The 114055-nt window shown below is 66.8% G+C and carries 107 protein-coding genes, 1 tRNA gene and 1 pseudogene (2 of these 109 running past the window's edge); 67 read left to right on the top strand and 42 right to left on the bottom strand.

What is annotated here, in order from left to right; translation table 11 throughout:
• The 5 genes from uvrD to polA form a co-directional block, all read right to left on the bottom strand.
• A protein-coding gene (gene uvrD, locus Mschef_RS01265; RefSeq protein ID WP_081126044.1) for a DNA helicase II crosses the window boundary here: on the bottom strand, positions 1-644 show its start. Its footprint begins 1546 nt before the window's first position; only the first 644 of its 2190 coding nucleotides appear in the window; the start codon lies at positions 642-644; the stop codon falls past the left edge of the window.
• 240 nt (positions 645-884) lie between these two features.
• Positions 885-1103 carry a hypothetical protein gene (locus Mschef_RS01260; RefSeq protein WP_081126043.1) on the bottom strand — a complete coding sequence of 73 codons (219 nt, stop codon included), beginning with the start codon at positions 1101-1103 and terminating at the stop codon, positions 885-887.
• Positions 1104-1149: 46 nt separating this feature from the next.
• On the bottom strand, positions 1150-1716 hold the full coding sequence (locus Mschef_RS01255; protein ID WP_081126042.1) for a TIGR00645 family protein: 567 nt from the start codon (positions 1714-1716) through the stop codon (positions 1150-1152).
• Positions 1717-1792: 76 nt separating this feature from the next.
• On the bottom strand, positions 1793-2848 hold the full coding sequence (locus Mschef_RS01250) for a saccharopine dehydrogenase family protein (RefSeq protein ID WP_081126041.1): 1056 nt from the start codon (positions 2846-2848) through the stop codon (positions 1793-1795).
• A gap of 322 nt (positions 2849-3170) precedes the next feature.
• Positions 3171-5927: a DNA polymerase I gene (gene polA / locus Mschef_RS01245; protein ID WP_081126753.1), complete on the bottom strand. Its 2757-nt coding sequence runs from the start codon at positions 5925-5927 to the stop codon at positions 3171-3173.
• Between the two features lie 120 nt (positions 5928-6047).
• Between polA and Mschef_RS01240 the strand changes: the two genes are divergently transcribed.
• The gene (locus Mschef_RS01240) at positions 6048-6494 is read left to right on the top strand and encodes a DUF2782 domain-containing protein (RefSeq protein WP_081126040.1); all 447 of its coding nucleotides are present in this window, start codon (positions 6048-6050) and stop codon (positions 6492-6494) included.
• Between the two features lie 25 nt (positions 6495-6519).
• Here the strand turns inward: Mschef_RS01240 and purH are convergent, their stop codons facing one another.
• The 3 genes from purH to Mschef_RS01225 all read right to left on the bottom strand — a co-directional run bounded on the left by purH (position 6520) and on the right by Mschef_RS01225 (position 9828).
• Complete coding sequence (gene purH / locus Mschef_RS01235; RefSeq protein ID WP_081126039.1) at positions 6520-8100, bottom strand: bifunctional phosphoribosylaminoimidazolecarboxamide formyltransferase/IMP cyclohydrolase; 1581 nt, start codon at positions 8098-8100, stop codon at positions 6520-6522.
• Positions 8101-8226: 126 nt separating this feature from the next.
• Complete coding sequence (locus Mschef_RS01230) at positions 8227-8505, bottom strand: helix-turn-helix domain-containing protein (protein ID WP_081126038.1); 279 nt, start codon at positions 8503-8505, stop codon at positions 8227-8229.
• Positions 8506-8640: 135 nt separating this feature from the next.
• On the bottom strand, positions 8641-9828 hold the full coding sequence (locus tag Mschef_RS01225; RefSeq protein ID WP_081126037.1) for a zinc-ribbon and DUF3426 domain-containing protein: 1188 nt from the start codon (positions 9826-9828) through the stop codon (positions 8641-8643).
• A gap of 11 nt (positions 9829-9839) precedes the next feature.
• Here Mschef_RS01225 and Mschef_RS01220 point away from each other — a divergent pair, with 11 nt between their 5' ends.
• The 16 genes from Mschef_RS01220 to Mschef_RS01150 all read left to right on the top strand — a co-directional run bounded on the left by Mschef_RS01220 (position 9840) and on the right by Mschef_RS01150 (position 21099).
• Positions 9840-10265, top strand: a complete 426-nt coding sequence (locus Mschef_RS01220; protein ID WP_081126036.1) for a hypothetical protein — start codon at positions 9840-9842, stop codon at positions 10263-10265.
• Positions 10266-10417: 152 nt separating this feature from the next.
• On the top strand, positions 10418-11650 hold the full coding sequence (locus tag Mschef_RS01215; protein WP_081126035.1) for a tyrosine-type recombinase/integrase: 1233 nt from the start codon (positions 10418-10420) through the stop codon (positions 11648-11650).
• A gap of 93 nt (positions 11651-11743) precedes the next feature.
• Entirely contained in the window at positions 11744-12313 is a 570-nt protein-coding gene (locus Mschef_RS01210) for a hypothetical protein (RefSeq protein WP_136256487.1), read from the top strand.
• A gap of 123 nt (positions 12314-12436) precedes the next feature.
• Positions 12437-12634 carry a helix-turn-helix transcriptional regulator gene (locus Mschef_RS01205; RefSeq protein WP_081126033.1) on the top strand — a complete coding sequence of 66 codons (198 nt, stop codon included), beginning with the start codon at positions 12437-12439 and terminating at the stop codon, positions 12632-12634.
• Entirely contained in the window at positions 12631-12972 is a 342-nt protein-coding gene (locus Mschef_RS01200; protein ID WP_081126032.1) for a hypothetical protein, read from the top strand. The genes Mschef_RS01205 and Mschef_RS01200 overlap by 4 nt, the downstream gene beginning before the upstream one ends.
• Positions 12969-14372 carry a DUF3987 domain-containing protein gene (locus tag Mschef_RS01195; protein WP_081126031.1) on the top strand — a complete coding sequence of 468 codons (1404 nt, stop codon included), beginning with the start codon at positions 12969-12971 and terminating at the stop codon, positions 14370-14372. Before Mschef_RS01200 ends, Mschef_RS01195 begins: the two co-directional genes overlap by 4 nt.
• Positions 14373-14625: 253 nt before the next feature.
• Positions 14626-14829 (top strand): hypothetical protein, encoded by a 204-nt coding sequence (locus tag Mschef_RS17025; protein ID WP_136256488.1) that lies wholly within the window; start codon positions 14626-14628, stop codon positions 14827-14829.
• Between the two features lie 69 nt (positions 14830-14898).
• Complete coding sequence (locus Mschef_RS01185) at positions 14899-15567, top strand: hypothetical protein (protein ID WP_081126029.1); 669 nt, start codon at positions 14899-14901, stop codon at positions 15565-15567.
• 90 nt (positions 15568-15657) lie between these two features.
• Positions 15658-16089 (top strand): DUF5681 domain-containing protein, encoded by a 432-nt coding sequence (locus Mschef_RS01180; protein ID WP_136256489.1) that lies wholly within the window; start codon positions 15658-15660, stop codon positions 16087-16089.
• On the top strand, positions 16073-16291 hold the full coding sequence (locus Mschef_RS01175; RefSeq protein ID WP_081126027.1) for a hypothetical protein: 219 nt from the start codon (positions 16073-16075) through the stop codon (positions 16289-16291). The genes Mschef_RS01180 and Mschef_RS01175 overlap by 17 nt, the downstream gene beginning before the upstream one ends.
• A gap of 61 nt (positions 16292-16352) precedes the next feature.
• The gene (locus Mschef_RS18235) at positions 16353-16481 is read left to right on the top strand and encodes a hypothetical protein (protein WP_277921458.1); all 129 of its coding nucleotides are present in this window, start codon (positions 16353-16355) and stop codon (positions 16479-16481) included.
• The gene (locus Mschef_RS17560; RefSeq protein ID WP_168708942.1) at positions 16468-16644 is read left to right on the top strand and encodes a hypothetical protein; all 177 of its coding nucleotides are present in this window, start codon (positions 16468-16470) and stop codon (positions 16642-16644) included. Before Mschef_RS18235 ends, Mschef_RS17560 begins: the two co-directional genes overlap by 14 nt.
• Positions 16645-16756: 112 nt before the next feature.
• The gene (locus tag Mschef_RS01165) at positions 16757-17890 is read left to right on the top strand and encodes a S8 family serine peptidase (RefSeq protein ID WP_136256490.1); all 1134 of its coding nucleotides are present in this window, start codon (positions 16757-16759) and stop codon (positions 17888-17890) included.
• A gap of 327 nt (positions 17891-18217) precedes the next feature.
• Positions 18218-18508: a co-chaperone GroES gene (groES, locus tag Mschef_RS01160; protein ID WP_081126024.1), complete on the top strand. Its 291-nt coding sequence runs from the start codon at positions 18218-18220 to the stop codon at positions 18506-18508.
• Positions 18509-18566: 58 nt separating this feature from the next.
• Entirely contained in the window at positions 18567-20216 is a 1650-nt protein-coding gene (groL, locus tag Mschef_RS01155; protein ID WP_081126023.1) for a chaperonin GroEL, read from the top strand.
• Between the two features lie 118 nt (positions 20217-20334).
• A complete protein-coding gene (locus Mschef_RS01150) occupies positions 20335-21099 on the top strand; it encodes an SCO family protein (RefSeq protein ID WP_081126022.1) in 765 nt (254 codons plus the stop codon).
• 6 nt (positions 21100-21105) lie between these two features.
• Here the strand turns inward: Mschef_RS01150 and Mschef_RS01145 are convergent, their stop codons facing one another.
• Entirely contained in the window at positions 21106-21912 is an 807-nt protein-coding gene (locus Mschef_RS01145) for a TatD family hydrolase (protein ID WP_081126021.1), read from the bottom strand.
• 85 nt (positions 21913-21997) lie between these two features.
• On the opposite strand from Mschef_RS01145, the gene hrpB reads away from it, so the two are divergent.
• Positions 21998-24526, top strand: a complete 2529-nt coding sequence (hrpB, locus tag Mschef_RS01140) for an ATP-dependent helicase HrpB (protein ID WP_081126752.1) — start codon at positions 21998-22000, stop codon at positions 24524-24526.
• A gap of 25 nt (positions 24527-24551) precedes the next feature.
• Here hrpB and glmU read toward each other — a convergent pair whose 3' ends face one another.
• Positions 24552-25928: a bifunctional UDP-N-acetylglucosamine diphosphorylase/glucosamine-1-phosphate N-acetyltransferase GlmU gene (gene glmU, locus Mschef_RS01135; protein WP_081126751.1), complete on the bottom strand. Its 1377-nt coding sequence runs from the start codon at positions 25926-25928 to the stop codon at positions 24552-24554.
• Between the two features lie 143 nt (positions 25929-26071).
• On the opposite strand from glmU, the gene Mschef_RS01130 reads away from it, so the two are divergent.
• On the top strand, positions 26072-26872 hold the full coding sequence (locus Mschef_RS01130) for an SEL1-like repeat protein (RefSeq protein WP_242426411.1): 801 nt from the start codon (positions 26072-26074) through the stop codon (positions 26870-26872).
• A 94-nt stretch (positions 26873-26966) separates the two neighbouring features.
• Complete coding sequence (locus Mschef_RS01125) at positions 26967-27173, top strand: hypothetical protein (RefSeq protein ID WP_081126019.1); 207 nt, start codon at positions 26967-26969, stop codon at positions 27171-27173.
• Here the strand turns inward: Mschef_RS01125 and Mschef_RS18005 are convergent.
• Entirely contained in the window at positions 27080-27307 is a 228-nt protein-coding gene (locus Mschef_RS18005; protein ID WP_242426467.1) for a hypothetical protein, read from the bottom strand. The genes Mschef_RS01125 and Mschef_RS18005 overlap by 94 nt on opposite strands.
• Here Mschef_RS18005 and dapF point away from each other — a divergent pair.
• The 4 genes from dapF (at position 27218) to Mschef_RS01105 (ending at position 30600) form a co-directional block, all read left to right on the top strand.
• Positions 27218-28015 (top strand): diaminopimelate epimerase, encoded by a 798-nt coding sequence (gene dapF / locus Mschef_RS01120; protein ID WP_242426456.1) that lies wholly within the window; start codon positions 27218-27220, stop codon positions 28013-28015. The genes Mschef_RS18005 and dapF overlap by 90 nt on opposite strands.
• A gap of 73 nt (positions 28016-28088) precedes the next feature.
• Positions 28089-28766, top strand: a complete 678-nt coding sequence (locus Mschef_RS01115) for a DUF484 family protein (protein WP_081126750.1) — start codon at positions 28089-28091, stop codon at positions 28764-28766.
• Positions 28763-29659 (top strand): tyrosine recombinase XerC, encoded by an 897-nt coding sequence (locus Mschef_RS01110; protein ID WP_242426410.1) that lies wholly within the window; start codon positions 28763-28765, stop codon positions 29657-29659. The genes Mschef_RS01115 and Mschef_RS01110 overlap by 4 nt, the downstream gene beginning before the upstream one ends.
• Positions 29660-29796: 137 nt before the next feature.
• Positions 29797-30600 carry an AMP nucleosidase gene (locus tag Mschef_RS01105; RefSeq protein WP_081126017.1) on the top strand — a complete coding sequence of 268 codons (804 nt, stop codon included), beginning with the start codon at positions 29797-29799 and terminating at the stop codon, positions 30598-30600.
• A 40-nt stretch (positions 30601-30640) separates the two neighbouring features.
• Here the strand turns inward: Mschef_RS01105 and grxD are convergent, their stop codons facing one another.
• Positions 30641-31255 (bottom strand): Grx4 family monothiol glutaredoxin, encoded by a 615-nt coding sequence (gene grxD, locus Mschef_RS01100; protein WP_081126016.1) that lies wholly within the window; start codon positions 31253-31255, stop codon positions 30641-30643.
• 104 nt (positions 31256-31359) lie between these two features.
• Here grxD and hslV point away from each other — a divergent pair, with 104 nt between their 5' ends.
• The 4 genes from hslV to Mschef_RS01080 all read left to right on the top strand — a co-directional run bounded on the left by hslV (position 31360) and on the right by Mschef_RS01080 (position 34419).
• Positions 31360-31896, top strand: a complete 537-nt coding sequence (gene hslV / locus Mschef_RS01095; RefSeq protein WP_081126748.1) for an ATP-dependent protease subunit HslV — start codon at positions 31360-31362, stop codon at positions 31894-31896.
• A gap of 110 nt (positions 31897-32006) precedes the next feature.
• Positions 32007-33347, top strand: coding sequence for an ATP-dependent protease ATPase subunit HslU (gene hslU, locus Mschef_RS01090; RefSeq protein ID WP_081126015.1), 1341 nt, complete (start codon positions 32007-32009; stop codon positions 33345-33347).
• Positions 33348-33454: 107 nt separating this feature from the next.
• On the top strand, positions 33455-34069 hold the full coding sequence (locus Mschef_RS01085; protein ID WP_081126014.1) for a hypothetical protein: 615 nt from the start codon (positions 33455-33457) through the stop codon (positions 34067-34069).
• On the top strand, positions 34066-34419 hold the full coding sequence (locus Mschef_RS01080; RefSeq protein WP_081126013.1) for a gamma-butyrobetaine hydroxylase family protein: 354 nt from the start codon (positions 34066-34068) through the stop codon (positions 34417-34419). Before Mschef_RS01085 ends, Mschef_RS01080 begins: the two co-directional genes overlap by 4 nt.
• Before the next feature lie 11 nt (positions 34420-34430).
• Here the strand turns inward: Mschef_RS01080 and Mschef_RS01075 are convergent, their stop codons facing one another.
• Positions 34431-35330 (bottom strand): LpxL/LpxP family acyltransferase, encoded by a 900-nt coding sequence (locus tag Mschef_RS01075; RefSeq protein WP_081126747.1) that lies wholly within the window; start codon positions 35328-35330, stop codon positions 34431-34433.
• Positions 35331-35424: 94 nt separating this feature from the next.
• Between Mschef_RS01075 and dtd the strand changes: the two genes are divergently transcribed.
• The 8 genes from dtd (at position 35425) to Mschef_RS01035 (ending at position 47654) form a co-directional block, all read left to right on the top strand.
• Complete coding sequence (dtd, locus tag Mschef_RS01070; protein WP_081126012.1) at positions 35425-35865, top strand: D-aminoacyl-tRNA deacylase; 441 nt, start codon at positions 35425-35427, stop codon at positions 35863-35865.
• 97 nt (positions 35866-35962) lie between these two features.
• Positions 35963-37813, top strand: coding sequence for an RNA polymerase sigma factor RpoD (gene rpoD / locus Mschef_RS01065; protein ID WP_081126011.1), 1851 nt, complete (start codon positions 35963-35965; stop codon positions 37811-37813).
• Between the two features lie 2257 nt (positions 37814-40070).
• Positions 40071-40146 (top strand) — tRNA-Ile (locus tag Mschef_RS01060).
• Between the two features lie 134 nt (positions 40147-40280).
• Entirely contained in the window at positions 40281-43106 is a 2826-nt protein-coding gene (locus Mschef_RS01055; protein WP_081126010.1) for a type I restriction endonuclease subunit R, read from the top strand.
• A gap of 29 nt (positions 43107-43135) precedes the next feature.
• Complete coding sequence (locus Mschef_RS01050) at positions 43136-44581, top strand: restriction endonuclease subunit S (protein ID WP_081126009.1); 1446 nt, start codon at positions 43136-43138, stop codon at positions 44579-44581.
• The gene (locus Mschef_RS01045; protein ID WP_081126008.1) at positions 44578-45315 is read left to right on the top strand and encodes a HipA family kinase; all 738 of its coding nucleotides are present in this window, start codon (positions 44578-44580) and stop codon (positions 45313-45315) included. Before Mschef_RS01050 ends, Mschef_RS01045 begins: the two co-directional genes overlap by 4 nt.
• Positions 45312-46115, top strand: a complete 804-nt coding sequence (locus tag Mschef_RS01040; protein ID WP_081126007.1) for a DUF3037 domain-containing protein — start codon at positions 45312-45314, stop codon at positions 46113-46115. Before Mschef_RS01045 ends, Mschef_RS01040 begins: the two co-directional genes overlap by 4 nt.
• A 39-nt stretch (positions 46116-46154) precedes the next feature.
• Positions 46155-47654: a type I restriction-modification system subunit M gene (locus tag Mschef_RS01035; RefSeq protein ID WP_081126006.1), complete on the top strand. Its 1500-nt coding sequence runs from the start codon at positions 46155-46157 to the stop codon at positions 47652-47654.
• A gap of 172 nt (positions 47655-47826) precedes the next feature.
• On the opposite strand, the gene Mschef_RS01030 is transcribed toward Mschef_RS01035, so the two are convergent.
• Together Mschef_RS01030 and Mschef_RS01025 are read right to left on the bottom strand one after the other, a co-directional pair.
• On the bottom strand, positions 47827-49032 hold the full coding sequence (locus tag Mschef_RS01030; protein WP_081126005.1) for an EAL domain-containing response regulator: 1206 nt from the start codon (positions 49030-49032) through the stop codon (positions 47827-47829).
• Positions 49033-49034: 2 nt separating this feature from the next.
• Positions 49035-51602 (bottom strand): PAS domain-containing hybrid sensor histidine kinase/response regulator, encoded by a 2568-nt coding sequence (locus Mschef_RS01025; RefSeq protein ID WP_136256546.1) that lies wholly within the window; start codon positions 51600-51602, stop codon positions 49035-49037.
• 386 nt (positions 51603-51988) lie between these two features.
• On the opposite strand from Mschef_RS01025, the gene asnB reads away from it, so the two are divergent.
• The gene (gene asnB, locus Mschef_RS01020) at positions 51989-53662 is read left to right on the top strand and encodes an asparagine synthase B (RefSeq protein ID WP_081126746.1); all 1674 of its coding nucleotides are present in this window, start codon (positions 51989-51991) and stop codon (positions 53660-53662) included.
• Positions 53663-53672: 10 nt separating this feature from the next.
• Here the strand turns inward: asnB and Mschef_RS01015 are convergent, their stop codons facing one another.
• The 5 genes from Mschef_RS01015 to Mschef_RS00995 form a co-directional block, all read right to left on the bottom strand.
• Entirely contained in the window at positions 53673-54386 is a 714-nt protein-coding gene (locus Mschef_RS01015; protein ID WP_081126003.1) for an SIMPL domain-containing protein, read from the bottom strand.
• 70 nt (positions 54387-54456) lie between these two features.
• Positions 54457-55995, bottom strand: coding sequence for a DHA2 family efflux MFS transporter permease subunit (locus tag Mschef_RS01010; protein WP_081126002.1), 1539 nt, complete (start codon positions 55993-55995; stop codon positions 54457-54459).
• A gap of 9 nt (positions 55996-56004) precedes the next feature.
• The gene (locus Mschef_RS01005) at positions 56005-57210 is read right to left on the bottom strand and encodes an HlyD/EmrA/EmrK family protein (RefSeq protein WP_081126001.1); all 1206 of its coding nucleotides are present in this window, start codon (positions 57208-57210) and stop codon (positions 56005-56007) included.
• Positions 57207-58670, bottom strand: coding sequence for an efflux transporter outer membrane subunit (locus Mschef_RS01000; RefSeq protein WP_081126000.1), 1464 nt, complete (start codon positions 58668-58670; stop codon positions 57207-57209). Before Mschef_RS01000 ends, Mschef_RS01005 begins: the two co-directional genes overlap by 4 nt.
• A gap of 8 nt (positions 58671-58678) precedes the next feature.
• Entirely contained in the window at positions 58679-59146 is a 468-nt protein-coding gene (locus Mschef_RS00995; protein ID WP_081125999.1) for a MarR family winged helix-turn-helix transcriptional regulator, read from the bottom strand.
• Positions 59147-59279: 133 nt separating this feature from the next.
• Between Mschef_RS00995 and Mschef_RS00990 the strand changes: the two genes are divergently transcribed.
• Positions 59280-59798 (top strand): lipid A 3-O-deacylase, encoded by a 519-nt coding sequence (locus Mschef_RS00990; RefSeq protein ID WP_242426409.1) that lies wholly within the window; start codon positions 59280-59282, stop codon positions 59796-59798.
• 68 nt (positions 59799-59866) lie between these two features.
• Here Mschef_RS00990 and Mschef_RS00985 read toward each other — a convergent pair whose 3' ends face one another.
• Genes Mschef_RS00985 through Mschef_RS00975 form a run of 3 tightly spaced genes read right to left on the bottom strand, consistent with a single transcriptional unit; the run spans position 59867 to position 62645 of the window.
• Positions 59867-60661, bottom strand: coding sequence for a glycosyltransferase family 2 protein (locus Mschef_RS00985; RefSeq protein ID WP_081125998.1), 795 nt, complete (start codon positions 60659-60661; stop codon positions 59867-59869).
• Positions 60658-61464 carry a beta-ketoacyl synthase chain length factor gene (locus Mschef_RS00980; RefSeq protein WP_081125997.1) on the bottom strand — a complete coding sequence of 269 codons (807 nt, stop codon included), beginning with the start codon at positions 61462-61464 and terminating at the stop codon, positions 60658-60660. The genes Mschef_RS00985 and Mschef_RS00980 overlap by 4 nt, the downstream gene beginning before the upstream one ends.
• Complete coding sequence (locus Mschef_RS00975) at positions 61461-62645, bottom strand: beta-ketoacyl synthase N-terminal-like domain-containing protein (RefSeq protein WP_242426408.1); 1185 nt, start codon at positions 62643-62645, stop codon at positions 61461-61463. The genes Mschef_RS00980 and Mschef_RS00975 overlap by 4 nt, the downstream gene beginning before the upstream one ends.
• 254 nt (positions 62646-62899) lie before the next feature.
• Between Mschef_RS00975 and hemF the strand changes: the two genes are divergently transcribed.
• The 18 genes from hemF to Mschef_RS00885 all read left to right on the top strand — a co-directional run bounded on the left by hemF (position 62900) and on the right by Mschef_RS00885 (position 78928).
• Positions 62900-63805 carry an oxygen-dependent coproporphyrinogen oxidase gene (gene hemF, locus Mschef_RS00970; RefSeq protein ID WP_081125995.1) on the top strand — a complete coding sequence of 302 codons (906 nt, stop codon included), beginning with the start codon at positions 62900-62902 and terminating at the stop codon, positions 63803-63805.
• Positions 63806-63904: 99 nt separating this feature from the next.
• Positions 63905-65350, top strand: a complete 1446-nt coding sequence (locus Mschef_RS00965) for an efflux transporter outer membrane subunit (RefSeq protein ID WP_081125994.1) — start codon at positions 63905-63907, stop codon at positions 65348-65350.
• Positions 65350-66477: an ABC transporter permease gene (locus Mschef_RS00960; protein ID WP_081125993.1), complete on the top strand. Its 1128-nt coding sequence runs from the start codon at positions 65350-65352 to the stop codon at positions 66475-66477. Before Mschef_RS00965 ends, Mschef_RS00960 begins: the two co-directional genes overlap by 1 nt.
• Positions 66474-67211, top strand: a complete 738-nt coding sequence (locus Mschef_RS00955; protein WP_081125992.1) for an ABC transporter ATP-binding protein — start codon at positions 66474-66476, stop codon at positions 67209-67211. Before Mschef_RS00960 ends, Mschef_RS00955 begins: the two co-directional genes overlap by 4 nt.
• Positions 67208-68128: an HlyD family secretion protein gene (locus tag Mschef_RS00950; protein ID WP_081125991.1), complete on the top strand. Its 921-nt coding sequence runs from the start codon at positions 67208-67210 to the stop codon at positions 68126-68128. Before Mschef_RS00955 ends, Mschef_RS00950 begins: the two co-directional genes overlap by 4 nt.
• 112 nt (positions 68129-68240) lie before the next feature.
• Positions 68241-68933, top strand: a complete 693-nt coding sequence (locus Mschef_RS00945; RefSeq protein ID WP_081125990.1) for an MtnX-like HAD-IB family phosphatase — start codon at positions 68241-68243, stop codon at positions 68931-68933.
• Positions 68934-68936: 3 nt separating this feature from the next.
• On the top strand, positions 68937-70361 hold the full coding sequence (locus Mschef_RS00940; protein WP_081125989.1) for an aspartate aminotransferase family protein: 1425 nt from the start codon (positions 68937-68939) through the stop codon (positions 70359-70361).
• A gap of 64 nt (positions 70362-70425) precedes the next feature.
• The gene (gene queD, locus Mschef_RS00935) at positions 70426-70782 is read left to right on the top strand and encodes a 6-carboxytetrahydropterin synthase QueD (protein ID WP_081125988.1); all 357 of its coding nucleotides are present in this window, start codon (positions 70426-70428) and stop codon (positions 70780-70782) included.
• Between the two features lie 202 nt (positions 70783-70984).
• Positions 70985-71356, top strand: a complete 372-nt coding sequence (locus tag Mschef_RS00930; RefSeq protein ID WP_081125987.1) for a phasin family protein — start codon at positions 70985-70987, stop codon at positions 71354-71356.
• A 233-nt stretch (positions 71357-71589) separates the two neighbouring features.
• Positions 71590-71961, top strand: coding sequence for an ATP synthase subunit I (locus tag Mschef_RS00925; protein ID WP_081125986.1), 372 nt, complete (start codon positions 71590-71592; stop codon positions 71959-71961).
• A 4-nt stretch (positions 71962-71965) separates the two neighbouring features.
• Positions 71966-72814, top strand: coding sequence for a F0F1 ATP synthase subunit A (gene atpB / locus Mschef_RS00920; protein WP_081125985.1), 849 nt, complete (start codon positions 71966-71968; stop codon positions 72812-72814).
• A 69-nt stretch (positions 72815-72883) separates the two neighbouring features.
• Positions 72884-73129: a F0F1 ATP synthase subunit C gene (atpE, locus tag Mschef_RS00915; protein WP_425480117.1), complete on the top strand. Its 246-nt coding sequence runs from the start codon at positions 72884-72886 to the stop codon at positions 73127-73129.
• 69 nt (positions 73130-73198) lie between these two features.
• Entirely contained in the window at positions 73199-73669 is a 471-nt protein-coding gene (locus Mschef_RS00910; RefSeq protein WP_081125983.1) for a F0F1 ATP synthase subunit B, read from the top strand.
• 2 nt (positions 73670-73671) lie between these two features.
• Positions 73672-74211, top strand: coding sequence for a F0F1 ATP synthase subunit delta (locus Mschef_RS00905; protein WP_081125982.1), 540 nt, complete (start codon positions 73672-73674; stop codon positions 74209-74211).
• A 79-nt stretch (positions 74212-74290) separates the two neighbouring features.
• Entirely contained in the window at positions 74291-75841 is a 1551-nt protein-coding gene (gene atpA, locus Mschef_RS00900; RefSeq protein WP_081125981.1) for a F0F1 ATP synthase subunit alpha, read from the top strand.
• Between the two features lie 146 nt (positions 75842-75987).
• Positions 75988-76854, top strand: coding sequence for a F0F1 ATP synthase subunit gamma (gene atpG / locus Mschef_RS00895; RefSeq protein ID WP_081125980.1), 867 nt, complete (start codon positions 75988-75990; stop codon positions 76852-76854).
• Positions 76855-76983: 129 nt separating this feature from the next.
• A complete protein-coding gene (gene atpD, locus Mschef_RS00890; RefSeq protein WP_081125979.1) occupies positions 76984-78399 on the top strand; it encodes a F0F1 ATP synthase subunit beta in 1416 nt (471 codons plus the stop codon).
• 106 nt (positions 78400-78505) lie between these two features.
• Positions 78506-78928: a F0F1 ATP synthase subunit epsilon gene (locus Mschef_RS00885; RefSeq protein ID WP_081126744.1), complete on the top strand. Its 423-nt coding sequence runs from the start codon at positions 78506-78508 to the stop codon at positions 78926-78928.
• Positions 78929-78978: 50 nt separating this feature from the next.
• Here the strand turns inward: Mschef_RS00885 and Mschef_RS00880 are convergent, their stop codons facing one another.
• The 7 genes from Mschef_RS00880 to Mschef_RS00850 all read right to left on the bottom strand — a co-directional run bounded on the left by Mschef_RS00880 (position 78979) and on the right by Mschef_RS00850 (position 90725).
• Positions 78979-79665: a Fe2+-dependent dioxygenase gene (locus Mschef_RS00880; RefSeq protein ID WP_081125978.1), complete on the bottom strand. Its 687-nt coding sequence runs from the start codon at positions 79663-79665 to the stop codon at positions 78979-78981.
• 61 nt (positions 79666-79726) lie between these two features.
• Positions 79727-81955 carry a TonB-dependent receptor gene (locus Mschef_RS00875; RefSeq protein WP_081125977.1) on the bottom strand — a complete coding sequence of 743 codons (2229 nt, stop codon included), beginning with the start codon at positions 81953-81955 and terminating at the stop codon, positions 79727-79729.
• 165 nt (positions 81956-82120) lie between these two features.
• Positions 82121-84109, bottom strand: coding sequence for a DUF3857 domain-containing transglutaminase family protein (locus tag Mschef_RS00870; protein ID WP_081125976.1), 1989 nt, complete (start codon positions 84107-84109; stop codon positions 82121-82123).
• A gap of 100 nt (positions 84110-84209) precedes the next feature.
• Complete coding sequence (locus tag Mschef_RS00865; RefSeq protein ID WP_242426406.1) at positions 84210-87383, bottom strand: VPS10 domain-containing protein; 3174 nt, start codon at positions 87381-87383, stop codon at positions 84210-84212.
• A 195-nt stretch (positions 87384-87578) separates the two neighbouring features.
• On the bottom strand, positions 87579-88829 hold the full coding sequence (locus Mschef_RS00860) for a heme biosynthesis protein HemY (RefSeq protein WP_081125975.1): 1251 nt from the start codon (positions 88827-88829) through the stop codon (positions 87579-87581).
• Complete coding sequence (locus Mschef_RS00855; RefSeq protein WP_081125974.1) at positions 88826-89869, bottom strand: uroporphyrinogen-III C-methyltransferase; 1044 nt, start codon at positions 89867-89869, stop codon at positions 88826-88828. Before Mschef_RS00855 ends, Mschef_RS00860 begins: the two co-directional genes overlap by 4 nt.
• Before the next feature lie 34 nt (positions 89870-89903).
• On the bottom strand, positions 89904-90725 hold the full coding sequence (locus tag Mschef_RS00850; protein ID WP_081125973.1) for a uroporphyrinogen-III synthase: 822 nt from the start codon (positions 90723-90725) through the stop codon (positions 89904-89906).
• 241 nt (positions 90726-90966) lie between these two features.
• Between Mschef_RS00850 and Mschef_RS00845 the strand changes: the two genes are divergently transcribed.
• Together Mschef_RS00845 and Mschef_RS00840 are read left to right on the top strand one after the other, a co-directional pair.
• Positions 90967-91464 carry a YiiD C-terminal domain-containing protein gene (locus tag Mschef_RS00845; RefSeq protein ID WP_081125972.1) on the top strand — a complete coding sequence of 166 codons (498 nt, stop codon included), beginning with the start codon at positions 90967-90969 and terminating at the stop codon, positions 91462-91464.
• 8 nt (positions 91465-91472) lie between these two features.
• The gene (locus tag Mschef_RS00840; RefSeq protein WP_081125971.1) at positions 91473-91886 is read left to right on the top strand and encodes a hypothetical protein; all 414 of its coding nucleotides are present in this window, start codon (positions 91473-91475) and stop codon (positions 91884-91886) included.
• A gap of 46 nt (positions 91887-91932) precedes the next feature.
• Here the strand turns inward: Mschef_RS00840 and Mschef_RS00835 are convergent, their stop codons facing one another.
• The 7 genes from Mschef_RS00835 to Mschef_RS00805 are packed head-to-tail and all read right to left on the bottom strand — an operon-like array spanning position 91933 to position 99406.
• Positions 91933-92442: an NADH-quinone oxidoreductase subunit B family protein gene (locus Mschef_RS00835; protein WP_081125970.1), complete on the bottom strand. Its 510-nt coding sequence runs from the start codon at positions 92440-92442 to the stop codon at positions 91933-91935.
• Positions 92443-92448: 6 nt separating this feature from the next.
• Complete coding sequence (locus tag Mschef_RS00830; RefSeq protein WP_197686703.1) at positions 92449-94035, bottom strand: hydrogenase large subunit; 1587 nt, start codon at positions 94033-94035, stop codon at positions 92449-92451.
• Positions 94032-95507, bottom strand: a complete 1476-nt coding sequence (locus Mschef_RS00825) for a hydrogenase 4 subunit F (RefSeq protein ID WP_081125969.1) — start codon at positions 95505-95507, stop codon at positions 94032-94034. Before Mschef_RS00825 ends, Mschef_RS00830 begins: the two co-directional genes overlap by 4 nt.
• Complete coding sequence (locus Mschef_RS00820) at positions 95504-96208, bottom strand: formate hydrogenlyase (protein WP_081125968.1); 705 nt, start codon at positions 96206-96208, stop codon at positions 95504-95506. The genes Mschef_RS00825 and Mschef_RS00820 overlap by 4 nt, the downstream gene beginning before the upstream one ends.
• Positions 96205-97161, bottom strand: coding sequence for a respiratory chain complex I subunit 1 family protein (locus tag Mschef_RS00815; protein ID WP_081125967.1), 957 nt, complete (start codon positions 97159-97161; stop codon positions 96205-96207). Before Mschef_RS00815 ends, Mschef_RS00820 begins: the two co-directional genes overlap by 4 nt.
• Positions 97146-99137, bottom strand: a complete 1992-nt coding sequence (gene hyfB / locus Mschef_RS00810; RefSeq protein ID WP_136256545.1) for a hydrogenase 4 subunit B — start codon at positions 99135-99137, stop codon at positions 97146-97148. Before hyfB ends, Mschef_RS00815 begins: the two co-directional genes overlap by 16 nt.
• A complete protein-coding gene (locus Mschef_RS00805) occupies positions 99134-99406 on the bottom strand; it encodes a helix-turn-helix domain-containing protein (protein ID WP_081125966.1) in 273 nt (90 codons plus the stop codon). The genes hyfB and Mschef_RS00805 overlap by 4 nt, the downstream gene beginning before the upstream one ends.
• A 12-nt stretch (positions 99407-99418) precedes the next feature.
• On the opposite strand from Mschef_RS00805, the gene Mschef_RS00800 reads away from it, so the two are divergent.
• The 3 genes from Mschef_RS00800 (at position 99419) to Mschef_RS17015 (ending at position 102372) form a co-directional block, all read left to right on the top strand.
• Positions 99419-100885: an RHS repeat domain-containing protein gene (locus Mschef_RS00800; RefSeq protein WP_081125965.1), complete on the top strand. Its 1467-nt coding sequence runs from the start codon at positions 99419-99421 to the stop codon at positions 100883-100885.
• The gene (locus Mschef_RS17020) at positions 100882-101427 is read left to right on the top strand and encodes a hypothetical protein (protein WP_136256544.1); all 546 of its coding nucleotides are present in this window, start codon (positions 100882-100884) and stop codon (positions 101425-101427) included. Before Mschef_RS00800 ends, Mschef_RS17020 begins: the two co-directional genes overlap by 4 nt.
• A gap of 486 nt (positions 101428-101913) precedes the next feature.
• Positions 101914-102372, top strand: coding sequence for a hypothetical protein (locus tag Mschef_RS17015; RefSeq protein ID WP_136256543.1), 459 nt, complete (start codon positions 101914-101916; stop codon positions 102370-102372).
• Positions 102373-102504: 132 nt separating this feature from the next.
• Here Mschef_RS17015 and Mschef_RS17010 read toward each other — a convergent pair.
• Positions 102505-102621: pseudogene (locus Mschef_RS17010) on the bottom strand (IS1595 family transposase); the annotation flags it as partial.
• Between the two features lie 197 nt (positions 102622-102818).
• On the opposite strand from Mschef_RS17010, the gene Mschef_RS00790 reads away from it, so the two are divergent.
• The 3 genes from Mschef_RS00790 (at position 102819) to Mschef_RS00780 (ending at position 104541) form a co-directional block, all read left to right on the top strand.
• Complete coding sequence (locus Mschef_RS00790; RefSeq protein WP_197686702.1) at positions 102819-103043, top strand: hypothetical protein; 225 nt, start codon at positions 102819-102821, stop codon at positions 103041-103043.
• Positions 103028-103285 (top strand): type II toxin-antitoxin system RelE/ParE family toxin, encoded by a 258-nt coding sequence (locus tag Mschef_RS00785; protein ID WP_081125963.1) that lies wholly within the window; start codon positions 103028-103030, stop codon positions 103283-103285. Before Mschef_RS00790 ends, Mschef_RS00785 begins: the two co-directional genes overlap by 16 nt.
• Positions 103286-103530: 245 nt before the next feature.
• A complete protein-coding gene (locus tag Mschef_RS00780) occupies positions 103531-104541 on the top strand; it encodes an IS30 family transposase (RefSeq protein WP_081125962.1) in 1011 nt (336 codons plus the stop codon).
• A gap of 368 nt (positions 104542-104909) precedes the next feature.
• Here Mschef_RS00780 and Mschef_RS00775 read toward each other — a convergent pair whose 3' ends face one another.
• From Mschef_RS00775 to ggt, 3 genes are all read right to left on the bottom strand, one after another.
• Positions 104910-106538, bottom strand: coding sequence for an LVIVD repeat-containing protein (locus Mschef_RS00775; RefSeq protein WP_136256633.1), 1629 nt, complete (start codon positions 106536-106538; stop codon positions 104910-104912).
• 304 nt (positions 106539-106842) lie between these two features.
• Positions 106843-109275, bottom strand: coding sequence for a TonB-dependent receptor plug domain-containing protein (locus tag Mschef_RS00770; protein WP_081125960.1), 2433 nt, complete (start codon positions 109273-109275; stop codon positions 106843-106845).
• Positions 109276-109484: 209 nt separating this feature from the next.
• A complete protein-coding gene (gene ggt / locus Mschef_RS00765) occupies positions 109485-111275 on the bottom strand; it encodes a gamma-glutamyltransferase (protein ID WP_081125959.1) in 1791 nt (596 codons plus the stop codon).
• 353 nt (positions 111276-111628) lie between these two features.
• Between ggt and Mschef_RS00760 the strand changes: the two genes are divergently transcribed.
• Genes Mschef_RS00760 through Mschef_RS00750 form a run of 3 tightly spaced genes read left to right on the top strand, consistent with a single transcriptional unit; the run spans position 111629 to position 113456 of the window.
• On the top strand, positions 111629-112072 hold the full coding sequence (locus Mschef_RS00760) for a rhodanese-like domain-containing protein (protein ID WP_081125958.1): 444 nt from the start codon (positions 111629-111631) through the stop codon (positions 112070-112072).
• 2 nt (positions 112073-112074) lie between these two features.
• Entirely contained in the window at positions 112075-112515 is a 441-nt protein-coding gene (locus Mschef_RS00755) for a hotdog fold thioesterase (RefSeq protein ID WP_081125957.1), read from the top strand.
• Entirely contained in the window at positions 112512-113456 is a 945-nt protein-coding gene (locus Mschef_RS00750) for a serine/threonine protein kinase (RefSeq protein WP_081125956.1), read from the top strand. Before Mschef_RS00755 ends, Mschef_RS00750 begins: the two co-directional genes overlap by 4 nt.
• A 133-nt stretch (positions 113457-113589) precedes the next feature.
• Here Mschef_RS00750 and Mschef_RS00745 read toward each other — a convergent pair whose 3' ends face one another.
• A protein-coding gene (locus Mschef_RS00745; protein ID WP_081125955.1) for an NRAMP family divalent metal transporter crosses the window boundary here: on the bottom strand, positions 113590-114055 show its final stretch. The gene runs 785 nt beyond the window's last position; 466 of the gene's 1251 nt are visible here — the last part of the coding sequence; its start codon lies off the right edge, out of view; the stop codon is at positions 113590-113592.

Genomic DNA, 114055 nt, shown 5'->3' with positions numbered 1-114055 from the left:
CGCCAGCGCTCGCGGTAGTGCGCCAGCAGCGCGGGCTGCTCGAGCATCAGTTCGTGGGCGCGCAGCAGCAGCTCGGCGAAATCCACCAGCCCGGCGCGGCGGCAGGCCTCTTCGTAAGCGCGATAGATGTCGATCTGCGCGCGCGTCTGCGGATGACCGCGATCCTCGAGCATGTCCGGACGCCGGCCCTCGTCCTTCCATGCATTGATCTGCCAGGTGGCCTGGCGCGGCGGATGGCGCGCTTCGTCCAGACCCAGGCCGCTGATCACGCGCTTGACCAGGCGCTGCTGGTCGTCGGCGTCGAGGATCTGGAACATCTGCGGCAGGCGCGCCTCCTGCCAGTGGCGGCGCAGCAGGCGGTGCGCGATGCCGTGGAAGGTGCCCACGCTGAGCCCCTGCGTGCGCCCGGCCAGCAGCGCGTCGAGGCGCCCGCGCATCTCGCCGGCGGCCTTGTTGGTGAAAGTCACCGCGAGGATTGCCCACGGCGGCACACGCTCGACCTCGATCAGCCAGGCGATGCGGTGGGTCAGCACGCGGGTCTTGCCGGAACCGGCCCCGGCCAGCACCAGCAGGTGGCCGGCGGGCGCGCTGACCGCTTCGCGCTGGGCCGGGTTGAGCGCGTCGAGCAGGTGCGAGACATCCATGCGCGCATTGTATCGGTCGCGCCCGGGGCGCAGCGCGTGGACGGTGCCTGCCAACGCCGGCACATCCCGGCGCGTGTGGCTGCACGGGCCATCCGGATGGCCTTGCCGGATTTCCTGCGCAGTCAGGACAGCAACCCGGCATCAGGCCGGCTGCACGCGCGGGCTGCCCAGGCGCGTCTGCGGCGTGCGCACGCCGCGCGCGGTTTCGTTGGAACCGCGTGAGTTACGCGTGGGTCTTGTTCAGCGTCGCCGCATCGCACCGGCGCCGATCAGTACCACGCCGATCACGATCAAGCCGTAGCCGATGGGCGCCGGAATGCTTTGCTCGCTGGTGGTTTTCAGCGTCAGCGAGCCGATACTGGCGGCGGTTTGGGTGCGTTCGTAATGACCGTGGCCAAAGCCGATCCACAAGCCGCCGAGGGCGAATAGCAGTCCGATCACGATGAGGGTTGCGCGCATTGCACTGCTCCTGGGTTTGGCATGGGGAATCGAATGGTGGGTTACCTCAGGCATGCGCTGCGGCGCGTGCCGGCGGACTCATGATGCGGTCGATCAGGGCGATGGCCACGGCCGAGACCACGAAGGTCAGATGCAGGACCAACTGCCAGAAGATCACGCGGTCGGGCAGTTCGCTGGCCTTGATGAACGTCGCCAGCAGGTGGATCGAGCTGATGCCGATGATGGCCGTGGCCAGCTTGACCTTGAGCACCGCGGCGTTGACGTGGCTGAGCCACTCCGGCTGGTCCGGGTGGCCTTCCAGGCGCAGGCGCGAGACGAAGGTCTCGTAGCCGCCGACGATGACCATGATCAGCAGGTTGGAGATCATCACCACGTCGATCAGGCCGAGCACCGTCAGCATGATCATCACTTCCGGCGAATACGGCCCGGGGCCGCCGCCACCGCCCAGCAGGGTGGTGTCGATCAGATGCCACAGCTCGCGCAGGAACTGCACCACGTAAATGGCCTGCGCCACGATCAGGCCCAGATACAGCGGCAACTGCAGCCAGCGCGAGGCGAAGATCAGGTAGGGCAGCGGGGCGAGGCGGCGGCTGGAATGGGTTTGGGTCGTCATGCGTGGCGTGGTGTGGCGCGCAGGTGGGCGTAAGCGGAGTGTATACGCGCTCGTTGCGCCTGCCATCTGGCGCAGGTCATGCCGCTGTCGCGATGCGCTGCACGCCAGGCAGGTCCAGCACGAATTCGGCGCCCAGCCATTGCGCCGGCGTCCAGTACCCCGACGCGGGCGGTTGCAGCAGCATGCGCTGCACGATGGCCAACGCGGCATCCACGGTCAGCGCGTAGCCGTTGGGTGCGTCCAGCTCGATGCGCGCCACGCTGCCGTCGGCGCTGCGCGCTTCACCCCAGACATGGCTGCGACTGCGCGCGCGCGTCTCGGCATCGGGGCCGGACACGTCGCGCGCGATGCGCGCCAGCAAATACCGCGTCACCGGTTTGAAGCCCAGCAGCGGCCGCAGCCAGCGCATGCGCTTGAGCGTCGCGATCGCGCGCGGCGGCAACACCATGTAGGTCTCGATGTTGGCGATACCGGTGGACACCCACGCGGTGTACAGATCGCCCCACGGGATGGTCACCGCCAGCCGCGTCTGGCCGTCGCGCGTGAAGCCGCGTGTTTTCCACGCCAGCGGCACCGGCTGCAGTTGCCCGCGCATACGCGCGCGACCACCGTTGCGCGCGCCTTCGAGGCTGGTCCTGGCGGTGCCCGGACTCATGCCGCCGCCACCCTCGATGGCGAGGATCAACTCGTCGGCGCGCGGCAGCATGTGCTTGAGCATCAGCGCCACGCAATCGGTGGGCACCACGTCGAAACCCACGCCGGGCAGCACCACGATGTCCGCGGCCTGCGCGCGCTCATGTTGCGCATGACAGTGCGCGAAGCTGTCGATCTCGCCGCTGATGTCCAGATAATGCGCGCCGTTGGCCAGACACGCTTCCAGCAGCGGTGCGGCCGTGGCCGAAAAGGGCCCGGCACAGTTCAGCACCAGATCCATGCCCTCCAGGCTCGCTGCGATCGAGCGCTGGCCCAGCAGCGGAAAGATGCGTTTTCCGAGGCCCAGCCGTTGCGCCAGCGGCCCCACCGTTTCGCGGTCGCGCCCGGCCAGCAGCGGGTGCATGCCGGCGGCGGCGGCGGCGGCGGCGATCAGTGTGCCGGTGTAGCCATTGGCGCCGTAAATCATCCAGGGTTTCATGCGCGGCCTCCCGTGCCGACAGCGTCCGCGATGCTAGCAGGCGTGGCGCGAAGCGGCCCGATTCGTGGCGCGCATAAAAAACAACCCCGGGAGCCAGGGGGGAGCTCTCGGGGTTGGGGTGGAGTCAGCACCAGGGGAGGGATCTGACTCCGTGAGGCCCGCACCAGGGGAGGGGAAACGAGCCTCGGGGACGCCGTTGCGTGCGTCCGAAAAATTAGATGGCGATGCCCGGCGAAAGTTCAAAGCCGCGCGCTGAAAACGTTTACTTTCGATTCATTGGCATGCAAATCAGGAAGATGGCGATTCTGCAGCGCCGGCGGCCTCAATGCGCCTGCCCCCAGTTGGCACCATGACCGGCTTCGACCAGCAGCGGCACGGCCAGTTCGGCGGCGGCCTGCATGCGTGTGATCAGGCCGGCCTTGATTTCGTCCAGCGCGCCCAGTTTGACCTCCAGCACCAGTTCGTCGTGCACCTGCATCAGCAGGTTGGCGTCCGTGCGCGGGGCCAGCCAGGCGTCCACGGTGATCATCGCGCGCTTGATGATGTCCGCCGCCGTGCCCTGCATGGGCGCGTTGACCGCGGCGCGCTCGGCACCGGCGCGGCGCGCGGCGTCGCGTGATTTCAGCTCGTCCAGATACAGGCGCCGACCGAACAGGGTCTCGACGTAGCCGTCGCGCTGCGCCTGCGCGCGGAGCGCGTCCATGTAGACGCGCACGCCGGGATAGCGCTCGAAATAGCGGTTCATGTACGCCTGTGCCTCGCCGCGGCCGATGCCGAGCTGGCGCGCCAGACCAAAAGCACTCATGCCGTAGATCAGGCCGAAGTTGATCGCCTTGGCGGCGCGGCGCTGATCGCTGCTGACGTTGTCTGGCGTGGTGCCGAACACCTCGGCGGCGGTGGCGCGATGGATGTCTTCGCCGCGCTGGAACGCCGCGCGCAGACCCGCATCGGCGGACAGGTGCGCCATGATGCGCAGTTCGATCTGCGAGTAGTCGGCGGACACGACCACCCAGCCCGGCGGCGCAATGAACGCGGCGCGGATCTCACGCCCTTCCTCGCTGCGCACCGGAATGTTCTGCAGGTTCGGATCGGACGAACTCAGGCGCCCGGTGGCCGCCACCGCCTGGTGATAGCTGGTGTGCACGCGGCCGCTGCGCGGATTGATCATGGCCGGCAGTTTTTCGGTGTAGGTCGAGCGCAGCTTGGCCAGCATGCGGTAGTCGAGGATCAGCCCCGGCAGCGGATGTGCGTCGCGGATCGACTCCAGTGCCTCCTCGTTGGTGGAAGGCTGGCCGCCCGGTGTTTTCACGTGCACCGGCAGGCCCAGCTTGTCGAACAGGATGGCCTGCAGTTGCTTGGGCGAGTCGAGATTGAACGGCTGCCCGGCTTCGCTCTCGGCGCGCTGGGTCAATTCATGCATGCGCGCGGCCAGGGTCTGGCTCTGCCGGCGCAACTGGTCGGCGTCGATCAGTACGCCGTGGCGCTCCATGCGCGCCAGCACCGGCACCAGCGGCAGTTCGATATCCTCGTAGACGCGGCGCAACCCGGGCAGGCTTTGCAGACGCGGCCACAGTGCGTGGTGCAGACGCAAGGTGATGTCGCTGTCCTCGGCGGCGTAACGCGTGGCGGTGTCCACGTCGACCTGCGCGAATGGAATCTGCCGGGCGCCCTTGCCGGCGACCTCCTCGAACTTGATCGTGGTGTAGCCGAGGTAGCGCCGCGCCAACGAGTCCATGTCGTGGCGCGTGGCGGTGGCGTTCCACACGTAGGACTCGAGCATGCTGTCGTGCGCCACGCCGCGCAGCGCGATGCCGTGATTGACCAGCACCTCCATGTCGTACTTGGCGTTTTGCAGCAGCTTGGGCCGCGCGGGGTCTTCCAGCAGCGGCTTGAGCACGGCCAGTACCTGCGTGCGCTCGAGCTGCGCCGGCGCGCCGGGGTAGTTGTGCGCCAGCGGCACGTAGGCGGCCACGCCCGGCTGCACGGCGAAGGACACGCCGACGATCTCGGCGTCGATCGCAGCCAGCGAGGTGGTTTCGGTATCGAAGGCGATCAGCGGCGCGCCGCGCAGTTGTTCGAGCCAGGCGTCGAGCTGCACCTGCGTGGTGATTTGCGTGTAGGTGCCGGGTGCGGCCAACGCCGGATCGGGCACGTCCTCATGTGTGGCCAGGGTGGCGGCCCGCGGCGGCTTGGCGCGCTCCCGCGTCGCCGCTGGCGGCACGGTGTCGCCGTTATCGTCGCGCTCAAGCGCCGCCAGCGCGTTGTTGAAACCGTAGCGCTGGTACAGCGCGCGCAGGGCATCGACATCGCGCGCGCGCGGCGCGAGCTGCCCGGGCGCGACATCCAGTTCGAGCGCCGTGCGGATCGTGGCCAGGTCGCGCGAGCGCGGCAGCCAGGCCAATGCCGCGCGCAGGTTCTCGCCCAGCTTGCCGGGCACGGCATCGGCGTGGGCCATCACGCCGTCCAGATCGCCGTAGTCGGCCAGCCACTTGGCGGCAGTCTTGGGCCCGCACTTGTCCACGCCGCGGATGTTGTCGACCTTGTCGCCCATCAGCGCCAGGTAATCGACGATGCGTTCCGGCGCCACGCCGAATTTCTCCAGCACGCCCGCGCGATCGAGGCGGCTGCGGTCCATGCTGTTGACCAGGGTCACGCGCGGGCCGACGAGTTGCGCGAAATCCTTGTCGCTGGTGGAGATCTCCACATCCATGCCCGTCGCCGCCGCGCGCGCGGCCAGCGTGCCGATCACGTCGTCAGCCTCGACGCCCGGCACGCGCAGCGTCGGCAGGCCCAGCGCCTGCACGATGGCCAGCATCGGTTCGACCTGCGCGCGCAGATCCTCCGGCATCGGCGGGCGGTTGGCCTTGTAGGCAGGATCAATGGCCTCGCGGAAAGTCGGCCCCGCGGCATCCAGCACGAAGGCCACGTGGTCGGGCCTGGCCGCCAGCGTGGCGCGCAGCATGTTGACCACGCCAAACAGCGCGCCGGTGGGCTCGCCGGCGGCGTTGCTCAGTGGTGGCAACGCGTGGAAGGCGCGGTACAGGTACGAGGATCCGTCGATCAGCACGAGCTTGGACATGCCACATTGTCGCATCGTGATGCCGCGCACGCGGTGTTCGAGTCGGGCCTTGCCCCGGCGCACGCCGACCACACCTTGCAAGGTATAGGCTTGCGTCGTCAGCTCAATGGAGATTTCGTCATGGCCAGAAAGTCCACGCAAGCCCTGTTGCTGATCGGCGTCCTGCTGGCCGGCAGTGCCGGCGCGCAAAGCGCGCCGCCGATGCCGTCGGGCAGCATCCCGCCACCGCCGGACCTGGATCAGCCCGTGCAACCGCAGGCACTGCCGCCGCAACCGCCACCGCCCACGCCGGCGCAGGCTGCCAGCGCGCTGCGCGCGTCACTGGCGCCGACGCTGCCACCGCACGACGCCATGGGCCAGCCGCCGCCGACAGTGAGCGTGCGCAAGGTGCAGGGCGACGTGGTTGAGGAATATCGCGCCGGCGGCAATCTGCTGATGATCCGCATCATCCCCAGGCATGGCCCGGTGCAGACCTTCTACGCCAACGCGCAAGGCCGCCTGCAGCGCAACGAACATGAAGGCCCGGTGCAGCCGGTGTTCTACACGATCTACCAGTGGGGCCACTGACAGTCGGGCCGCTGAGTCCGCACGCTCAGTGGCGGAAGTGGCGCACGCCGGTGAACACCATGGCCATGCCGTGCGCGTCGGCGGCGGCGATCACCTCCGCATCGCGCAGCGAGCCGCCGGGCTGGATGACCGATTGCAGTCCGGCCGCGGCCGCGGCATCGATGCCATCGCGGAACGGGAAGAATGCATCCGAGGCCAGCACTGCGCCGCTCAGATCCAACCCGGCTTCCGCGGCCTTGAGCGCGGCGATGCGCGCGCTGATCACACGGCTGGTCTGCCCGGCTCCGATGCCCAGTGTGTGGCCGCCCCTGGCATAGACGATGGCATTGGATTTGACATACATGGCCACGTGCCAGGCGAACAGCAGATCGCGCAGTTCGTCAGCGCTGGGCACGCGCCGCGTGACCACTTTCAGGTCGGTCAGCAGCAGCGTGTCGCGATCGCTGTCCTGCACCAGATAACCCCCGGCGATGCGCTTGAGTTCACGCACGGGCGTGGCCTGCGCAGGCCACGCGCCGGTGGCGAGCACGCGTACGTTGGGCTTTTTCGCCAACGCCGCCTGCGCCTCGGCGCTGATGTCCGGCGCCAGCACCACCTCGACGAACTGCTGCGCGAGGATGGCCTGCGCGGTGGCGCCGTCGAGCGCCTGATTGAACGCGATGATGCCGCCGAACGCCGAGGTGGGATCGCAGGCATAGGCGGCCTGGTAGGCGGCGCCGATGTCCGCGCCCAGCGCCACGCCGCAGGGGTTGCCGTGCTTGACGATGACGCAGGCCGGGGTGCGCTGGAACGCCTTCACGCATTCGAGCGCGGCATCGGCGTCGGCCAGGTTGTTGTACGAAAGCTCCTTGCCGCCGAGCACGCGCGCCGTCGCGGCCAGGCCCTGGCCGGCGCCGGCTTCCAGATACAGCGCTCCGGCCTGATGCGGGTTCTCGCCATAACGCAGGCTGCGTGCGCGGCGCAGCGCCAGATGCAGCGTCGGTGCAAACGGCTCGCCGCGTGCGTTTTCGATCTGCGCGCCGAGCCAGTCGGCGATGAGTCCGTCGTAACGCGCGGTGTGCGCATAGGCCTTGGCGGCCAGGCGCCGGCGCAGCGCCAGCGAGGTGCCGCCCTCGTTGCGCAGGGCCTCGATCAGCGTGGCGTAATCGGCGGGGTCGACCGCCACTACAACGTGGGCGTGATTCTTGGCCGCCGCGCGCAGCATGGCCGGGCCGCCGATGTCGATGTTTTCGATGGCCTCGTCCAGGGTGCAGTCGGGCCGTGCGATCGTCTGCTCGAACGGGTACAGATTGACGATCAGCAGGTCGATCGGCGCGATGCCGTGCTCGGCCATCACCGCTTCGTCAATACCGCGCCGGCCGAGCAGACCGCCGTGCACTTGCGGATGCAGCGTCTTGACGCGGCCATCCATGATCTCGGGAAAGCCGGTCAGCTCGCGCACCTCGCGCACCGGCAGGCCAGCCTCGCGCAGGCTGCGCGCGCTGCCGCCGGTGGAGATCAATTCCACGCCCAGCGCATCCAGCGCACGCGCCAGATCGATCAGCCCGTGCTTGTCGGAAACGCTCAGCAAGGCGCGCCGCACCGGCGCCAGCGTGGTGTCGAACATGATGCACTCCAGATGGGGGCATCGACCGATGCCGGATCGGATCCGCGTGGTTGACTGCCTGCTGCGTGATGCCCCGAGCGCGGAATCGAGCCGTTGATTATAAGGCGCGCGAGGCGATTGCAGCGCTCAATCCAGCCCGTGCTGGCCGAGCTTCTTGCGCAGCGTGGCGCGATTGATGCCCAGCGTTGCCGCGGCGCGGCTCTGGTTGCCGCCGTGCCATGCCAGCACCTCACGCAGCAGCGGCGCTTCGGCGCTGCGCATGACCAGATCGTGCAGCTCGGCATCGGCGGCGTTGCCATCGAGATCGCGCAGATAACGGCGTACCAGCTGCGTGACACACTGCGCAAGCGCGTTGTCGCCGCAATCGCTCGTGGCGGTGCTGGGTTTTGCGGAAGCGGCTGACATGGAATCCAATCCCCTGGGGCAGTTCGCGTGCGGCGCGTTGTGGTTGCAACACCGTCACGCCCCGGCAGTGAGCGGGGGGAAAGAAGTTTACTCGCGTCCTCCAGCGCTGTCAGGCACGATTCTCGACGCGGATGCTCAACGCGCATGGATCGCGAAGGCCACCGCCTGACGGCCGGGATCATGCACCTCCAGACTGATCGCCGCGCTGGCGCCGGCAGGCAGGCCGCGCGCCGCCAGCACGGCGCTGCCAAGATACGCGTCGGGCGCGAACACGCGTTGTGCTACCGGCTTGCCGGACAGGTCAGAGAGGCTCACCTCGAGCTGGGGATACGGTTGCGTCCACGGTGCACGGTTGTGGAGCGTGGCGCTGATCAGCAGCGCGCCGGGTACCTCGGGATGCGGGCGGATGTCGCGCGCGCCTAGTTGCAGCAGCGCCAGATCGCGCACCTGCGGCGGCGGCACATGCAGTATTTGGCAGGCACGTCGCAGCCATGGGCGCGTGAGCGCGTTTTGCGTCAGCGCAGCGCGTTCGATCCACACCAGTTGCGCGCCCAGGCCGAGGGTCAGCAGCAGTGCCAGCAATCGCCACAGCCAGCGCGTGCCGCGGCGGCGGTGGCGCGCGAACTCCGGCGCGGCAACCGGCACGGCCCCATCTGCAAGTTGCGCCGGCATGGCACGCGCGATCGCATCAACGATGGCGGCATCGTGAGCAGCGCTGCCGGCCGCAGCCGGGGCAGTGGGTTCCGACGTCGGTGCGAATGCGCGCGCGGTGTCCGCATCGGCGTGGCTATCCGGCGCTGCGGCGAGTTCTGCACCTGCATCGCCGCCGTCGCTGCGCGGCATCAGTCCGACCACCTGCGGCGTATCCTGCACCAACACTGCGGCCGGCGCGGGTGGTACCGGCATCTGCGCTGCCGACTCGGCGGCCGCGTGTGCGGCCGCGGCCAGCGCGGCGGGGAGCTCGGGCGGCGTCATCAGCGCATCGAGCTGGGGTGCCGGCGCCGTGCCGTCCTGACGCGGCAGGGTCACATAAGGCTCGGGTGGCAATTCGTCGCATAGCGTCGGCAGCGCATCGAACAGGGCGGTGCACTGTCCGCAGCGCACGTGCCCGCGCGCGCTGCCAACACGCTCGGCCTCAATCACGAACACGCTCAGGCAATGCGGACACTGGGTGTACATGGCGTGAGTGTAGCCCGCCTGAAACAGTGCACTGCGCGAGTTGTAGCGCGCGCGCAACAGACACGCCGGCAGCGCCGATTTGCGCTGCCGCGCTGCGCGCGCGCTGTTAGCGTCATCGGTGCAGGGGCTGCGTTTTTCATGCAAGGGGAATATCGATGAGCAACAAGCAATGGTGCGCCGGTGTGGCCTTGGCGCTGGTCGGCGCAATGAGCGCCGATGCGACTTCGTACCTGGTGCTGGGCCGCAGCGGCAGCAATGCGCAAACCCTGCAGACACGGATCGAATCCACGCCCGGTGGCACGCTGCAGCGCGCCCTGCCCGGTCTGCTCACCTTCGCGGTGCAGTCGGATGACGCGGCCTACCCGGCGCGCTTGCGCGCCCTGCCCGGCGTGCAGTACGTGGCGCCGGATCGCATGTTCACCCTGGGCGAGCCACGCCAGGTGCCGCTGGCGGCGGATGCCGCCGAGGCCGCGGCGCAAATGCAGCGTGCACTGGCTGCTGGCGCGCCGCGCGCGTTGAGCGGCGCCGTGGATCAAAGCCTGCTGGCCGGCAATGCGCTGTATCAGATACAGTGGGATTAGTTACGTCAAGAAACATGCCAAAACTTCATGAACGGCTGACTTCCCTGCTAGATAGAGGCTTCTAGCGTTCTACACTGTCCCGTTGCGTTGCAGGCGATGCCGGCGCATACTGCCCCCATAGTGGCCCAGATCGGGCCTGCGGCGAGGCAGACATGGCACGCATCCCCCTCAACATCCTGGCCGTGCGATCACTGAAGCCGGCAGCCAAGCGCTACGACATCGGTGTTGCGGGCTACAAGGGCCTGTGGCTGCGGATCAATCCGAGCGGCCACAAGAGCTTCATGCTGCGCTTCGGGCAGAGCGGCAAGAAGATGATGCTTCAGGCACCTTGGACCGACCTTGCCGCCGTTGCGGCTGAGTGTGCCGAGCTGCGCCGCCAGTTCCGCGCCGGCATTGATCCACGCGATGCGCGCGAACGCCAGCAGGCCGCGGCGCGCCAGCAGCAGCAGGCGCAGGAATCGCGCCTCACGGTGCAAAGACTGGCAGAGCGTTATCTGGACGGCCACGCCTGCTTCAAGCGCAGCGGCAAAGAAGATGGCCGCATGGTGCGCGTCATGGTGCTCCCTGCGCTTGGCGATCAGTACGCCGACGAGGTGCAGCGTCGCCATGTCCGCGAGCTGGTCGAGGATGTCGCGCAGCGTGCGCCGGCAGCAGCCAATCGCCTGCTGGGCCTGCTGCACAAGATGTTCAACTTCGGCATCGAGAAAGACCTGGTGACGATGAATCCCTGCGCTGGCCTCAAGAAGCCGGGCAGAGAAACACCACGCGAGCGCGTGCTGGATACCGCCGAGGAGCTGCGCGCATTCTGGGCGCTGACCGATCCGGCGGCAGGCAAGTTGCCCGAGCATGCCGGCCTGGCGCTGCGGTTCCTGCTGCTGTCCGGCTCGCGCAGCGGCGAGGTGTGCGGAATGACATGGGCCGAGATCACGCCCGAGGCCGATGCATGGCTGCTGCCGCCCACACGCAGCAAGAACGGCAAAGCGCACCTGTTGCCGCTGACGGACACAATGCGCGAGATCATCGCCAGCAGGCCAATCACAGAGCGACCGATATTCTGGTCGCCTGCCGCGCGCCTGGACTCACACCAGCTCGCCAAATTGTTGAGGGAAGCCATGGTTAAGCACTGGACCGGGCAACCCTTCCGCACGCATGACCTGCGCCGATCCGCAGAGACGGGCATGGCCGCTGCTGGCGTGCTGCGCGAGGTCAGGGATCAAGTGCTGAATCACGCGGTCGCCGGCATGGGCGCCAAGGTCTACGACCGGTTCGATTACATGCCGCAGAAACGTCTAGCGCTGGAGACCTGGGAACGCCGGCTGCACGCGCTGCTGACCGGTTCCACGGCAAAGAACGTGACCCCCCTGCGGCGCCCGCGTAGCGCCTGAGTTCAATCGCCACGGCTAGGCCGGCCAGCCGAAAAGGGATGCGCACCTATCCCCTGCCGTGGCGCCTTATCGGTGCTGCTGGAGAGTGCGGGCATGCCGAAGTCAAAGAATCCGAAAATCACCCTTGAGGCGGCGCAACGCAGAGCCGTCTTGTGGCCTGCGACTGCTCAGATCGCGGAAGCCTTGCGCAACCCGCTGCCGCCTACCCCGGAGACTGAGGCGAAAGCAACTCGCCGCGTCGCAGCCTGGAGCGCGGCATGGGCACAGACGCCGGAACTGGTGCGCGCGAAATTCGAGTGGCTTGAAGAGCGTGTGTCCGAGCTGCTGCGCGATAGCAACGAGCTGCACCGTCTGAAGGATCGACTGGCGCAAGAGCGCTACAAGCAGGATGCGCGCACGGCCAAAGGCGGGAGGGAACCGATGGCGACCGATGAAGAAATCACCGCCGCGCTGGCTATGGCGGGCAGCAATCTGGGTGCGCGTCACACCGTGATGCGGCTGGACCTGGAGACCGCCGCGATCTTGAACGCCAGTCGCACGAAGGACGGTCGAGAACTGATCGCACCCGCCACCGTGGCCGATGCGCGCCGTCGGCTGGGTAACACCAATATCGCCAAACCCAAGGTTGCCAGACGCCGCCAGGCGAAAGCTGGGCCATCCTGAAACCGCACCACGAAAAAGGCCAGCGGTGCGCTAACACCGCCGGCCCCTTGAAACCGCCGCGCTAAGGCGACGCCCTGGACAGGGGCAACAGTTTAGCGCGGCCAGCCCCAGGAGGGCCGCGTCATGATTGAACGGCATTACAGCGTTGCCGATCTGTGCGAACAGCTCGGCATCGGTCGCACCACCTTGTGGAGAATGGTCCGCGATGGCCGGATACAGCCGCCGCGCCGACTGTCGGCCGCCCGGGTGGCGTGGCCGCAGTCCGAGGTGGACGCTTATCTCGCGAACTGCCAGCGCAGCCGCGCGGGGGGGGCCACATGAAACGGTGCCCTTTCGGTGCCGAGATCGCGGCCATCATCGGCAGCGGCAAAACGCCCGACGTGAGGTTATACGCTGGGCCGCCGGCGCACAGGTGGTCGCGCGCGCTGGCACGGCGCGCCCTCGTTGGAGCTGCCACAGCGACGTTGCTGCCCCCTGGCGACGATCCGCGCTCAATCCGTTGGCCGGGGTGCCCGATCGTCGCTGACGTGACGGGACTTGCTGGCGATCAGATCCATGCGCTCGCCGAAGCCTTGGTGCGCGACGGCGCGCCGCTCGCCTACTTGATCGACCTCACCGACGCCAGCCGCTCGCTGCGCGTGGTCGAGGAGGGCGCATGATCACCACAATTGCCATGCGACGTAGCGCCGAGCCTTTCGCCGAACGTCTGCCCATTGCGCAAGCTCTGGAACGCGCCGCTGCGCTGCTGCTGCCTGAGGCGACTGCACCTGAGACTGTGTACCCGCTCGCCGCACTCGGCCCGCTCGCAGACGCCGCGCGCGATCTGGCGGCAGGAGCACAAGTTGATGTCGCGATGGCAGGCCAATCGCTGCTTGCTGCGGCAGCGCTGCTGACCCAGAGCACGGCCAATGTGCGATCGCTCGATGGCGCGATCAAGCCGCTGGCGCTCTACGCACTGACCATCGCCAACAGCGGCGATGGCAAGGACTCGGGCGACCGCGTTGCATTGCACCCCGTGCACGAATTCCAGCGGGAAGCTGGCCGAGCCTATGGGCGCGCGCTGGCGCAGGTGGCATCCGAAAAGGCCACGCGCAAGAAGAACGATCCGCCGATCGAGAAACCGATACCACCGTTTCGGCTGTGCGCGGACGCTACGATAGAAGGTCTCCGGCGATCCTTCGATGAAGGTGTGGCATCGCAGGGGTTATTCTCGACCGAGGGCGGCGCGGTCCTAGCTGGTCACGGCATGACGCCAGAGAATCGAACGAAGACCGCCGCAACGCTTTGCGGGCTGTGGGATCGGGGGCATCTATCCGTCGTGCGCGCAGGGGAAGGCCGGACGGAACGCTACGGCATCCGCCTGTCCTCGCACCTGCTGCTGCAGCCCGCGGCGCTGGGCGACGTGCTGGCCGATGAGTCGCTGGCCGGAATCGGTTTCTGGCCGCGCTTCTTGCTGGCGTGGCCGGCACCATTGGCACCGCGAAAATTTCGACCATGGCGCCCGAACGCCAGCGCGGCGGTAATGACCTACACCTGCCGAGCAAATGAGCTGCTGGACCGGCCTGTTCCCGACGACTGCGACGCGCTCCCGATCATCGAGCCCACGCCCGAGGCCACAGCTATGCTCGCGGCGTTTTTCGAGCGCATGGAAGTCGAAGCGCGGCGCGGCGATCTGCGCGACGTTCGACCGTTTGCCCTACGTGCCACCGAGCTGGCTTGTCGCGTCGCCGGCGTGTTGGCGGCGTGGACTGGCGCCGACAAGCTGGAGGCCGAAAACGCCCGTGACGGCATCGCGGTCGCGGCGTACTCGCTGGACACCTGGCAGGCAGCCCTTGCAGGCAAGGCGGACCCGGCGCCCGGTTGGGCGATGACCTTGTACAGGTGGCTTGCAGCGCGCGCTGAGCCCACGCTGCTGCGCGACCTCACGAAACTTGCGCCGGCCAGCGTGCGGCCATCGGCGCGGCGAGATCAAGCTATCGACCGGCTGAAAAGCGCAGGCTTGGTGGACGTAACCGACGGCAGCATTCTCGCGCAGGGGGTGACCCATGCGCGCCAGTGAGATGGTCGCCGACCTGCTGCGGAATGGATGCCCAGCCCCGACCCATGCGGAACCTGCGGATCGTGCGGATACCCGCGCCACGCCTAGCTCTGCGGGTTTGCGGACAGTTGCGGACAGTTGCGGACGGTCGCCCGAAGCTGAACGGGCACTACCCCACATCCGCAAACATCCGCAAGCATCCGCAACACAGCAAACCCAAGCCACGCCTAGCGATCCGCAGGTTCCGCAGGTTCCGCAGCCCACGGTTCCGACAATGGCATTTCAGCGCCACCGCCTGATCGCCGCCGCAGTCGCCCAAGGCATCGACCGCAGCATCATCGACCGGCTCGATGACCTCGATGTAGACGGGTGCCAGTGGCTCGATGAACCCGGCCTGCGCCGCTACGCCCAGATCGTGCAGGAAAACCACCTGGCTGCGCGCGGTGTCGCGATCCTTCACCCCCTCGCAAAACCCTAGGTTCAGACCCGCCCCGGGCCTGCGCCTGTAGTTCAATCGCACCATCACGAACCAACCAAAGGATTCCCCATGAAAATGACCGAGAACCGCCAGCAGCTCGCCGATGCGATCGCCAACGTGAAGGCAGCCGCCGAGGCTGAGGCCGTCGTGCGCGATCACCACAACAAAATCGCCGCAATCGCCGAGCGCGAGACAGAACTGCGCGGCCAGCTCGAAGCGGCACAGCGCGAGCATTCGCAAGCCTTGGTGCAGTGGGCATCCGCCGGCGGCCAAGGCGATGCGCCCGAGGCGCCGGAAGCCGTCGAGAAACTTGCCAAGGCGCTCGCTGCGGCATCGCGTGAAACCGATGCGTCAAAGGAGGCCGTGGCCCAGCACGCGGAAACACTCGCCCAAGCTCAGGCCGTCACCGCGCAGGCGGTGCTCCTTTTCCGCACTGCTCGCGAGCGCGTCCTGGCCGACGACTTCCGCGTTCTTGGCGCCGAATACCGGCGGCGTGTCGCCGAGTTGCTGGCGCTCAAAGAGCACATCGCCGGCACAATCCCGATCGTGCGTGAGTTCCGCGACGAAGTTCCAAATCTGACGCGTGTGTTCGCCCCGGTCTCCGATGCGCTGGGGGCGTTCCCTGTGCTCGAAAAGGGCGGCGCGGAGTACAGCCGCAATGCCTGGCGCACCTACATCGCCCAGCTCGCCAGCGATCCGGCTGCGCAGCTCGCGCCGGCGCCGACTGCCACAGCATGACGGTTTGGCGCCCCTGTGCGTTCCGGCCTTGCATGGGCCGCCTCGCGCACAGTGGGCGCCCTTTTCCTGATCGCAGCAACGGAGAACACCATGGCGACCCAACGAAAGCCACCACCGCCTCGATGGAAGCCGGGCCAGTCCGGTAATCCAAAAGGGCGACCGCCCGGCATCCCGAGCATGGCCGCGGTACTGCGCGGCTCTATCGACGTGCAGGCCATCATCGCCAAGCTGGCGGAGTCCGCCGCCAAGGGCAACACGCGCGCCGCCGAGCTGCTGCTCGACCGCGCACTGCCCACGCTGCGCCCGGTTGCCGAGGCCGTCGAACTGCCGGGCCTGAAGGATGCCGCAACGCTCACCGCCAAGGCCGAGCGCATCGTGGAGCTGGCTGCAGAGGGCAAGGTATCGCCTGACGTGGCTACGGCGCTGCTGGGTGCCATCGGCACGCTGGCGAAGGCCATCGAAATCGACGAACTGATGCGCCGCATCGAGGCGCTGGAGGAAGACCATGCACCGCCTAAGTGAACGCATCGCCGCGTTGGAGGCTTTCAGCGGTCGCTCGAGTGAGGAGCAATTCCGCAAGCTGTGCGAGCGCGAGGGCTGGACGCCAGAGTTTCTGCGCAGCGTGCTGCAGACCGCGCTCGATGAGGTAGGGCCGGATGACCCGAGCGCGGACATTTTCCGGGACGCCATGAAGCAGTTGGAGGCTCCCGATGCGACTGTCTGACAGAATCGCGAGCCTTGAAGCTGCCAGGCTCCAGCCCGCGCCACGACCGGATGGCCTGGCCGTGCTGGCGAAGTTGGAAGCCATCCTTGACGGCATGGGCATCGAAGTTCCACCCGCCGACGCACCGCAGACGATCACCACGCGCGCGCTGCTGGCCGAGCTACGGGGAGATTGCCATGGGACTGCGTGACCGATTGGACGCCCTGGAGAAGGCCCTGCAGCCGCCGGATGCCTACAGGCTGATCGTGCTACCGGATGGTGCAGACGAAGCAGCCTTGCGTGCTGAGTACCGCGAGCGCACCGGATACCGCGGGCCGCTGTTCGTGCTGTCGGAGGATGACGCGAGGTTGTGAGGTGGGGGGGTTGGACGCAGAAACAGCCCCCAGAGTGCCCCATAATCGGAGACGACAGCGGCGCAGCGGACTGCATGCCATGTAATACCTTGTATGTAAATGCTTTAACTCTGTGAGTCGCGCCACAATGCCGCTGTATCAGATGCAGTGGGCGCTGCGTGATGTGCAAGCGCCCGGCGCGTGGAGCCGTGGCTACAGCGGGGCGGGCGTACGCGTGGCGATCCTCGATTCCGGCATCGATTGCGGCAACGCGTGGCTGGCGCCGAACATCGACTTTTCCGCCGCCGCGTCGCTGGTGCCAGGCGAGGGCGTGTGCGTGCAGCCCGGCTTCTACTTCAATCACGGCACGCACGTCGCCGGCATCGTCGCGGCGCTGCCCAGCGGTTTCGGCAGTGTCGGCATCGCGCCGGGAGCCACGTTGATTCCGGTCAAGGTGTTGTCCGAGTTCACCGGCAGCGGCGCGTTCTCGTGGGTGCTGGGTGGGGTGGTGTATGCCGCCGATGAAGGCGCGGACGTGATCAACATGTCGCTGGGGGCCTACCCGATGCGCACCTCCGATCCGGACACGCAGGCCTATCTGCTGGCCTTTGGCCGTGCCGCCGAATACGCCAGGGCACGCGGCGCGGCGGTGATCGTGGCCGCAGGCAACGACGCCGCGCAGCTCGGTGCCGGTGGCGATGTCGGCGTGCCGGCCAGTGCGCCTGGCATGATTACCGTCTCGGCCAGTGGTCCGGCCGGTTGGGCCACCGGCAATCCGGCCTATGCGTGGCTGGACTACCTGGCCGACTACAGCGATTACGGCCCGCCCATCGCCAATGCCGGTCCCGGCGGCACGTTCTGGTATGCCTACGTGAACCCTGCGCAAGTCTGCAGCATCGCCGGCATTACGCGCAGCTGCTACGTATTCGACTCGGTGATCAGCACCATTCCAGGCGGCTGGAGCTGGGCTGCCGGCACCAGCATGGCTACCCCGGCGGCAGCGGCCGTGGCGGCGCTGGCGATCCAGCGCGGACGCATGACGACGGGCGCCAATCTGAGTCCGCAGGGTCTTGCCAATTTCCGCAAGACGCAGGTCGATTTCGTGCGCAATACGCTGCAAACCAGCAGCGATGACCGCGGCCCGCGCGGCCGCGATCCGTACTTCGGCTATGGCCGCGTCAATGCGGACAACGCCAGCAACGTCTTTTACCACGCACCGCGCGTGTCGCCGGCGCCGACCCCGCTGACCCCGCCCTACGCGCTGTAAACGGCGCGGATGCAATTATTGTTCGGCACAAGGACGTGCCGTGGTGTGTGCGGGCGCCCCGCTGGACACGCGCCCGCTCGCGGTTCATTGGCGTGGAAATGCGCTCTTCCCGCGCGCGCGCGCGCCGCCGCTACGCGCTGGCCCCTGCGCCGGCCTCCGCGCCGGCCCTTGAAATGCCCGCGCATGGCCACCAACTCAACGCGGTCGCCATGCTCTACCCGGCCACCAAGCTTGGGCCGGGAAGCCTGTGCGGGTAAACTTGGCACTCATTGCTACCGAGTGCTAGCAAGGCAGCAATCCCCTTTCATCAACCATCGTGGAGTTCCTATGAAATTGCGTCCGCTGCATGACCGCGTGATCGTCAAGCGTCTTGAAGAAGAGCGGGTATCCGCCGGTGGCATCGTCATTCCTGACAGTGCCGCCGAGAAGCCCAGCCGCGGCAAGGTGATCGCCGCCGGTCCCGGCAAAGTCAACGACGAAGGCAAGGTGCGCCCGCTCGATGTGAAGGCCGGCGACACCATCCTGTTCGGCAAGTGGTCCGGCACCGAAGTCAAGATCGATGGCGAGGAATTGCTCGTCATGAAGGAAGAAGACATCCAGGCCGTGATCGAAGGCTGAGCGCTCGCCGCGATCCGCACGCACATCCGCACCACCCCACATTTCGAGGAATCAACTCATGGCAGCCAAAGAAGTCCGTTTCAGTGAAGACGCCCGCGCGCGCATGTTGCGCGGCGTGAACATTCTCGCCAACGCGGTGAAGACCACGCTTGGCCCCAAGGGTCGCAATGTCGTGCTCGAAAAGAGCTACGGCGCTCCGACCATCACCAAGGACGGCGTGTCCGTGGCCAAGGAGATCGAGCTGGCCGACAAGTTCGAGAACATGGGCGCGCAGATGGTCAAAGAAGTCGCTTCCAAGACCTCCGACATCGCTGGCGACGGCACCACCACCGCCACCGTGCTGGCCCAGGCGATGCTCCGCGAGGGCATGAAGTCGGTCGCCGCGGGCATGAACCCGATGGATCTCAAGCGCGGCATCGACAAGGCGGTGTCCGCGGCCGTTGCCGAGCTGAAGAAGCTGTCCAAGCCCTCCGCCGATTCCAAGTCCATCGCCCAGGTCGGCACCATCTCGGCCAACGGTGACGAGAATATCGGCAAGCTCATCGCCGAGGCCATGGACAAGGTCGGCAAGGAAGGCGTGATCACCATCGAGGACGGCTCCGGTCTGGAGAACGAGCTCGACGTGGTCGAGGGCATGCAGTTCGATCGCGGCTACCTGTCGCCGTATTTCGTCAACAACCAGCAGTCGATGCAGGCGGATCTGGAAGATCCCTACATCCTGCTGCACGACAAGAAAATCTCCAACGTGCGCGAGCTGCTGCCCGTGCTCGAGGCCGTGGCCAAGTCCGGCAAGCCGCTGCTGATCGTCGCCGAGGAAGTCGAGGGCGAGGCGCTGGCTACGCTGGTGGTCAACACCATCCGCGGCATCGTCAAGGTGTGCGCGGTCAAGGCGCCGGGCTTCGGCGATCGGCGCAAGGCGATGCTGGAAGACATGGCCATCCTCACCGGCGGCCAGGTGATCTCGGAAGAGGTCGGCCTGCAGCTGGAGAAGGTCACCCTGAAGGATCTGGGCCGCGCCAAGAAGGTGCAGGTGGCCAAGGAAAACACCACCATCATCGATGGCGCCGGCGATACCAAGGCGATCGAGGCGCGCATCAAGCAGGTCAAGGCGCAGATCGAGGACACCTCCTCCGATTACGACCGCGAGAAGCTGCAGGAGCGCGTGGCCAAGCTGGCCGGTGGCGTGGCGGTGATCAAGGTCGGTGCCGCGACCGAGGTCGAGATGAAGGAAAAGAAGGCGCGCGTCGAGGACGCCCTGCACGCCACGCGTGCGGCGGTCGAGGAAGGCGTGGTGCCGGGCGGCGGCGTGGCGCTGATCCGCGCCATGGCGGCGGTCAAGTCGCTGAAGGGTGACAACGAGGACCAGGAGCACGGCATCGCCCTGGCGCGTCGCGCCATGGAAACGCCGCTGCGCGAAATCGTCGCCAACGCCGGTGCAGAGCCCAGCGTGGTGCTGGCCAAGGTCGCCGAAGGCAAGGGCACGTTCGGCTACAACGCCGCCACCGGCCAGTTCGGCGACATGATCGAGATGGGTATCCTCGATCCGACCAAGGTGACGCGCACCGCGCTGCAGAACGCGGCATCGATCGCCGGTCTGATGATCACCACCGAGGCCATGATCGCCGAGGCGCCGAAGAAGGACGAGAAGGCTCCGGCCGGCGGCGGTGACATGGGCGGCATGGGTGGCATGGGCGGCATGGATTTCTGATCCAGGCGTTCACGCTGCAGGCAACGCACGAAGCCCCGCATCGCGGGGCTTCGTTTTTGCGGTCTGCGCGCGCCATGCGGCGGAACTTTGCCGGCACAGGTGTGGTCCATGCGAAACCATGAGTGATTCCGACCACGGCCTGACCACTGCCCGGCGCCGCGCCAGTCGCGCGCGTGCCGCGTGGTTGCTGGCCGCGCCGCTGATCGTCCTGTTCGCGCTGGGTTGCGGCTACTGGCTGGGCCGCCAGCAGGTGCCGCGCGCACCAGCGCTGCCGTTGCTGGGCAGCGCGCCGGCGTTTACCGGTTTTCGCAACCAGCTCGGGCAGGTCGTGAACTCGGCGCAGTTTGCCGGCCAGGTGCAAGTGGTGACGTTCCTCGATCCCTATTGCACCAACGACTGTCCGCTGGTCGCGCTGCATCTGGTCGCGCTGGAGAATGACCTGCGCCTGGCGCAACTGCAGCAGCACGTGCGACTGGTCGCATTCAACGTCGATCCGTGGCACACCGGGCCGGCGCAGACCGCCGCGTTCATGCGCGAATACGGCTGGAACCCGGACGATACGCGCTGGCAGTTTCTCAGCGCTGCGCCAGCGGCCACGCGCCACGTGGTGCGGCAGGGCTATCACGTTGACTACGAACAAGTGTCCCTCGCCGCGGAAGCCGCCGCCGACGCGCGGGCCAAAGCCCGTGGCGATTATGTGCCGCAGCCACAGGTGGCCAACGCGCTGGCCGCCCAGGCCAGGCCCGATTTCGATGTGGTGCACAACGACATGCTGGTGCTGGTCGGCCCGCATGGCCATGTGCGCTGGCTCAGCGGCGATGCCGACAGCGTCGGCGATGTGCATTTGCTGAACCTGATCCGCGGACTGCTGCAACCGCGCTGAACGCGTTCAAGCCGTCGCGCCCGGTGCGGGCAGGCCGAACACCGCGCGCGCGTTGGCGCTGGTCTGCCGCGCGGTCTGTGCGATGTCCTCGCCGCGGTCACGCGCCAGCTCGGCCACGATGTGCGCCAGATACATCGGCTCGTTGCGTCGATGCGCGGGCTGCGGGCGCACGCTGCGCGGCAGCAGATAGGGCGCGTCGGTTTCGATCAGCAGGCGTGCGGCGGGGATCCCGCGCACCAGCTCGCGCAGATGCGTGCCGCGGCGCTCGTCGCACAGCCAGCCGGTGATGCCGATGTGGCAGTCCAGGTCGAGGTAGTCGCGCAGTGCCGCGCCGCTGTCGGTGAAGCAATGCACCACCGCGGCGGGCACACGGTCGCGCACGGTTCTCAGCAATGCGATGAAGTCATCGTGCGCCTCGCGCTGGTGCAGGAACACCGGCATGCCGAGTTCGGCGGCCAGCGCCAATTGCTGCTCGAAGGCCCGCAACTGCGCGGCGCGCGGCGCGTAGTTGCGGTAGTAATCCAGCCCGGTCTCGCCTACGGCGCGCACCTCCGGCTCGCGCAGCAGCACACGCAACGCGGCCTCGGTGTCGGCGTCGTAGTCGAGCGCATGGTGCGGATGCACGCCCGCGCTGGCATACAGCACGCCGGGATGCGCGCGGGCCAGCATCAGCGCCTGTTCACTGCTGGCGCGCGTGGCGCCGGTGACCAGCATCTGCGTCACGCCCGCACGCTGCGCGCGCACCAGCACGGCGTCGAAGTCGTGGCGGAAGGATTCGTGGGTCAGATTGGCACCAATGTCGATCAGGTCCATGGTGGCATCCGCAAAGCAGCGCATTCTGGCAGCAGCGGCGCGTCCTCGCAGCAAGGCGCGCCGGCCGCGCCGTTACCATGTGCGCATGCCGTTACCCGAGTTTCCGATCACGCCGTTGTTGCCGCAAATCCTGCAATCGCTGGCCGCGCAGCCGCGCCTGGTGCTGGAGGCACCACCCGGCGCCGGCAAGACCACGCAGGTGCCGCTGGCGCTGCTGCGCGCGCCGTGGTTGGCGGGGCAGCGCATCCTGCTGCTCGAGCCGCGCCGCCTGGCGGCGCGCGCCGCCGCCGGGTTCATGGCGCAGCAGCTGGGCGAAACGGTGGGGCAGACCGTGGGCTACCGCATCCGCTTCGAGCAGCGCATCAGCGCGGCCACGCGCATCGAGGTGCTGACCGAGGGCATTCTCACGAACATGCTGGTCGATGATCCGGAGCTGGCCGGCGTCGGCGCGATCCTGTTCGACGAATTTCACGAGCGCCATCTGCATGGTGATCTGGGCGCTGCGCTGGCGCTGGAGGTGCATCGCCAGTTGCGCCCCGAACTGCGCCTGCTGCTGATGTCGGCCACGCTGGATGGCGCGCGCCTGGCAGCGTGGCTGGATGCGCCGCGTCTGAGCTGCACCGGGCGCGCGTTTCCGGTGCGCGTGGTACATCCTGCGCATGCCCCGCACATGCCGCCGCAGGCGCAATTGCGCCGTGCCGTGCAGCAGGCCTTGCAGGAAACCGATGGCGACGTGCTGGTGTTCCTGCCCGGCCGGCGCGAGATCGCGCAGATGCACGCGCTGCTGCTGCAGGCGTGGGGCCAGGATGTGCGCGGCGAGGGCGCGCAGGCCGCGCCGGAAATCTTGCCGCTGCATGGCGAGCTGAGCCTGGCCGAGCAGCACGCCGCATTGGCGCCAGGCGCGGACGGCGCGCGGCGCGTGGTCCTGGCGACCAACCTGGCCGAGTCCAGCGTCACCCTGCCGGGTATCCGCGCGGTGGTCGACAGCGGCCTCGCGCGCGAACCGCGCTTCGATCCCAACAGCGGTTTCACGCGCCTGGAGACGGTGCGCATCGCCCAGGATTCCGCCGCACAGCGTGCCGGCCGCGCCGGTCGCGTGGCGCCGGGGCTGGCGCTGCGCCTGTGGCCGCAAAGCCAGCGCCTGGAACCCGCGCGCACGCCGGAAATCATGCAGGCCGAATTGTCCGGCGTGGCGCTGGGGCTGGCCGCCTGGGGCAGCACGCAATTGCCGTGGCTGGACGCACCGCCCGCCGGCGCGCTGGCGCAGGCGCAGGACCTGTTGCGCGCGCTGGGCGCGCTGGATGGCGAAAATCACATCACGGCCAGCGGGCGCAGGCTGCGCGCGCTGGGCGCCACGCCACGTCTCGCCGCGGCCGCGCTGCGCGCGCCGGTGACCCTGCAGGCACTGATGGCCGATCTGCTGGCGCTGATCGAGGCGCGCTCGCCATTGCGTGGCGCGGCCGCACGCAGCGACGATTTGCGCGTGGCGCTGGCCGCGCTGCATGCATGGCGCGACGGCGGCGCGCGCGCGGCGCAGGCGCATGGCGCCGAGGCCGGTGCGCTGGCCGCCATCGAGCAATCCAGCCGCGGCTGGCGCCAGCGTCTGGGCGTGCGCGGCGCCGCCAGCGGTGTGCCCGCCGCGCACAGCGTCGGCGACCTGCTGCTACCCGCGTTCCCCGATCGCATCGCGCACCAGAGCGGCGATGAGCTGCTGCGCTACCAGCTCAGCAACGGCCGTGGCGCGCGCCTGCACGAGGCCAGCGCGCTGCGCGGCGAACCCTGGCTGTTGGTGACCGAGCTGCGCACCGCGCACGGCGATGCACTGATCCTGCAGGCCGCGCCGTTCGACGCGGCGCGCTTGCTCAGCGAATACCCGCAGCGCTTCTCCAGCACGCGCGAGTTGCGCTGGAACGCACAGCGTGGTGCCGGCGAAGCCTTTGTCGTGGAGCGCTTCGATGCGCTGCTGCTGGCGCAGCGACACGTGCCGCTCGCGCCCGCCGAGGCCGCCGCCGCGCTGCTCGCCGGCGTGCGCGCGCAGGGACTGGCCGCGCTGCCGTGGAGCGAAGCCACGCGCGGCCTGTGCCAGCGTGTCCGGGCATTGCGCAGCTGGCTGCCCGAGCTGGCCCTGCCGGATCTCGGAGATAGCGCATTGCTGGTTGATCTTGAACACTGGTTGCTGCCTGTTCTCGAGGGCGTGCGCAGCCTGACGCAACTGGATGGCGAACGCCTGCACGCGGCGCTGCGCGCGCGGTTCGATCACGCGCAGTGGCAGGCGCTGCAGCGCGAGGCGCCGATGCACCTGCGCGTGCCCAGTGGACGCGAGCTGGCGCTGGATTATTCCGATCCCGCCGCGCCGGTGCTGGCGGTGAAGCTGCAAGAGTTGTTCGGTCTGGCGGAGACGCCCCGCGTGGCGCGTGGCACGGTGCCGGTGATGCTGCACCTGCTCTCGCCGGGTGGGCGGCCCATCCAGGTCACGCGTGATCTGCGCGGATTCTGGGATCGCACCTACAGCGAGGTGAAAAAGGAACTCAAGGGCCGCTACCCCAGGCATCCGTGGCCGGATGACCCGTGGCGCGCCGCGCCCACGCATCGCGCCAAACCGCGCGGTACGTGATGCGCGGCTACGTTGCGACCCGCCCTCAGCGCCGCGGCTTATGCGGGCGCTTCCAATCCGGCAGCGTGACCTGGCGCGCGCGCGCCACACTCAGCGCATGCGCCGCGGCGTCATGGGTGATCACCGAGCCGGCGCCGATGGTGGCGCCAGCACCGATTTCCACCGGTGCCACCAGCGCGCTGTTGGAGCCGATGAACGCATCGGCGCCGACCACCGTGCGGTGCTTGTCGAGGCCATCGAAGTTGCAGGTGATGGTGCCGGCGCCGATGTTGGCGCCGGCACCGATCTCGGCATCGCCCAGATAGCTGAGATGTCCGGCCTTGGCGTGCGCGGCAAGGCGCGCGTTCTTGGTCTCGACGAAGTTGCCGATGGCTGCGCCCTCGGCCAGCACGCTGCCCGGGCGCAGGCGCGCGAAGGGCCCGATGCTGCACGCGCCGGTGGCGACCACGCCATCCAGGTCGCAATGCGCATGCACCTCGCTGCCGGCGGCCAGCTCGACATTGCGCAGCCGGCAGAACGGCCCGATGCGCACGCCGTCGCCCAACACCACGCGACCTTCGAGGATCACGTCGATGTCGATCTCGACGTCGACGCCGCAATCGACGCTGCCGCGCACGTCGATGCGCGCCGGATCAAGCAGGCGCACGCCGGCATCGAGCAGGCGCGCGGCTTCGCGTGCGCGCAGGCGTTGTTCCAGCATGGCCAGCTGGCGCGCATCGTTGGCGCCTTCGGCCTCGGCGGCATCGGGTGTCAGCAGGCACAACGCCGGCATGCCTTCCTCGGCGGCCTGCGCGAATACATCGGTCAGGTAATACTCACCCTGCGCGTTGCTGCAATCGAGGTTGGCCACCCACACGCGCAGGCGCCGCGCATCGGCAGCGAGGATGCCGGTGTTGATCACGCGCAATTGGCGCTGTTCCGGGTCGGCATCGTGTTCCTCGACGATGGCGCGCACCTGGCCCAGTCCATCGCGCACCACGCGACCATAGCCACGCGGATCCAGCACCTCGGCGGCCAGCACCGCCAGCGCCACGTGCGCCTCGACCAGCGGGCGCAGCGTCTCCGCGCGCAGCAGCGGCACGTCGCCGTACAGCACCAGCACGCGCGCGTGCTCGGGCACCTGCTCCAGCGCCAGGCGCACGGCATGGCCGGTGCCGCGCTGTTCGACCTGCTGCACCCACTGCAGGTCCGGGCGATCGGCCAGCGCCGCGCGGAGTTGTTCACCGCGATGACCGTAAACGACCACGATGCGCATCGGATCGAGCGCGCGCGCGGTTTCCAGCACATGCGCCAGCAATGGCCGCCCGGCCAGCGGCAGCAAAACCTTGGGTTGCTGCGAGCGCATGCGCTTGCCCGCGCCGGCGGCCAGCACGATCACGTACAGGGGCTGCATGCTGTTCATGTGGTTTGCATCATCGCGCGCGCGGGATGGCGCAAGGTAGCGGATTGTGTTGGCCGCGTCATGCATGTGTAATCGGCCGCCCGGCACTGGCAACGTTCTTGCGATGGCGCGACACTTTACGCCGGATCGCAAGGAGGAGTGCCATGACCGTCAAGCCCCGAGTCATGCGGCTGCCGTTCCTGGCGGCGCTGCTGGGTCCGTTGCTGGCATGGGCCGCAACCCCCGTGGCAAACGCTGCCGCGGGTGCGCAGGATCAATCTGCAGCCATCGCCAGGGACTCGGCGCACGCCCCCAAGGTCGCGCGCATCCTGCGCGCCATGGGCGATTCCTCGACGCTGGGCCATCCCGATTTGTTCGGACGTTTCACCGGCATGCGTTGCTTCGCGAATCACGATTACGCCTGCGCGCTGAAATACTTCAAATATGGCGCCTATTACGCGGACAAGTTCTCGCAACTTGCCATCGGGCTGATGTACGACCACGGCAATGGTGTGCGCAAGGATCCGGCCAAGGCCTGGGCATGGCTGGCGCTGTCGGCTTCGCGCGGCTATCCGGAGTTTGTCGCCACGCGCAAACGCATCGGCGCGCGGCTGACGCCCACGCAGCGCCAGGCTGGCGAGACCGAGCTGGCGACGCTGGAAAAAACCTACGGCGACAAAGTGGCCATGCCGCGCATGCTCAGTTCCTTGCGGCTGGCGCTGATGAATGACATGACGGGCTCGCGCCTCGGTTTTGATCAGGGTGTCTACACCTACAGCGCGCATGAATTCCCGAGCGGTCCGCAGTTGACGCCGCGCGGCTTCGGCGGCCTGCGCGATCGCTGGTACTGGGACCCCAAGGATTATTTCCAGCAGCGCGACGCGCAGTGGGGGTCGGGTACCGTCACCGTCGGCGCGCTGCAACAGTCCGCGCCCGCGCCTGCGGGTAGCGCCGGGAAGCAGTGATCGGGCCGCGCCGCGGCTGCCGGGTGTGTCAGCGCTCCGGTTCCAGGCTTCGGGTGCTTCCAGCATCGCCGCGTCCGGCTCGTATACTGCGCGCATGAATCCACGCCATTTTCTGCTTGCGACGCTGCTGCTGCCGGCCGTGCTGGGTCTGGGTGGCTGCGGCAACAAGGGCCAGCTGGTCCGCCCCGGCGCGGCGCCGCATGCGCATCACGTGACGCCTGTTTCCGTGCCCGCGCCGCCTGCGACCAGCGCCATGCCGAGCCATCCCGCAATCGCGGCCACGGCATCGCCGCGCGGGTGAGCCTGACGTTCACCAAGATGCACGGTCTCGGCAATGATTTTGCCGTGCTCGATGCGCGTGTGCAGCACTTCTCCGGCGATCCCGCACTGATCAGGCGCATGGGTGATCGCCAGCGCGGCATCGGCTTCGATCAAATACTCACGCTGCATCCGGCCGCTGCGCCGGATGGCGTGGTGACGCTGCGCATCTGGAATCGCGATGGCACGCGCGCCGAGCAATGCGGCAACGGATTGCGCTGCGTGGCGGCGTGGCTGGCGCGCGCAGGCGAGATCGCGCCGGGGGTGGATGCGCGCGTGCAAACGGATCGCGTGGTAGCGACGGTGCGCGTGCATGCCGCCGAGGATGTCGAGGTGGACATGGGCGTGCCCGATTTCAGCCCCGCCGCGGCAGGCTTTGCCGCCACCTCGAACACGACAGCGCAGCGCCTGGACGTGGCCGGCACGACGCTCGATGTGACCGTGGTGTCGATGGGTAATCCGCACGCGGTGGTCGTGGTGGAGGATCTGGCTGCGCCTGCGCTGGACGTTCTGGGCCCGGCGCTCACCGCGCATGTCGCGTTCGCGCACGGTGTCAACGCCGGTTTCGTGCGCGTGCTCGATCGCGCCCATCTGGCTTTGCGCGTGCATGAGCGCGGCGCCGGCTGGACGCAAGCCTGTGGCAGTGGCGCCTGCGCGGCGATGGCGGCGCTGCGCACGTCCGCGCGCGTCGACGCCGAGGTTGCGGCGGCGCTGCCCGGCGGCACACTCGGTATCCGCTGGCAGGGTCCCGGCGCGCACTTGTGGATGCGCGGACCGGCTACGTTCGTCTACAGCGGCACGTGGCTGGACGCGGGCGATACTTGAGCAGCACCGAGGCCGATTGCGCGCGCCGCGCGCGCGCCGCACACTTGCCGCGGTGTCCACGGAGCACGCGAGCATGGCCGAGCTGACCCTGAAGACCGGACTGGAAGCGATGGACGTGGCCGCCTGGCTGCGCCGTCATCCGACGTTTCTCAAGGATTTCCCGGACATCGCCGAAACCCTGGTGATTCCGCGCGAGCGCGGCAGCGCGGCCTCGCTGGCCGGCTATCAACTGGAACTGCTGCGCGAGCGTCAGCGCGAGCTCGAAGCGCGTCTCGCCGAGCTGGTCGAGATCGCCAGCGAGAACGAACAGCGCGTGGTGCAGGTGCACTCGTATACGCTGAGCCTGCTGCGTGCACCGGATCTGGCCGCGTGCGCGCGCGCCATCGTCGCCGGCCTGCGCGAGGATTTTCATACCGAGCAGGTGAGCCTGCTGCTCAACGGAACGCATGCCGCGCTGGCCGGGCTGCCGTGGGTGCGTGATGTGCCCGAAGGCGTCGAGCGGCTGCCCGCGCTCGCCGATTTCTTCCCGCGCGGCGAGCCGCTGTGCGGGCGTCTGGCGCCGGCCAAGCTCGAGGCGCTGTTTGGTGCCGCTGCGCCCGAGGTGCAATCCGCGGCGCTGCTCAGGCTGGGCACGCTGGGCGTGCTCGGCATCGGCAGCCTTGATGCCAATCGCTTCCATCCCGGCATCGGCACGCTGTTCCTCAAGCTGATCGCCGAGGCGGCCGGCGCCGCATTAGGCCGCTACGTGTGAGCAACACCGGCGCGCCGCTGTCCGCAGCCGTCGCGCGATTTCTGGGTTACCTGCGCGTCGAGCGCCGCTATGCGCCGCGCACTGCCGACAACTACGCGCGCGAGCTGGCCCTGCTGACGCGTCACGCCGAAGCGCATGGTGTGCGCGACTGGCGCGAGCTGGTTCCGGCGCAGATGCAGGCTCTGGTCGCCAGTGAGCATCGGCGCGGGCGTGGCCCCGGCAGCCTGCGTCATCTGCTGGCCGCCAGCCGCAGTTTTTTCCGCTGGCTGCTGCGCGAGGGAGTGCTGCAGTCCAATCCGGCCTCCGGCGTACGCGCACCCAGGTTGCTGCGCAAGTTGCCACACGTGCTCGATGTGGACGAGGCGCAGCGCCTGATGGAACTGGATGCCGATGACGCGCTGCAGGTACGCGACCGCGCGCTGCTGGAGCTGCTTTACTCCAGCGGCCTGCGAGTGGCCGAGCTGTGCGGCGTGCACTGGCGCGATCTGGACCTCGATGAAGGCCTGGTGCGCGTCACCGGCAAGGGTTCGAAGACGCGCGTGGTGCCGGTTGGAGCCAAGGCGCTGGATGCGCTGCGCGCGCTCAAACCCGCCACGGCGAACGCTGCGGCACCAGTGTTCCCCGGCCGTGGCGGCAAACCGCTGACGCCGGCCGCGGTGCGTCTGCGCCTGAAGCGGCGCGCGCGCGAACAAGGCGTGGCCAAGCGCGTGCACCCGCACCTGCTGCGCCACACCTGTGCCAGTCATCTGCTGGAATCCTCGGGCGAGCTGCGCGCGGTGCAGGAACTGCTCGGTCACGCCGACATCGCCACCACCGAGATCTACACGCATCTGGATTTCCAGCGTCTCGCGCAGGTTTACGATCGCGCCCATCCGCGCGCGCGGCGGCGCTGAGCCCATCACGCCGCGCAGGGTGCCGGCGCGGTGCCAAAACGCGCGCGGGCGCCGCTACACTGGTGCCGATCCCAGCGCGATTTTCTGCCGGCGTGGCGTCGCCGGTGCCGCCCGCGAGGCGTTCGAGAGTTTCCATCATGCGTGACAAGCACGAGATCGTCAGCAACTGGCTGCCGCGTTATACCGGCACGCCGCTGGAAAGTTTCGGTCAGCATCTGCTGCTGACCAATTTCGGCCATTACGTGGATTTGTTCGCCCAGTGGCATGGCGTCGAGGTGCGGGGTCGCGACCGGCCCATGCCCAACGCCACCAGCGACGGCATCACCCTGATCAACTTCGGCATGGGCAGCCCCAACGCCGCCACGGTGATGGATCTGCTCAGCGCCATCGCGCCGAGGGCGTGCGTGTTCCTGGGCAAGTGCGGCGGCTTGAAGAAGAAGAACCAGATCGGCGATCTGGTACTGCCCATCGCCGCGATCCGCGGCGAGGGCACCAGCAACGACTACCTGCCGCCGGAGGTGCCGGCGCTGCCGGCGTTCCAGTTGCAGCGCGCGATTTCCACCATGATCCGCGACCTCGGCCACGATTACTGGACCGGCACCGTGTACACCACCAACCGCCGCGTGTGGGAACACGACGAGGCGTTCAAGGCGCACCTGCGCGCCACGCGCAGCATGGCCATCGACATGGAGACCGCGACCATCTTCGCCGCCGGTTTCGCCAACCACATCCCGTGCGGTGCACTGTTGCTGGTGTCGGACCAGCCGATGATCCCCGAGGGCGTCAAGACCGAGGCCAGCGATCGCGTCGTCACCTCGAGTTTCGTCGAGGCGCACATCAAGATCGGCATCGAGGCGCTCAAGCTGGTGCGACGCAACGGACGCAGCGTCAAGCATCTGCGCTTCGAGGAGGATCTGGACGGCGACGCCGACCGGGATTGAGCTGGCTGCATGGCATGCCTGTGGGCACGCCCGCAGGCTCTCAGTGGCCGCTGCTACCCGGATAGCTCAGGCTGAGGCCGGCGCCCTGCACGGTTTCCACCCAGTCGATCTTGATGCCGCGCGCACGTTGCGCGCTGGCCGGATCGAGACGGATCTCGAGGCCATTGGACTCCGTGACGATATCGCCGGCGCCAGCCGGGGCGAGCTGGAAGCCCGCGTTGCGATCCGGGCCGATTTCCAGGTGCAGCGCCATGCCCGGGTTTTCCTGCATGCCGGCGCGGATCGCCTCGGCGGCCCTGTCGGTGATGGTGATCGTCGGCGGCGTGCGGTCCGGCGGCGGCAGGCCCAGCGCCTGCTGCAGCTCGCCGCTGGCATACATCTGGCGCACGATATCGGCGCCGCCGACCAGTTCGCCGCCGATGTACAGCTGCGGAATCGTCGGCCAGTTGCCGTATTGCTTGATGCCTTCGCGCAGCTCCATGTCCTCGAGCACGTTGACGGTGTGGTAATCCGGCAGCAGCTCGTTGAGCACATTGGTCGTGGCCGCGGAAAAGCCGCACTGCGGCTGCTGGCGCGTGCCTTTCATGAACAGCACCACGCGGTGCTGCTGCAGCAGCGCGTCGATGCGCGTGCGTGTTTCTGGAGCGAGGGACATGACGGTTACCGGCGGGTGGGGTGGCCATTTTAGCGCGCCTTGCGCCAGTGGCTTGCATGCGCGACGGCAGGCTCCATATCGCCAGTTCGCCACCCGGAGTCGACATGGAAAGCTTCCACGCCACCACCATCATCAGCGTACGCCGCGGCGGGCGCGTGGTCATCGCCGGCGACGGCCAGGTCACCCTGGGCGCCACGGTGATGAAGTCCAACGCGCGCAAGGTGCGGCGCCTGGGCGTCAACGGCAAGGTGTTGGCGGGTTTTGCCGGTGCCACCGCCGATGCCTTCACCCTGTTCGAGCTGTTCGAGGACAAGCTCACCCGGCACAACGGCAACCTCACCCGCGCCGCCGTCGAACTGGCCAAGGACTGGCGCACCGAGCGCCGGCTGGGTCGGCTGGAAGCGCTGCTGGCGGTGGTCGATGCCGAGGCCTCGCTGCTGATCTCCGGCAATGGTGACGTGATCGAGCCCGAGGAAGGACTCATCGCCATCGGCTCCGGCGGCCCCTACGCGCTGGCCGCGGCGCGCGCGCTGCTGGCCAATACCGACCTGGATGCGCGACGCGTGGCTGAGCAGGCGCTGGCCATTGCCGGGCAGATCTGCATTTACACCAACGGCAATGTCACGGTGGAAGAGCTCTGAGTGCAGCCAGGGCACAGGGCTCGGGGAAAAACCGGGCCGCGCGAGAAGTTCCCGCACCGTACAGCGCCGTTGTCCATCCCCGATTTCATCACCCTCACCGACCCTCAGCCATGTCCGAACTGACCCCGCGCGAAATCGTCAACGCCCTCGACAAGCACATCATCGGCCAGCACGCCGCCAAGCGCGCGGTGGCGATCGCATTGCGCAACCGCTGGCGGCGCATGCAGTTGCCCGAGGAACTGCGCGAGGAAATCACGCCCAAGAACATCCTGATGATCGGCCCCACTGGCGTCGGCAAGACCGAGATCGCGCGGCGCCTGGCGAGTATGGCCGATGCGCCGTTCCTGAAGATCGAGGCGACCAAGTTCACCGAGGTCGGCTACGTTGGCAAGGATGTCGAATCGATCGTGCGCGATCTGGTCGATGTCGCCTTCAAGCTGGTGCGCGCGCGCGCCGCCGGGCGCGTGCGCAGCCGCGCCGAGGATCAGGCCGAGGAGCGTCTGCTCGATGCGCTGCTGCCGCGCCGTGGCGGCTGGGAATCGCAGCCCGGCGCGGATAGCGCCGCCGATCACGACACCCGGCAGAAACTGCGCAAGCAGTTGCGCGAAGGCGCGCTGGACGAGCGCGAGATCGAGCTGGAATTGAGCGCCAGCGCGGGCCATGCCGAAATCCTCACTCCGCCGGGCATGGAGGAGATGGGCCAGCAGTTGCAGCAGATGTTCCAGTCGCTGGGTCCGCAGCGCGCGCAGCGGCGCAAGCTCAAGGTGCGCGAGGCGCGCCACGCGCTGATCGACGAGGAGGCTGGCAAGCTGCTCAACGAGGACGAGCTGCGCCAGCAGGCGGTGCAGTCGGCCGAGGAGCAGGGCATCGTGTTCCTGGACGAGATCGACAAAGTGGCGCAGCGCGGAGGGGCCGGCGGCAACACCCCCGGCATCAGTCGCGAGGGCGTGCAGCGCGACCTGCTGCCGCTGGTCGAGGGCACCACGGTGTCGACCAAGTACGGCGCGGTACGTACCGACCATGTGCTGTTCATCGCTTCGGGCGCGTTCTCGCTGGCCAAGCCCTCGGACCTGATCCCGGAGCTGCAGGGGCGCCTGCCGATCCGCGTCGAGCTGCAGGCGCTGGGCGTGGAAGACTTCGAGCGCATCCTCACCGAGCCGCGCCACGCGCTGACCCTGCAATATCAGGAGTTGCTGCGCACCGAGGGCGTAACGCTGAGCTTCGATGCCTCCGCCGTGCGCCGCCTGGCCGAGCTGGCCTGGCAGATCAACAGCCGCACCGAGAACATCGGCGCGCGCCGGCTGGCTACGGTGATGGAGCGGCTTCTGGAGTCGATCTCCTTCGAAGCGTCGGACAAGTCCGGCGAAAAATACGTGATTGACGCCGAATATGTCGATGCGCACCTGGCCGATCTGGCGGCTGATGAAGACCTCTCCCGTTACATTCTTTGAACCCCGGCTGTCGTCGTCGCTGCTAAGCTCATCGACCTGCTGGCGCCTGCCTGCTGCGCGTTGACGACGCGCCATCCATCCATCCCTGGCACGATCAATCATTCACCATGGGCAAGATCATCCCCCTGAAAACACCGGGCTTCCGCGCGCGTCTGCGCGAGGCGGCGAGTGCCGGCGAGTTGGTGCGCGTATGGCGCGGCAACCTCGAGCACGGCAGCTTCTGCGGTTACGTCGCGGGCATCGGCCGCGAGTACTTTCTGCTGTCCGTGGTCGGCGACACGCTCGGTTTCGATGGCCTCTACGCCATGCGTCACCGCGACCTGACCGAGCTGGAAGCGCCCGAAGAGCACGCCGGTTTCATCACCCGCGCGCTGGAATTACGCGGCGTGCAGATCCCGCGCCCGCACGATTTCCCGCTCGACGACATCGTGCAGGTGGTGCAGGCCGCCAGCGGCCACGCGCCGGTGATCGGCGTGCACGTCGACAGCGAGGAGGAGTCCGAGGTGTGTTACATCGGGCGCCTGCTCGGGCTGGAGGACGACGGCTTCAACATGCAGGAAGTCTCGCCCGATGCCGAGTGGCTGACCGAGCCCTCGTTCTTTGCCTGGTCCGAGGTGTCCACGGTGAGTTTCCGTGAGCCCTATGGCTTGGCCCTGGCCGAGGTGGCGGGTGCCGCGCCGGCGCTGAAGCTGGATGGCCCGGACGTCGGGCGCGTGCATTGAGCACCGCGCCCAGCGAGCTGCGTCTGCGCCGCGCCGAGCGCGTGCTGGAAGTGAGCTGGGCCGACGGCACGCACTACAGTCTGCCGCTGGAATACCTGCGCACGCAATCGCCCAGCGCCGAGGTGCAGGGCCATGGCCCCGGCCAGCAGATCCTGGTGGCCGGCAAGCGCACGGTCGGGGTAAGCGCCATCGAGCCGGTTGGACAATACGGCGTGCTGCTGCGCTTCGACGATGGCCATGACACCGGCATCTTCAGCTGGGACACGCTGGCGCGCCTGGGTCGCGATTACGCAGGCAATTGGCAGGCCTATCTCGCTGCGCTGGAAAAAGCCGGACTGGGCCGCGACTGAGCGGCATCGCGTCAACGCGCTGCGCGGTACACATCCGGGTCGCTTGGCGCCGGGCGCAACGACCAGCGTTTGTAGGTCCACTGGTACTGGGTGAAAGCGCTGCGCACGCAGTCCTCGACGCCGGCATTCAGTGCGGCGCAGGCGATCCCGGCATCGGCCGCGGCGATGTCGGCAGGCGCTGCGCGCCAGTGCAGGCGAAATCCGGCGCCGCGCGGCAGGCGTTCCATGAAGCTGAACAACACCGTGGCGCCGGTGCGCTCGGCCAGACGCGGCAGCAGCACCATGGTCGCCGCGGGCAGGCCGAAGAAGGGCGCGAACACGCCCTCGCCGCCGCGCGGCTGCTGATCCGGAAGGATACCCACCACGCCGCCGGCCGCGAGGCGCCGGTACAGGCTGCGCACGCCGCTGCCCTCGGCGCGCACCTGTTCGGGCGCATAACGGCCGCGTGCGTGGCGCAGCAGCGGTTCCCACGCCGGCTGCCGGGGCGGTCGGTACAGGATCGCCAACGGCGTGCGCGCGCCGATCCAGTGATTGAGCAACTCCCAGCAGCCCAGGTGCGGCGCCGCCACGATCAAACCCTGGCCGCGCGCCAGCGCGGCATCAAACAACTCCTGTCCGTGCACTTCGCGTACCAGGCGCAACGCGCGCTCAGCGCCACCGCCCCAGACTTTGCCCAGTTCGGCGATGCCGCGGCCGGTTTCGCGCAGGCACGCGCGCGCCAGCGCCGCACGCGCGGCGGGTGTCTGTCCGGCGCAGACGATGCCAAGGTTCACCTCGACATTGCGCCGCTCGCGCCCGTTGGCGCGCCACAGCAGCGCGCCCAGCCCGGCGCCCAGTGCGTGCAGCACGCGCAAAGGCAGCCGGCCGACCAGGCGCAGCAGGGCATAGGTGAAAGCGACGTGCCAGCGCATGCGCGCCTGCGCGGGATCGTTCATGGTGACTCGCGGCGAGATAATGGCGCAGTGTATTCAGCGCGCGCGTGCGCCGCACGACGGAGGAAACCGGATGATCGCCCTGATCCAGCGCGTGCAGCGCGCGCATGTCGAGGTGAACGGCGCGATGGTCGGGCAGATCGCGGCCGGATTGTTGGCGCTGGTGGCGGTGCAGCCTGCCGATGGTGAACCGCAAGTACGGCGGCTGCTCGACCGCATCCTCGGCTACCGCGTATTCGCGGACTCCGCCGGGCGCATGAACCTGAGCCTGAGCGAGACCGGTGGCGGCCTGCTGCTGGTCAGCCAGTTCACCCTGGCCGCCGACACGCGCAAGGGCATGCGCGCCAGCCTCACGTCCGCGGCGTCACCGGCGCTGGCCGAGCACCTGTTCGCGCACCTGCTGGAACTGGCGCACGCGCGTCACACGCCGGTTGCCAGCGGGCGCTTCGGCGCCGACATGCAGGTGCATCTGGTCAATGATGGCCCGGTGACGTTCTGGCTGGAAGCACATTGAACGCATGCTCCGTGCCAAGGAACCACGCGCTTGAATAGTGGTCAGAACGTCGCCAACTGATTAAACTGGAAGGTTCATTCACCCCACGGTGCACGGCATGGCCAATACCCCCAACGAGCAGCAATCGGAAATCAAGCGGCTCATCACCAAGGGACGCGAGCAGGGCTACCTGACCTACGCCGAGGTGAATGACCACTTGCCCGATGACATCGTCGATCCGGAACAGATCGAGGACATCATCGGCATGATCAACGGCATGGGCATTGAGGTGCACGAGATCGCGCCCGAAGTCGGCCTGTTGCCCGAAGCTGCGCCTACCAACGAAGACGACGAAACCGCCACCGAGGAAGCCGTGGCGCTGCTCTCCGTGGTCGATTCCGAGGTCGGCCGCACCACCGATCCGGTGCGCATGTACATGCGCGAGATGGGCACGGTGGAACTGCTCACGCGCGAGGGCGAAATCGCCATCGCCAAGCGCATCGAGGAAGGCCTGGCGCAGGTGCAGACCGCGCTGTCCAGCTTCCCGTGGACGGTGCGCCTGCTGGTCGAGGAGTTCGACCAGCATCTGGACGGCAAGAAGCGCCTGTCCGAGGTCATCGCCGGCTTCAACGATGGCGAGGAAGAAGTCGCGCCGCCGCCGCCGGTGGTGGTCGACATAGCCAAAGACGACGACGACGAAGAAGGCGTCGTCGCGGTCAAGGTCGAGGGCGAGGAAGAGGAAGCCGGCCCGAGCGGACCCGACCCGCTCGTGGTGCGGCAACGCATCGAGGATCTGCGCCAGTTGTATGCCAAGTTCGAGAAAGCCGCGCACAAGGCCGAGGTCGGCGACAAGAAACTCGACAAGCATCGCGCCGCGCTGGGTGAGGCGTTCCTGGGCTTCAAGCTGCCCTCGGCGCTGATCGACCTGCTGGTGAGGAAATTGCGCGAGGTGGTCGGCGAAATCCGCGGCCACGAGCGTGCCATCCTGGACATGTGCGTGAAGAATTCGCGCATGCCGCGCGCCGAGTTTCTCGCCAGCTTCCCCAGCCACGAAACCGACCTGACTTGGGCTGACAGCCTCGCGCGCAAGCGTCAGAAGTGGGCGCCGGCGATCAAGGCGCGTCGCGACGCGATCGTCGCCGAGCAGGAAAAGCTGCTCGCCGTCGAGCGCTTGTTGTCGATGCCGCTGACCGATGTCAAGGACATCAACCGCGCGTTGTCCATCGGCGAGGCCAAGGCGCGCCGCGCGAAGAAAGAGATGGTCGAGGCCAACCTGCGCCTGGTCATTTCCATCGCCAAGAAGTACACCAACCGCGGTCTGCAGTTCCTGGATCTGATCCAGGAAGGCAACATCGGCCTGATGAAGGCCGTGGACAAGTTCGAATACCGCCGCGGCTACAAGTTCAGCACCTACGCGACGTGGTGGATCCGCCAGGCGATCACGCGCTCGATTGCCGACCAGGCGCGCACCATCCGCATCCCGGTGCACATGATCGAGACGATCAACAAGCTCAACCGCATCTCGCGCCAGATGCTGCAGCAATACGGCCGCGAGCCGACGCCGGACGAGCTGGCCAAGGCCATGGAAATGCCCGAGGACAAGATCCGCAAGGTGATGAAGATCGCCAAGGAACCCATCTCCATGGAGACCCCGATCGGCGACGACGAGGATTCGCATCTGGGCGATTTCATCGAGGACGGCAGCATCCTCTCGCCGGTCGACTCAGCCACCGACACCGGCATGGTCGAAACCGTGCAGCAGGTCTTGTCCTCGCTCACCCCGCGCGAGGCCAAGGTGCTGCGCATGCGCTTCGGCATCGACATGAATACCGACCACACGCTGGAAGAGGTCGGCAAGCAGTTCGACGTCACCCGCGAGCGCATCCGCCAGATCGAGGCCAAGGCGCTGCGCAAGTTGCGGCATCCCAGCCGTTCCGAGCAGTTGCGCTCGTTCCTCGACACCGAGTAAGCGCGCGCCACGGCATCCTCAGCTCGCCGCCACACGACGCCCGCCATGCGCGGGCGTCGTGCTTTGCGCCTGCCGCTACACTGTGCAGCACAGCATCGGGCCTATAGCTCAATGGTTAGAGCAGAGGGCGAGGCGGGATTTCGCGCAGCACGGCTGCGCGCCGGCGAGCGCCCGAGTCGAAAGGCGAGGGCGGGTGAGAGTCCGGCGATTTTTGCCCCGCTACACTGTGCAGCACAGCATCGGGCCTATAGCTCAATGGTTAGAGCAGAGGGCGAGGCGGGATTTCGCGCAGCACGGCTGCGCGCCGGCGAGCGCCCGAGTCGAAAGGCGAGGGCGGGTGAGAGTCCGGCGATTTTTGCCCCGCTACACTGTGCAGCACAGCATCGGGCCTATAGCTCAATGGTTAGAGCAGAGGGCGAGGCGGGATTTCGCGCAGCACGGCTGCGCGCCGGCGAGCGCCCGAGTCGAAAGGCGAGGGCGGGTGAGAGTCCGGCGATTTTTGCCCCGCTACACTGTGCAGCACAGCATCGGGCCTATAGCTCAATGGTTAGAGCAGAGGGCGAGGCGGGATTTCGCGCAGCACGGCTGCGCGCCGGCGAGCGCCCGAGTCGAAAGGCGAGGGCGGGTGAGAGTCCGGCGATTTTTGCCCCGCTACACTGTGCAGCACAGCATCGGGCCTATAGCTCAATGGTTAGAGCAGAGGGCGAGGCGGGATTTCGCGCAGCACGGCTGCGCGCCGGCGAGCGCCCGAGTCGAAAGGCGAGGGCGGGTGAGAGTCCGGCGATTTTTGCCCCGCTACACTGTGCAGCACAGCATCGGGCCTATAGCTCAATGGTTAGAGCAGAGGGCGAGGCGGGATTTCGCGCAGCACGGCTGCGCGCCGGCGAGCGCCCGAGTCGAAAGGCGAGGGCGGGTGAGAGTCCGGCGATTTTTGCCCCGCTACACTGTGCAGCACAGCATCGGGCCTATAGCTCAATGGTTAGAGCAGAGGGCGAGGCGGGATTTCGCGCAGCACGGCTGCGCGCCGGCGAGCGCCCGAGTCGAAAGGCGAGGGCGGGTGAGAGTCCGGCGATTTTTGCCCCGCTACACTGTGCAGCACAGCATCGGGCCTATAGCTCAATGGTTAGAGCAGAGGGCGAGGCGGGATTTCGCGCAGCACGGCTGCGCGCCGGCGAGCGCCCGAGTCGAAAGGCGAGGGCGGGTGAGAGTCCGGCGATTTTTGCCCCGCTACACTGTGCAGCACAGCATCGGGCCTATAGCTCAATGGTTAGAGCAGAGGGCGAGGCGGGATTTCGCGCAGCACGGCTGCGCGCCGGCGAGCGCCCGAGTCGAAAGGCGAGGGCGGGTGAGAGTCCGGCGATTTTTGCCCCGCTACACTGTGCAGCACAGCATCGGGCCTATAGCTCAATGGTTAGAGCAGAGGGCGAGGCGGGATTTCGCGCAGCACGGCTGCGCGCCGGCGAGCGCCCGAGTCGAAAGGCGAGGGCGGGTGAGAGTCCGGCGATTTTTGCCCCGCTACACTGTGCAGCACAGCATCGGGCCTATAGCTCAATGGTTAGAGCAGAGGGCGAGGCGGGATTTCGCGCAGCACGGCTGCGCGCCGGCGAGCGCCCGAGTCGAAAGGCGAGGGCGGGTGAGAGTCCGGCGATTTTTGCCCCGCTACACTGTGCAGCACAGCATCGGGCCTATAGCTCAATGGTTAGAGCAGAGGGCGAGGCGGGATTTCGCGCAGCACGGCTGCGCGCCGGCGAGCGCCCGAGTCGAAAGGCGAGGGCGGGTGAGAGTCCGGCGATTTTTGCCCCGCTACACTGTGCAGCACAGCATCGGGCCTATAGCTCAATGGTTAGAGCAGAGGGCGAGGCGGGATTTCGCGCAGCACGGCTGCGCGCCGGCGAGCGCCCGAGTCGAAAGGCGAGGGCGGGTGAGAGTCCGGCGATTTTTGCCCCGCTACACTGTGCAGCACAGCATCGGGCCTATAGCTCAATGGTTAGAGCAGAGGGCGAGGCGGGATTTCGCGCAGCACGGCTGCGCGCCGGCGAGCGCCCGAGTCGAAAGGCGAGGGCGGGTGAGAGTCCGGCGATTTTTGCCCCGCTACACTGTGCAGCACAGCATCGGGCCTATAGCTCAATGGTTAGAGCAGAGGGCGAGGCGGGATTTCGCGCAGCACGGCTGCGCGCCGGCGAGCGCCCGAGTCGAAAGGCGAGGGCGGGTGAGAGTCCGGCGATTTTTGCCCCGCTACACTGTGCAGCACAGCATCGGGCCTATAGCTCAATGGTTAGAGCAGAGGACTCATAATCCTTTGGTTCCAGGTTCGAGTCCTGGTGGGCCCACCACGCTGCAAGTTCGACTCTCTGCTGCATAATGGCGCGCGCTGATTCCAAGGGAGCGGGCTGTTGCGCACCATCGCTGTCCAGTCGACCGCGTGCACCAAGTGGGCTCGGCTGGACGCGCCTGTCTGGGAGCGATCATGACGCCGCCACGAGGTGCCCTCACCCCGGAACAAGCCGCGCGGCAGACCATCGACACCCTGCTCGGCGCCGCCGGCTGGGCGGTGCAGAACCTCGCCGAGGTCAATCTGCACGCCGCGCGCGGCGTCGCGATTCGCGAGTTTCCGCTGGTCGAAGGCCACGGCACCGCCGACTACCTGCTGTATGTCGATGGCCGCGCCTGCGGCGTGATCGAGGCCAAGAAGCAGGGCGCGACGCTCACCGGCGTCGAAACGCAGTCCGGTCGTTATGCACAAGGTCTGCCTGCCAGCCTGCCCGCCTGGCGCCGGCCGCTGCCGTTTCTCTATGAATCGACCGGCGTCGAAACCCACTACACCAACGGCCTCGATCCCGAGCCGCGCGCGCGTTCCGTGTTCGCCTTCCATCGGCCCGAGACGCTGGCGGCGTGGCTGATCGCGGCGCCAGCGCAAGGCGCAACGCCCGCCGTTCGCGCTGACGTGATCGCCGATGCGCCCGCCAACACCGCGGCTGGAACCTTCCTCGCGCGCATGCAGCAGTTGCCGTCGCTGATCGACGACCTGTGGCCGCCCAAGCCGCAGGCGATCGCGAAGCTGGAGCAGTCGCTGCGCGAAAACCGCCCGCGCGCGCTGGTGCAGATGGCCACCGGCTCCGGCAAGACCCTGCTGGCGATCGTGCTCAGCTACCGCCTGATCAAGTTCGCCGGCGCGCGCCGGGTGCTGTTCCTGGTCGATCGCGGCAATCTGGGCCGGCAGACCAAGAAGGAGTTCGACCAGTACGTCTCGCCCTACAACAACTACAAGTTCGGCGAGGAGTACATCGTCCAGCACCTCACCTCCAGCCAGCTCGACACGTCCGCGCGCGTGGTCATCTGCACCATCCAGCGCATGTACTCGATGCTCAAGGGCCGCGAACTCCCCGACGAGGACGAGGAGCACAGCACCGAGGACGCCGAAGGGCTGTTCAAGGACACGCCGCCGCTGGAATACAACCCGGCGTTCCCGATCGAGACTTTCGACATCGTCATCACCGACGAGGCGCACCGCTCGATCTACCACCTGTGGCGGCAGGTGCTGGAATACTTCGATGCCTACCTGATCGGCCTGACCGCCACGCCCAGCAAGCAGACCTTCGGCTTCTTCAACCAGAACCTGGTGATGGAATACGGCCACTCGCAGGCCGTGGCCGATGGCGTCAACGTCAACTACGACGTCTACCGCATCCGCACCAACGTGAGCGAGCAGGGCAGCACCGTCGAGGCCGGCTATTACGTGCAGTTGCTCGATCGCCAGACGCGCCGGCGCAGCGACTGGCAGCTCGACGAGGACTTCGCCTACGACCCTGCCGAGCTCGACCGCGCCGTGCAGACCCCGGACCAGATCCGCACCGTGGTGCGCACCTTCCGCGATCGCCTGTTCGGCGAGATCTTCCCCGGCCGTACCGAGGTGCCCAAGACCCTGGTGTTCGCCAAGGACGACAACCACGCCGAGGCCATCGTGCAGATCCTGCGCGAGGAATTCGGCAAGGGCAACGAGTTCGCGCAGAAGATCACCTACCGCACGACGGGCGCCACGCCTGAGTCCCTGATCCGTGCCTTCCGCACCAGTTACCACCCGCGCATTGCGGTCACCGTGGACATGATCGCTACCGGTACCGACATCAAGCCGGTCGAGATCGTGATGTTCATGCGCTCGGTCAAGTCGCGCTCGTTCTTCGAGCAGATGAAGGGTCGCGGCGTGCGCGTGATCAATCCGGCCGACCTGCAGGCGGTGACGCCGGACGCGCGCAGCAAGGACCACTTTGTCATCGTCGACGCGGTCGGCGTGTGCGAGCGCGACAAGACCGACAGCCGGCCGATGGACCAGAAGAAGTCCGTGCCGCTGGACAAGCTGCTGCAGGCGGTCGCGCTGGGCAACGTCGAGCCGGAAGTGATCTCGTCGGTGGCCGCGCGCCTCGCACGGCTGGATCGCGACATCGACGATGCCGACAAGGCCAGGGTGGTCGCCGCCAGCGGCGGCTACGGCCTCAAGGATTTGTCGCGACGGCTGGTCGATGCGCTGCACGGCGACTTCAGCGCACCCGCATCTGCCACGGCGCCACAGCTCGCGGGCGAGGGCGGCGAACTGCGCGCCGCGCTCACCGAAGCCGCCAAGCCGCTGTCCGATCCCGCGCTGCGCGAGCTGCTGTTGCGGCTGCGCCAGCAGGCCGACATGGTGGTGGACACCGTGACGGCCGATCACCTGATCGAGGCCGGCTTCAGCGCCGCCGCTAGCGATCGCGCGCGCAGCATGGTCGAGACCTTCGAGTCGTTCATCGCCCAGCACCGTGACGAGATCACCGCGCTGCAGATTCTCTACAACCGGCCCACCCGCGCCCCACTGACCTTCGAGGCCATCAAGCAACTGGCCGACAGCCTGCAGGCGCCGCCGTATCTGCTGGACGAGAGCGCGCTCTGGCAGGCCTATGCCGCGCTGGACCAGAGCAAAGTCCAAGGGGCCAGCCGCCAGCGTATCCTCACCGATCTGGTCAGCCTGGTGCGCTATGCCATGCATCAGGACAACGAGCTGGTGCCGTACCCCGAGCGCGTCGCCGCCAATTTCAAGGCTTGGCTGGGCCAGCAGCAGGCCCATGGGAAATCGTTTGGGGACGAGCAGCAGTGGTGGCTGGAGCGGATCGCCGAGCACATCGCCGCCAGCCTCGACATCCGCCTCGAAGACTTCGACGCCGCACCCTTCAACCAGCGCGGGGGCCTGGCGCGCGTGCATCAACTGTTCGGCACCCAGCTACCCAAAGTGATTGAGGAACTGAATCGGGAGTTGGTGGCGTGAGTTACGCAGATGGGGAAGCGGGATCCGGAATGCGCTGGTCAACTGTCACCATCGGTGGTGTTTGCTCTAAACCGCAATACGGCTGGACCACGAAGGCAATGAGCGAAGGCGGTCGTATTCGACTGCTGCGAACCACAGACATCACATCCGGGGAGATAGATTGGTCCACTGTTCCGTTTTGCACCGACGAACCGCCAGACGTCGACAAATACCTCTTGCACGAGGGAGACATTGTCATCTCGCGCGCTGGATCGGTCGGCGTGAGTTATTTGATCACCCGAGTGAAGCCATCCGTGTTCGCGTCTTACCTCATCCGCTTCCGCCCCGGCCCTACGGTGGAAGGGCGATATTTGGCTTACTTCCTCAAGAGCCGCGACTATTGGCAGCAGATTGCTGACAACACTTCTGGCATCGCTATCCCCAACGTGAACGCGAGCAAGATCAGCGATATACGCTTGCCGCTGGCTCCACTTGCTTTACAGCGCCGCATTGTCGCCGAGATCGAAAAGCAGTTCTCCCGCCTAGACCAGGCCGTGGCCAGCCTGCAGCGCGTCAAGGCGCAGCTCAAGCGCTACAAGGCTTCCGTGCTCAAGGCCGCCGTCGAAGGCCGGCTCGTTGAGACCGAAGCCGACCGCGCCCGTCGCGAAGGCCGCAGCTTCGAGACCGGCGCCGAGCTTGCTGCACAGGGAAGTGCGAATGCCGCGGGAGGCAGGAAGCCGGGAGCGGCCCTGCCCTATGAAACGGGGGAACAACTTCTCAAGCGCATCCTCGACACCCGTCGCAGCCAGTGGAAGGGCAATGGCAAGTACAAGGAACCTGCGGCGCCCGATACCAGCGGCTTGCCCAAGTTGCCGGAGGGGTGGGTGTGGTGCGGATTCGAGCAAGTGTCGTCTGCCGACAAACATGCACTTAAAGCCGGGCCGTTTGGAAGCGCCCTGAAGAAGGACGTCTATGTTCCTTCGGGATACAAGATCTATGGTCAAGAGCAGGTGATCCGAGGTGATCACAGCTTCGGCGATTACTTCATCGAGGAAGCCAAGTTCCGTGAACTCGAGAACTGCACCGTCAAGCCGGGTGATCTGCTCATCAGTTTGGTCGGTACAGCCGGGAAAGTGCTCGTGCTGCCAGAAAACGCCAGGCCCGGCATCATCAATCCGCGCTTGATCAAACTGTCGCTCAACCCATCCTTCATTGCACCGGCCTACGCTGCGTACATGCTCCAATCTGCGTGGGCTACCCTGTTCTTTAAGGGACAGGCACATGGCGGGACCATGGAGATCTTGAATCTAGGCATCGTCAAGACGCTTCCAGTTCCGTTGCCGCCTCTGCGCGAACAACACCGCATCGTCGCCGAAGTCGATCGCCGACTGTCCATCGTCCGTGAGGTCGAGGCCGAGGTGGACGCCAACCTCAAGCGCGCCCAGGCGCTGCGCCAATCCGTGCTGACGCGCGCATTCGCGGGTGATGCCGGATGAGCGCCTTGCGCGTCGTCGAAATCCTGCGCCGCATGGAGCAGGGCAGAACGCGCCCTTTTCTGGTTCGCGCCGAGGACGATGCGCTCTACGTTGCCAAGGGTCGCGAAACCACGCAGCGCGGCCTTGTGGCCGAGTGGCTTTGCGCGCACCTGGGGCGTGCGCTCGATCTGCCGATACCGCCGTTCACGTTGCTGGAGGTGCCTGCCGAATTGGTCGCGGCGCTGGGTGCTGAAGGTGGAGCCCTGGGCGCGAGTACGGCATTCGGTTCGCGACTGGAATCCGGCGTTCAGGACTTTGCCATTGCGCAGCTTCGCAACGTTGATGTGGCGCTGCGTCGCCGGTTGCTGGCGTTCGACTGGTGGGTGGAAAACGCGGATCGCACCCTGTCGGAGCTGGGCGGTAATCCCAATCTGCTCTGGCGCGCGGCGGGTGACGCCATGCTGGTGATCGACCACAACCTGGCGTTCGATCGCGAATTCGATGAGTCGACATTTTTCGCAACTCATGTGTTCCATGGCGATGCGAGCGCTCTGTTCGAGGACTGGATCAACTGGACCGACGCAGCCAACCGCCTGCGCGCCGCGCTGCCTTCGTTCGATGAGGCGCTGGCATCCATGCCCGAACAGTGGAATTGGCTCGACCCCGAGGCGACGTTACCGGTTGGTATAGACTGGACTGCCCGTCGCGCCCGACTTGATGAACGCATCAACATCCGCAGGGGCAGAACACAATGACGACCGCCGCCCGCTACGCCATTATCCGGTTTCTGCCTTATGCGCAGACCGAAGAATTCGCCAACGTCGGCGTGGTGCTTCATGCATCGGCAACAGGCGCATTCATCTTTCGGCTCAACCCGAAGTGGCGTCGAATCGGCGCGTTTTTCGACACCCTCGACCGGCAGGTGTTCAACGCGGCGCGCAAGGATTTCGAAGTCGAGATACTGCGGATAACGGCTCTGGCCGAAGCGACGCCAGCGTGGGGCGGTCGCGCGTTCGACGAGCTGGTGAGGCCGCGCGAATCGCTCTTTCGTTTCTCGCCGGTTCGCGCGGTGATGACTGATGATGTCGAAGCCACGCTCGATGCGCTGTATGAGCGGTATGTCGAGCACATGTTTGCGACGGCTGAGTACCAGGAAGTGCTGCTCGACCGCGCGCTGCGCGGCGTGTTCCGTCATGAAGGACTGGCGGGGCGCTATCGCAAAACCACTCTGGGAACAGATGCCGTGCGCTTCCCCGTGCCATTCGCCGAGGTAGGAGCTGATGGCATCGTCCGACGCGTAATCAAGCCGTTGCATCTGGCGCAGGGCGATCCCATACGCGTGCTGGACCACGGCAACCAATGGATCGGTCGACTGCGTCATCTGCAACGCCAGCTTGCGTTACCCGCTGTGCTGCTGCCAGTCCAGCAGCCGGAGGCCCATGCGGACAACGTGGGTGCGTTCGAGGAAGTGCGGCAAGGGCTGATCGAGGCCGGCGCGCAGGTGGTGCCGGTGACGGATCAGCGGGCCATCCTCGATTTTGCTCGTGCCGCCTAGGGCGATGCCCGCATCCTGGCGCGGCGCGGTAGGAAGCCTGTGAACGCATCCACCCTCGTCCAAAAGCTCTGGAACTACTGCAACGTGCTGCGCGACGACGGCATGGGCTACGGCGACTACGTCGAGCAGCTCACGTTCCTGCTGTTCCTGAAGATGGCCGACGAGCGCACGCAGCCGCCGTATCGCCAGAAAAGCATCGTCCCGGCTGCGTATGCCTGGCCGACGCTGGTGGCGCAGGATGGTGACGAGCTGTTCGATCACTACCGCCACGTGCTCGAAGCGCTGGGCCAGCAGAAGGGCACGCTGGGCCTGATCTTCGGCAAGGCGCAGAACAAGTTCCAGGACCCGGCCAAGCTGCGGCGCGTGATCGTCGACCTGATCGACAAGGAGAACTGGTCGGCGCTGGGCGTGGACGTCAAGGGCGATGCCTACGAAGGCCTGCTGGAGAAGAACGCGCAGGATCTGAAGAGCGGCGCCGGCCAGTACTTCACTCCGCGCGCGCTGATCCAGGCCATGGTCGACTGCATCGCGCCGAAACCCGACGAATACGTCTGCGATCCGGCCTGCGGCACCGGCGGCTTCCTGTTCACCGCGTACAACTACGTGATCGCGCACCACCCCAACCTGACGCGCGAGCAGAAACAGCATCTGCGCGAGAATGCCTTTACCGGCGTCGAACTGGTGCAGGCGACGGCGCGGGTGTGCGCGATGAACCTGCTGCTGCACGGCATCGGCTCGGAAACCAGTGTGCCGGTGCAGGTGACCGATGCGCTGGCCAGCGACCCAGGCGAGCGCTACGACGTGGTACTGGCCAATCCGCCGTTCGGCAAGAAATCCAGCACGATGATCGTCGGCGAGGACGGCCGCACGACCTCCGAGAAGGAGATCATCGAGCGCGATGATTTCTGGGCGACCACGTCCAACAAGCAGCTCAACTTCGTGCAGCACATCAAGACGCTGCTCGACATCCACGGCCGCGCCGCCGTGGTGGTGCCCGACAACGTGCTGTTCGAGGGCGGCGCCGGCGAGACCATCCGCCGCAAGCTGCTGCACGAGTGCGAGGTGCATACCCTGCTGCGCCTGCCCACCGGCCTGTTCTACGCTCAGGGCGTCAAGGCCAATGTGCTGTTCTTCGACAAGAAGCCGGCGTCCGAGACGCCATGGACGAAGACGCTCTGGATCTACGACCTGCGCACCAACCAGCACTTCACGCTGAAGACCGCTCCGCTCAAGCGCGAGGATCTGGACGAGTTCGTCACCTGCTACCACACGGCCAACCGGCATGCGCGTGTGCCGACCTGGAACGCGGACGCGCCCGAAGGCCGCTGGCGTGCCTACCGCTACGACGAGCTGATCGCGCGCGACAAGGCCAGCCTGGATATCTTCTGGCTGCGCGACGACAGCCTGGCCGAGAGCGACAACCTGCCCGCGCCCGAGGTGATCGCGCAGGAAATCGTCGATGATCTCGAAGCCGCGCTGGAGCAGTTCCGGCTGATTGCGGCGGATCTGGGCGGTGGTGGTTCGGCTCTGGAAGACTGACTCACGAGCTTGCCGCACTCGGCTGATGGCCAAGGGATACGTTTCTCGGGGGCAAGGTCACCTGGACCGGGTATCCAAGCCTACCTCGCCAACAAGTGGCGCGAACTGGGCACTACGCCGTAGCCGAGCCGAGGCTCCGACCTCCATCACCACAGCATCCCGCGGCCGTCCTTCATGCCGGCGCCAGCAGGGGGCGACGCGTTTCCCAATCAGCCAGCCACGCGGGCAGATCCTCGGCGGGCATGGCGCGGGCGATGAAGTAACCCTGCGCCAGGTCGCAACCTTGCTGGCGCAGGAAATCCCAGTCCGCCTGGTCTTCCACGCCTTCAGCCACGGTCACGATGCCCAATTGCCGGGCCATGGCGAGGCTGGCGGTGAAAATGGCGTTGCGGGTGTTGTCGCGACAGGCGCCATGGACGAAGCTGCGGTCGATCTTGATCTCGTCGAAGGGGATGTCGCGCAGTTGCGCCAGTGAGGAATTGCCGGTGCCCAGATCGTCGATGGACAAACTGATTTTCTTCAGCCGCAAGCGCGTGAGCGTGTCCAGCGACGCGAGGGCATCGGTCATCAGGCGGGATTCCGTCACTTCCAGGATCAGTTCGTCCGGCGCGCCACCCGCGCGGACGATTTGACCCAGCACGAAATTCGTGAAATCCAGCCGCGCCAGATTGTCCATGGAAACGTTGACCGCGATGCGCAGCACCAGGCCTGCCTCGCGCCAGCGTCTGGCCTGCGCAAGCGCCTCGGTGAGCACGATGCGGGTCAGGTCGTCGATGATGCCGTGCTCCTCGGCCACGCCGATGAACTGGTCCGGGAACACCAGCCCGTCATCGGGGTGACGCCAGCGCACCAGGGTTTCCACGCCCTTGAGGGCGCCGCTCACCACTTCCACCTTGGGCTGGTAATAATTGACCAGCTCGCCACTGGCGACGGCATGCCGGACCTGCGCGGCGCTGTAGCGCTTGCGCGCCTCGCCGGCAGTCTTGGGCGCCATGTTGCGCCACCTTTTCAGCAGCGCGCGGATCGTTTCGGGTTGTACCGGCTTGTTCACGTGGCCCAGCACATTCAGGTGATGGGCGCGGGCAAGCCGCACCGAGGTATCCAGGATGCGCTCATCCTCGCCGCTGACGAGTACCAGGGCGCTGGTGTAGTGGATATCCACGAGCCGGCGAATGAATTCGACGCCGTCCATGCCGGGCATGTTGAGGTCGAGAAATATCATCTGCACGTCGGAAGCCTGCTGTTCCAGCAGAGCCAGTGCTGCCTGGCCGGACGTGAAGGTGTCCACCCGATCCAGCCCCAGGTTGGCGAGTTGGCGCGACAGCAGTTTGAGCTGGAACGGTTCGTCGTCCAGGATCAAGACGCGCGGCGCCGCCATGATCAATGTCCTCCTTGATGGATCGCGGCCAGAACCCCGGTCATGGCGTTTCCGAACTCGCTGGCGAGGGCCTGACCCGCTTCGGCATCAGCCATCCGGCCCGCATGTTCCAGCCGCGCGCAGACATCACCCAGATCGAGCGCACCGACTGAGAGGGAGGAAGACTTGAGTTTGTGGGCGCCATCGCGCACCGCTTTCCAATCGCCGAGGGCAAGCGCGGATTGAATCCGCATCGCCATATCCTGCGCGGAACGCTGGTAGTCCTGCAGAAAGTCCGCGATCACCGCCGGGTCGTCGCCGACCAGTTGTGCCAGAACCGATGTATCCAGCAAGGCCAGATGCTTGCGCGCGGGCAATGCGGCGGTGTCGCCCTGGGTTGTATGCGGGTCAGGGGCTGGCAGCCACTTTTCCAGCATGGCCTTGAGCTTGTCGAGGAGCACGGGCTTGGACAGGTAATCGTCCATGCCGACTTCCTTGCAATGGGCTTCGACTTCCTTGAGGGCGTTGGCGGTCACGGCGACGATGGGCAGGCGCTTGCCCTCGCCTTCCTCGCGCCGGATGGCAGCGGTGAGTCCAAAGCCATCCATTTCCGGCATGTGCAGATCGGTGAGCAGCATCGCGTAATCACCGCGGCGCCAGCATTTCAGCGCATCATGGCCGTTGACGATGACGTCCGCGGAAAAGCCCAGCAAACCGAGTTGCCGCAGAATGACTTTCTGGTTGATCTCGTAGTCTTCGGCAACGAGAATCCGTTCGCGGCGCCGTTCCACCGCTGTCACTGTGGACTGTGCAGGGGATGTCGCGTTGACATCATCCGGGGAGCTTTCCCGCTCAGGCTCCATGGCGCGATCGGCCGCAGCCGCCACCGCCTTGAGCAGCACCCTGTGGGTCAGCAGGTTGCCTTCCGCGCGCAGCAGGTCGTCATGCACATAACGCCGCCCGTGACGCCAGCCGCGCCCGACGACGATGAGGTGAATTCCATTGCCTGGGTGGGCGCGGGCCGTGGCGAGCAGGTCAGTCAGCGGGAATGAGGCGATGCCGGTGTCGACAACGATGATCCCCGGTCCGGGCGGATGGTTGTCTATCCATTGTCGGGCAGCCGCTAGATCGGTCGCGCGTGCTACCACGGCCTTGTCATAGGCGAGATAGGTGGCGAGATCGTCGGCTGTCCCGTCCGGACCGCCTACGACCAGACAGGGAAGCCCGGAAATCATTTGCAAATCGGATCCTGACGCCGCGAATCGCGACGCGAATCGACCGGCATCGTGGTGTTCGCCGCGCAAGGTGAAAGGAATGCTGGCCTTGAACCGCGAGCCTTTGCCCGGCTTGCTATGCACGGTGATTTCACCGCCCATGATGTTGGCCAGTTGCCGCGAGATAGCCAGTCCCAGTCCGGTTCCGCCAAATTTTCGGGTGGTGGAATTGTCGGCCTGGATGAAGGCCGTGAATAATCGCTTGAGCGTGTCGTCATCGATGCCGATACCGTTGTCGGCTACCTGGAACTCCAGCATCACCCGTTGCGCGTCGCTTTCAACCAGCATGGCGCGTACTGACACGCGGCCCCTGCGCGGCTGCAGGCTGGAAAACTTGACTGCGTTGCTCACCAGATTGGTCAGTATCTGGCGCAGTCGTCCAGGATCGCCGATCACCTCGGTGGGAATGGCCGGATCGGTGAACAGCGTCAGCTCGACCTTTTTTTTGAGGGCCATGATGTCCATGACCTTGCAGACGCCATCAACCACGTCCGCGACGCACATGGGCACGCTGTCGATTTCGAGTTTTCCGGCTTCGATCTTGGAGAAGTCGAGAATATCGTTGATGACGGCGAGCAGGGCGAACGCCGATTCGTGGATGATATTGGTCATTTCGATCTGCTGAGCGTTGAGGCTGCTCTGCTGCAACACGTCAATCATGCCGATCACGCCGTTCATCGGCGTGCGGATCTCGTGACTCATCGCGGCGAGAAACTCCGACTTCGCGAGGCTGGCCTTTTCCGCCACGACCTTGGCGCGTTCGAGCTCGAAGTTGGCGTGCCGCAGCGCTTGATCGAGCTTTGTCCTCTCCACTTCAATCAGGTTGCGCGCGGTATTGTCGGTGCCGATCAGCAGGTAGCCGATGACTGCGTTGTGTGCGTCGCGCAGGGCGGTGACCGACACAACGGCCGGGAAGCGGCTGCCATCCTTGCGGATGTAGGTCAATTCATAGATGTCCTCGATGCCGCGCGAGGCCTTGAATATCAACGCCTCGAAGCCGGGTGCGATCTGCGTGGCCAGCTCGGTGCTCAACGCCATGGCACGCGCGACCAGCTCCTGCGGGTCGGAGATATCCGCCGGCGTGATCTTGTTCAGCACCTCCGCGGCCGTATAACCCAGCATGCGCTCGGCGCCGACATTGAAGATCTGGATGACGCCATTCGCATCGGTGGCGATGCTCGAAAAATTCGCGCTGTTGAAAATGGCGTTCTGCAAGGCGCCCGCCTTGAGCAGGGCCTCGCGGCTGCGCACCTCGGTCATTCGGCGGGCTTTGCCAGCATCACCGGCAGCGGTGGGTGCGTTTCCTTTTCTTGGCATGGTCGATTCCTGTGCAGCCAGCGCAGCCAAACTCCAGATGCAACACCAGGCACGAGCAGCCTGGAGCTGTTGCGATGCGACCCTACAACGAACCGGGAATCCATGAGCGGGCGCAGAGGCCGCGATATGGGCAAGCCGCTCCCCGATTACTGTGCGGGTGGCCCGCCCAACGGCATCGATAGCTCACCGCGGCAACTCCGCAACGAGCCTGCATGACGCGCCGAGATCCTGCTCGGCATGCAAGGATCTCATTGCACCGCGATCTTGAAGCTGCCGTTGCACGCGCAGCGCGTCCGTGTTGCAGCCCTGCAACGCGCAGTGGCGTCGATTGACATGCTGCGCCCGCATGGGCTGTGATGATCCACCCGGTGCAGGTGAGATGTGCGATGTGCGGCTTTTTCGGAATTTTCGATCCGCAGGGCCAGGCCGAGGCGCTGCGCCCGGTGGCGCTGCGCCAGGCACGCCTGCTGCGCCATCGCGGCCCGGACTGGAGCGGCGTGTACACCGACGCGCACATGGTGCTGGCGCACGAGCGCCTGGCCATCGTCGATGTCGCGCACGGCGCGCAGCCGCTGTTGTCCTGCGATGGCGCGCAGGTGCTGGCGGTGAACGGCGAGATCTACAACCACCGCGATCTGCGCCGCGGTTTTCCCGATTACGCCTTCGCCACCGACAGCGATTGCGAGGTGATTCTGCCGCTGTGGCGTGCGCAGGGCGCGGCGTTTCTCAACGTGCTCAACGGCATGTTCGCCTTCGTGTTGTGGGATCGCGCGCGCGGCGACTGGCTGATCGCGCGCGATCCGATGGGCATCGTGCCGCTGTACACAGGCCGCGACGAACACGGCCGCCTCTACGTTGCCTCGGAGATGAAGGCCCTGATCGGCGTGTGCGTGGACATCGAAGTGTTCCCGCCCGGACACTTCCTCACCCGCGGCATGGACGCGCCGGCGCAGTACTACGCGCCGGAGTGGCGCGATTACGAGGCCGTGCGCAATGGTCCGGCCGAGCCGCTGGCCCTGCGCCAGACCCTGGAGCGCGCCGTGCACCGGCATCTGATGACCGATGTGCCGTACGGCGTGCTGTTGTCTGGCGGGCTGGATTCGTCCCTGGTGGCGGCCATCACCGCGCGCTTCGCCGCGCGCCGCGTCGAGGACGACGACCGCAGCGAGGCATGGTGGCCGCGCCTGCATACCTTCGCCATCGGTCTCGAGGGCTCGCCCGATCTGGCCGCCGCCGAACAGGTGGCCGCGGCGCTGGGCACCGCACACCACGGTTTCCACTTCACCGTGCAGGAAGGACTGGACGCGCTCAGCGACGTGATCTACCACGTCGAGAGCTACGACGTGACCACGGTGCGCGCGTCCACGCCGATGTATCTGCTGGCGCGGCGCATCCGTGCCATGGGCATCAAGATGGTGTTGTCCGGCGAGGGTTCGGATGAACTCTTCGGCGGCTACCTGTATTTCCACATGGCGCCGGACGACCGCGAATTCCACGACGAGTTGGTACGCAAGCTCGACGCGCTGCACCTGTACGACTGCGCGCGCGCCAACAAGGCCATGGCGGCGTGGGGCGTGGAGGCGCGCGTGCCGTTTCTGGATCGCGAGTTCATCGACGCGGCCATGCGCACCGCGCCGGCGGCCAAGCGCCCTGGTGCCGGGCGCATGGAGAAGGCCATTCTGCGCGAGGCTGGGCGCGGCCTGTTGCAGGACGCGATCCTGTGGCGGCAGAAAGAGCAATTCTCCGATGGCGTCGGCTACGGCTGGATCGATGCGCTGAAGGCGCACGCCGAGGCCGGCATCAGCGATGCGCAGATGGCCATGGCCGCGCGCCGCTACGCGGTGAACGCGCCAGGCAGCAAGGAGGCCTACCTCTATCGCAGCCTGTTCGAGCGCCACTTTCCAGGCGAAGCCGCGGCGCGGCTGGTGCCGGGCGGGCCTTCCATCGCCTGCTCCACGCCGACCGCGTTCCGCTGGTCGCAGGCCTTCGCCGATTGCAACGATCCGTCCGGTCGCGCGGTGGCCGCGGTGCACCGCCACGGCCTGCCGGAGACCGGCTAGTGATCTGCCGCTAATCGCGCAGCGCGTAATCCAGCGTGGCGACCACGCGCACGGTCTTGTCGATCTGCTGCTGCTCGCGCGCGCCGGGCACCGGATCGCGCGGCAGGATTTCGATCAGGCCCTGATTGGCGCGCACGATCGGGCCGATGCGGCTGCCGGAGTCGTGCGCGAACTGCGCGGCGGCGGCACGCGCGGCCTTGATCGCGGCGCTGAGCAGCGCTGGCTTGATCGCATTGATGCCGGTGAATAGATAGCTGGGGCCGGTGGCGAGGCCTTGCGACTCCAGCGCCACGCCCTGTCCCACCAGTTGCCCGGTGGCCTGCGCCGCGCTGGCCACGGCGTTCACATCCTGGCTGCGTACCAGCAGGGTCGCGCTGACGATGTAGCGCTCCTTGTATTGCGCATTGCCCCACTGCTGCGCGGCGCGATCGGTCACCTGCAGGCTGCGCTGCACCACCGCCTGCGCCAGTCCGTGCAGTGCGAGGAAGGCGCGCACGCTGGCCGTGTCGCGCTGGATGCGCGCCTGCACCTGCGCCAGATCGTTGCCGGCTTCGGTGTAGCGCAGCGGCCACACGGCCAGATTCGCGCGCACGTTCTGCTCGGCCAAGCCCTTCACGGTGACGCTGCGCGGCGCGCTGCGCGAGGCGAACCCGTGGCCGATGAACCAGCCGCCCAGCGCAAGACCCAGCGCCAGGACCGATGCGGCAAGCAAACGTGGGTGCATGCTGGCAACCTCGACACGACGAAGTCGCCATTATGCGCGGCCAGGAGGACCCAGGCTGCCGGCGCCGCGCTCAGTGACCGCCGGCCGCGGCCGCGCTGGCCTTGGCGATGAACGGCGGCTTGGCGAACCACATCACGCCGATCAAAGCGACGAACAGCCAGCCGAGTATCCAGAACAGGTCGACGGTGGACACCATGAAGCCCTGCGCGGTCACGACCTGGTTGAGCACCGCCTCGGCGCCCTGCGTACTGCCGGTGACCTGGGTGAGCTGTTGCAGCGCCGCGCGCGTGTTGGGCGAATACACGTTGATGTGATCGCCCAGCACCGCGTGCTGCACGGCGGCGCCGCGATCCCACACGTAGGTGGTGATCGAGGCCGCGAAGCTGCCCGCCACGGTGCGCAGGAAGGTGGCCACGCCTGATCCGGAGGCGATCTCGCGCGTTTCCAGGTCGGACAGCAGGATGGTCAGCACCGGCATGAAGAACAGCGCCACGCCCAGGCCCTGCCAGAACTGCGCCCAGGCGATGTCGCCGAAGCTGACCATGCTGTTGAAGTCGGCGCGGTAGAACGACACCAGACCCATGGCCAGGAACGACAGCGAGGCCAGAATGCGCAGGTCGTAGCGCCCGCCGTAACGACCGACGAAGAACGTCAGCAGCACCGGCAGGATGCCGACCGGCGCGGCGGCGAATCCGGCCCATTCGCTGGTGTAGCCCAACTGCGTCTGCACCCACAGCGGCACGATCAGATTCAGCGCGAAGAACGCCGCGTAGGCAAGCACCAGCGCCACCGTCCCGGCGGCGAAGTTGCGGTGTCGGAACAGCTTCAGATCGACGATCGGCTCGCGGTCGGTCAGCTCCCAGATGACGAACACGGTCAGCGTGATGGCGGCGATGATCGCCAGCACCACGATGAAGTCCGAGCCGAACCAGTCGAGCTGGTTGCCCTTGTCGAGCAGGATCTGCAGCGAGCCCACGCCGAGAATCAGCGTGATCAGGCCGACGTAGTCGATGCGCGGGCGCTGCGTGGTTTCCGGCCGCTTGTGCATCTGCAGCCAGACCATGAACGAGGCGAAGATGCCGATCGGCACATTGATGAAGAAGATCCAGCGCCAGGAATAGTTTTCGGTGATCCAGCCGCCCAGCACCGGCCCGGCGATCGGCGCCACCACGGTGACCATGGCGATCAGCGCCAGCGCCTGCGGGCGTTTTTCGGTCGGATAGATCGACAGCAGCAGCGCCTGGGTGATTGGATACATCGGCCCGGCCACCGCGCCCTGCAGCGCGCGGAAGGCCACCAGCATGCCCATGCTGGCGGCAAAGCCGCACAGCGCCGAGGTGAGCGAGAACAGCAGCGTGGCCAGCACGAACAGGCGCACTTCGCCGAAGCGCTTGGCCAGGAATCCGGTCAATGGCAGGGCGATGGCGTTGGCCACGGTGAACGAGGTGATCACCCAGGTCGCCTGGGTCACCGTCGAGCCGGTGTCGCCGGCGATGGTCGGCAGCGACACGTTGGCGATCGACAGGTCGAGCACCTGCATGAAGGTGGCCAGCGACAGGGCGAAGGTGGTCAAGCCCACGTTCGCCGGGCGGTACAGCGGTTCGCTCATGGTGACGGCTCAGCGCTGCGTGGCGTGCGTGGCGGGCAGCGCCGAGGCATGCCCGGCATTGGCGTGGATGATGCGTGCGATCAGCGCATCGGCGGCACGCAACTGGCCATCGTAGACCCGCGTTTGCAGCGCTGGTCTGCTGCGCGGCTGGGTGGCCAGCATGGCGCCGCTCTGGTTGTGCAGATTGACCTCGACCGTCATCGACAGGCCGACGCGCAGTGGATGCTTGAGCAACTCGTTCTGGTCCAGATCGATGCGCACCGGCAGGCGCTGCACGATCTTGATCCAGTTGCCGGTCGCGTTCTGCGCCGGCAGCAGCGCGAAGGCGCTGCCGGTGCCGATGCCCAGACCCTGCACGCGGCCGTGATACACCACGCCGCCGCCGTACACGTCGGAGGTCAGCGTCACCGGCTGGCCGATGCGCATGTCGCCGATGTTGGTTTCCTTGAAGTTGGCGTCCACCCACACATGATCCAGCGGCACCACGGCCATCAGCGGCGTGCCCGGCATGACGCGCTGGCCCAGCTGCACGTTGCGTTTGGCCACATAGCCTGAAACCGGCGCCAGCAGCTTGGTGCGCACCAGATCCAGATAGGCCTGGCGCAGCATGGCGGCGGCGGCGAGCACGTCCGGCTGCCTGGCCAGTACGGTCTCGGCGATCGGCGCGCGGCTGCTGTTCAACTGCTCGCGCGCGGCGCCCAGTGCGGCGCGCGCGGCGGCCAGCGCATCGGCGGCATGCTGCACGTCCTGCGCCGAGACCGCGCCGGTGCCCTTGAGCTTGAGCACGCGCGCATTGTCCTGTTCGGCACGACGCAACTCGACCTGGCGCGTGGCCAGCAGCGCCTGCGCGGCGCCGGCGCCGGCATACAACGCGCGCACCCGGCGCACGGTCTGCGCGAGATTGGCCTCGGCGCGCTCCAATGCAACCCGAGCATCGGCGGCGTCGAACTGCACCAGGGTCTGCCCGGCGCGTACGAAGTCGTTGTCATCGGCATCGATGGCGGTGACGGTGCCCGGCACCAGCGGGGTGACCTCGACGATATTGGCGTGCACATAGGCATCGTCCGTGCTGGCGTACCAGCGGCCATCCAGCCAGTACCAGGCGCCCCACGCCAGCAGTGCGAGCACGACGATGACGAACACCAGGCGCAGCAATATCTTGCGACGCGGGTTGGACGCCGCGGTGGCGGAAGTGGTGGGTTCGGGCGTGCTCATGGCTGGATCTCGGCAACATTGGTGGGTGTCGGGGTATCGGCTGGCGGCACATAGCCGCCACCCAGCGCCACGACGAGACTGACGCCGGCGCTGAGCCGGTCGGCGCGCAGCTGCGCCAGGCGCTGCTCGGCCTGCAGCAGATACTGCTGCACCTGCAGCGCCTGCATTTCGCTGATCACGCCGGCGCCGAGCTGGTCCTGCGCCAGTTTCCAGGACAGTGCGGCGGCGGCATGCGCCTGCTCCTGCGCGCGCAGTTCACGGTCCAGTGATTGCGTGGCGCTGACGCCATCAGCGACCTGGTGGATGGCCTGCACGAGCACGCCGTTGTATTGCGCGACCGCGGCGTCGAAGGCGGCATCTTGACCGGCGAGATTGGCGCGCAGGCGGCCGCCGTCGAACAGCGGCAGGCTGATTGCCGGGGCGAACTGCTCGTAGTGCGAGGCGCCTTCGAGCAGATTGCCCGCGCCCAGCGAAGCCAGCCCGAGCCCGGCGGCGAGGTTGATGTTGGGCAGGAATGCCGCGCGCGCGACCTTGATCGCTCGCGCCTCGGCCTCGACGCGCCACAATGCGGCGGTCACGTCCGGACGCCGCGCCAGCAGCGCGGCGGGCAGCGTGGCCGGCAGCGCCAGCGGCGCGGCGCGCAAGGGCGCGGGTGCGTGCAGGCTGTCGGCGAAGCCCGGGCCCTGGCCACACAGCGCGGCCAGCGTCAGCGCCGCGGCGCGTTCACCGCGCTGCGCGGCTTCGAGTTGCTGGCTGGCCGTAGCCTGTGCGGCGCTGGCCGCGGCCAGTTGCATGTGGTTGTCCACGCCGGCGGCAACGCGCTTGCGGGTCAGATCCAGCAGCTGCGCGCTGCGCGCGAGATTGGCCTTGAGGATGGCCACGCTTTGTCCGGCGTAGGCGTAATCGACGTAGGCGCGGGTCACATCCGCGGCCAGTTGCAGGCGCGCGGCGCTGGCCGCGACGGCCACGGCGCGCGCCTGATCGACCGCCGCCTCCCATTGCGCACGCTGTCCACCCCACAAGTCGAAGGTGTAGTTGAAGCTGAGCCCGGCGCGCCACAGCGTGGCGTAGTGGCCGCCCAGCGGCGCGCCGATCACCGTCGGCGGGATGCGGATGCCGTCGGCCGACACGCCAGCGCCCAGCGTGGGCATGCGCGCGGCATCGGCACCGGCGGCCACGGCATCAGCCTGGCGTACACGCGCCGCGGCTACAGCCAGATCGGGATTGCTGGCCAGCGCGACATGAATCAGATGATCGAGCTGGGCATCGTGGAAGCTGCGCCACCAGTCGGCGGCAGGCCACGCAGCGGCTTGCCGCGGCACGCCGGAGAGCGTGTTGCCCATGGCCAGGCTGTTGGCGGCAAGCGGCGCCTGCTGTGGCTTGAGGCCACCAGGACTGACGCAGCCGGCGAGCAGCAGGGTGCCCAGTGCCAGCGTCAGCGGCTTGAGGATTGGTGACATGGCAGGACTCAGTTCGGAGTGTCGGTGGAGCTCAGGGATTCGACGATGCGTTTGAGCAAATCGCGCAGCGCGTCGCGCTCGGGCTCGCTCAGGTTTTCCAGTGCGTGCGCCATGGTGCGTTCACCGCAGCCGCGCATGCGCGACCACAGCGCGGCGCCGGCTTCGGTGGGGATCACGCGCACACAGCGCCGGTCATCCGGGTTGGGCTCGCGGCGCACGTAACCTTTCTCCTCCAGGCCATCGAGCACGCGCGTCATGGCACCGGCATCGTGCCCCAGCGCCTGTGCCAGTTCGCCCGGCGCCAGCGGCGCGCACTGCGCCAGGCGCTTGAGCGCGGCGTACTGGGTGTGATTGATGGCCAGGCCGTTGGCGGCTAGCTCGGCTTCAAGCGCGCTGATCAGTCGCGCGCGTGCCAAACCGAGCAGCAAGCCGAGGTTTTCCTCGGCACCCGGGGGGAGATTGCAAACAGGAGTCATGGCCTTATTTGTGTAGGCAAGCAGTGAAGTGGATCAGCAGTGAAACTTTGATCGCAGTTGATGTTCAAAGTTCCATGCTTAAGCAATAATAGTCCAAGCAAGCTTGTCATGGGTCACGTCCCGAGGAAATTCAATGTCTCGTCGTCACGCCGCGTGGTTGTCACTCGTCCTGCTCGGCAGCCTGCTAGCCACCGCGCTCATTCCCGTTCATGCCGCCAGCTACGAAGTGCTGGGCGGGCGCAGCAAGACCTCCGGCTGGCGCTGGGCTGACGCGGCGTTCTTCGCTGCGGTCGGCGACGCGCGCCCGTTCACGCTCGGTGGCCATGACCTGACCTGGGCGCCCGAGGCCGAACTGGGCTGGATCGGCCCGCGTCCGGTCAACGCGCGCAATGTGCACGAATACATGACCCATCCGGTGTGGATGGCGATGGGCGGCGCGCGCGTGTCCGGCTTCTGGCGCCAGGCTTTCCTCGGATTCGACGTGGCGCTGACCAAGAACCGCACCGGCGCGCTGTCCAGCCCGTATGAGTTTGTCAGCACGCTGGGCTGGCAGGGCACGCATTACCTGCTGGCGCTGCGGCATATCTCCAACGCCAGCTTCCACGAGCCGAACCTGGGCGAAACCATGTTGCTGGTGGGCTTCAGGTTTTAGCTTGGCGCAGAGCCGTGCGCCGCACCGTCTGCATGGCGCGCGGCTTTCCCCGCGTCCCCGGCTCGGGTTCAGCGCGCTTGCGCTTCGGCCAATGCCTCGGCGTCGTGCGCTGGCGGATCAATGACCAGCGGCGGCTGCGCGGTGGCGCGGCGGTGCGCGGCAAAAATGTGGCCGTAGTGCAGGATGCGCTTGATGGTGTACCAAGTGATGCGTGCGATGTCGTGCACCGGGCGGAAATGGCTGCGCCGAAACTCGGGCTGGTAGCGCGAATCGATCGGCACCGAGACCACGCCCAGGCCCAGCTCGCGACAGGCCGTGATCAGCAGCGCGGCCTCGAACACGAAATCTTCGGCTTTGAGATCGGCCAGCGCGAGGACCGCGCGCGGATAATAGCGTTGCCCGCTCTGGCTGTCGGCGATCGCCACGCCGGCACCCCAGGAGATGCCCCAGTCGGCCACTGCGTTGGCGCGGCGCCGCGCCGGCGGCTGCTGTTCGCGGTTGCGGATGCGCGCGCCGATGACGATGTGCTGCGGATACTGCCGCGCGGCGGCGAGCAGGCGCGGCACATCGCTGGCCAGGTGCTGGCCGTCGCCGTCCATGGTGACCACGCCATCCACGCCCAGTGCCAGCGCGCGGCGGAAACCGTCGCGCAGGCCGGCGCCCTTGCCTTGCGGCGTGGGGTGCCGGATCAGCATCACCGGCAGATCGGCGATGCGTGCGGCGGTGGCGTCGCTGGAGCCGTCGTCGATCACGATCACCCGCGCGCTGACCGCCAGCGCGCCCAGCACCACCTCGCGGATCGCGCGCTCCTCGTTGAGCGCGGGGATCAGGATGGCGACACGATCACCGGGGGTCGGGCTCAAGGTCGATACTCGCAGTGCAGGGTGAGCAGGGTGCCAGAGCCCAGCGGCCAGGTGAAGCGTCGTGCTGCGGCGCCCAGGCAGATCTCCAGCAGCGGCAGCGCGCGCGCAGCGGGATTGCCCGCGTACCAGGGCTGCAAACGCGCATCGCGCGGGGCATTGTCGGATGCCTGGCCGTTTTCCACTTGCGCGCGCAGACGCGCACCCGGTCGTTCGTCGACAGCGGGCGCCAGCAATAGCGCGGCGGCGAAATCCAGGCTGCAGGGCGCGACATCGGCCAGCGCGCCGGCGGCGGCGGTATCGAACAGCACTACAAGCTGCGGCGCGGCGCTGGCCTGCATGTCGAGCAGTGCCGCCAGCAGTGCCGGGCCGATGCCCTCGCGCCCGCAGGCCAGCGCGCTCATCGGCGCATGGCTGGCCGCGGCCATGCTCCAGTGCCCGGCGGCGGCGTTGTGCACCGAGTGCGTGAAACGCGTCGGCGAGACCTGATCCGGCGCCTGCGCCAGCGTGCCGAGAATGGCGTCGGTATTGGCCATGTCGCCGAAGGCGCTGCAGAACACCGCGCCGATGGCGCTCGCATCGCGCGCGCCGACTGCCTGCGTGGCTGCTTCCAGCGCCAGGCGTACCGCATGTGGCGCACGCCGGTGCTCGGTCGGCGTCATGCGCGCGGCCATCGCGTTGGCGTGGCGCCCGACGGGCAAGGCCCGCGCCGGATCGCGCAGCCAATCCGCGAAGGCAGCGGCATCATCGAGCCCGGGCGCGCACAGCCCCCAGCCGATGATCGTGGCGTGCAGCGCGGTGTTCATGCGGCGTCCGCGCCGGCAAAGGCCAGGCAGGCATTGCTGCCGCCGAAGCCGAACGAAAAACTCAGCGCGCGGCGCAATGCGCGAGATTGCGGCACGAGTGCCAACTGCGCGGCGATGCCCGGCTCAGGCCGGATGCAACCGACCGTGGCCGGCACCACGCCTTCGTGCAGCGCCAGTAGCGTGAGCACGGCTTCCAGCGCGCCTGCCGCGCCGAGGGTGTGGCCGGTCGCGCCCTTGGTCGAGCTGGCGCTGATGCCGGGCAGCGCCTGCGCGACCAGCGCGGCCTCGACGGCGTCGTTCTGGCGGCTGGCGGTGCCATGCAGATTGATGTAATCGAAAGCTTGCGCCGGCAGCGCGCACTCGTGCAATGCCGCCTGCAGCGCGCGTGTCGCACCGAGGCCTTCGGGATGCGGTGCCGACAGATGGTGCGCGTCGCTGCTCTCGCCGCAGGCCAGCAGGCGCGGCGCTCCGGGTGCGTCGGCAACACGGCGCAGCAGGACCAGTGCCGCGCCCTCGCCGATGGACAGTCCGGCGCGTTCCACGTCGAACGGCCGGCACGGCGCGGCGTCCACCAGCTGCAGCGCATTGAAGCCATACAGCGTGCTGGAGCACAGCGAGTCGGCGCCGGCCACCAGCACGGCGTCGGCGATGCCGGCATGCAGCAGGCGCGCGCCCAGGCCGAACGCCTTGGCGCTGGCCGAACAGGCCGTGGACACGGTGAACGCCGGCCCGGCGATGCCGGTGTGCGCACACAGCCATTCGGCCGGGCCGTGCAGGTGGTACACGCGCGCGTCGGCCAGATCGCGTGGCAGGTGACCGTGATCGAGGCGCCGATACGCCTGTTCGCTGGTTTCGATATTGGCGGTGGAAGTGCCGAGCACCAGCGCCACGCGCGTGGCGCCGCAGTCGCTCAGCGCCCGCGTCAGCAGTGTGCCGAAGTCGTCCTGCGCCAGCGCCAGTATCAGCAGGCGATGCAGACGCGTGTCCAGGCCAGGAGCCGGCCGCAGGGAACGATCGTCGACGCGGCCGATCCAGCACGGCAGCGGCGGGCCGTTCGGCGCGTAGTCATTGCGGCGCAGCCCACTGCGACCCGTGCGCAAGGCCGCCACGTGCGCAGCGCATCCCGTGCCCAGTGCGGACACGGCAGTGAACGCAGCGATGGCAACCGGGGTCGAAGGCACGGCGAGGTCGTCGGCGAGGGCGCGGAAGTATAGGGAACCTTGAAAACTCCCGTCCTGCAGTCTGTCGTGGATGCACTGTTCGGCGCCGGTCCGGCCGGTCCAGCGCAGGGTCCATCGCGCTCGCGATCGGCGGACGCTGGTGGCCATTGCGTGCCCGGCAGCTCGGGGGCCATTTGCGCCGTGGTTCCATGGCTGACGCCGGCGGCATCGCCGGGTACTGCAGGTAAGCTCGTGGTTTTGAACGGAGGCGCGGCATGTTCAGCGAATCATCCGGGCGCGTCGATGCGCTGCTGCGTGGCCTGCAGGATCGCATCTGCGCCGCGCTCGAGGCCGTGGACGGCGGCGCGCGTTTCATCGAGGACGCATGGCAGCGCAGCGAGGGCGGCGGCGGGCGCACGCGCGTGCTCAAGCAGGGGGGCGTGTTCGAGCAGGCCGGCATCGGTTACTCGCGCGTGCAGGGCGGGCAATTGCCGGCATCGGCCACCGCGCACCGGCCCGAGCTGGCTGGCGCGGCGTGGACCGCGGTCGGCGTGTCGCTGGTGTTGCATCCGTGGAATCCCTACCTGCCCACCACGCATGCCAACGTGCGCTACTTCGAGGCGCATCCGGCCGGCGCCGCGCCGCTATGGTGGTTCGGCGGTGGCTTCGATCTGACGCCGTTTTATCCCTTCGACGCGGACTGCGCGCACTGGCACGGCGTGGCACGCGCGCTGTGCGCGCCCTATGGCAGCGAGGTCTATGCGCGCTACAAACGCTGGTGCGACGAGTATTTTTTCCTCAGACATCGCGGCGAGATGCGCGGCATCGGCGGCCTGTTCTATGACGATCTCAACGAGTGGGGCTTCGAGCCCTGCCTGCGCTTCACCGAGGCCGTGGGGCAGGGCTTTCTGGATGCCTATCTGCCGCTGGTCGCGCACCGTCGCGACACGCCTTACGGCGAGCGCGAGCGCGAGTTCCAGTTGTACCGGCGCGGGCGCTACGTCGAATTCAATCTGGTTTATGACCGCGGCACGCTGTTCGGCTTGCAATCGGGCGGGCGCGCCGAGTCGATCCTGATGTCGCTACCGCCGCGTCTGCGTTACGAGTACGGTTACGCGCCCGCGCCGGACAGCGCCGAGGCGCGGCTGGCCGCCTATCTGCAGCCGCGCGACTGGGCCTGATCCTCGCGACGCGGTAGCCGCGCCGTAAACTCGGGGACATCTTGCGCGCGGGTATCATGCGCGTTCCGGCGCGGAGCGCGCCTTGAGGTTCGAGTTCACGTGCAGCAGACGGCAGGACGCGAATCCCCGCAGCGATGGCAGCAACTGCCACGTGCATTGGTGGGCGCCCTGGTGCTGGTGCTGGCGGGTTGTGCCATCGCGCCGCGCGTGCCGCGACCACACCTGGCGCTGCCGCCGCACTACACGCAGGCGCCGGCTGCGACCGCGCTGGGCCCGGCACCGGATCTGGCGCACTGGTGGCGCAGCTTTCGCGATCCGGTACTGGATGCGCTGGTGCAGCGCGCGCTGGCGCAGAATCTCGGCCTCAAGGCCGCCGGCGAGCGTCTGGCCGCGGCGCGCGCGCTTCTGGGCACGCCGCGCGATCGGCATCTGCCCAGCGCTTCGCTGTACACCAACGAGCAGCCGACGCCGGGCAGCACCGCCAGCTATTTCCAGATCGGCTTCGATGCGATCTGGCAGTTCGGCCTGTTTGGCCGCGGCGAGAGCGAGCAGCGCATCGCCGATGGCAATGCCAATCTGGCCGCGGCCGATCTGGCTGCCGCACACGCTGCCCTGGTGGCCGAGGTGGTGCGCAGCTATCTGGATTTGCGCGCCGCCGAACAGCGCGCGCAGCTGGCCGCGGACATGCGGCGCATCGCCCGGCGCCGCGCGCAGCTGATCGCCGTGCGCGTGGCGCAGCATCTCGATGCGCCGGCGGCGAATGCAGGCGCACGCGCCGGCGCCGCTGAAGCCGCTGCCGCGGTGACGAGTGCCGAGTCCGATGCGGCGATCGCGCGCCAGCAGCTGGCGGTGTTGCTCAGCGAGACCGCGCCCGATGCCGCGTTGTCGGCCGCCGGTCCGCTGCCGCTGCCGCCTGCCTTGCCGCCGCAATTGCCGCCCGCCAATCTGCTGCGCACGCGCCCGGACATCCAGCGCGCCGAGGCCGCGGTGCTGCACGCTGCGGGCGAGCTGGGCATTGCCCGCGCCAACCTGTATCCGCGCCTCGGCCTGGGCTGGACCGCCACGGCATCGGCGCAGACCGCCGGCGGCGAGATCGGGCGCCTGCGCACCATCCCCAGTTTCGGCCCGATCATCAACATGCCGCTGTTCGACTGGGGGCTGCGCCAGGCGCAGATCCGCGCCAACGGGCATCAGCTCAAGGCCGCTGTGCTGGACTACCGGCAGACCGTGCTGGCGGCTGTGGGCGAGGTCGAACAGGCCTACGCCGCGCTGCGCAGCGCGCAGGCGCAGGCTGTCGCCGCGCAGCTGAGCGCGCAAGCGGCGCAGCAAGCTGCGCAGGCCGCCACCACGCGCAGTGCGCTGGGTCTGGGTGATGGCCTCGCAGCAGGCAGCGCCGCGGATGCCGCGCTGCGTGCGCGCAGTGTCGCCAGCGGCGCGCAAGCCGCGGAGGGCGTGGCCTGGGTGAGGTTGTACAAGGCGCTGGGCGGCGCTTCGCCGCTGGCGGGCAGCGCGCATGAGCGCAGCCCCGCACGGGCCGCGCGCTGATGGTCGCCCTGGCACGCAAGACGCTGATCCACGAATGGCGGCGCTATCTGCCGGCGTCGCTGGCCGTGGCCTTCTCGGGCGTGTTGCTGCTGGTGCAACTGGCGCTGGTGTTCGGCATTTTTGATGGCGCGGCGGTGTACATCAATGCCTCGCGCGGACAGATCTGGGCGGGCTATCCGGGTACGCAAAGCATCGATTCTGGACGCAGCATTCCGCGTGACGCCGAGATGCATTTGCTGATGGACCCGCAGGTGGCACAGGCCGAGCCGTTCCAGTGGGTCAATGGTGATTGGCGGGGTCACCGCGCGCTGGGCAGCGTGTCGGTATTTGTCTCCGGCGTCGATACCGCGCCCGATGCGCTGGCGTTCGCGCGCGTCATTCCGCCGGCGCTGCGCGCGCTGCTCAACGAGCCCGATGCGATCATTGTCGATCGCGCCGATCTGCCCAAGCTTGGCATTCGCGTGGGTCAGAGCGGCATTCTCAACGGTTTTCGCGTGCGCCTGGTCGGCACCACCAATGGCCTGCGCGCGCTGGGCGGGGTGAATATCATCGCCTCGCTGGCGACCGCGCGGCGCCTGAACGTGGGCGGCGATCCACGCCCGGCCTACTACCTTGCGCGGTTGCGCGATCCGCAGCAGGCCGCGGCCGTGGCCGCCCGCCTCGACCCGCATGAGCGTGGGCGGCGCTATTCGGTATGGACGGCCAGCACGTTGGCTGCGCGCACCGTGCACTACTGGCTGTTCGAGACCGGCGCCGGTCTGGGCGTGGTGTTCATGTCGCTGGTGGTGTTTCTGGTCGGCACGGTGATCACCAGCCAGACGCTGATGGGCGCCGTGGCCGGCTCGATCAGCGAATACGCCACGCTGAATGCGCTCGGCGCCAGCCACCGCGCGCTGAGTCGCGTGGTCATGGAGCAGGCCGGCTGGGTGGGTGTGATCGGACTGGCCTTCGGTGGCGTGCTATCGGCGCTGGTGCTGGTGCTTGCGCACGGCCAGAACGTGCCGGTGGCGATCACTCCGCTGGGCATCCTGGCCTGCGCGGTGCTGGTCATGGGCATCACCCTGCTGTCCGGGCTACTGGCGGTGCGCACGCTGCGCAATGCCGATCCGGCGAAGCTGTTGCGATGAGCGCCGCGATGAACCCCGTGCCGGCGATTCGCGCGCGCGATGTGGCCAAGAGTTTCACCGTGGGCAAGGTGTCCACGCGCGTGCTCGAAGGGCTGAGCGTGGATCTGGCCGGCGGCGAGCTGACCTTGCTGTCCGGTCCGTCCGGTTGTGGCAAGAGCACGCTGCTGGCCATCCTCAGTGGCCTGGAGCGCCCCGATTCCGGCAGCGTGGTGGCACTGGGCGAGCCGGTGTGGGAGCTGAACCGCAAGGAATTGCAGCGTTTCCGCCTGCGCCATATCGGTTTCGTGTTCCAGGGCTTCAACCTGTTTCCGGCGTTGAATTCGGTTGAGCAGGTGGAGCTGCCGCTGAGCTACCTCGACCTGGGCGCGGCGGAAACCCGGCGCCGCGCCGAGGCCGCGCTGGAAGAGGTCGGTCTCGCGCATCGGCGCAAATTGCGCCCGGCCGAATTGTCCGGCGGCGAGAAGCAGCGCGTGGCGATCGCACGCGCACTGGCCAAGCAGCCACAACTGCTGTTCGCCGATGAACCCACCAGCGCGCTGGATTCGGTCAGCGGCCAGACCGTGATCGATATCCTGCATCGCGCCGCGCGCCAGCATGGCACCATGGTGCTGTGCGCCAGCCACGATCCGCGCCTGATCGCGCACGCCGACCGCGTATTGCGCATGGAAGACGGTCGCGTACTGGCCGACGAGCACCACCCGCATCCGGCTGCTGCCGAGGAGCCTGTCGCATGAACCAAGCCAAGTACCTGCCCATGGTCCTGCTGCTGACGGCGTGCGCCGCGCTGCTGCTGTCGGCCTGCGGCGCCGCGACCGGCGGCGATCCGGCATCCGCGCCACGCGCGTATGTCGCCATCGCGCGCGGGCAGGTTGCCGTCGAAGGCGGCCTGCTGCAGGTGCGCGCAGCGGTGCCGGGCCTGGTCAGGGCCGTGTCGGTGGCGACCAACGCCAAGGTCGCCGCGGGCCAGACGCTGGTGCAACTGGATGATGGCGCGGCGCGCATCGCCGTGCAGCTGGCGCGCGCGGACCTGGCGCAGGCACACGCGCAGCAGGCCATGTTGGCTGCGGGTGAGCCGGCCGCGGCATTGCGCGCGCAGCGTCTCGCCGCCGCCGTTGCCGCCGATGCGGCTTCCGGTCAGGAGTTGGCCGAAGCGCGCGCTGCGCTGGGTGAGATCAAGGCGCACGCGCAAGCCGCGGCCGCCGCGGTGCAGGCTGCGCAGGCGCGCCTGGCCGCGGCGCGCCATCAGCTGGCGCTGTACACCGTGCATGCGCCGGTGGCCGGGTACGTAGCGCGGCGCCTGGTGCAGGTCGGCGCGCGGGTCAGTCCGGACGATGCGCAGCCGCTGTTGGAACTGCTGCCCGAGCGCCCTTTGATCGTGCGCGCGGAACTGAACGAAGCTTATGCGGACAAGGTGTATCCGGGCATGCGCGCCGAAGTAGTGCTGGATGCTGGCGGCGGGCGCAGCTATGCCGCGCATGTGCTGCGCCTGGGTTTGACTTACGGCGCGGTACGACTCGGGCCGCAGCATGATCAACCCGACGACGCGCGCGATCTGGAGTGCGTGCTGCAACTCGATGCACCGGGGCTGCGCGTGGGCCAGCGCGTGCGCGTGCAGTTCCTGCCGCAAACCGCGCGGGCCGGTGCTGAATGAATCATTCACGCAACTTTGATTACGATTTTGTGGTCATAGCCAAGATTGCCTTGCGTCTGCCGTGGCGCGCGTCGCGCGCCTTCTCTACCTTGACTCCAGGATGATTTCGTCCATGAATCAGTGGACCATTGTTTGCGATTTCGACGGCACCGTCAGCGTCGGTGATGTCACCGACCTGTTGCTGGAGCGTTACGGCGCGCCCGGATGGGAAGAGCTGGAAACCGCTTGGCAACTGGGCGAGATCGGTTCGCGCGCGTGCCTGGCCGGACAGATCGCCTTGCTGGATGCCAGCCCGGCGCAACTCGATGCGGCGGTGGCGTCGATCGCCATCGATCCGGCATTCCCCGCGTTCGTCGCCGATGCGCGCGCCGCCGGCGTGTCGCTGACCGTGGTCAGCGACGGCCTCGATCGTGCCATCCACGCACTGCTGGCGCGCTATGGCCTCGGCGACCTGCCGATCGTGGCCAATCACCTGGAGCAATCCGGCGCGCGCAGCTGGCGCCTGGAGTTTCCGCATTCCAACCCCGGCTGCCGCGCCGCCAGCGGCACCTGCAAGTGCGAGCGCGCCGAGGGTTTGCGCCGGCTGGCGCCCAACGTGCTGCTGATCGGTGATGGCAGTTCCGATTTCTGCGTCGCCGGTTCGGCCGATTTCGTGTTCGCCAAGCATCGCCTGATCGCGCATTGCCGCGAGCAGGGTTACGCGCACCTGCCCATGCACGGTTTCGCCGAGGCGCGCGCGGCGCTGCCGCGCCTGCTGGCCGGTGAACTGCACGCGCATCCCCATCGTTCTCACCAGGACATCTGATCCATGCCGCACGCCGATCCGCATCACATTGTTCCGTTCGCCAGCGCATCCGCGCGCAGCGAGGCCGACTTGCTGGCCGACGAGGCACGCTACTGCTCGTTCGGCGACACGGTGCACTACACCGAGCCACCGAAGATCTTCGCGCGTTGCGAAGGCAGCTACATGTACGACCGCGCCGGCCTGCCCTATCTGGACCTGCAGATGTGGTATTCGGCGTGCAATTTCGGCTACGCCAATCCGCGCCTCAACGCCGCGCTGAAGCACCAGATCGACACCCTGCCGCAGGTCGCCAGCCAGTACCTGCATGTGGAGAAAATCGAACTGGCGAAGATCATCGCGCAGGACGCCGAGCGCAAGTTCGGCCTGCCCGGGCGCGTGCACTTCAACGTCGGCGGCGCGCAGGCGGTCGAGGATTCGCTCAAGCTGGTGCGCAATTTCAAGGGCGGCAAGAGCCTGATGATGGCCTACGAGGGCGGCTACCACGGGCGTACCCTGGGCGCTTCGGCGATCACTTCCAGTTACCGTTACCGGCGGCGTTACGGCCACTTCGGCGATCGCGCCATGTTCCTGCCGTTCCCGTACCACTTCCGCGGGCCCAAGGGCATGAGCAAGGAAGAGTACGGCGAGCAACTGGTGCGCGAGTTCGCGCGCCTGTTCGAGACCGAGTACTACGGCGTGTGGGACCCGAAGGCCGGCGAGTGCGAGTACGCGGCGCTGTATGTCGAGCCGCTGCAGGGCACCGGCGGCTACGTGCTGCCGCCGAAGAATTATTTCGCCGGCATCAAGAAGGTGCTCGATGAGCACGGCATGCTGATGGTGGTGGACGAGATCCAGATGGGTTTCTACCGCACCGGCAAGCTCTGGGGCATCGAGCATTTCGGCGTCAAGCCCGATGTGATCGTGTTCGGCAAGGCGCTCACCAACGGCCTCAATCCCCTGTCCGGGTTGTGGGCGCGCGAGGAGCTGATCAATCCCAAGCAGTTCCCGCCCGGCTCCACGCATTCCACCTTCAACGCCAATCCGCTGGGTACCGCGGTGGGTCTGGAGACCATGCGCATGCTGGCCGAGACCGATTACGAGGCGATGGTGTCCGCCAGCGGCGCGCACTTTCTCGCCGGGCTGCGCGATCTGCAGAAGCGCCACCCCGAGGTCGGCGATGTCGATGGCCTCGGACTGGCGCTGCGCGCCGAGATCTGCGAAGCCGACGGCTTCACGCCCAGCAAGAAACTGGTCGATCGCATGGTCGACATCGGCCTGGCCGGTGATCTCGATCACAACGGCAAGAAGATCGGCCTGGTGCTGGACATCGGCGGCTACTACAAGAACGTGATCACCTTCGCGCCCTCGCTGCACATCAGCGGCGCCGAGATCGACCTGGCCATGAGCCTGCTCGACCAGCTGCTGACGCGCGCCAAGCGTTCGCTGTGACGCAGCGCCGAGCCGTGCCGTCGCAGCCCATCGGCCGCGACGGCATGGTCGCTACAATCACGCCATGGATATCTTCAAGGTCTTCACCATCGAGGCGGCGCACCGGCTCACCGCCGTGCCGCCCGGGCACAAGTGCGCGCGCCTGCACGGGCATTCGATCCGCATCGAGGTCCACGTCAGCGGCGAACCCGACCCGGCGCTGGGCTGGGTGTGCGATTTCGCCGACATCAAGCGCGCGTTCCGGCCGTTGTACGCGCAGCTCGACCACAACTACCTCAACGACCTGCCGGGCCTGGACAATCCCACCAGCGAGTTGATCGCGCGCTGGATCTGGCAGCGACTCAAGCCGGAATTGCCCAGCCTCAGCTGCATCGTGGTGCACGAGACCTGCACGGCCGGCGCGAGTTATCGCGGCGATTGAATATCGTCCAGGCCCTGATCGTTCTCGCGGCGTCCATGCTGTGGAGCAGCATCGTCCGGACTCGGGCGGCTGCACGGCATGTGCAAAACCGCTTCAGCATTGGAAACCGCGGCTGAATTGGATCATTAGGCACGATGTTGCATCGCACCAAATTCCGTGCTAGGATCTCCTCACGCTGAAATCCAAGCCTGAGGAGGCTGCCATGACCAACACTGCGTTCAACACCACCGCCTGGACCGATACCGTGACTGGCGCCGGTCGTGATCTGCAAGCCGCTGCGCTGAAGGCGCAAACGCTGAACTTCGATACCTTCGGTACCCTGCTGGGCCAGCATTTCGACATGCTGAGCAAGCAGAGCGAGGCTGCGTTGGCCTTTGGCCGCGAAGCCATGGCCGCGCGCGACGCCGAGTCCGCCAATGCGCTGATCGGCAAGGGCATCGCCACCGCGCGCAGCCAGGCCGAGGCTGCGTTGGCCCATGGGCGCAGCATCGCGAGCACGCTGAACCGTCACGCCGAGGCCTTGCAGAATCTGGCTGAGAAGCAGGTCGCGCAGATCAAGCCCATCAAGGGCTGATCCAACACTGCAGTCGAAATACCGCGGAAGCTCCCTCCCTCTCGGCTTCCGCGGCTCCTGACGGGCCGGTCATACCGGCCCGTTTTTTTGGGCGCGCCGCGCCCTGTCCCGCCGCCCACAAGGAAATCGTGAGGCAGGCATTGCCGCGCGCGTAATGCGGCTGCTATCCTTTTACGGCTTTGAGGCAGGCAGTCGGCAGGCTCGCGCTGCGGGCTGGACGCGAGGCAGTGTCGATGCACAGTTCGATTGCGGGCGGCAGGCGTTTCGCGTTACGCAGTGTCGCGCTGCAGCTTGGTGCCACGGTGTTGCTGGCCGTGACCTGGGCGGTCGCGCAGGGGATGCCGGCGGCGCTGGCGGCGTGCTTCGGAGGTGGTGCGGTGGCGTTGGGCAATGCGCTGTTCGCACTGCGTGTGTTTGCTGTGCGCGTGGCGCCTGCGCGGCAGGTGTTGCGCGGGATCTACGCCGGTGAGGCGCTCAAGCTTGGACTGGCGCTGTCCTTGCTGTACGTGGCCATCGCCGTGCTGAAATTGCCGTTCCTGCCGTTGCTGGCGGGTCTGGTGCTCGCGCAAATCGTGTTTTGGGTCGCCCTTGTCGCAATCAGGTGAGCGGATGTCTGGCAGTGCGGAGCAAGCCGCCGGCGGCGGCATGACGGAATACATCCACCACCATCTGCACAATCTGCAGTGGCACGTGGGTGCAGGGCCGTTCTGGGTCATCAACATCGACACCGTCGGTGTTTCCCTGGTGCTGATGGCGATTTTCCTGGGCGTGTTCATCCCTGCCGCGCGCCGCGCCCACGCAGGCGTCCCCGGGCGTTTCCAGGCTTTCGTCGAGATGGTGGTCGTCGGTGTCGACGAGCTGGTGCGCGAGACCTTCCATGGTTCCAGCAAGCTGATCGCACCGCTGGCGCTGACCATCTTCGTGCTGGTGTTCATGATGAACTTCATGGACCTGTTGCCGGTGGACCTGTTGCCCTGGCTTGGACGCGAGGCGGGTTTGCCTTATCTCCGCGTGGTGCCTACGGCCGACCTGAACACCACCCTCGGCATGGCGCTGACGGTGTTCCTGCTGATCCAGTATTTCGGCCTCAAGCACAAGGGGGCGCGGTTGTTTTTCAAGGAAATGTTCACCGCGCCGTTCCACGCGCACGGTTTCGGCGCGATCGTGCTGGCGCCGGTCAATTTCCTGCTGCGCCTGATCGAGGAGGCAGTGCGCCCGGTTTCGCTGAGTCTGCGACTGTTCGGCAACATGTATGCGGGTGAATTGATCTTCATCCTGATCGCGACGATGACCCTGGGCGCGAGTCTGGCGCATGCGCTGACATACGTGATGGGCCCCGTGCAGTTTCTGTCCGACTTCGTGTGGACCACCTTCCATATCCTGATCATCACCCTGCAAGCCTTCATTTTCATGATGCTGACCATCGTCTACCTCAGCATCGCCTCGGAACAACACTGATTTCCCCTCGTAAACCCGATCCTTACTGCGGAGAGCACCATGGAGCACGTTGATTCGATCGCCAATGTCATGGGCATGACCATGATTGCCGCGGGCCTCTTGATTGGCCTGGGCGCGCTTGGGGCCGCCATCGGCTTCGGCATTCTGGGCGGCAAGTTTTTGGAAGGCGCGTCGCGCCAGCCCGAGTTGACCCCGATGCTGCAGGTCAAGATGTTCATCGTCGCCGGTCTGCTCGATGCGATTCCGATGATCGGCGTGGCGATCGGCCTGCTGTTGATCTTCGCCAATCCGTTCCTGTCGGCGCTGGCGAAGTAATCACTTGAAACCTCTCAAGCCATATGCGGTCGTCGCGGCGATTGCCGCGACCGTAGTGGGAAGCCTGCAATGAACATCAACCTGACGCTCATCATCGAGGGCCTGGCGTTTTTCGCCGTGGTGCTGCTGGTGATGAAGTACGGATGGCCGCCTTTCATGGCGGCCATCGAAGAACGCCAGAAGCGCATCGCCGAGGGGCTGGCCGCGGCGGAAAGCGCGCGCGCCGAACTGCGCGATGCCGATGCGCGCGTGGCCGAGGAGATCAAGGCCGCGCGGCAACAGGCCGCGGAGATCATCGACCGTGCCCAGCACCAGGCCAACCTGTTGCTGGACAAGGCGCGCGAGGACGCCGTGGCCGAGATGCAGCGCTACAAGTCCGCCGCCGAGACCGAGATCGTCGCCGCCACGGCGCGCGCGCGCGCGGAGCTCAGCGCGCGCGTCGGCGAGCTGGTGCTGGCCGGCGCCAGCAAGATCCTGCAGCGCGAGGTGGATGCCGGCACCCATCGGCAACTGCTCGATCAACTGGCGGCCGAGATCTGACCATGGCGCAGGCGCTGACCCTCGCCCGACCTTACGCACGCGCTGCCTTCGGTGCCGCGCGCGCGGACCAGCAGCTGGCTTCGTGGTCGGCGTGTCTGGCATTCGCGGCGCAAGCCGCGCTCGATCCGCAGATCGTCGCCTTGCATGGTGATCCGCGCGTGACGCCGGGGCAGTTGCAGGCGCTGCATCTGCCCCCGGATGCGGCCAGCGGTGGTGCGTTCGCGCGCTTCCTCGTGGTACTTGCCGAGGCTGGGCGCCTGAATCTGCTGCCCTTCATCCGCGACGAATTCGATGCCCTGCTGCGCGATGCCGAGGCCACGCTCGAGGTCAGCGTGACCAGTGCGCAGGCACTGGACGAAGCTGCGCAGGCGCGTCTGAACGAAGCACTGGCGCGCCGCTACGGACGCCGCATCCAGTTGAACCTGCGCCAGGATCCGGCGCTGCTTGCCGGGGTGATGCTCGAGGTCGAAGGCGAAGTCATCGACGGCTCCATGCGCGGACGTTTGCAGCGCCTCGCTGGCGCGCTGGCCCACGGCAACTGATGGTTTAGCACCCGACCCTCCTTGCAGATTCCACATTCGCGACCGCCCTGTTTGCGCGGGGCTCCACGGGAACAAGTCCATGTCCAGCAACACGCTCAATCCTTCCGAAATCAGCGAGCTCATCAAGCAGCGCATCGAGCAGTTCAAGCTCGGCGCAGAGGCGCGCAACGAGGGCACCCTGATCAGCGTGTCCGACGGCATCGTGCGCATCCACGGTCTCGACGACGTGATGCAGGGCGAGATGATCGAGCTGCCCGGTGACACCTTCGCGCTGGCGCTGAATCTCGAGCGCGACTCGGTCGGCGCCGTGGTGCTGGGCGACTACCAGCATCTGCGCGAAGGCGATCGCGTCAAGACCACCGGCCGCATCCTCGAGGTGCCGGTGGGCGAGGCGCTGCTGGGGCGCGTGGTCAATGCGCTGGGTCAGCCCATCGACGGCCGCGGCACGATCGCGGCCACCGCAACCAGCCCGATCGAGAAAGTCGCGCCCGGCGTGATCTGGCGCAAGTCGGTGGATCAGCCGGTGCAGACCGGCTACAAATCCATCGACGCCATGGTTCCGATCGGTCGCGGTCAGCGCGAGCTGCTGATCGGCGACCGCCAGACCGGCAAGACCGCGCTGGCCGTGGATGCGATCATCAACCAGAAGGGCTCCGGCATAAAGTGCATCTACGTCGCCATCGGCCAGAAGCAGAGTTCGATCGCCGCCGTGGTGCGCAAGCTCGAAGAATACGGCGCACTGCAGCACACCATCATCGTCGCCGCCTCGGCGTCCGAATCGGCCGCGATGCAGTACATCGCGCCGTATTCCGGCTGCACCATGGGCGAGTATTTCCGCGATCGCGGCGAGGACGCGCTGATCATCTACGACGATCTGACCAAGCAAGCCTGGGCCTACCGCCAGATCTCGCTGCTGCTGAAGCGTCCGCCGGGCCGCGAGGCCTACCCGGGCGACGTGTTCTACCTGCATTCGCGCCTGCTCGAGCGTGCCGCGCGGGTCAACGCGGAGTACGTCGAAAAGGCCACGCAGGGCGCAATCAAGGGCAAGACCGGTTCACTCACCGCGCTGCCGATCATTGAAACCCAGGCTGGCGACGTGTCGGCATTCGTGCCGACCAACGTGATCTCGATCACCGACGGCCAGATTTTCCTCGAGACCGACTTGTTCAACGCAGGCATCCGCCCCGCGGTGAACGCCGGCGTATCGGTATCGCGCGTCGGCGGCGCCGCGCAGACCAAGATCATCAAGAAACTGGGTGGCGGCGTGCGCCTGGCGCTGGCGCAGTACCGCGAACTGGCGGCGTTCGCACAGTTCGCATCGGATCTGGATGCAACCACGCGCGCGCAGCTCGAACGCGGCCAGCGCGTCACCGAGCTGATGAAGCAGAGGCAGTACAGCCCGCTATCGGTTGGTGACATGGCGATTTCGCTGTATGCCGCCAGCGAGGGGCATCTGGACGATCTGAAAATCGCCGAAGTGCTGCCTTTCGAGCACGCGCTGCACCAGTTCATGCGTCAGGGCTACGCCGCACTGATGCAATCGATCGACACCAGCGGCGATTGGAACAAGGACATCGAGGGCACCTTCCAGCAGGCGCTCGCGGAGTTCAAGAAGACCGGAAGCTGGTAAGCGGGCCGGGGCTCGGGACCGGGGCACAGGACTCGCGGTAGCGGGTTGCGCGGTTCCGGGATCGAGATCCGGAGAAGAAACGATCGGGAGGATGGCGATCCGGCGGTGCGCCGGGTTCCGAGTCCCGAGTCCCGAGGTTTGCAGACATGGCCAACGCACGCGAAATCCGCAGCAAGATCCGCAGCACGCAGAACATGCGCAAGGTGACGCGTGCGCTGGAAATGGTTTCGGCTTCGAAAATCCGCAAGGCGCAGGATCTGATGCGCGCCTCGCGGCCGTATGCGCGGCTGATGCGCCAGGTGGTCGGTCACATCGCCAAGGCCAATACCGAATACCGGCACCCGTTCATGGCGCGGCGCGAGGCGGTCAGGCGCGTCGGCTATCTGATGATTTCCTCCGACCGCGGATTGTGCGGCGGGCTCAATGCCAACCTGCAGCGCAAACTGCTGGCCGAGATCCGCGCCTGGCGCACACAGGGCGTCGAGGTCAATGTGGTCGCGGTGGGGCAGAAGGCGCTGCAGTTCTTCCGCCGCCTCAAAGACATCCAGTTGGTCGGTTCGGTCACGCATCTGGGTGAACGCCCGCGCGTCGAGGATCTGATCGGCGTCATCAAGGTTCTCCTGGACGCCTATACCGCGAATCGCCTGGACCGCGTATTTTTGGCCTACAACGATTTCATCAACACCATGAGCCAGAAGCCGGTAGTGGACACGCTGCTGCCATTGCCCGCCGGGCAAGGCTTGCAGGCCGGCCACGACTGGGATTACCTGTACGAGCCGGACGCCCCCAGCGTGCTCGACCCGGTGCTCAAGCGCTATATCGAGGCGCTGGTTTACCAGGGTGTGCTGGAAAATCTGGCCTGCGAGCACGCGGCGCGCATGGTGGCCATGAAGAGCGCCTCGGACAATGCCAACAAGCTGATCGAAACCTTCACCCTGATCTACAACAAGGCCCGCCAGGCGGCGATCACGCAGGAAATCAGCGAGATCGTCAGCGGCGCGGCCGCGGTGTAATGTCGATGCGATCTATGCGACGAACCCCGCAGCTTTGCGCGAATCGTGGCACCCGCGCCAAGTGGCTGATCCAGGTTCCGCGTTTGTGCGCACTTTCGAAATCCCAACGAAATTCCCGGAGTCAATGCAATGAGCCAAGGCAAAGTAGTGCAGATCATCGGTGCGGTGGTGGACGTGGAGTTCCCGCGCGACCAGGTGCCGAGGGTGTACGACGCGCTCAAGCTGCCGGGCACGGCGATCACGCTCGAAGTGCAGCAGCAGCTCGGTGATGGCGTGGTGCGCACCATCGCGCTGGGCACTACCGACGGACTCAAGCGCGGCCTGGTTGCCGACAACACCGGTGCGGGCATCAAGGTGCCGGTGGGCAAGGGCACGCTGGGACGCATCCTCGACGTGCTCGGCCGTCCGATCGACGAGGCCGGCCCGGTGCAGGCCGAGGATCACTGGGAAATCCATCGTGCTGCGCCCGCCTATGCCGATCAGGCCGCGGCCAATGAATTGCTGGAAACCGGCATCAAGGTGATCGATCTGGTCTGCCCGTTCGCCAAGGGCGGCAAGGTCGGCCTGTTCGGCGGCGCCGGCGTCGGCAAGACCGTCAACATGATGGAGCTGATCAACAACATCGCCAAGCAGCACAGCGGCCTGTCGGTATTCGCGGGCGTCGGCGAGCGCACCCGCGAGGGCAACGACTTTTACCACGAGATGAAGGACTCCAACGTTCTCGACAAGGTGGCGATGGTCTACGGCCAGATGAACGAGCCGCCGGGCAACCGTCTGCGCGTGGCGCTGACCGGCCTGACCCTGGCCGAATACTTCCGCGACGACAAGGATCCGGCCACCGGCCGGGGCCGCGACATCCTGTTTTTCGTCGACAACATCTACCGCTACACGCTGGCCGGCACCGAGGTGTCCGCGCTGCTCGGTCGCATGCCCTCGGCCGTGGGTTACCAGCCGACGCTGGCCGAGGAAATGGGCGTGCTGCAGGAACGCATCACCTCGACCAAGACCGGCTCGATCACCTCGATCCAGGCCGTCTACGTGCCCGCGGATGACCTCACCGATCCCTCGCCGGCGACCACCTTCGCGCATCTGGATTCCACGGTGACATTGAGTCGCCAGATCGCCTCGCTGGGCATCTATCCGGCGGTTGATCCGCTGGACTCCACCAGCCGCCAGCTCGACCCGAACATCATCGGCCAGGAGCATTACGACACCGCGCGCCGCGTGCAGGGCACGCTGCAGCGCTACAAGGAGTTGAAGGACATCATCGCCATCCTCGGCATGGACGAGCTCAGCGACGAGGACAAGTTGTCGGTGTCGCGCGCACGCAAGATCGAGCGCTTCTTCTCGCAGCCGTTCCACGTCGCCGAGGTGTTTACCGGCGCGCCGGGCAAGTACGTCACGCTCAAGGAAACCATCCGCGGCTTCAAGATGATCTGCGATGGCGATTGCGACCACCTGCCCGAGCAGGCGTTCTACATGGTCGGCGGCATTGACGAGGCGATCAAGAAGGCCGAGGAAATGGGTGCCAGGAAGGCGGCATGAGACCAGCCGGTAACTTGCAGCGATCAATCGGGCTGGCGATGACCACCATCATTTCCGGCCTGCCGGTTTGACATCCACCCGCAGCAACCAATCGAACCCGATGACCATGACCACCATCCGTTGCGACATCGTCAGCGCCGAGGCCGAGATCTTCCACGGCGAGGCCACCCTCGTGGTCGCCAGCGGCGTCATGGGCGAGCTGGGCATCGCGCCGCGCCACGCGCCGCTGATCACGCGGCTGAAGCCGGGCCAGGTCGATGTGGTGCGTCCCGATGGCGAGCGCCTGTCGTTCTATGTCTCCGGTGGCATCCTCGAGGTGCAGCCGCAGGTGGTCACGGTGCTGGCCGATACCGCGCTGCGCGCCGCCGACATCGACGAGGCCGCTGCACTCAAAGCCAAGCAGGAAGCCCAGGATGCGCTGAGCAATCGCAAGGACGCGATCGAACTGGCCGAGGCGCAGGCACAACTGGTGCAGGCGATCGCGCAGTTGCAGGCACTGGAGCGGCTGCGCAAGCAGCTCAAGCACTGAGCCGGTGCCGTCCTGCCGGTCGGGTCCGCGCGGGCGCCAGCGTGGATCGATCAGGGCTCGGCCCACTGCCGCAGCAGGTTGTGGTAAACGCCCGTCAGCCCCACGCATGCGGTCTGGTCCGCGCCCGTGGCCAGCAGGCGCTGGATGGCGCGGTCCAGGTCGAACAGCAGGGTGCGCCGCCCGTCGTCGCGCACCATGCTCTGTATCCAGAAAAAACACGCCATGCGTGTGCCGCGGGTGACCTCGGTCACGCGATGCAGGCTGGACGCGGGATACAACACCATGTCGCCAGCCGCCAGTCTGATGCGCTGCAGGCCACAGGTATCCTCGATCTGCAGTTCGCCGTTGTCGTAATCCTCGGGCGCGTTCAGAAACAGCGTGGCGGATAAATCGGTGCGGATTTTCTGGCCGCTGCCCGGCAGCAGGCGCACGGAGCCGTCGACATGTGCACCGAAGCTCATGCCCACGCCATAGCGGTTGAACAACGGCGGGTACACGCGCTGCGGCAGCGCGGCGCTGATGAACAGCGGGTTGCGCTCCAGCGCAGCCAGCACGACATCACCCAGTTCACGCGCCATCGCGGCGCGTTCGTCGATCTGCTGGTTGAACTTCACTGGCGCGCCGGTATGCCCGGCGGTCGCGCGGCCGTCGACCCAAGGCGCATCGGCGGTCTCGAGGCGGACGCGCAGGGCAGCGACCTGCGCGGCAGTGAGCATGTTCGGAATCTGCAGCAGCATGGGCGTTGCGCCTCCTCAGGATTCGTCGGCCGCTGCCACAGCATGCGGCGGCGGTGCGGATTCAATAGCGGTAGCTGAAGGTCATCTGCAGGGTGCGTCCGATGCCGGGCACCGAACGCCCGCCATCGGAGGGAATCAGCGAGACGAAGTAGCGTCGATCGCCCAGGTTGAACACATTCAATTGCACGGAATACGGCCCGGTGTCGTAGCCCAGCATGCCGTTGTAAACGGCGTAGCCTGGCGCGGAGACCACGTTGTTGTTGGCCGCGTAGCGCAACGACTGCCACTGCGCGCCGATGCCGGCGCGCCAGTGCCGGCCCACTTGCCATGTGGACCACAGCGTGGCCGCGTTGCGCGGCGTATTCGCCGGAACCTTGCCCTGCGTGCCGTCCAGTGCCTTGACGATGCGTGCGTCGAGCAGGGTGTAGCCGGCGAACAGCTGCCAGCCGCGGGTGATGTTGCCCACCAGTCCCAGGTTGAGTCCACGCACGCGCACGTTACCGTCGAGCGTGTACACGCCGGGCGAGATCTGCGTCCGCGCGTTGGTCTTCTGCACCTCGAACAGAGCTGCGGTAAGCGCCAGCGCATCTTCGGCGAGATTCCATTTGCCGCCGACTTCGAGCGAGCGGTTCTGCTCCGGTGCGAGGTCCTGCATACCGTTGACGACGGTGAGGGTTTCCAGCGAAGGGTCGAACGAGGTGCCGTAGCTGGCGTAGTAGGACTGGCGTTCGTCGGGTTGCCAGATGAAGCCGCCGCGTACGCTGGTGAAATACACCTTCTGCTGCGCATAGGCCGGCTGTGACGTGGTGTTCCACAGGTCCGCGGCGAAGCGGTCGCGACGCAGGCCACCCACGAACTGCCAGTGCGGGTCCAGCTGCACGATGTCGTTGGCATACACGGCCGCCGTACTGGCATGGCCCAGCGCGGCGTTGCCCGGCGTGGTGGTTGCGCTGGCGGGTTGCGGCAGTTGCGCCGGGTCGAGCAGAGACAGTAGTGGTAGCCCGCTGCGCGAGGACGCCTGGTTCACGTAGCGGTCGCGACCCAGCTCGATGCCGGTGACCAGCGTGTGCGCGATCGCGCCGGTGTCGAAGCGCGCCTCCAGCTCGGCCTGGTCGCCGAGTGCACGATCATGGATCACGCGGTCGTGGCTGCCGAGCTGCACATACAGCTGGTCCAGCGGCAGGCTGGTTGGATTGCCTTGCGCGCGGTTGAGCGTCGTGCCCGCAGCCGTGACGATGGAACTGGCGCCGGTCTCGCGCGCATCGGTGGTGTAGCTGCCCCAGCGCAACTGATTGTGGAAGGAGAGGGCATCGCTGAAGCGGTGCATCAGGCGCGCGTCGAAGATGGCGACGCGCTGGATCGTGCGGTCGTCGGTCAGCCCGTAGAAGTTGTTCGTGTCGACGGCGGCGGGGTGCCCGTTGAGCGGCGGCAGCCCGTAATCGGGCATGTCGCGGTTGCGCTGCAGCAGCGCCGACAGGGTGATTTCGGTGTCCGTGCCCATGCCCAGGCGCAGCGATGGTGCGATGCCGCCGTCGCGATTGTGCAGCACGTCGCGCGTGCTGTGGATGTCCTGGGCGAAGGCGTTGATGCGGAAGGCCGCCGTCGTGCTCAGCGGCTGGTTGACGTCGGTGCTCAGGCGCGTGCCTTCCGGGTTGGCGGTGGTGGCGCTGAAGGAACCGAAGGCGCGGGCCTCGGGCACCTTGGACACCTGATTGATGACGCCGCCCGTCGAGCCACGCCCGAACAGCATGGACGCGGGGCCCTCCAGCACCTGCACCGAGGACAGGTCGAACACATCGCGGTAGTACTGGCCGCGATCGCGCATGCCATCCAGGTAGATGTCGGTGCGCGCGCTGAAGCCGCGCAGATTGATGTTGTTGCCGATCTGCCCGCCTTCGGCGCCGCCCAGGGTGATGCCCGGCACGTTGCGCAGGGCATCGGCCAGCGCGGAGACGCCCTGCGACTGCAGCAGCGCGGCGTCGAGCACGGTGACGCTCTGCGGAATGTCGCGCAGCGACTGCACGCCCAGCGGGCCGACCGCGGCGTGATCGTGCAGCCAGGCATCGCGCAGGCTTTGCGCCTCGACCTTGATCGGTTGCAGCGACCTGATCTGCGCCAGGTCGGGCGCATCCGCTGCGGCTGTCGCGGCAACAGGTGCCGGCACCGCGTCGTGACCGGGGTCGTGACGAGCGACGCTGCCTGCGTTCGCTGCCTGCGCGGCAGCGGGCGTGGCGAGGTGCAAGGCAACGGAAAGCGCCGCGGCCAGCGGCGTGGGCGACAGTCGGGACATGGGCTCTCCATGGAACTGGAGCCCTGGCGACGGCTGGGGCGTGGGGCGGCGGCGAGGGGCAACGAGCGCCGCGGTCAAATGCGAACAATTCGCATCTTATGCGGCGTCGCGCGCAAGGTCAAGAACTGGCGCAGGTGTTGCGTCGGTGCATGTTGAGTCGCCCGGTCAGGGTTGGGCGGCGGGTTGCGCCTGCAACCAGTGCAACGCTACACCAGGCCCGGCATACAGCACCTGCGCGCGCTGATCCTTGCCGATCACCCCGGCCAATGCCTGCAGCGCGGCCAGATCGCTGGCCGGACACAGGCCGTCACCGGTGGTCACCAGACTGCGTTCGGCGATCACGCTGGTACCCGCCAACTGGTAGCGCGCCTGATAGTGGCCAGCGCTGTTGCTGAAGTTCACCGGCGGTGGAATGGCAATGAAGTGGCTACCGGGCGGGAAACGCAGGTGCGTATTGCTGACGCGCGCGCTGCCGGTGCAGGCCAGGGGCAGGCGCCGGCCCGCGGCATCGCCGCCGGGTACATTGATCCACGTGCCGGAGCCGGGGATGGTCACCGCCGCCGGGCCGGGCAGTTGCGCGAACGCCGGCACCTTGACCTGCATGCGCAGCACGAAGGGCGTGGCGAAATCCAGCGGGTTGCCGAACTGCATGTCGCCGGTGCCCTGCATGCCGCGTGAAGCCAGCATGCTCTGCATGATGTATTTCTCCTGCCCGGGTCGCACGCTGAGAAAATTGCCGCGCATGCCGATGTCGGTGGCGCCGACGCCGCGCTCGCTGCTGCGCGCGATCAGGCTGCCATCGGCGGTGATCTCGCTGTGGTCATCCGAGACCAGGCCCATGGTGGCCGGGCCGAAGCCGGGCGTGTGCATGACGCGCGGCTCGCCCGGCGCGGCGCGCACCAGCACGACTTGGCGCCCGAGATCGCTGCCGGGCAGTTCGCCGAACGGCGCCTCGCCCACGGTGGAATCGACGAATAGATGCCACTGCGGCAAGTACGTGATGATGTGGTTGAAATGATTGGCGGCCACCTGCGGTGGGCGATTGGGACCGCCGGCATTGATCAGCGCGCCGATCGCATCGATGCCCTTGGCGGCGAGCAGCGCTTCCAGCAGCGTGGCGTGGTCCTTGCAATCGCCGTAGCGGTTGGCGATCACGGTGGCGGCATCATGCGGCACCACGCCACCGACGCCGAAATACACCGCCACGTAGCGGATGTGCTTGCTCACCCAGTCGTAGATCGCCACCGCCTGTGCGCGCTTGCCGCTGATGCCACGGGTGATCGCGTCGGCCAGCTTGCGCACCTCGGGCGTGACCGCGCTCATGGCCTGGGCGCGCGCCCAGTAGGCGTCGCCGATGGCGGCGTAATCGGGGAATGTGCTCACCATCACCCGTGGCGAGAACACGTAGGGACTGGGCGCGATGGTCTCGGGCGCCATCGGCGGCACGTTATCCAGCGCGAAACCGATCAACTTGCGGCCACTGCCGGCCGGCGTGGTGGGCGCCCACGCTTGCATTCCGTAGGACTGGACGTGAAACGGCAGGTCGGCGGGGATGTCGTAACTCAGCCGCACCTTGCCCCAGTCGCCATAGCGCGAGTAGCTCTCGATATCGCTGAACTGCCCGGGGAACAGCGCCTCGTGGGTATCGATGCGGTAGCTGTAGTGCAGCGTCGCGCCCACCGCCAACTGCGGGAACACGATGATGCGCAGCTCGGTGTCGGAAAACATCGGCGCGCCCACGCCGGCGTTGTCGAGTTTGGTGAAGATCTGGTTCTTGCCCACCTCGATGCGCTTGCCATCCGGGGTACTGACCCAGGCGGAGAGAACATCGAGTTTCTGGCGCGACACGCTGTAGGGCAGGCGCACGCTGCTCCACTCGCTGATGCCGGCGACGGTGTTGATGCGCACGCTGCGCGTGACCGTTTCGGTGAATGCGCCGCTGCGCTCGATACGGTAGGCATCCTCCAGCAGCAGATTGCTGGAGGCCGATTGCACCTCGGCCCTGGCGGGCGCCGGGATCACCTCGGGAATCGTGTGGTCCGGCGTGGCGGTGGCGCGCGCGGTCGATGCGGGTGCCGCGGGCAACAATTGTGCGTGGGCGATACCCGCCGCCAGCAGGGTGGCGAGGGCGAGGGTCGAAGCGATGCGACGCATGAGTGTCCGTTCCCGGGTGGCGTGCGCGCGAGTCTAGGCGGAATCCGCTGATCGCGTTGGCTGTGCCCGGCCGTACAGGCCGGCCGGGCACGGCCAGGGCTCAATCGCGGATCGGCGCGGCACCTGCCCCGTGCAGGCTGGCGTTGAGCGTGGCCAGCTCGGGACCACGCAAGTGCCGCCAGCGTGCCAGGGTTTGCTGCAGGGTCGCGTGGGCCATGCGGAAGCCCAGCTCGGCGTCGCGGGTCGGCGGCACGTCGGCGTTGTCCACCGCGTGCTCGAGGCTGTCCATGCGCGCGGCCAGCGCGGTCAGGCTGTCGAGATGCGTGGGCGGCGTGCCCACCGAGTTCGACGGATCGGGCGCAGGGATGTCGCTGAGCGCCGCGAGGCGCGCGCGAAACGCACCCAGCGCCGCGGCCTGCGCGGCGGGCAGCGTGGCACTGACCTGCGCGAGTGCCTTTTGCAGGCGCGCGGCGCCGCGCAGCGCACTAGCCAGCGCGGCGCGATCGGTTTCAATCGCCTGCGCCAGCTTGAACTGCGCGGCGTAATCGGCGGCGCTCATGCCGCGCACGCGCGGATCGGGCAGCACGCGCAGTGGCTGCGTGAAGTGCTGGCCGTCCACATCCAGCACCACGCGATACGCGCCGGGCGCGGCCCACACGCCATCGCTCCACACCCCGTGCGGGGCCAGCGCCGCCGGCGCCGCCCAATGCAGATTCCACACGAAACGGTGCATGCCGGGCGTGGTCGCCAGTGGTGTCGGCTGCTGCACCCACACCGGCGCGATCTGGATCTTGGTGAGGTCGATGCCAGGCAACGCATCGGCGCTGCTGTAGCGGCGCACGACCTGGCCGGCGGCGTCGAGGATGCTCAGGCTCACCCTGTGCGCCGGTGATTTGAGCGCGTAGTCGATGTAGGCGCCGCTGGGCGGATTCTTGCCGCGCGGTTCGCTCAGCGGCAGCGGCGTGCCGGCGAAGCCCAGCGGACGCACGCGATAGGCCGCCAGTGGTGCGAACAGATACGTGCCCGGCGCGGCGCTAGCCGCCGCCATCTGCCGCAGCGGGGTGATGTCGTCCATGATCCAGATGCCGCGTCCGTGCGTGGCGATCACCAGATCGTTGTCCTTGACCAGCAGATCGCGCACCGAGGTCACCGGCAGATTCTGCTGCAGCGGCTGCCAGTGATCGCCGTCATCGAACGAGACGAACACGCCGAACTCGGTGCCGGCATAGAGCAGGCCTGGCGTCACCGGATCGACCGTGACCACGTTGACGAAATCACGCGGCGGAATGCCGTGGGTGATCGCCTGCCAGGATGTGCCGCCATCGCGCGTGCGGTAAATATACGGGTGGAAATCGTCCAGCCGGTGCCGGTCGATGGCCACGTAGGCGACCCGCGCATGACGCGGCGAGGGTGCGATGCCGGCCACCTTCGACCACGGCGTCAGCGCGGACGGGGTGACGTTGCTCCAGTGCGCGCCGCCATCGTGCGTCACCCACAGCAGGCCATCATCGGTGCCGGCCCACACCAAGCCGGCATCCAGCGGCGAGGGCGCGATGCTGTACACCACACCGCGGCGTGGTCCGGCGATGGGGCTGTCGGCGGCGGTGCTGGCGTCGAGATTGGCCGGCACGGCCGGGTCGCGGCGGGTCAGGTCGGGGCTGATCGGCGCCCAGTGCGCGCCGCCGTCGAGGGTGCGGAACACGCGCTGGTTGCCGAAGTACAACGCCTTGGGCTGCGCCGGAGAAAACACCAGCGGCAGCGTCCAGGTGGCGCGATACAGGCCCGGCCAGGCCAGGGTCGGGTTGACCGATTGCGTCTGCTGGGTGCGCTGGTCGTACTTGTCCACCGAGCCGTTGTAGCTGTTGCCGTAGACCAGATCGGGATCGTGCGGATCGACCGCAATCTCGCCGCTCTCGCCGCCCGCGGTCAGTTCGTGGAACTGCATCATGCTGATGCCGTCGACGCCGTGCTCGCTCTGGCTGGGCAGGCACACCGCGCCGGAGTCCTGCTGCGCGCCGCACACCCAGAATGGAAAGCGGTTGTCGGTGGTGACGTGATAGATCTGCGCGGTCGGCTGGTTGTACCAGCTCGACCAGGTCTTGCCGCCATCGACACTGACCACCGCACCTTGATCCACGCCCAGAATGCGGTGGGCCGGGTCGCGCGGGTCGATCCACAGTGTGTGGTAGTCATCGCCGCCGGGCGCGCCCTTGACCGGCACGAAGGTCTTGCCGCCGTTGCGCGATTCGTACAGCGCGGTGTTGGCCGCGTAGACCACATCGCTGTCGCGCGGATCGACGGTGATGCCGCCGAAATACCAGCCGCGCTGCCAGATGCGCACGTCGGAACTGACGTGCGTCCAGTGCGCGCCGCCGTCGTCCGAGCGGTACAGGCCACCGGCCTTGGCATCGACCATGGCGTACACGCGTTGCGGGTCGGACGGCGCCACCGCCACGCCGATGCGCCCCGGCTGTGCGGCGAAGCCGTGCGCGGGCTGGCTGATCTCGCGCCAGTGCGCGCCGCCGTCGGTGGACTTGTACAGCCCGGAATCCGGTCCGTTGGACGGCGGATACACGTTCCACGGCGGGCGCCGCGTCTGCCACAGCGCGGCGTAGATCACGCTGGCATTTCCGGGCTGGAAGGCCAGGTCGATGGCGCCGGTGTTGGCGTTCTTGTACAGCACTTTCTGCCAGGTCCGGCCGCCATCCGTGGTCTTGAACACACCGCGTTCGGCGTTGGGGCCGTAGGGATGGCCCAGCGCGGCGACGTAGACGATGTTCGGATCATGCGGGTCAACCAGCACGCTGCCGATCGCCTGCGTGTGGGTGAGGCCGATATGCGTCCAGGTGCGCCCGGCGTCGGTGGATTTCCACATGCCATCGCCCATGGCGATGTCCGAGCGCATGTCGGCCTCGCCGGTGCCGACATAGATCACGTCCGGGTCGGAGGGCGCCACCGCCAGCGCGCCGATCGAGCCCACCGGTTCGGCGTCGAAGATCGGCGTCCACGTGCGTCCGGCATTGTCGCTGCGCCAGACGCCGCCATCGACCGCGCCGAAGTAAAAGCGCTGCGGATGCTGCGGCACGCCGCTGACCGCCAGCACGCGTCCGCCGCGGAACGGACCGATCAGGCGCCAGTGCAGATCCTGGAACAAGGCTGGCGCGACCCGCGCGGGACCTGGCGCCGCAGCAGGCGCGGCCGTGGCCAGCGTGCCGCCCGCGGCCAGCGTCATGAGCAGGGTCAATGTCAGAGTCTTGCCAAGCGATGGATGCATGAGTTGGTCCCCGAAGTGGGCGTGCGCCACGCCCGTCTAGCCAACGCCGCAGCGCACCCTGCGCACGGCGAACCCGTGATCTGGAATGTTGCCCGAGGGTTTGGACTCGCGCACCGCGCACAAGTTTCGTATGGCGCAGGTCCAGGCAAACAGGTTTTGCGCATCCAGCGCCACGCGCGCGGCGCAAGTCGCGGCTTATTCCGGCAGCCGAGGCAGCCCCTGTTCGTCGCGCTGCTCGACCGCGATCGGGCGCGTGTTCATGCGCCCCGGGGTGCTCAGCGGTTGGCTGGCTTCACCCTGGCTCAGGCGCAGCGCATTGAGCAGCGCGTGGCAGGCATCGGCATGCTCACCGAGGGCTTGCAGTGCCATCCCCAGCAGTTCCCAGCCGCGTGCGCTCGGCGCCAGGCCCAGCGCGCGCTGCAGCGCTTCGCGCGCGGCACCGGGGCGACGCAGGCCGAGTTGCAGCTGGCCGATGGCGGTCAGCAGCGCGGCATCATTGGGATGCGCCTCCAGCCAGTGCTCGGCGCGCTGCAAACGCACCGGCAGGGTGTCGGGCTCGCCCAGCTCGGCCCAGGCGTCCAGCAATTGCGGATCCCAGTGCCGCGCCAGCGCGGTTTCGATTTCGTCCATGGCCGCCAGTCCGGCGCCGAACTGCGCGGCGCGGCGCGCGTAGGCAGCCACCACGCCGGGTGGGCGCCGCTGCGCGCGCGACAAGTCGGCCCACAGCGCGTTGATGGCACCGGCGCCATGGGTCTCGGCAATGGATTGCGCCAGTACGCGTGCTTCCAGTTCGGCGTAGGCATTGGCGCTCAACGCGGCGCTGGCGCGCAATGGCTCCAGCGCGCTGCGCGCGCGGTCGGTGCGGCCGGCGGCCAGTGCGGCTTCGGCCAGTTCCACCCAGCCGGCTGGCGGCAACTGCTGGCTTTCGGCAGCGGGGACCAGCAGGGCCAGGGCTTCCTCGGCGCGGCCTTCGCGGCGCAGTACGCGCGCGCGCAGCACGCGCGCGGCACGTGGCGCCTGCTGGCTGGCTTCGTCCAGGGCTTCCAGTGCGCGCGTGGCCTCGCCGCGTCGATAGGCGGCCTCGGCTTCGGCCAGCAGCGCCGGTGCGCGTAGTGGCCCGAAGCGCGCGGCGCGGGTCAGCGCACGCTGCGCCTCGCCGTGGCGCCCCTCGATCAGCGCAATGAGCCCCTCGGAAAAACGCTTGCGGCTCATGCGCCGGTGGCGTCGCGACATGGCGCCGAACGGCCAGCGCAGCAGGCGCCAGGCCAGGCCCAGCACGATCCACAGCAACAGGATCAGCAGCGCCAGCGCGACCACGGTGCTTTCGAGTTGCCAGCCATGGAAGCGCAACAGCACATAGCCCGGATCGCTGGCCAGTGCATGCCAGCCCAGGCCGGCAACCAGAGCGACCAGCAGCAGCCACAGTGCCCAGCGCCACAGCGTCATCTGCGCGCACCCTTGGCAGGCGCGACCGGCACCGGCGCGCGCAGGGTTTCCAGCGCGCGCAGGCGGCGCAGCTCGGTGAGCGTGGCGGCGAGTTGCGGCAGCGGCGCAGCGGGCAATGGCTTCAGCGCTTCGATTTGCGCGCTGAAGTTCTGCGTGGCGATGGCGCGCGCATCGAAGCGCGATTGCAGCAAGGCGCGCGCGTCGGCCAGCGCGGACTGATACGTGCTGCCGTCCCAGGCCAGCAAGGCAGCCTGCGCCTGCGCCAGATCCAGTGCCAGCATCTCGTGCAGCAGGTTGCTGCCGGCGCCGGACAGCGGCGCCTGGTCGATGCGGCGGATGCGCACCAGGCCCGCCAGGGCGTGACCGATCCGCGCCAGCACCCCGGCTTGCCGCGCAGCGGGCTGCGCGCCGGGCGCCAGCGGCAAGGCCCACACCTGCGCACGCAGCTGGCCCAGCACGTCGAGCTGGGCCGCGCGCGCGATCGGCTGCAGGTTCTCCAGCGCCGTGATCACGCCAGCAACATCGGCACGCAACGGCGCATAGACCGGCGCGTTGACGCCGCTCAGCGCCTGCGCGGCCAGGCGCGCTGCATCCAGCGCACCGCCGGCGTCGTGGAACAGGCTGTAGCGCTCCTGCGCCATGCGCAGCAAGAACTCGGCCTCATCCAGGCGCAGCGCCTGGGTGCCGCCGTTGCGACTCTCGCCCAACGCGGCCACGGCGTCTTCCAGCGTGCGCGTGCGCTCGCGCAGGCCGAGCAACTCTTCGCGCAAGGCGCGGTTCACCGCGGCGGCGTCGTCCAGGCGCTGGCTGAGTCCCGCACGCTCCTGCTGCAGGTTGCCCAGCGCATCCTGCAGTGTGTCGATGCGTTCGTTCTGGCTGCGGCTCAGGCTCAGCGCCTGCCGTGCCGCGTGATCGGTCTGCCGCAGTTGCCACAGTGCCGCGCCCAGCAGCAGTACGACCAGCAGCGGCAGCCACCACCACAGCCGGCGCCAGCGGCTGCGCGGGGGCTCGGGGTGCGCGGGGATATAAGTCTCGTCCATGGTGGAATGCTAGCAGCCTGTCGGGCGCAACCAGTCAGGTTCTCGTGCCGTGACCCAGCGCGCGTTGCGCGTGGATGGCCCCGGCGGCCGCGAGCAAGTCGGCGGACAGCGCCGAGCGGGCTTGATGTACCTGCGCGAAACCCGCGGCGCGCGCCTGCGCCGCCACGCGCGCGCCGCTGGCGATGACGCTGGCGGTCAGCAGCCGTGCACGCGCTGCGGCTGGCAGCGAGCGCATGAGATGCGCCAATGCCTCGCTGCTGGACAGCAGCACGTACAGCGGCGCGCGCGTGCGCCGCAGTGGCTCCAGGTGACGCCGGTCCAGACGCGCGGGCAGGCGCTGATACACCTCGGCGCGCAGCACGCGCGCACCGCGCGCGGCCAGTGCCTGCGGCAACAGCTCGCGTCCACCTGGGGCGCCGACCAGGCCCACGCGCGTCAACGGCGCTTGCAACGCCGGCAACGCCAGCAGGCCCTCGCTGTCGGCGCGCGCGGGGAATTCCACATCGGTCAGACCGTGACGTCGCAGCGTGCGCGCACTGGCCGCGCCCACGGCGAGCACGCGTGTGCGGCGGCCGGGCGCGAGTGCATCGAGCCGCGCCGCGGCGCGCACCGCGGCGGGCGAAACGAAGATGCACAGTGGCGCGCGCAATGCCGCGTGCAGCGCGGCGCGCGCGGCGCTGGCATCCGCAGCCGGCGCCAGCCGTGAACCCGGCAGCAGCAGTGCGCGTCCACCCAGTGCGCGCACGCGCTGCGCCTCATGCCGCGCGCTGCCGGCGGCGCGCGTCAGTACCAGCGTGGCGCCGCGCAAGGACGCATGCGCCGGCGTCGCGACGACATCGGAAACCGAGACCTTCATGCGCAGCGATGCTAGCAGTCCGGCGGACTTTGCCCGACCGGGCTGCGAATCCGTCGGTGTGGTCCGCATTTCCGCCGCTGCTTGGCCCATGGAACCAGCATGCGCCGGCGCAGCGTCGAAAAGCGGTCCGCGCCAGCCGCATGCTCGCCTCGACCAGCAAAGCCCGACAGGCTGCTGGCGCAGGCTCCGCGTGCCGGCTGCGGCTTGTGGCTCTGGCGCGGGCCGGTCACACTCGCCGTCCATGAATACCCGATTGCACGATTCCGCCAACCTCGTCAGCGCCGATGGCGCGCTGGCACGCCTGGTCGCGCGCATGCGCGCCGAGATTCCGCTGGCCGCCGCCATGGACTTGCAGCCGGGTGTGCACGCCCACGGCATGCTCAGCCTGCGCGCGCCGCTGGCGCCCAACATCAACGACAAGGGCTGTGCCTTCGGCGGCAGCCTGGCGTCGTTGCTGACGCTGGCGGGCTGGGCGCTGGTCGAGCTGGAACTGGAGGCACGCGGGCTGCACTGCGAGGTGTTCGTGCAGGACTCCACGCTGCGCTACGTGGCGCCGGTGTGGGGCGAGCTGCACGCCGTTGCGCATCTGGACGATGGCGAGCACTGGGATGATTTCTTCGCCGCGCTGACCGCGCGCGGCAAGGCGCGATTGCAGATCCGCGCCAGCGCCGAAAGCGCGGGTGAACCGGCCACGCTGCTGCAGGCGCGCTACGTCGCGCGTCTGCCGCGCTCGACCTGAGGATCGCCATGCGCCTGCGCCCGCTGCTCGTGCTCGCCCTGGTCGCCGTGCTGCTGGCTGGTTGCGCCACCGATCGCCGCGCCGACGCGTTGCAGAAAACCCTCGACGACTACTCCACGGCGCTGCGCTGGGACAGCATCGTCGCCGGCGCAACATTCATCGAGCCCAAGTTGCGCCGCGAGCATCCGCTGAGCAAGTTCGAGATTGCGCGCTACGCGCAATTGCGCGTCGCCAGCTACGAGGTGCAGGGTACGCTGCCGGGTACGCCCGACACCTATCGGCAAGTCGTGCGAATCGGGCTGATCAACCGCAATACGCAGACCGTGCGCGACATCACCGACAAGCAGACCTGGCGCTGGGATGCCAAGGACAAGCAGTGGTGGCTGGTGTCCGGCCTGCCGGATGTGACCCAGGGCGATTGAGCGATTGCCTTGCGCCCACGCGCGCAGCGGATGCGCTGAACCGTCCTCAGCGCGTGCGTCCCAGCGCCGCCAGCAGGCCGCGCAACAACACCACGGGCGTGGGCGGGCAACCCGGAATGCGCACATCCACGGGCAGCACGTTTTCCACCGCGCCCAGACTGGCGTAGGAGCAGCCGAATTCACCGCCATCACAGGCGCAGTTGCCGGCGGCGATCAGCAGATGCGGCTCGGCCATGGCCTGCCAGGCATCCAGCAGCGCCGCCTGCATGTGGCGGGTCACCACGCCAGTGACCAGCAGCGCGTCGGCGTGGCGCGGCGAGGCCACGAAATGGATGCCGAAGCGTTCGAGGTCGTAGTACGGATTGCCCAGCGCCTGCACTTCCAGCTCGCAGCCGTTGCAGGAGCCGGCATCGATGTGGCGGATCGCCAGGCTGCCGGCGAAGCGCGCATCCAGCGTGCGCCGCACCGCGATGCCCAGTGCCTCGAGCGATGCCGAGGCGTCGAGCGGCTCGGTCAGGTTGCCGGTGCGGGCGATGCGGTTGAGGATGCGCAGCATGGGCGTTTACAGATCGTGGCCGGCGTAACTGCCGTTGATGGATTTATTGCATACCGGAAAGTCCGGGATGATGTTGCCCGGCAACAGGCGCTCCAGCGCCGGCCAGTTCAACACGCCGGGATCGCGTGGCGCATAGCAACTCACGCGACCCAGCGCATCCAGGCGCACATACGCCACGGTTTCACCGCGCCAGCCTTCGACCAGGCCAAGACCCGTGCCGCCACCCGCGGGGGCAGCCCAGGTCAGCATGGTCGCGCCGGCGGGCAGATCGGCAAGCAGCGCATCGAGCAGGTCGAGCGCGATGCCGATTTCATCCAGACGCACGCGCAGGCGTGCGACGACATCGCCCTGCGTGTACACCGGCACGCGCACGCCAAGCCGGTCATACGGCGCATAGGGCGCATCGCGGCGCACATCCAGATCCTGCCCCGAGGCGCGCGCCACGTAGCCGAGACAGCCGAGCGCGCGCGCGTCGCCGGCGCCGAGTACGCCGGTGCCAACCAGGCGGTCGTCCAGCGAGGGGTGATCGAGCACGATGTTGATCAGCGGCCGCAACACCGCGCGCAATGCGTCGTGATCGGCGCGCAGGCTGGCGATCGCCGCGGCATCCACGTCCACGCGCACGCCGCCCGGCGTCAGTACATCGAACAGCAGGCGATGCCCGAACAACTCGGCGCTACGTCGCTGCCAGCGCTCGCGCAATGCGCCGAACTGCACGTGCGCGAAACTGAAACCGACGTCGTTGGCGATGCCGGCGGCATCGCCGAGATGATTGGCCACGCGCTCGCGCTCGGCCAGCACCGCGCGCAGCGCCAGCGCACGCGCGGGCGGCGTGACACCCGCCGCGTGTTCCAGCGCCATCGCCGCCGCCCAGGCGTGCGCCACCGCGCTGTCGCCGCTGACACGCGCGGCCAGGCGCAGCAGCCCGGCCGCGTCACGCCCGCAGGCGATGCTCTGCACGCCGCGGTGGACATAGCCGAGGCGCAATTCCAGCTGCAATGCCTGCTCGCCGACGGTGGCGAAACGGAAATGCCCTGGTTCGATGGTGCCGGCATGGATCGGACCGACGGCGACCTCGTGCACGGCGCCGCCGGCCACGCGCGTGAACGGGTACGTGGTATCGGCCGGGGTGCGCGCGGGCGGTTGCGTCGGCGCAGCCAGCGGGAATTCGTGCTCGCCCCAGGCTTGATGGCGCAACCAGCGGCGCGGGTCGGGATGGCCGACGAAGTCCACGCCCAGCAGGTCGTGCCAGCCACGCTCGCTGCGCGCGGCGCCGGCGAAGTGTGGCGTCAGGCTGGGCAGGGCCGGGTTCGGGCTGTCGAGTTCGGCATGCAGCAGCAGGTAGTCGCCGCCATCGGCGAACAAGGCCAGCCCCTGCCATGGCCGCACACCGTGGTCGATCCACAGCGCGGAGAAACGCGCGCCGAATGTCGCCAGCGCCGCCGCGGCGCTGGCCCAATCACGGGCCTGCAACTGCAGCGTGCGCCCCGGCAGCAGCGCCTCGGCATGCGCCACCTGTGGCGGCGCAACGCGGCCCGGCAGCGCGGCGCGCAGGCGCGCGAGCAGGGTCACGTCGGTCAGTGCAGTGCTCACAGCAGCGGCCTGCCCGAGATCAATTGCGTGGCCTGATCCAGCCAGTGCGCCAGCACGCCCGGAATGGCGATGCCGAGGATCAGCACCATGGCCAGTTGCAGGATCACCGGCAGCATGTTGGCGCGCACCGGGTACTGGCCCACCGGCGCGGCGCCGAACACCATCGGTTGCACCGCGCGGAACAGGCCGGCAAGGGCCACCAGCAGGCCCAGCACCAGCAGCGGCGTCAGCCACGGCCACGCCTGCATCGTCGCCACCAGCAGCAGGAACTCGCTGGTGAAGATGCCGAAGGGCGGAAAGCCGGCGATGGCGACCACGCCCAGCAACAGGCTCCAGCCCACCGCCGGCTGCGTGCGGATCAAGCCACGGATACGCTCGATGCGCTGGGTGCGGGCGATGTGCGTGGCGTGGCCGACGCTGATGAAGATCGAGCTCTTGGTCAGCGAGTGCACCAGCATGTGCAGCAGCGCGGCGAACGTGGCCAGCGGGCCGCCCACGCCGAAGCCGAAGGTCATCAGGCCCATGTGTTCGATCGACGAATAGCTGAAGAGTCGCTTGATGTCGCGGCGCCTGTGCAACGAAATCGCGCCGACCAGAAACGTCAGCAGACCGAAGCCCATCAGCAGATGCCCGGCCAACTGCGGCGAGTCGCTGTGCAGCAGCGCGGCGTCGGTGAGCATCTTCATGCGCACCACCGCGTACAGCGCCACGTTCAGCAGCAGGCCGGACAGCACCGCCGACATCGGCGTGGGGCCTTCCGAATGCGCGTCCGGCAGCCAACTGTGCAGCGGCACCAGGCCCACCTTGGTGCCATAGCCCACCAGCAGGAACACGAAGGCCACCACCATCACGCGCGGCTCCAGATGCGGTGCGATGGCGTACAGCGTGCTCCAGCTCAAGCCATTGGCGCCTGGGGGCAGCGCGTGCTGCGCGGCGAAATACAGTGCCACAGTGCCAAACAGCGCCTGCGCGATGCCGACGCCGCAGAGGATGAAATACTTCCACGCCGCCTCGATCGCCGCGGGCGTGCGGTACAGCGACACCAGCAGCACCGTGGTCAGCGTGGCGCCCTCGACCGCCACCCACAGGATGCCGAGGTTGTCGGTGGTCAGCGCCAGCAGCATGGTGAACAAAAAGCCCTGATACATGCTGTGGTACAGGCGCATGCCGTTGCGGCTGACGCGCTTTTCCTCGCTGTGCACGTAGTACATGTACGGGCGCGAGAAGATCGCCGTGGTCAGGCCGACGAACGCGGTCAGCACCGCCAGATAGACATTGAAGGCATCGACGCGAAACGAGTCTCCCGCCAGGCTGCCGTGCAGCAACACCTCGATCGCCAGCCCCAGCGCGCCGACCAGACTGAGCGCGCACAGCGCGAGGTTGAGCCAGCCGGCCACGCTCACGCGCGGCAGCAAGGGCAGCAGCAGCGCGCCGGCCAGCGGGGTGAACACGGTCAGCAGCAGCCAGATCATCGTGGCGACTCCGTGTCGTCGTCCTGCTCGACACTGGAGGCGAGCTGGCTGAGGCGGTCGATATCCAGGGTGTCGATGCTGTCCTTGATCTGCAGAAAGAACACGCCGAACAGCACCATCGCCACCAGCACGTCGAAGGCCACGCCCAGCTCCACCACCAGCGGCATGCCATGGGTGCTGGCCACCGCGGCCAGGAACAGGCCGTTCTCGATGGCCATGAAGCCCAGCACCTGCGCCAGCGCCTGCCGGCGCACCACCATGGTCAGCATGCCCAGCAGCACGATGGCCAGACTGATGGCGATGACGTTGCGCGTGGCCGAGTGCTCGAATTGCGCCACCGGCGCGGCCACCCAGTCGGCGAACACCACGATCGCCGCGCCCGCCAGCAAGGTCAGCGCGGGGTAGGGCAGCGGGTCGGCCTGGCGTTCCAGCGCCAGGCGTCGCACCAGGCGGTGCAGCATCCATGGAATCAGCAGCACCTTGAGCACGAAGGTGATCGCCGCCGAGATGTACAGATTCACATCGCCGCTGGCGGCGCCGGTCAGTGCCGCGACCGCGGCGACCAGCGCGCCCTGCCAGGCGAACACGTGGATCGCCGACAGCAGCCGCGATTGCGCCAGCAGCGCGAAGGCGCTGAACAAGGCCATCGCCGCCAGCACCAGCACGGCCTGATCCAGCAGCGGCAGCGCCGCGAGACTCACAGCGCCGATTCCAGAATCACGTGCGCGAACAGTCCCAGCAATGCCAGCAGGAACGCCATGGCCAGGAAGCCCGGCACGCGGAACAGGCGCATCTTGGCCAGCACTGTTTCGCTGACCGCGAGCAGCGCGCCCAGCGCCGCGAGCTTCAGCGCCAGCGCGGCGAGCGCGCCCAGCAGGGTCAGCGGGGTCAGGCGCGTCGCCAGCCCCCATGGCAGGAACAGGTCCACGGTCAGCACCGCGAACAGCGCCAGCTTGAGCTGCGCCGCCCACTCCATCAGCGCCAGATGGCGGCCGCTGTATTCCAGCAGCATGCCCTCGTGGATCATGGTCAGTTCCAGATGCGTGCTGGGGTTGTCCACCGGAATGCGCCCGCATTCGGCCACGCCCACCAGCAGCAGCGCCGCCAGCGCGAACATGTACGAAGGCCGCAGCACGCTGTCGCCGGCCAGCGTGCTGGCGGCCATGCTGGCCAGGTTGGTGGTGTGCGTGGTCATCGCCAGGGTGAACACCACCAGCAGCAGCGCGGGTTCGGCGAAGGTCGTCACCAGCATCTCGCGCGAGGCGCCCATGCCGCCGAACGGCGTGCCGGCATCCAGCCCGGCCAGCGTCAGCATGATGCGCGCCAGGCCCAGCAGGCCGATCAGCGCGATCGCATCGGCGACGCGCGCGCCCGGCAGCAGCGTGCTCAGCACCGGCAGCGCCGCCGCCGCCAGCAAGGTGGCGGCGAACACCACGTACGGCGCGATGCGAAACAGCGGCGAGGCCGTGCGCGCCACCACGGCTTCCTTGCCCAGCAGCTTGCGCAGTTCGCGATACGGGGTCAGCAGGGGCGCGCCGCGGCGATTCTGCAGGCGCGCCTTGACGCGGCGTATCCACGCCACCAGCAGCGGCGCCGCCGCCAGCAGCAGCAGCGGCTGCAACAGCGCGGCAGTCAAGGTCAGGACACGATCCACAACAACACCAGCAGAGTAATGAGTGACCAGGCCAGATAACGCCGCACGTGCCCGGCCTGCATGCGCCGGGCGAGGTCGGCGACGCGATCGGTCAGCGTGCCCAGCGGCAGGTACAGCTGGCGCCAGGCGCGATCACCGACGGCCTGTTCGTAACGCCCCGGCGTGACTTGCTCGTGCAACGCATACAGCGGCGCGAACACGCGGCGCTGCGGCTGTGCAAAGCCCGCCGCGCTGTATTGCATGCGCGGTGTCGGCGGCGCGAAGCCGCAATCCCATGGCACGGCGCGGCGTATCGCCGCGCGCCGCCGCGGGCGCAGCAGCGCCACGCCCAGTGCGCCGACGACCAGCAGGACCGCAAGGATCGGCAGGGGCGCGTAACTGGCCACGCTCGGGCTGATCGGCGTCAGCCACAGCCAGCCGTCGCCGCTGACCGCGGCGCCGGTCAACTGCGTCGCGGCACGTGCCAGCAGGCCCAGTACCGGGCCCGGCAGCAGCGCGGCGATGGCGATGCCCAGGACCAGCAGCGCCTGTCCGGCCAGCATGCCGCGGCCGACCTCGTGCGCGTGCCGTGCCTGACGCGAACGGGCGCGGCCGAGAAAGGCCGTGCCGAAGGCGCGCACGAACACGGCGGCACCCAGCGCCGCGGTCAATGCCAGCGCCGCCGCCGCCAGCGGCACCAGGATGCGCAGCAGGCTGTCGTGCAATTGCCACGCCTGCAACGCCGCCTGGAACGTCAGCCACTCGGAGACGAAACCGTTCAACGGCGGTACCGCCGCCATGCCCAGGCAGCCGATCAGGAAAAACCAGCCGGTGCGCGGCATGCGCCGCAGCAAGCCGCCGAGGTGCTCGAGGCTGCGTTCGTGCGCACCGTGCAGCACCGCGCCAGCGCCGAGAAACAGCAAACCCTTGAGCAGCGCGTGATTGAGCGCCTGGTACAGCGCGGCCACCAGCGCCAGCGCGGCCAGCGCCGGATGTCTGGCGACCTGGAAGATCTGCGCCAGCCCCAGCGCCAGAAAGATGATGCCGAGGTTCTCGATGGATGAATACGCCAGCAGGCGCTTCAGATCGGTCTGCTGCAATGCGAACAGCACGCCCATCACCGCGGTGGCGCCGCCGACCAGCACCAAGGTCACGCCGAATCCCCACTGCGGCGGGCCGAGCAGATCGAACACCACGCGCAGGAAGCCGTACAGCGCCACCTTCAGCATCACCGCCGACATCAGCGCGGAAATGTGCGAGGGCGCGGCCGGATGCGCCTCGGGCAGCCACACGTGCAGTGGCGCCAGACCGGCCTTGGTGCCAAAACCCAGCAACGCCAGCGCGAAAGCCACCGCGGCCCAGAACGCATCGGGATGCATGCTGCGCATCACCGCGAAGGAAAAACTGCCGCTGGCCGCGGCCAGCACGCCAAAGGCCAGCAGGATCGCCAGCCCGGCCACGTGTGCCATCAGCAGATACAAAAACGCGGCATGGCGGTGCTCGGCCTGCTCGTGCTGGAACGCCACCAGGAAATACGAGGCCAGCGACATCAGCTCCCAGGCCACCATGAACAGGAAGGCATCCGCCGCCAGCAGCACGCCGAGCATGCCGAGCACGAACAGCGCGGTGAACACGCCCAGCGCGGCCAGAGAATCGCGCCCGTTGCGGAACTCGCGCGCGTAACCGGGGCCATAAACCGCTACCGCCAGCAGGACCGCGCCGAGGATCAGCAGAAACACACCGGTCAGGGGGTCTACATTGACTTCCCACGGCAGCCACGGCAGGCCCAGCGGCAGCACGGCCTGATGCGCGCCGCCGAACCACAGCGCATCGATGCCGGACGCGAGCGCCGCCAGCGCACACACGCCGAGCAGCGGAAAACTCAGCCACGACAGCACCCGCGGCCAGCGTGACGCGGCCAGACTGACCGCCGCCGAAGCCAGCGCCGCCAGCACGGCGACGCCGGCCAGTGGCAGCACGAGTGCGTCGAGCATCATGGCAGGCCCGGTTCCGATGGCGCTGCCGGCGATTTCAGGCGCACGCCGCGTCCGCCGCTGCTGATCTGGCCCTCGCCGATCAACTCGATGCCGCCGCGCTCCAGCGCATCGATCAGCTTCATCAGCGAATCCACGGTGCCGCGCACGGTGCCATCGCTGGCTTCCATGCGCTGGATGGTGGGCACCGACAAACCGCACAGCTCGGCCAACTGACGCTGGTCAAGGCCGAGTAGCGCACGCGCGGCGCGTAGTTGCGGTGCGGTGATCACGCATCAACTCTAATGCTCAAGACAACAAAGATGATATTTGAAACATTATTGTTGCCGCAACTTCCAGCATCAGCTGTCGGCGGTTATGCCTATGACGCGGCTGGGCGTCGCATTACCATGACTGCGGGATCGCAAGCGACCGTCAGTTATACCTATGACGCAGCCAACCGCTTGACCAACATCACACAAGGCAGCGAGGAAGTCGGCTTCAGCTATGACGCTGCCAACCGCCGCATCGAGCTGACGCTGCCCAATGGCGTGACCACGACCTACGGCTACGATGCGGCCAGTGACCTCACCGGCCTGAACTATGCCGACGCCAACGGCAGCGTGCTGGGGAACATCGCTTACACCTACAACACGGCCGGCCAGCGCAGCGGCGAAAGCGGCAGCCTGGCTTCCAATGTGCTGCCACCCGCCACAACGACGCCAGCGACGGTCGACCTCAATGACCGCCTGACCAGTTGGAACGGGCAGACATATACGTACGATGCAGATGGCAACCTGACTGGCAACGGCACCGACACCTATGCGTGGAACGCGCGCAACCAACTCGCCGCGGTCAAGCAGGGCGGCACGACGATTGCCAGCTTCAGCTACGATCCCCTGGGTCGGCGCGTCGATACGGACTTCAACGGCAACGCGGCGAGTTACCTTTACGATGGCTTGAACGCGGTGCAGGAGACGCATGGCAGCACGGCGACGTCGATCCTGACCGGACTGGCGGTCGATGAGCGCTTTGCGCGCACTGATCTCAGCGGACGCACGGATTTCCTGAGCGATGCGCTGAACAGCACCATGGCTCTGACCAACAACGCGGGGGCGATCGTGGAGCAGTACAGCTATGACCCATATGGCGCCACCACTGCCAGCATGAGCGGTTTCGACAACCCGTACCAGTACACCGGGCGCGAGAACGACGGTGATGGCCTGTACTACTACCGGGCGCGCTACTACGCGCCAGCGATGGGGCGATTCATCAGCGAGGATCCGCTCGGATTTGGAGGCGGCGGCGAAAATTTTTATGGGTATGTTTTGCAGGATCCGATCAACGGGATCGATCCATATGGGACATTCGCATTGCCATTGCTGCCGCAAGGGTTTGTGGACTTCACGGCAGGATTCGGTGATTCGTTAGTGTCAGCGTTAACATTTGGCTACGGTGATCTTGCAGCGACGCGCCAGATTCTCGGTATTGACGGTGCGAATGAATGCAGCGCTTTCTATCACAGCGGTGCTGCTGCGGGCGCGGCATATGGCATTGGGTTAGATGCAGCTGCAGCTGCATACGCGCCAGTAGCGATTGCGTCATATTCAGCAGCAAGCGGCCGAGCGGCTCTGCTCGCCGCTGCCTTATATACTGGAGAAGGCGGTGGCGACTTGGCGAGCCTTATAGCTGCACAAGATCAAGCTAACGCACTGGGCTTGATTGTTCAGTACGATGTAGTGACCACACCTTTATGGTTTGGCCCAAAATGACTACGCCTAGCCAAGCTGATAATCTTCAGTCTGCTATTGAAAAATTTGAGCAGCATGAATACCCGCGTGCTATAGAGCTGCTGGAACCACTCGTCAAGCTTGGGAGCGTGAAAGCAAAGAGTTATCTTGCGGAAATCTATTGGCATGTAGAAGATTACAAAGATTTAAAGCGGGCTGCGCAGCTGCAAAAAGAGCTAAACGAGATATACGATTCAAGCTCTAGAGCCTACGAGATAGGCGTCTTTAGGGAGACACTTATGCTACTCGAAACTTCCGATTATGCGGATAATACCAGACTAAACTCACTATTTATGAGTCTCAAGGATTCTCGTTATGATCGAAATTTGCTTCTTGCAGCAAGCATAGCCAAGAGCGACCGAATCAAAACACTAAAGCGCGAAAGACCGCTGGCTTTGTATTTAAAGGCATTCAAATATGCAACATCTTTCAGTCAAAAGCGTAGAATTCTTGGCCTGATCTTGATTGAGTTCTTCATGCCATCGAAGAAATCTATTATAGTTGTTCCACGTCCAGGGCAATGATACTCGTCATGATTTGGAAGCTGATTAAAATTATCGTTATGGCAGTTGCGACGCTGGTTTTTGGATCGGTGCTTTACCTTCAACTTTCTAATGCCAATTTTAATATCCGCTGTGTGTCCGGAGATTATAATTACGGATGCAATGTGTTAGACCTGAATGTTGTACTTGTGACTATCATTGGGTACGTTTTGTGTATAATTTTCATTATGCGATGGAAACCGAAATGAGCATGCATGCTGATTTCCCACTATAATCCGAACGAGGTGCAAATGAGTTCCAGTTATCCTGGAATTCCGGCTGTAAACGTTCAGAACATAGTTAATGGCTATAATGCTACAAAAGCCGGTGTGCTGTGTATAAAAGCGCAGTAGTAGCGGAACAGTCCCCGTACAGCTCGGGTTGTGGGTATAGCGTATCTTGCCAATCACGCTCGATGAAGGTGTTGTGGATAGTCCAACCAGACGAGCACATGAGGAGAGAGTTAACTTGATTCTCAAAATCACGACGCTGTTGCTCAATCATAGACGCATCTTTACATGCCTGCTTGTCGTGATAGCTGGGATTTCCTCGGCCGGGTGCGCGAAGGAGGCGGATTTGGTTGTTTGGAGAGAAAAAGTGGCATCGCCGAATGGATCATGGATAGCCAGCGCAGAAACTGTACAAAATGGTGGTTTCGGTTCTGGCTATGTCGAAACAAGTGTTTATTTGAAAAGAAAAAATGACCGACAGTCTCTGTATTCTATTTTGGGCTTTTCCACAAATGGGCCAGTGCCCCATCCATACGTATTGGATAACACCGTAAACGCTGGTGGAACGATAGACCTCGAGATGCGATGGCTGGGTCCGCTGCATCTGCTTGTTACCTACAGCGGAAACCCGCGCATAAATCTCGAGACCGTAAAGCTACAAGACGTCACTATTACGATAAAACACCTGCAAAAATAGGCGGGGTGTGCGGTGTGCGGTGTGCGGTGTGCGGTGTGCGGTGTGCGGTGTGCGCGCAGCGGCTTACGCCACCGTCTGGATCGTTGACGCCCGCCATGCGCGGGCATGTTTGTTCCTGATTCGCCCTGATCCTCAGTCATGAAAATTGCTCGCCATGCGCAGAACCGGCTCGGGATGAGGCTTGCACAGCATCATCGCCCGCGCCAGTCGCGGCAGCATCGCACGCAGATCAAATCGGCGGTTGAAACGGGGGCGAGGAACGGGGTCAGGTTCACTTACTGCGGCGCGCGCGGTGTGCGGGGCGGATGCCAGGACGCCACGCATCCGGCGACAGGGCGCATGACGAAACCAACGGCAGCGGTGGCCGCACCCACGGGCCGACGACATGACGATGTGCTCGATGCCGAGAGCGCCGAAGGGGATGACTGAGACGAGGATCGCGTAACATGATGGCGACCGCCCTGGAGTCCGCCATGAGTCTGCCTGTGACCTCGAAACAGGAAGTCGCGCAGTTGCTGGCGCAGTTGCCGGATGACGCCACGCTGGAAGACATCCAGTACCACGTGTACGTGCTGGAAAAAATCCGGCGCGGGCGGGCAGACATTGCCGCGGGGCGCGGCCATACCCACGAGCAGGCGCGTGAGCGATTGGCGCGGTGGTTGCCGCGCTGATCTGGTCGAGCGAATCGCTCGACGACATTGACGCGATTGCCCAGTTCATCAGTCGCGACTCGCCGCATCACGCGCAACGCGTGGTGGAAGGGTTGTTCGAGCTTGGCGACGTGCAAGTGCGCGAGCGCTTCCTCTACAGCTACCGCCTGATCTACGAAGCGCGTCCCGACCGCATCGCGGTGTTGGCGGTGCTGCATGGTCGGCGCTTGCTGGAATCGATCGGCGAGCGGTTTGAGGGCTGAGTGTTGAATGGCATCCATGCAGCATAGACGTCTAGATGGAATGATCGCGGTCCAGCGCGACAAGTCTGGGTGAACCGAGCCGGCACACGTGATGCAAGCGTGTTCCGACTGGCTTGTCGCATTTATAGCCACAAAATCAGCGGCGATGATGCATAAACTTGTCATCAGCACACGCTTGGGCGTTTAACCCGGCGGCCTCAAACTCCAGGTGCAACACCCAAGCGGGAGTAGCTTAGGCTGTTGCGATGCGAACCTACAACGAACTGAGTTTGGATGAGCGCGTGGAGATGCAGCGACGTCTGGAAGCCGGTGACAGTCTGCGTGCGATTGCCCGCTCGCTGGGCCGTGCCGCGAGCACGATCAGCCGCGAGCGCCGGCGTGCGCCGAGTGGGGTGACCTATCTCGCGCAGGCGGCGCAAGGGCGAGCGGGCCTCTGCCGACGCAAACCGCGGGTGCCGCGCAAGCTCGACGATCCAGCGCTGCGAGAAGTGGTCCATGAGCTTCTGTTTGCGCGCTGGTCGCCGCAGCAGATCGCCGGGATACTGGCGCGGGCCTTCCCCGATCGGGCGGACTACCGGGTGTCGCACGAGACCATCTATGGCGCGATCTACGTGACCCCGCGGGGCGACTTGCGCAAGCAGCTGATTGCCTGCCTGCGGCAGGGCCGCAGCACCCGCAAGCCGCGCAGCCGCGGTCAGGATCGACGTGGCCAGATCCCGAACATGCAGAGCATCCATGTGCGCCCGCCCGAGGTCGAAGACCGGTTGGTCCCGGGCCACTGGGAGGGTGATCTGATCAAGGGCACCGGCAATCGCTCTTCGGTCGGCACGCTGGTCGAGCGCAGCAGTGGCTTCGTGGTCCTGGCCAAGATGAGCAGCGCCACCGCCGCAGACGCGCTGGTGAGCTTCAGCCAAGCCCTGCAGCGCATCCCGGCCGCCCTGCGCAAGACGCTGACCTACGATCAGGGCAAGGAGATGAGCTATCACGATGCGTTGACCTTGCGAACCGGTGTGGCGGTCTACTTCGCCGACCCGCACAGCCCCTGGCAGCGCGGCAGCAACGAAAACACCAACGGCCTGTTGCGTCAGTACCTGCCCAAGGGCACGGACCTGTCGGTGTACAGCCAAGACGAGCTCAACCAGATCGCGTTGAGCCTCAACACCCGACCTCGGCAACGGCATGGATTCCACACGCCGCTGCAGGTCTACAACGAACATCTACGACTCGCCGAGGCCACGCTCGGCACCATGCACTGATTCTGTTGCACCGGGACCTTGAAACCGCCCCCTGTCCAGAATTTCGCAGAAATGACATGGGCGCCAGAGGAACGCATGTAACATCAATGCGTTATATCTTTGGCAAGGTTAAGCCTCGCCGACATCAGCCCCGTGCCCTCGCGAGATGTTCGCGAAAGTTGTGGACATGGATCAGGCATGCGGGATTGCCATCGAGCCAACGGGCATGCGTCGTTGCCCTTCAGGATTGTTGCCATGATCGCAGCAGCGCCGGACCGCGCGAGCAGCGCCAACGTATGACCAACAACACGGTCAGCCACCCCTGTGATCTTGCCAACGATCCGCCGGACAGCGATCCCGCGCAAAACCCTGAAGATCCGGCGCCGCACTCAATCCTGGTAGTCCTCGTTCCCGGGGGTTGGCACGGGTTTCAATTTCGCGATTTCGGCCTGGTTCTCGAACTTCAAGACGTAGAAGCCACCATGGCTGGAGGTGATCCAAAGGTAAAGTTGGCCATGCCGCCAGACAAAGCGGCTGTGCGCCTTCGACCATGCAAAGTTGATGGGTGGAGTAACGCCCTGGAAGGTGTTCAACAGCGAGCCCGGATCGATCTCGGTCGGCAGCGGTGGTGCCGGGCCGACAAAATAGGCGATCTCGCGCGGCTGTTCCGGATTGCGAATGTCGAACACGCGCACGCCCGCCTGATGGCCGGAGCAGGCCAGCAGGGTCGCGTCGCGCGGATTGTCGAAGGTGCAGTCGTGCATGCTGTAGCCGTAACCGCCCATCGTGGCGGTGATGTCGTGTTCGGTCAGCGGGCAATTCTTCGGGCTGTCCACGCCGATCATGAGTTGTGCCACGAGCCTGGGTTTGGCGAGGTTGCTGATGTCGATGAGCCTCTCGAACCCGAACGGCGGCAGCCCCGCTCGGCAGGCAGCGATTGCACCCTTGGGATAACTGCAGCCGCCGGATCCGCACTCGTCACCGACGCCCACATAGGGCGTTCCGTGGATGAACGCCAGGTCGGGCTCGATGGCGATGTTGCCGTTCACCCAGTAAAGCGAGCTGATCGCCTTGATGACCGGATGCGGACGGCGCTCCTGCACCTCGCTCACGTCATAGATGACGAGCCCGTTGCCCGAGCGGTAGACACCCGGGCGGACCAGGTGACCGACCACGCCGCAGAACAACAGCGTATCGGGCGGATGGCCGTCGACCGTGAACTGATTGAGCGAGATTCGGTGGCAGATCTGGCCGGCGCCGGCGCCACCCGCCTGGCCGCCTGGAAAATCCCAGTCCAGGAGCTCTTTAGGATGTCTCGGGTCGGTGACGTCGATGGCGTAGAGACGACGTTTGTTGTACGACGTGATCCAGTAAGTCTTGCCGTCGTACGCGAAGTTGCCGCCATGCGCCATCAACTTCGGGTCCGGCAACTGGACACTGGACAGCAGCCGCGGGTGCGCGCAATTGGAGAGGTCGTAGAAGGAGACGGCGGGTTGCGGCCCGGCGCCCATCCAGCTTTCGGCGCTGGCCAGCAACGCCCGCCGCGAGTTGACCGCCCCGTCTTCCCAGTCGTAAAGCGAGGCCGGATCGTCCAGGTGGGTGACATACCGTGGCGCGTGCGGGTTCGACACATCCAGCACCTGGATACCAGGATGCCGCAGCGGTGGAACGCCTTTTTGCCCCGCTTCATAGCCCTCGGTGGTGACGTAGGCGCAATGGCCGTACCACATCAACTGGTGACCAGCACCCTGTCCGGCGTATTCGCCGACGATGGCAAGATTGCAGTTGTAGGGATGCGTCGAAGCACCGCTGGCACGCTCGGCAGTCGTGAGCTGACCATCGACCCCCGACTCGGTCCGATCCCCCGGCTGACAAACCGGTGCGGGTACGGGGCCCAGGAAGGGCGTCTGCGCCTGCGCCGTCACGGGCGTGGCCACAAGCGCCCACATCCCTGCCACCCATATCCCTGCAACGAGCGACAGTCCGAGCCGCCGGCCGATTCGATATTGATCAGACATGGTGTGCCTCGCAGGTTTTCGAGATGTCATTTGCACAGGCGGTAAAGCCTCTGCATGCAGCAACCCCGAGCGATGCGCGGCTCGGGATCATTCAAGACCGGGCGTCCAGCCCCTGATTCAATGCAACCGCCGCACGCAGACAGACGCGGCAAAGGCGCGCTGCTGCGTGAGCAACAGGCACTGGCATCGAGCATTTTGCTCCCTGCCAAAACCGGATCGGTATATCCGCGGTACCAGCGCGCAGCGAACAATGCCCGCTGCGCTTGTATGCTGAAACGGTCGGCAACTGTTCTCAACCTCCGTCTTACCAGTGATAAGCCGCACGCACGTAATAATATGCGCCGCTGAAGCCGAATGGAGCGTACTCCGAGTAAGGCAGAATGATGTTGTAAGGCCCGCCGGAAGCAGGTGCCGCGGTTGGATATTGGTTGGTTAAATTATCCCCGCCAATCGTGAAATCCCAACGATTCCAGGTATATCCAACTGAAGCATCAAGCGTGTATTTCGCCGCATTGACGATATCGCCTGCAGGCGTGCTTCCAAAGTTGATGAAAGAACCCCAGCGCGTCACTTGACCATGCACCAGCCAATTGCCGTAAGTCCAGTCGCCAGCAAGGAAAACTTTGTCTTTTGGCGTGCCGTCGGTGATGATCCCCTGCGTGGGGCGGTCGATGACTGGCAGCGTCAAACCTGCCAGACCCAGCTGCGGGGGATTGGGCTCAATGTACGTGATAATCGTCTTGTTGTAATTTCCGCCACCGGTCAATTTAAGCGTTCCGGCACTCCCGAGGTCGATCGGATAGGTTCCGATCAAGTCGACGCCGCGCGTGCGCGTATTGACGCCATTGGTGAAGAATTGGCCGCCGCTGACTTGCGGAATGCCAACTGACGTGAGATACGCGGCGACGTTCGTGCCGATTAGATTGCCGCTGAGAATGATCCGGTTGTCAATGGTTATCTGGTAGAAATCGAGCGTCGCATAGAGTCCGTTGTGCGGAGTGAAGACCAATCCTGCACTGTAATTGTGCGACTGCTCCGGTTTCAGAGGCTGCGCGCCCAGCGCGATGGCTGCCGGATTATCGACAGGAAATGTTCTGATTGTATATGGTAGATCGCTCACGCCATTGTTGATGAATTGGATTCCGGTACTCGAGTAATATTCCTGCTGCAACGAAGGCGCACGAAAGCCGGTGGAGACCGTGGCGCGTGCGGCGATCGTGTTATTGAATGCGTAACGTCCCGAGAACTTCCAGACATTCGAATTGCCGAAATCACTGTAGTGTGAATGACGCGCCGCGAATTCGGTGGAAAAATTTTCTGTCCAGTCTTCTTCCAGATCCAGATAGGCCGCCTGATTGTGGCGCATGTAGTTCCCTGCATCGCCAGGCCGGAAACCGGGAAACACCTGGGCTCCGGCGCCGGCATATGACGCCGGGTCACCCTGCTTGATTGCGAACTTGTCTTGCCCGTATTCCAGGCCCCATGCGACAACGAGCGGATTTTCCAAGGATTCAATATTGACATACTTGGTGAAATCAGCATTCAGGTAGTTCTGCTGCGTTGTCAGTGTGCCGATGTAAAACGAGGTTGGTGATGCAGCTCCGAGCGAGTAGTTGAACGTATCGGCAGTATTCAGTTTCCAGTGGTTGCTGCCTGCATCAGCGCTGATATCATAATGCCATCCGTTGAGCACTTTGCCACGTATCCCGGCGACCAGCGACGAATCGAGCACCGAGGTATTTTCAACTGGCAGATAGCCGTCCGGGTAGACGGCCAGAGCGGCAGGCTGGCTGGTCTTGTAGGATGACAATGATCTGAAAAATCCCTGGGCACTGACATTGCGCTTGTTGAAGATTCCGAAGGCATAGAATTGCACATGCGGGGCAAAGTCATATTGCATGTTGAAGGCAGCGCTTTTCTGACTGAGCAAGGGCAGCCCATAATGAAAAGTGACTTGTCCATAAGTCGGATCGCCCGGGTAACGATAGTCCGGACCTGCACTGTTGGTGGGGTCCTGATGCTCTGCGTCAAAGCTTAGATGCACCCATCCTTTCTTGCCGAGTGCAAAACCACCATCGGCGCCACCTCTCACGGTTCTGCCGTCTTCCCCGTCATGATGACTGTACACGCCAACGGTGGAATAGACGGAGCCACTCTGGCTGCCGCCCTTGAGGATGATGTTGATTACCCCGGCAATCGCCGACGAGCCATACTGCGCCGCAGCGCCGTCGCGCAGCACCTCGATGCTGGCGACTGCATTGATCGGAATTGCATTGATATCTACAGGGGATGCACCACGCCCCTCGGACCCGTCAACATTCAGACTGGCCGATGTGTGCTGCAGTTTGCCATTGATCAGTACCAGCGTTTCGTCGGGTGACAGACCGCGCAACTGAGCCGGCTGGATGGCATCCGTGGCGTCGGTGACGGATGGTTGCGGAAAATTGAATGAGGGGAGCAGGGTGCGCAGAGCTCCGGCAAGGCTTGTCGCACCTGTCGAGGTCAGATCTTTGGGTGTCAGGACGTCAATCGGCGACATCGAATCGGCTTCAGTCCGATCAAATGCACGCGTGCCGGTCACGACAATCGTCTGCAACTGTTTTGCCTTGGATGGATTGGCCGTCGCAGCAGTGGGTGTCGAAGACGTATTCTGTGCATGGGCGCCGGATGCCGCAAGAATGGTAAGCAGCGCCAGCGCCAGTGGGTTGCGGTGCAGAGGGGCTTTTTGACGTGTCATTTTATTTCTCTCGCAGTGAATGGGGTCGACATCGCTCCTCTCTCTTCCACTCTTCAGGCATCCTGTTGTATGGACTCCTTTTTTCCTTGACTTCGTGAACTAATCAGTGTCGGCATGCAGGCCACACTTTTCATAACTCCGGCAATGGGCCAGCGTGCAATCATTCGCAACCCGGCGCGCCGCGTGGTGCAGATTCAATTTGGTGCCACTTAATACCCGGCAGCCAGACCCGCAGGACTGCGCCGATCATTGGCGCCTTCAATAAGGTGTGTTTTCGAGTTGACCAAAATGGCTTCGTCGGCGCCCCAGAAGGGGATTGGCTTGAACGTGTAGCCCATGTTCTGCAGGGCGGCCTGGGTGGTCGGCGTGAGATAGCCGGGTTCGACGAAGATGGCGTCCGGGTACCACTGCATGTGCATGCGCGGTGCATCCACCGCCTGCTGCATGTTCATGCCGAAGTCGACGACGTTGAGGATGCTCTCGAGCGTGGAGGAGATGATGGTCGAGCCACCCGGACTGCCGGTGACCATGAACACCTTGCCGTGCTTGAGCACGATGCTCGGCACCATCGAGGACAGCGGGATCTTGCCCGGCTGGATCTCGTTGACGTGGCCCTGCACCAGCCCGAAGGAGTTGGGCACGCCGGGCTTGGAGGTGAAGTCGTCCATGGTGTTGTTGAGGAAGAAGCCGGTGTTGCCGGCCATCATGCCGACACCGAACAGATAGTTGATGCTGTAGGTGACGCTGACCGCGTTGCCCTTGGCATCGAGCACGGAGTAGTGCGTGGTGTGCATGCCTTCGGCGGCGCCCAGGCTGCCCTTGACCTCGCTCGAGGGGGTGGCGCGGTCGGGCTGGATCTGGCTGCGGATGCGCGCGATGTTGGCGGTGGAGAGCAGGCGCTTGATCGGGTTGTGCACGAAGGCCGGATCACCGAGGTAGGTGTTGCGATCGGCGAAGGCGTGGCGTTCGGCCTCGGCCAGGACGTGCGTGGTCAGCACCGAGGCGTAGCCCCACTGGGCCAGCGGATAGCCATCGAGGATGCGCAGGATCTCGCACACCGTCTCGCCCGAGCTGGGCGGCGGCGGCGTCACCACCGTAGTGCCCTGGTAGCGGCATTCGATGGGCTTGGCCCACACCACCTTGTAGTCGCGGAAGTCCTTGAGGCTGAGGATGCCGCCGTGCTGCGCGCTGGCGGCGACGATGGCCCTGGCGATGGGGCCGTCGTAATAGGCCTTGCTGCCGCCCTGCGCGATCAATTCCAGCGTGTGCGCGAGCTCGGGCTGCTTCAACCGCTCGCCCGCTTTCCAGGGCTGGCCGTGGTTGAGGAAGATGGCGGCGACGTTGGGGTGCGCGGCGAAGTCCTTGCTGCGCGTGTCCAGGATCTTCACGTCGCCCGGCTGCAGCACAAAGCCGTCGCGCGCCAGCTTGATGGCCGGGGCCATCACCTGTTTCAGGCTCATCGTGCCGTATTTCTTCAGCGCCGCATCCAGGCCCATCACCGAGCCGGGTACGCCCACGCCCAGCCAGGTCTTGGTGCTGCGGCCGGGCACCACGTTGCCCTGCGCGTCCTGGAACAGCGTCGGCGTGGCCGCCAGCGGCGCGCGCTCGCGGAAATCGAGAAAGATGTTCTTGCCATTGGCCAGGTGGAGGGTCATGAAGCCACCGCCACCGATGTTGCCGCAGCAGGGATGCACCACGGCCAGTGCGTAGCCGACGGCGACCGCGGCATCCACCGCGTTGCCGCCTTGCTTGAGAATGTCCAGGCCCACCTCGGTGGCGTAGTGCTGGGATGAAACCACCATCGCGTGTCGGGCCAGCACGGGCTGGGCGTCCATCCATCCAGCGCTGGAGGTGGCGCCGGCTCCCTCATGCAGCGCCGTGGTCGAAATCGACGTGCTGGTTTGCGCATGCGCGGGTGTCGCGGTGGCGCTCTGCTGCGCCGCGAATGCCGGGGATGCCAGAAGCAATCCACCAAGCAGGACAGGAACAAAACGGCGCATGAATCTCTCCTGGAATCGGTGCGGTCAGACAGGCATGGTTCATGTTTCATACGGGCGCTTGATATTTCTGTCAAATTACAAAAACCGTATTCGCCGTGATTAATCCGTAATTACAAATAATTCGAACGCAATGACCTGAACAGGAAACGGTCATGGCGGCACAGGTCCAATGCCGGTCGTTACCGCCTGCCACGTTCATCGCAATGGGTGGCCGGAAGGGACTGTGGATGCCCTGGGCACACGATGCCGCGCTGGTAACGCATGTCGGAAGAGGTGCGCCACATCTGCTTCGTGCACGCGCGCCACGGCGCGCCGATAATGGCCGGCCTACCGCCTACGCCGAGTGTCCCCCGATGCATGAGTTTCTGCAGCACCTGCCCGCGTTCGCAGCCCAGCATGGCCTGCTGCTGGCGGCTTTCGCGGCGCTGATCCTGGCCCTGATCGTCACCGAGATCATGCGCCTGCGTCGCGGCTGGCAGGACGCCACGCCGGCCACGGTCACGCGCCTGCTCAACCGCGAGAGCGCGCTGCTGATCGATGTTTCGCCGCGCGCCGAGTACGACAAGGCGCACATCCCCGGCGCCAAGCACGTGGCCATGGACAAGTTCGATCCCGAGCACAAGGACCTGGCCAAGCTCAAGGAGATGCCGGTGGTGGTGTGCTGCCGCAGCGGCATCACCTCGCAGCGCGCCGCCAAGCGCCTGGTGCAGGCCGGTTTCAAGAATGTGCATAGCCTGGCGGGTGGCATCGCAGCCTGGCGCCAGGCCGATCTGCCGGTGGCCAAGGGCAAGAACTGAGCGTGGGTATCTGGCGGACATCCCCCGATCTGGTTGCGCTGAATGTCGCCGCGCGCGGCACGCTGGCGGAAACCCTCGGCATGCACCTCACCGAAGCGGGCGCGGATTTCCTGCGTGGCACCCTGCCGGTGGATGCGCGCACCGTGCAGCCGTTCGGCCTGCTGCATGGCGGCGCCTCGGCGGCGCTGGCCGAGACCCTGGGCAGCGCCGCCGCCAACCTGTGTTGCGCGCCCGGTACGCGCGCGGTCGGGCTGGAGATCAACGCCAATCACCTGCGCGCGGTGCGCGCGGGCACGGTCACCGGCACCGCGCGGCCCTTGCATCTGGGCCGTGCCACGCAGGTCTGGGAAATCCGCATCGAGGACGCGGACGGACGCCTGACCTGCATCTCGCGGTTGACCTGCGCCATCGTCGCGGAGCGCGATCCGAACGACGGCGCATGAGCCAGGTCGCGCCCTACGCCGGGCTCGATCCAGCGCGCGTGCTGGATGCCGTGGACGCTGCGGGGTATGCCCCCGACGGACGCCTGCTGGCGCTGCCCAGCTACGAGAACCGCGTGTATCAGGTTGGCCTCGACGCGGGCGGTTTCGTGGTGGTCAAGTTCTACCGGCCGGGGCGCTGGTCGGATGCGGCCATCGCCGAGGAACACGATTTTGCCGCCGAGCTGGCCGCGGGCGAATTACCGGTGGTGGCGCCGCTGCGCTGCGGCGGACACACGCTACTGCGTCACGATGGCTTTCGTTACGCGCTGTTTGCGCGCCGTGGCGGACACGCGCCGGTGCTGGAATCCGCCGACACCCTGCAATGGCTGGGACGCCTGCTGGCGCGCGTGCACGAGATCGGCGCGCGCCAGGCGTTCCGCGCGCGCGGCGCGCTGGACGTGGACAGTTTCCTGCGCCAGCCGGCCGCGGCGGTGCTGGCCTCGGGCTTGTTGCCGGCGCATCTGCATGCGTCCTACCGCGCGGCCACGCGCCGGCTGGCCGAACGCATCGACGCGCGCCTCGATGCCGTCGCCGCGCGCCGCCTGCGCCTGCACGGCGACTGCCACGCGGGCAACGTGCTGTGGACCGATGCGGGGCCGACCCTGGTCGATTTCGATGACGCGCGCATGGGCCCAGCGGTGCAGGACTTGTGGATGCTGGCGAGCGACGAGCTGGCCATGCAGCAGTTGCTGGAAGGCTATGAACAAATGCGCCCGTTCGATCACGCCGAGCTGGCTTTGATACCGGCGCTGCGCGCGCTGCGCCAGGTGCACCACGCCGGCTGGATCGCGGCGCGCTGGCACGATCCGGCGTTTCCGCGCGCGTTTCCCTTTGCCGGCGAACCGCGCTGGTGGGACGAGCACCTCGCCGATCTCGACGCGCTGATCGAAGCTCTGGAATGAAGCGCCTGGTGTTCGAAGCACCTGCTGTTCGCAAAAAACGCCAAGGCCGCGCAATGATTTCGGGTGCGGCTCCGGCAAGAATCCTGCGCGCTTGGCGTCCGTTGCGAGCCCCCATGCCCGGGTGCGGCATGGCTCAAAACAGCGTCGAGAGGCCGCCGTACACGCCGAGCAGCGAGGTCAGCACGACCACCGCGATCACCACCACGGCATAGACGCCGCGCAAGCGGTGCGCGGGCGGCAGCGCACGCATCGCCAGCGCCACCAGCAAGCCCAGCACCAGCGGCAACATCAGCGCGTTCATCACCTCCACGCCCACCGCCAGCGCCACCAGGTCGGGTACCAGCGCCACCACCAGCGCGCCGCCGATCACGCCGACGCTGAAGATCAGGTAGAACCACGGCGCTTCCAGTGGGTGATGCTCGAGCGAATGCTTGTAGCCGGTGACCTCGCCGAAGCCCCATGCCGCCGCCAGCGCGACTACGATGGCCGCGACCATGGCCGCGCCGAGCATGCCCAGACCAAACAGCGTATGGCCCAGGGCGTGGCCCAGCATCGGCGTCAGCGCACCGGCGATCTGGCCGACGCTGTTCAGCGCCGCG

It is taken from the genome of Metallibacterium scheffleri (assembly GCF_002077135.1).
Classification (GTDB): domain Bacteria; phylum Pseudomonadota; class Gammaproteobacteria; order Xanthomonadales; family Rhodanobacteraceae; genus Metallibacterium; species Metallibacterium scheffleri.
Note: the sequence above shows the minus strand (reverse complement) of the source record. Positions and strands in the feature narration are given on the sequence as shown.

Coding starts and splice junctions, on each gene's coding strand:
- Mschef_RS01260 (WP_081126043.1), bottom strand. CDS start 1,103: ATGCGCGCAACCCTCATCGTGATCGGACTGCTATTCGCCCTCGGCGGC.
- Mschef_RS01255 (WP_081126042.1), bottom strand. CDS start 1,716: ATGACGACCCAAACCCATTCCAGCCGCCGCCTCGCCCCGCTGCCCTAC.
- Mschef_RS01250 (WP_081126041.1), bottom strand. CDS start 2,848: ATGAAACCCTGGATGATTTACGGCGCCAATGGCTACACCGGCACACTG.
- polA (WP_081126753.1), bottom strand. CDS start 5,927: ATGTCCAAGCTCGTGCTGATCGACGGATCCTCGTACCTGTACCGCGCC.
- Mschef_RS01240 (WP_081126040.1), top strand. CDS start 6,048: ATGGCCAGAAAGTCCACGCAAGCCCTGTTGCTGATCGGCGTCCTGCTG.
- purH (WP_081126039.1), bottom strand. CDS start 8,100: ATGTTCGACACCACGCTGGCGCCGGTGCGGCGCGCCTTGCTGAGCGTT.
- Mschef_RS01230 (WP_081126038.1), bottom strand. CDS start 8,505: ATGTCAGCCGCTTCCGCAAAACCCAGCACCGCCACGAGCGATTGCGGC.
- Mschef_RS01220 (WP_081126036.1), top strand. CDS start 9,840: ATGAGCAACAAGCAATGGTGCGCCGGTGTGGCCTTGGCGCTGGTCGGC.
- Mschef_RS01215 (WP_081126035.1), top strand. CDS start 10,418: ATGGCACGCATCCCCCTCAACATCCTGGCCGTGCGATCACTGAAGCCG.
- Mschef_RS01210 (WP_136256487.1), top strand. CDS start 11,744: ATGCCGAAGTCAAAGAATCCGAAAATCACCCTTGAGGCGGCGCAACGC.
- Mschef_RS01205 (WP_081126033.1), top strand. CDS start 12,437: ATGATTGAACGGCATTACAGCGTTGCCGATCTGTGCGAACAGCTCGGC.
- Mschef_RS01200 (WP_081126032.1), top strand. CDS start 12,631: ATGAAACGGTGCCCTTTCGGTGCCGAGATCGCGGCCATCATCGGCAGC.
- Mschef_RS01195 (WP_081126031.1), top strand. CDS start 12,969: ATGATCACCACAATTGCCATGCGACGTAGCGCCGAGCCTTTCGCCGAA.
- Mschef_RS17025 (WP_136256488.1), top strand. CDS start 14,626: ATGGCATTTCAGCGCCACCGCCTGATCGCCGCCGCAGTCGCCCAAGGC.
- Mschef_RS01185 (WP_081126029.1), top strand. CDS start 14,899: ATGAAAATGACCGAGAACCGCCAGCAGCTCGCCGATGCGATCGCCAAC.
- Mschef_RS01180 (WP_136256489.1), top strand. CDS start 15,658: ATGGCGACCCAACGAAAGCCACCACCGCCTCGATGGAAGCCGGGCCAG.
- Mschef_RS01175 (WP_081126027.1), top strand. CDS start 16,073: ATGCACCGCCTAAGTGAACGCATCGCCGCGTTGGAGGCTTTCAGCGGT.
- Mschef_RS17560 (WP_168708942.1), top strand. CDS start 16,468: ATGGGACTGCGTGACCGATTGGACGCCCTGGAGAAGGCCCTGCAGCCG.
- groES (WP_081126024.1), top strand. CDS start 18,218: ATGAAATTGCGTCCGCTGCATGACCGCGTGATCGTCAAGCGTCTTGAA.
- groL (WP_081126023.1), top strand. CDS start 18,567: ATGGCAGCCAAAGAAGTCCGTTTCAGTGAAGACGCCCGCGCGCGCATG.
- Mschef_RS01150 (WP_081126022.1), top strand. CDS start 20,335: ATGAGTGATTCCGACCACGGCCTGACCACTGCCCGGCGCCGCGCCAGT.
- Mschef_RS01145 (WP_081126021.1), bottom strand. CDS start 21,912: ATGGACCTGATCGACATTGGTGCCAATCTGACCCACGAATCCTTCCGC.
- hrpB (WP_081126752.1), top strand. CDS start 21,998: ATGCCGTTACCCGAGTTTCCGATCACGCCGTTGTTGCCGCAAATCCTG.
- glmU (WP_081126751.1), bottom strand. CDS start 25,928: ATGAACAGCATGCAGCCCCTGTACGTGATCGTGCTGGCCGCCGGCGCG.
- Mschef_RS01130 (WP_242426411.1), top strand. CDS start 26,072: ATGACCGTCAAGCCCCGAGTCATGCGGCTGCCGTTCCTGGCGGCGCTG.
- Mschef_RS01125 (WP_081126019.1), top strand. CDS start 26,967: ATGAATCCACGCCATTTTCTGCTTGCGACGCTGCTGCTGCCGGCCGTG.
- Mschef_RS01115 (WP_081126750.1), top strand. CDS start 28,089: ATGGCCGAGCTGACCCTGAAGACCGGACTGGAAGCGATGGACGTGGCC.
- Mschef_RS01105 (WP_081126017.1), top strand. CDS start 29,797: ATGCGTGACAAGCACGAGATCGTCAGCAACTGGCTGCCGCGTTATACC.
- grxD (WP_081126016.1), bottom strand. CDS start 31,255: ATGTCCCTCGCTCCAGAAACACGCACGCGCATCGACGCGCTGCTGCAG.
- hslV (WP_081126748.1), top strand. CDS start 31,360: ATGGAAAGCTTCCACGCCACCACCATCATCAGCGTACGCCGCGGCGGG.
- hslU (WP_081126015.1), top strand. CDS start 32,007: ATGTCCGAACTGACCCCGCGCGAAATCGTCAACGCCCTCGACAAGCAC.
- Mschef_RS01085 (WP_081126014.1), top strand. CDS start 33,455: ATGGGCAAGATCATCCCCCTGAAAACACCGGGCTTCCGCGCGCGTCTG.
- Mschef_RS01075 (WP_081126747.1), bottom strand. CDS start 35,330: ATGCGCTGGCACGTCGCTTTCACCTATGCCCTGCTGCGCCTGGTCGGC.
- dtd (WP_081126012.1), top strand. CDS start 35,425: ATGATCGCCCTGATCCAGCGCGTGCAGCGCGCGCATGTCGAGGTGAAC.
- rpoD (WP_081126011.1), top strand. CDS start 35,963: ATGGCCAATACCCCCAACGAGCAGCAATCGGAAATCAAGCGGCTCATC.
- Mschef_RS01055 (WP_081126010.1), top strand. CDS start 40,281: ATGACGCCGCCACGAGGTGCCCTCACCCCGGAACAAGCCGCGCGGCAG.
- Mschef_RS01050 (WP_081126009.1), top strand. CDS start 43,136: ATGCGCTGGTCAACTGTCACCATCGGTGGTGTTTGCTCTAAACCGCAA.
- Mschef_RS01045 (WP_081126008.1), top strand. CDS start 44,578: ATGAGCGCCTTGCGCGTCGTCGAAATCCTGCGCCGCATGGAGCAGGGC.
- Mschef_RS01040 (WP_081126007.1), top strand. CDS start 45,312: ATGACGACCGCCGCCCGCTACGCCATTATCCGGTTTCTGCCTTATGCG.
- Mschef_RS01030 (WP_081126005.1), bottom strand. CDS start 49,032: ATGGCGGCGCCGCGCGTCTTGATCCTGGACGACGAACCGTTCCAGCTC.
- Mschef_RS01025 (WP_136256546.1), bottom strand. CDS start 51,602: ATGCCAAGAAAAGGAAACGCACCCACCGCTGCCGGTGATGCTGGCAAA.
- asnB (WP_081126746.1), top strand. CDS start 51,989: ATGTGCGGCTTTTTCGGAATTTTCGATCCGCAGGGCCAGGCCGAGGCG.
- Mschef_RS01015 (WP_081126003.1), bottom strand. CDS start 54,386: ATGCACCCACGTTTGCTTGCCGCATCGGTCCTGGCGCTGGGTCTTGCG.
- Mschef_RS01010 (WP_081126002.1), bottom strand. CDS start 55,995: ATGAGCGAACCGCTGTACCGCCCGGCGAACGTGGGCTTGACCACCTTC.
- Mschef_RS01005 (WP_081126001.1), bottom strand. CDS start 57,210: ATGAGCACGCCCGAACCCACCACTTCCGCCACCGCGGCGTCCAACCCG.
- Mschef_RS01000 (WP_081126000.1), bottom strand. CDS start 58,670: ATGTCACCAATCCTCAAGCCGCTGACGCTGGCACTGGGCACCCTGCTG.
- Mschef_RS00995 (WP_081125999.1), bottom strand. CDS start 59,146: ATGACTCCTGTTTGCAATCTCCCCCCGGGTGCCGAGGAAAACCTCGGC.
- Mschef_RS00990 (WP_242426409.1), top strand. CDS start 59,280: ATGTCTCGTCGTCACGCCGCGTGGTTGTCACTCGTCCTGCTCGGCAGC.
- Mschef_RS00980 (WP_081125997.1), bottom strand. CDS start 61,464: ATGAACACCGCGCTGCACGCCACGATCATCGGCTGGGGGCTGTGCGCG.
- hemF (WP_081125995.1), top strand. CDS start 62,900: ATGTTCAGCGAATCATCCGGGCGCGTCGATGCGCTGCTGCGTGGCCTG.
- Mschef_RS00960 (WP_081125993.1), top strand. CDS start 65,350: ATGGTCGCCCTGGCACGCAAGACGCTGATCCACGAATGGCGGCGCTAT.
- Mschef_RS00955 (WP_081125992.1), top strand. CDS start 66,474: ATGAGCGCCGCGATGAACCCCGTGCCGGCGATTCGCGCGCGCGATGTG.
- Mschef_RS00950 (WP_081125991.1), top strand. CDS start 67,208: ATGAACCAAGCCAAGTACCTGCCCATGGTCCTGCTGCTGACGGCGTGC.
- Mschef_RS00945 (WP_081125990.1), top strand. CDS start 68,241: ATGAATCAGTGGACCATTGTTTGCGATTTCGACGGCACCGTCAGCGTC.
- Mschef_RS00940 (WP_081125989.1), top strand. CDS start 68,937: ATGCCGCACGCCGATCCGCATCACATTGTTCCGTTCGCCAGCGCATCC.
- queD (WP_081125988.1), top strand. CDS start 70,426: ATGGATATCTTCAAGGTCTTCACCATCGAGGCGGCGCACCGGCTCACC.
- Mschef_RS00930 (WP_081125987.1), top strand. CDS start 70,985: ATGACCAACACTGCGTTCAACACCACCGCCTGGACCGATACCGTGACT.
- Mschef_RS00925 (WP_081125986.1), top strand. CDS start 71,590: ATGCACAGTTCGATTGCGGGCGGCAGGCGTTTCGCGTTACGCAGTGTC.
- atpB (WP_081125985.1), top strand. CDS start 71,966: ATGTCTGGCAGTGCGGAGCAAGCCGCCGGCGGCGGCATGACGGAATAC.
- atpE (WP_425480117.1), top strand. CDS start 72,884: ATGGGCATGACCATGATTGCCGCGGGCCTCTTGATTGGCCTGGGCGCG.
- Mschef_RS00910 (WP_081125983.1), top strand. CDS start 73,199: ATGAACATCAACCTGACGCTCATCATCGAGGGCCTGGCGTTTTTCGCC.
- Mschef_RS00905 (WP_081125982.1), top strand. CDS start 73,672: ATGGCGCAGGCGCTGACCCTCGCCCGACCTTACGCACGCGCTGCCTTC.
- atpA (WP_081125981.1), top strand. CDS start 74,291: ATGTCCAGCAACACGCTCAATCCTTCCGAAATCAGCGAGCTCATCAAG.
- atpG (WP_081125980.1), top strand. CDS start 75,988: ATGGCCAACGCACGCGAAATCCGCAGCAAGATCCGCAGCACGCAGAAC.
- atpD (WP_081125979.1), top strand. CDS start 76,984: ATGAGCCAAGGCAAAGTAGTGCAGATCATCGGTGCGGTGGTGGACGTG.
- Mschef_RS00885 (WP_081126744.1), top strand. CDS start 78,506: ATGACCACCATCCGTTGCGACATCGTCAGCGCCGAGGCCGAGATCTTC.
- Mschef_RS00880 (WP_081125978.1), bottom strand. CDS start 79,665: ATGCTGCTGCAGATTCCGAACATGCTCACTGCCGCGCAGGTCGCTGCC.
- Mschef_RS00875 (WP_081125977.1), bottom strand. CDS start 81,955: ATGTCCCGACTGTCGCCCACGCCGCTGGCCGCGGCGCTTTCCGTTGCC.
- Mschef_RS00870 (WP_081125976.1), bottom strand. CDS start 84,109: ATGCGTCGCATCGCTTCGACCCTCGCCCTCGCCACCCTGCTGGCGGCG.
- Mschef_RS00865 (WP_242426406.1), bottom strand. CDS start 87,383: ATGCATCCATCGCTTGGCAAGACTCTGACATTGACCCTGCTCATGACG.
- Mschef_RS00860 (WP_081125975.1), bottom strand. CDS start 88,829: ATGACGCTGTGGCGCTGGGCACTGTGGCTGCTGCTGGTCGCTCTGGTT.
- Mschef_RS00855 (WP_081125974.1), bottom strand. CDS start 89,869: ATGGACGAGACTTATATCCCCGCGCACCCCGAGCCCCCGCGCAGCCGC.
- Mschef_RS00850 (WP_081125973.1), bottom strand. CDS start 90,725: ATGAAGGTCTCGGTTTCCGATGTCGTCGCGACGCCGGCGCATGCGTCC.
- Mschef_RS00845 (WP_081125972.1), top strand. CDS start 90,967: ATGAATACCCGATTGCACGATTCCGCCAACCTCGTCAGCGCCGATGGC.
- Mschef_RS00840 (WP_081125971.1), top strand. CDS start 91,473: ATGCGCCTGCGCCCGCTGCTCGTGCTCGCCCTGGTCGCCGTGCTGCTG.
- Mschef_RS00835 (WP_081125970.1), bottom strand. CDS start 92,442: ATGCTGCGCATCCTCAACCGCATCGCCCGCACCGGCAACCTGACCGAG.
- Mschef_RS00825 (WP_081125969.1), bottom strand. CDS start 95,507: ATGATCTGGCTGCTGCTGACCGTGTTCACCCCGCTGGCCGGCGCGCTG.
- hyfB (WP_136256545.1), bottom strand. CDS start 99,137: ATGATGCTCGACGCACTCGTGCTGCCACTGGCCGGCGTCGCCGTGCTG.
- Mschef_RS00800 (WP_081125965.1), top strand. CDS start 99,419: ATGCTCAAGACAACAAAGATGATATTTGAAACATTATTGTTGCCGCAA.
- Mschef_RS17020 (WP_136256544.1), top strand. CDS start 100,882: ATGACTACGCCTAGCCAAGCTGATAATCTTCAGTCTGCTATTGAAAAA.
- Mschef_RS00790 (WP_197686702.1), top strand. CDS start 102,819: ATGATGGCGACCGCCCTGGAGTCCGCCATGAGTCTGCCTGTGACCTCG.
- Mschef_RS00780 (WP_081125962.1), top strand. CDS start 103,531: ATGCGAACCTACAACGAACTGAGTTTGGATGAGCGCGTGGAGATGCAG.
- Mschef_RS00775 (WP_136256633.1), bottom strand. CDS start 106,538: ATGTCTGATCAATATCGAATCGGCCGGCGGCTCGGACTGTCGCTCGTT.
- Mschef_RS00770 (WP_081125960.1), bottom strand. CDS start 109,275: ATGACACGTCAAAAAGCCCCTCTGCACCGCAACCCACTGGCGCTGGCG.
- ggt (WP_081125959.1), bottom strand. CDS start 111,275: ATGCGCCGTTTTGTTCCTGTCCTGCTTGGTGGATTGCTTCTGGCATCC.
- Mschef_RS00760 (WP_081125958.1), top strand. CDS start 111,629: ATGCATGAGTTTCTGCAGCACCTGCCCGCGTTCGCAGCCCAGCATGGC.
- Mschef_RS00750 (WP_081125956.1), top strand. CDS start 112,512: ATGAGCCAGGTCGCGCCCTACGCCGGGCTCGATCCAGCGCGCGTGCTG.